A 115343-nucleotide genomic window follows, 5' to 3' on the forward strand; every position below is an offset into this window, starting at 1 on the left:
TCGCAGCCGACGCCGTTTGGTGCCGGTCGGGCGATCCAGAGCTTCGAGGATGAGAACTGCGAAATCCCCTGGATGTTCGAGACCGCGTCGAGCACGGTTTCGTTACCGGTGATCGGCAGTCGGACGACATTGTCGCCTTGGCCACCGTCGGCGGTGATGATGTAGTAAACCTTGCTGTTGTAAGCCAAGATGTCGAGGAAGACTTCAGGATCGTCCAACTCCTTAGAGAGCTGAGCTTCAATCGCCGCACGAGCTTGCTCAAGCGTCGCACCGGCCACGTAAACAGATCCGTAGGTGCCGAGATTCACACGGCCATCTGGGCCGACAAGGTGTTGCCCCGTGACTTGCTGGGCACCGGCTGAGGCAACCAGCGAAACGGAGATTTCGACGTTCGCCAGAATCTGTGAGAGTTCGTCTTGCAGCGTCGCTTCGGCTTCCTCAACCGTATCGCCTGCGATCTTGATGCGACCGTAGGTGGGGCCAAGGTTGACGCTGCCGTCAGCGTCGATGTTGTAGGTATTATCGATCGGCAGCTCGGGGAAGTTACCCGTTGCGCGAATCAGGACGACATCGAAGATTTCCAGCTTGTGGGGCGACTTAGGCACCAGACGGACACCTTCGATAAGCAGCACGTCAGGTGGCTCTATCACATAGCGTGGGAGCGTGACTTTCTCCAATTCCCGCGGCACGCTGCTCGACGCAGGTGGCTCAGGCGGCGTCGCTGGAAACGGTTCCCGCGGCTGCATGAAGGCTGTGCAACCAGTGGAGCTCACCATGAGAGCTAGTAGTAGTGGCCACACTGCGTGAATCGTTCGACAGGACTTCATTGTGATCTATCTCGCTGGAGAAACGCCCTTGTTACGCACGGCTGAGACGCGTTGCCTGCCGACAGACCTTTCCGCCGAGATAGCAGGGCACGAGTCACGGCTTGCGCGACAGTTACAAAAGGAGTAATCGGCAATCTTTAACAGCGACTTTGGTGACAGCGGGGGAATTCACGAAAAAAGCCGGGGCAGCGGTTCCGCCATCTGCGATTGCAAGCACTGCCTGCGTGCGCCAGGGGGTGCGTATTCGTAGGAACGATCGAGAGACGCCCCTCGCAGCCCTAAGTACTGCAATAGCAACACTTGCAGCACGGCCAGAGGTTTGACAGACTCGCACGACACGCGTATTCTCAGAGCAGACTAGGCAATGAGTTTACGCATCGCAGTGCTAGCAAGGATCTCCCGTTGCATTCGTGAGAATCTGCCGAACCCCCGGCCTTCGACCGTCGTATTAAATATGACGAACTTGCTGGTTTCCGCAGCGACCATTGCCACATCCCTTTGCCATGGCCCATTCTGCTGCGAAATACGAGTAGCAACGAAGTCGATGGGTCGTCATACCCTGATAACTCCTCTTACCTGACTCCCCGCTTTCCATGAGTAACGCGTTCGTCGACGATCAATTTAGCGATCATGTCCCTCTAAGCCCGGAAGCTGAGACGAAGGCTTGGATCGTCTTTGGGGGCTTGGTAGCGCTCATCTCGATTGCCTATTGGGACATGCTCTTGCTGACCGGTAGCTACTGGTTTGACGCACTTTACTCCCATGGCTGGCTGATCCCCGTGATTGGGGCCTTTCTGTTCTGGCGTTTGCGAAAGCCGCTCACTGAGGTCAGCGCCCAAGAGCGCTGGATTGGCGTCGCAGCGATGGTGTTCTTTCTGGCCATCCGCTGCTTTGCCGCAAAGTTCGATATTAACCCGGTGATCAGACTGTCCTACGTGGGTGTCCTGCTAGGAGCGGTGATGCTCGTAGGCGGGTTCAAAATGTTCACCTGGGCTGGGGCAGCGGTGGCGTTTCTTGTGTTCATGTTTCCTTTCCCCTCCGTCATGGAAAGGAAAGTTCTGCTTGGCCTGCAAAAAGTAGCCACGATTGCTAGCACAGCTGTGCTGCAGACCTTCGGCATCGGTGCCGTGCGGGATGGTAATCGCATACTTATCGACGAACTCGAACTGGGCGTCGTGGATGCGTGTAGCGGTCTGCGGATGCTTTCGGTTTTTGTCGCGATGTGCGTCGCCTTGGCGATTTTGATGGATCGCCCCTGGTGGGACCGACTTGCTGTGTTGGTTGCAGCTGTGCCGATTGCTCTGATTTCGAATATCGTGCGAATTGTTCTGACAGCCTACTTGTATAAGAACTTTGGCATGAAGAACGACACGATCAACGTGCTGATTCATGATGGCGCTGGCTTTGCCATGATGTTCATCGGGATGGGATTGCTGGCAGTACTCTTTTCAGTGCTGACCAAGCTTACCGTCCCCATAGAAGAGGATTATTCGGGATTCGGCACGGCTGCCGGATAACATTCTTGCAAGACGCTACCCCTGACGTTGCTGTTGGTGCCGCGATCATCCGGAAATGAACTCCGGCATCACGAGAAACACACTCCGCTGTTCTGCAGTAGGGCCACTGCAATCGGAAAGGTCGGATGTGGTGTTTCGACAACACCGAGGTTGACGAAGCGCATCAAAACTCGCAGCTCGGATCGGCCGTTTTGTGGAAAAGGACGCAAAACGGGCGATTGGCGCGGCAGTTGCTTTCCACGCTAGTCCCCAAACTTTTCGACGTTTTTTCTGCAAGCGAACACTCAGAGATCAACCGTTTCTCAAGAGAGGCATTTGATGGCGAACCAAGACAACTATTCCGGCTCTTCCACGCTCGACGATACAGACGTCGAAGTGCAACCCTCACGCGCCCTGGTAGCGGCCCCACCCACGGGCCCGGCGATGACTCCAGCCGTCGGCCCTGCGGGCGGTTATGGTGAAGAGGATCTGCTTAAGGGCGGGCTGAGCCAAAAGTGGCTTATCAACTGCCTCCGCCGTCGCTGGCTGATGGCCTCACTCCTGGGACTGCTCATGGCAGGACTTGTGGGGGGAACGCTCGCTTGGCTGTTCCCCAACTCGCACAAGACGGTTGCTTACTTCCAGATTAACTCGAAGCCGATCGACAACCCCCTTGCAGGTCCGACGAAAGGTCGTGACGGTAAAAACTTCGCCATTCTCGCACAGACCCAAGCCGCCCTGGTGAAGACACCATTGGTCTTGGACAGAGCCCTGGGTACGCCAGGAATTCGTGAGACGAAAGCCGTTGTAACCAAGGGTAATAATGCCCTCAATTGGCTGACCGATGAACTCCGTGTGACTCTGGCCAACAATAGTGAGGTTTTGGAAATTCGCTACGATGGGCCTGAGGACAAGGATGAGATGGTGAAGATCGTGAACGCGGTTTGCGATGCCTTCGAAGAGAAGATCCTCGACGAAGAACGTAAGAAGCGTGAAACCGAACTTGAAAACCTGCGAGAACTTCATCAAGGCGTAAAAAAAGATCTGGAGACAGAGGCCAAAGAGTTCGACAAGCTCACCGAATTGACCGGTGGTGCTGACGCGGCCGGTTCGGAGGTCAAAGCCCGACTGCTGACCACGGAGATCATGAATCTGCAGAAAGCAATTTCCGCGTTGGAAAAGGAAGGCATCGAGATCCAAATCCAGAAAGAGATTGGCATCCGCGATCTCAATTCCCCTGCACGGATTGATGCCCTTGTTGCCGAAGAACTCGCCAACGACCCAGCGATCGAGAACTATCAGAACGAGATTTTCGCTCTCGAAGCGCAGTTGCGCTCGCGAGGTGGCATTGGCCGCAACAGCCAAGCCCCTGAGTTGGTCAGAATCCAGAACATGAGAGCTCAGGCTGTACAGAATCTTGAGTCTTACCGCTCTCAGAAGGAAAAGGAACTTCGCAAGCTAATTGCTGAGCGTCCCAAAGATGCCATTCAGCAGCTCATGATTCAATACGTCATGAGGATGAAGGCGAATATTGCTCAGAAGCAGCAATATGAAGAGAAGCTCGCTGAGAAGGAAAAACTGTTGCAGCAGCTGACTGATCGCGACCCTGAACTGGCGATCAAGAGGACAGAGATCGAACGCCTCCGTGAGATTGAGGTCACGCTCGCCTCGAAAATTCAAGCACACACAATGATGCTTCAGGGAGGGGCCAATCAAATTGAGAAGCTGGGTGCCGGAGCGACCTCAACCACGAATATCACGGTCTTTGAACGACTAGCGATCGCTGGTGTTGGTGGACTCTCCGCATTGGCGTTGACCTGCTACGGCGTGGCACTGATGGACTTCCGTAAGCGTCGTCTGAACGGTCCGACCGATATGGACGACGGCCTGGGGATTCGCGTGCTGGGTGTTCTGCCACCTGTGACAGCTCGGAAAGCTCTCGCTGGGGGAACGCTCTCAGCAGTTCAAGTTTCGGAAGCGATCGACAATGTTCGGGCAACACTGATGCACGACTCGACTTCCAAGAAACGCCAAGTGGTGCTCGTTACGAGTGCCTCAACACTGGACGGCTGCACCACGGTTGCCGCAAGCCTGGCGACAAGCCTGGCCCGCGCAGGACGTCGCACACTACTGATCGACGCCGACCTTCGTTCGCCTTCGATGCACAGCCTGTTCGGCTTGCCTTTGGACGATGGCTTTAGCGAGGTGTTGCGTGCCGAAGCCGAGCTAACCGACGTTATTCGCCCGACGAGTACCGAAAGCCTCTACGTGATCACCGCCGGTGTTTGCGATACAGCCGCGGTTCACGCTTTGGCGACTGACCAACCTCAACCGATTTTCGAGAAGCTGCGAGAGCAGTTCGACTTCATCATTTTGGATAGTGCTCCGATCTTGAGCGTTTCCGATAGCCTCTCGCTTGGTCAGTATGTGGATGGAGCGATTCTGTCGGTACTCCGAGATCACAGTGAGCTGCTCAAAGTGAACAAGTCGGCTGAGTTGCTCGACGGCATGGGCGTCCGACTGCTTGGTACGGTTGTCAACGGCGTGCCTTGCAAGACGGATCGTCGAATCTTGCAACTGCACAAGAACACGGCCAAGAACCAAAAGCAACTGGCCGCTCCCGAAGCAAAAGGCAAGTCGAAGAAGAAATCGAAGAAGAAGTCAAAAGCCGTCGAGCCAGCTCCTGCTCAGCCTAGTGCCGAGTTGGAACCGGAGAGTCCTCAAGCGACCGCCGTTGCTGAGCCTCCGCAGGCTGAGCCAGCACCGCCGAAACCGATCGAGCCGACAGAAAACAGTGCCTCGATTGATCTCGACGACATCGAACTCGACATGGACGATTTCGATATCGACAAGCTGTAAGCTAATCGATATTCACTGAAGCTGCCCCAAGACGCTGGATCGCCTCTGCGATTCGGCGTCTTTTTTTACGCGCTCCAATCAAAAAGGGTAGCTGGGGACGAGCGTAGCGAGCCCCCAGCATTTCTCAAACTGGGGGCGGCTTCCAGCTACCCATTAGTTAAGTCTACCTCTCACTCTCTTGACCCTCGCCATACTATTCGCCAGCGATTACGATCAAGTACGTGCTCCTTCGCCTCGGCCAATTCCTGAACGATCGTCGCTATGTGGTTATTCTCGCATGGCTGCTGATCGCTGGTGGCCTGAAAGCCATTGCCCCGAGCTGGCACGAGGTTGCCACCGATGGCGACTTGGAACAGCTCCCTGCCGAGACGACGACCGTCCGTGCTGAAGCGCTCAACAAGCGGGCGTTCCCCGATGATAAGGCCCACAGTTCGGTGGTACTCGTTTTCGCAAGGGAAGAACAGCCGCTGACGATTGAGGACCGTCAGTACTCTCTCTCCCTCGCCAAACAGTTAGCTCAAACGGAATCACTGCCTTTCGCCGATGAGAACGGAGCCGAAAGCGTTTGGACTGAAAAGACTCCTGTTATTGGGCCGATGCTTGAAAATGGCCCAGGCACGGCGCAGCGGGTCGTCGTCAGGCTGAGCAACGACTTTATGGCTACGGACAATGTTCGCGTGCTGGAAGTTGTCAGGCAGATACTCAAAGCAAACAAAGCTGCCGCGCCATTGGGTTTGAAAGTAGGCGTGACAGGCTCGGCAGCGGTAGCTGGAGATATGCTATCTGCAGCGTCTGAAAGCTTGCGCAATACTCACCTCACAACCCTTCTGATGGTGCTCGGAGCGTTGGTGTTGATCTACCGCTCTCCCCGACTGGTCGTAATTCCGCTAGTTGTGATTACGTTGAGTGCTTCGGTGTCACTCGATTTATTGGCAATCCTGGCCGGCCTCAGCCAAACGAATCCCGACCTCTGGCCGACGATCCGTGTTTTCACGACAACAAAAATATTCGTCATCGTGTTACTCTTTGGCGCGGGGACCGATTATTGCTTGTTTCTGATCGCGCGGTACCGCGAGTTACTTGCAGCGGAAAAGCAAAGCGTTGCCGTCGCACAGTCGCTTGCGAAGGTCGGGCTGGCCTTGGCGGCCAGCGCGCTGACTACAGTGGTTGGGCTTGCGATGATGGGCTTCGCGGAGTTTGGCAAGTTTGCCTACAGTGGCCCCGCGATCGCTGTGAGCCTGATTGTGACGCTTGTTATTTGCTTGACGCTGACTCCAGCGCTACTTGCGACACCGTTGGCCGGGGTGCTGAAGCACCCCGGCCAGGGTACCAGCAGTACCTGGTGGGGTTTGCTCGCCCAATACGTAACCCGTCGCCCCGGGGCAGTCCTGCTTGGTTCTCTCCTTTTTGCAGCTCCTTTGGCTTGGCAAGGTTGGGCAACCCCGGTTTCCTACGATCTCTACGGCGAATTGCCACGCAACCGAATCAGTCGACAAGGCACCCGACTGTTGCAGAAGCATTTCCCTCCCGGAGAGCTAGGCCCTCTAACGCTGCTGGCACATTTGCCTGACGGCCAACTCGACACGCCCGAAGGCCGTATCCGTATTGCCCGACTGGTGAAGCCGCTTACTGAAGTCTCGGGCGTTGCAAAAGTTCGCAGCCTCGATCAGCCAACCGGCGATCCCCCAGGCACGGTCCGCATCGGCTCTTTAGAAGGGCTTGCTTCGCTGGCCGCCAAGGGCAACCCTCAAACGAAAGCGGCATTCGTCTCCACGGCTGAGCCTCTGGCGGGACAGGTCACCCGGCTAACGCTCGTTTTGGATCACGAACCGTTTTCCGCGGAAGCGGTGGCAACCACCGAACGTGTTCTTGCCGAACTCGATTCGCTTAAGAACTCGGAGGAATCTCCCTGGCGTAACGCCACCTTCGAACTCAGCGGCCCGACCGCGGGTATCCGCGATTTGGAACGCGTCACGCTCGCTGATCGCAAACGGATTGAAGTCCTCGTGGCGACGGCCGTTTTCCTAGTGCTGGTGATCCTCTTACGACGCCCGTTGGTCTGCTGCTACTTGATCTTTACGGTCATCTTGAGCTACCTCGTTACGCTAGGAATAGTCAGCTTGATCTTTCGCGCCTACGATGGCTACCTCTTGAGCGAGGCTCTTTCTGAAACCGATGTTTGGTCGGGCGTCAACTGGAAGGTTCCCGTCTTCTTGTTCGTGATCCTGACCGCAGTCGGGCAGGACTACAACATTTATTTGGTGACTCGCGTCTTCGAGGAACAGCGCCGTATCGGTCCGCTGGCCGGCTTGCGGCGGGCGCTCATCCAAACCGGCAGCATCATCACCAGTTGCGGCCTGATCATGGCAGGCACCTTCGCTTCAATGGCCACGGGCAGCCTCCGAGGCATGACGGAGTTGGGCGTTGCGCTCGCCCTGGGGATTCTGCTTGATGCGTTTGTGGTGCGAACGGTTCTCGTGCCGGCGTTCTTGTCTTTGCTGGCGAGAATGCGCTAGGGGAATTTTATTCCCCACTGATTACCGCCCACGCAATCATCGCTGCCAACGCACCGAGTACGAGTAGCACTCTCATCGCCCGATTGCCTTGAGCGTCGGCTTCTAACGGAGGCAGATTGGTCGTTAGCTCGCGGGCTTCTTCGCCGAATTCGTCTTCCAGGCGGTCGCGAATGAGGCCCTGCACGCTACGCGCATTGAACGGACGTTCTTCGGGCGCTTTGGCAAGGAGTTGGAAAGTGAGGTTCTCCAGCCATTTGGGGCATTCGATGCCTAGCTCCTCGAACGACTTAGGCTGTTTATGCAGATGTTGGTCCCAGACTTGGGCGAAGTTGGCGCCCATGAAGGGTGGCTTGCCGGTTAGCATCTCGTACATCACGCAGCCTAGCGAATAGAGATCGGCCTGTGCCGTGATTTTGCCGTCGGCGGTGATCTGCTCAGGCGACATGTAGGCGTAGGTGCCCACGGTAATTCCGTCGGCGGTGATGTCCGTGGCGTGCGTATCGCGAGCGATGCCAAAATCGCCCAGGACGAGGCTCCCGTCGTCGTCGAAAAACAGGTTGCTCGGCTTCAAATCGCGATGGATGATGCCGTGGTTGTGAGCGTGTTGCAGCGCCGAAGCGACCTGTGAGCCGTAAGCGGCTGCTTGAGCCCAGGGCAACGGGCCGTGTTGCGTGAGGCGATCTTTCAGCGACCCGTGCTCCAGAAGCTGCATCGCATAAAAGTATTGTCCGTCGAGCATCCCTCCGCCGTAGTGGCTGACGATGTGCGGATGGTCCAGCTTCTGCATGATCTGGATTTCACGCTGAAAGCGATCAACGATGTTCGCGTCGTGCGCAATGTTGGGATGGAGGATCTTGACTGCAACGGGCTTGTCGAAGTCAGGGCTTATGGCACGAAAGACGGCTCCGACGGTTCCGATGCCCAGTTGATCTTGGAGCTGGAACGAGCTCTCAGTGGGGATGAACTTCAAACGCCGCGGATCGGGGGTACTTGGCGTTTGGCTCATCGCAAGAATCTGACCGACAAGGTGAGAAGATTGAGGGAGCCGATAGGCGTAAGCCATCGGGTGAGCCACCATCATACGCCACAAGCTTAAAGCATAGAACAGGTTAGCGCGGGCTGAGGCTGACTCGGGGAAAATCGCCTTTTCCACCACGACGGCACCTAGTAAGCCGCTGCCAGTAGGTCTAAAATGTGGGCTTGCGCGAAGCGGAAAGGCTTTGAGCCATTCCAGGCTGTGTCCGCGATGCGTCCTTCCAGGCAAAACATGGCGGCTTTGAGTGATCGCTGAAGAGGTTTCTCCTGCTCGTGATTGTGTGAGAGCAGTATCAGGCGGTTGACTCGGAAAGGGCACCTTTCGTTCCTCAAATAACTGTTAGATGTTGTTCGGCGATGCTCGGTCTTAAACCGAGCGTCTCTTCGAACTAAGGAATGAGTTGCCAATTGAGCAACGTTTTTGAGATAGCCAACGACCCTTGTTAAGAAGGGCTAGGCTAGCAACCGGATGCCCTAGAGATTTTTCCTTCACACAGATTCGATTTTTTTTGTAGGAGTTAGATGACAGATGAGTTACAAGCTTGAGTACATTTGGCTGGATGGTTACACCCCTGAAGCGAACATGCGTAGCAAGACGAAGGTCGTCGAAAGCGAGCCTAAGAGCGCCGAAGACTGCCCTGGCTGGTCTTTCGACGGTAGCAGCACCGAGCAAGCTGAAGGTAGCTCGTCGGACTGCTTGCTGAAGCCCGTCAAGATGATCAAAGACCCAGCCCGTAAGAACGCATCGCTGGTGCTTTGCGAAGTGTTGGCCGCTGATGGTTCGGTTCACCCTTCGAACATTCGTGGCTCGTTTGAGGACGATCCTGATCTGTGGCTTGGCTTCGAGCAAGAGTACACCATCATGAAAGATGGTGCGCCTCTCGGCTTCCCCAAGGACGGTTACCCAGGTCCTCAGGGTCCTTACTACTGCTCAGTCGGTTTCAAGAATTGCGTCGGTCGTGATCTTGTCGAAGAGCACTTGGACATCTGCTTGGAAGCAGGCCTCGCTGTCACTGGTATCAATGCCGAAGTGATGAAGGGCCAGTGGGAGTACCAGTTGTTCGGCAAAGGTGCCAAGAGTGCCTGTGACGACGTCTGGTTCAGCCGTTACCTGCTGCATCGCACCGCGGAAAAGTACGGCTGCGTCATCGAGCTGCACCCCAAGCCAGTCAAGGGCGACTGGAACGGCAGCGGCATGCATACCAACTTCTCAACAACGGACATCCGCGAGAAGGGTGGTGAGGACTTCATCAAAGGCATCTGCGAGAAGTTCCGTGGCCGCCATGAGGAGCACATCGCTTCCTACGGCAGCGAGAATGATCAGCGTCTGACTGGTCTGCACGAAACGCAGTCGATCGACAAGTTCAGCTTCGGCGTGAGCGATCGTGGTGCTTCGATCCGCATCCCAGTTGGTACCGTCCAGAATGGCTGGAAGGGCTACCTGGAAGATCGTCGTCCTGCTTCGAACGCTGATCCTTACAAGGTCACCTCGAAGATCCTGGGCGCCCTGCGTTCTTAGGGCTTGAATGATAACTTACGAACTCGAACCCCACTTTGCTGCCAGTAGCAAAGTGGGGTTTTCTTTTTTATGCTGTTCCTAGTTGTCTGTAGGGTATCGCCGAGGAACGAGGCATACCTTACGCCCAAGAAAGGTACGCCTCGCTAAGGCTCGGCAGTACCCTACGTTACCGCTTCGACTTTATCCGAGCCACGCCATGAACACTCCACAAGATGTCCTCGCTCTTTGCCGTGAAGAAGGGATCAAAGCGGTTGATCTTCGCTTTACCGATTTGCCTGGCACTTGGCAGCACTTCACGATTCCTGTGGAGAAGCTCGACGAGGAAGTTTTCGAAGGTGGTCTCGGCTTTGACGGAAGTAGCATCCGTGGCTGGCAGGCCATTAACGAGAGCGACATGCTGCTTGTTCCCCAGAGCGAGACGGCACGGCTTGATCCGTTTCCGGAACTTCCAACGCTCTCAATGATTTGCAACGTGCAGGACCCTATTACTCGCGAGGAGTACACGCGCGATCCTCGCAATATCGCCCGCAAGGCGGCCAACTATTTGAAGAGTACAGGGATAGCCGATCGTTGCCTGATCGGTCCCGAGGCGGAATTTTTTATCTTCGATTCGGTCCAGTTCGACCAAAACGCACACAGTGGACATTACCGGGTCGATAGCTCGGAGGGTGAGTGGAACCGGGGTGGCGATTACCCGCTGTTACTTGCTGAGAACGATAAGGGAAATCAAATCCGCCACAAGGAAGGCTACTTTCCCTGTCCACCTTCTGATCAGTTGCACGATCTACGCAACGAGATGATGCAGACCATGATCGACTGCGGGTTAGACGTCGAATGCCAGCATCACGAAGTGGCCACTGGCGGGCAAGCTGAGATCGACCTGCGGTTCAACGACCTCGTCTCGATGGCTGACGACATGTGCCTCTACAAGTACATCGTGAAGAACGTCGCTAACAAGCACGAGAAGACCGTCACCTTTATGCCAAAGCCGATTTTCGGTGACAACGGTTCAGGAATGCATACGCACATCTCCTTTTGGAATGGCGATCATCCGTTGTTCGGTGGCAACAGCTACGCCGGGCTTAGCGAAGAAGCGCTCTATGCCATCGGAGGTATCCTCAAGCATGCCCCTGCACTGCTGGCGTTTACGAACCCCACGACGAATAGCTACAAGCGTCTCGTTCCCGGTTATGAAGCGCCCGTGAACTTAGCCTATTCGCAACGGAACCGTTCGGCCGCTTGTCGTATTCCGATGTATAGCCCAAATCCGCGTTCAAAGCGGATCGAGTTCCGCTGCCCTGATCCTAGTAGCAATCCCTACCTGGCTTTCAGCGCTTTGATGATGGCAGCCCTCGATGGAATCCAGAATAAGATCCACCCGGGAGATCCGCTCGATAAGGATATTTACGACCTCGAGCCTGAGGAGCTAGCAAATGTCCCCAAAGCACCGGCATCGCTCGCCGAAGCATTGGAGGCACTCTCACGAGATCACGAGTTCCTACTCCGTGGGGACGTCTTCACACAAGACGTGATCAACACTTGGCTTTCGTACAAGAAAGAGAACGAAGTGGATGCTCTGGCCCTCAGGCCGCATCCATATGAGTTCTGTCTCTATTACAACGTCTAATCGTCACTAGAGATTAGCGGCTTACGCCTCGTGCGAGAGCAACCAAGCAGACAGCAAAACGAGGAGATTGTCAGCAGCGAACTCGGTTCAGGCAACTGTTGGCTCGAATCGTTGAGTCGAATGATCGTAGTGTTGAAAAGAGAGAGGCTGTCGGTGATTGCAATGAAATCAGCATCGACATAGTCGACTAGATAGACTCCCGTCGTAAGTATCTGTCTTCCGGTTGGGGTCGTATTGAAATCGAGATCTGTATCACCTGAATCAGCTGTCGAATCGTTGCCCTTAATTTCGGTAACATCGAAGATGCCTTGGGAGTCGTCTTCGAGGGGGATGTCCTGCTCGCTAGCTCCTCCGCCAACCGTGGTGATGATTGCCGGACTCTCAAGTTCTGTCTCTTCTGATTCCGTCTCAGCGAGAGTCGGTTCATGGCCTGCGGAGCCTTCTTCACAAGCGGGATCCAGATCGCTCAAGGGTAGGTCTGGGATGATCGGTTCGATTTCGGGCGTGACCTCGACCACAGGTTCAGGTCGTGCAGGGGGCTCCAAGAGATATTCCAAAGAATATTCCGTCATCTGGAACTCGAAAGAAGTCGTCAGGTCGAATTCAAAAGGCAAGTAGACAAAGCCGTTGTCCGGTTGGTCCTCGTGATAGCCACGCACAGAGACTCTTCCACTGAAAGTCCCTGTTTCGTTTGTCGTCAGACGGGCAAAGTGAAAACCCTCGCTCGCCCCAAGGATGGCCGTATCAAAGTACGCACGCATCCCACTGTCTAAAGCGAAATCAGCACCGGCCACGCCCGTATTGCCGGTACTTGTAATGAATGAGTGAGCAGAAACTGACGGGGACATCACATCCAGTTCAGCAACGGGAGCTTCTGTGTGCGATGCGAGTTCGTGACTGAATAGTGGTGCGTTTACCATGACCTTGCTAAAGCTGAGCATGTCGGTCGCGGAGGTGAGAAAGAAGTCGTGGACAAAGCCTCCATCCGGCGCACCTGCGGCAATTTCCTCTGGGGTGACTTCACGAACCGAGCGTGTGAGGGAGACGCTAGCAGCCATCGCGAATTCGGGGATGATGCAGATCACTGAGACGAGTAGAAAGCATCGAGAGAGAGTACGCACAAGATTCTTCCTGTTTTAGGGAGTGGATTGGCTGTCATGATTCGTTAGGCCGTCGTTTGGTGCAGTTGTTACTACAAAAAGCGATTTGCTTGAGTAGGGAATTGAGCAAGGAGTGTTGGCCTGATGAATAAGCTATCTTTTCAGGATGATCCTTCGCATCTCCCTACTGCTGATTGCCGTCTGCCCCGCGACTTGCCACGGGCAAAGTGTGCCGCTCTGCCCGAGCGTGCTGTTGATCAACAAGCCGCACCATCGCAGCGGTATCGAACAACTACGAAAAGTGGCGAAGCTCGGGTTTCAGGAAGTGAACCTCGTTGTTTCGCTGAGATGCGAGATCGACTCCGAGGGGCGAGTCCTTAGCTACGGATTCGTGAGAAAAGGCCGTTATCGCTCTTTGAGCGATGACATTCTCAACAGCTTTCGAGCCGAGCTGCTTGCTATTTGTCGTGAGGCCAAGCGATTGGGATTGAGGCTCAGCCTTCTGCCCCACCTCGATAGTGCCGGCGAGAATTACGATTGGCGGAATCATTACGACTTCGATCCGTTGAGGTTTTACAAAGGTTTCAGCTACGATCAAGCAATAATCGAGTCGCTACTCTTGGCTCTGAGTCGATCAGGCTACGACGAAGAAGAGGTTCACTTTGCTCTCAGCGGCGAAATGGGCCGTAGCCTGTTTCTCTACCCCGATTCCTACCTGGCCATCTTGAAGCAGATGCGGCAAGAGCAACGGCTTAAGAACGTTCGCATTGGTGTCTCCTTGAACTTCAGCGAAGTCGATGGCAAAGCTGAACCTTCACATAGCGCGCAAGTCCAAGCCTTCATTCAGCAGTGCGATTTTCTAGGATTTTCGCACTACCGCCCTTTCGAGCCGCCGGCGAGAGCGACGCACTTCGCCGCATCCAAGGCCAACTTTCTGCGAGAGTTGAAGGAGAAGAGAGTCCAGGTCCCCAAATCAATGCCCCTCCATTTGAGTGAAGTGGCTTTAGGAGGGGGAAGTGCCGATTCGCCCGTTGCGGCATCCACTATCGATGCAGCTGCGACACCATGGGAAGGGAGTGCCGATCCGAGGCTGAATCCTTGGGAACAGCCAGAACTGCGAGAGTTACGCACCAACTACCATGAAGCTCTACTCGACTATCTTTCTGACCCGATGATAGCCAAAAAGGTTAGCGACAATCCGATTACGGCTGCGTACCTTTGGTGTGAGGGATCGTGGGACCCGCTGGACATTGCCGAAGACGGTTTCGCCGATGAGGTGATTACTCGGCTCATTCAAGAGCACAATCGCGGTAAGTTTCGTTCCGTTCTTTCAGAGCCAAAGTAAAAAAGCACGCTCCACCAACGTTGGCGGAGCGTGCTTTTCGTTTGTCTGCCGAAGAGTTTCTTAGTATTCGATACCGAAGCGTGCTCCGAAGCCGTGGAAGGCCAAGTCGCCGAGAAAGCCGGAGTCGCTATCCCAACGCTGGGCTTCCCAGAAAATGCCACTCACGAGGTCGAACGATTCGTACTCACGTTCCGACTCTAAGCCTAGTTGGAACTCCCAAACCTGAACGAATTCGTTATGGATACGATAGCGTCCGCCTCCTTCAAAAGCACTCCAAACGTCGGTTTGGCCGAACAAGAGTGCCGTCCGAGCACGAGCGAAAACAGAGAGCCCATCGAAGATGATTGGGCGATTTCCTTCCGCGGAGAATGTTGGGCCGGCCCCCTCAAATTCAACGCCGGTGCTTCCGAACCAAACAATGTCAGAGAGGTCCTCGAAGTTGATAGCCTCTTCACGCAAGCTGACACGAGCATAACGGGCACCGCCTGAGACTCTCCAATCCCAATTCTCGAAGTTACCTCGTTGGGTCAATTCAGAGTCGATTGCGTCAACGTCCAAATTGATCTGGCCCGCCAAGGTGATTGGAGGTCCGCCTTCTTCCACTTCACCGACATAATCGAGATTATTGTCGAAGGTGAACCAACGAACCCGTAAGCCCCCGCCGCCGTCACCCTCGTAACCGAGATTCACACGCTGGGCAAATTCCAGAGGCGACTCGATCGAGCCCCTTTGCGAGGTGACTGAAGGAAGGTCCCCGTAATAGAAGATGTTCGTCACGCCCTGATCGCTAATCTTTGGGGCAATGAACAGCATGTCGATGTTGGCATACCAACCTTCGTCGGCAGCGGCAACGGACGTCAGCAAACTGCATAACGCGAGAGAAAGCACTTTTGTGCGCATGGGAAATCCTTTCCGCCTAGATCAACTATTTCGGTAGCTAATCCATGAGTGAGTTGTTCGTCAGCACCGATCCGTGGTGCTCGTGCCGGCTCCGCTCCTCGGAAACCCGCACATCATCAGAACTCGACATTCCGGCTTGGAAGCGTTGAAAGCAAACCGGCGAGGTGGACATTTCGGAGCAATCCTACGAGCCCGAAAAACCAACAAAGTTTATCTAGCAAGAATTTAGCCGCGATGCTCGCGTCGTGCTGAGAACCGAAAACCTGCTTCTACTGCCCTTCTTGCACGACTGTCTTGCTCATCATGGCCGCCAGACGCTCCAGCGAACGGCTGCAATCCTCCTCAGAGAGATGTACCTGCAGGATGCTAGGCTGCGAGGTTTCCGTCCAAGCTTCTGAGAGCGCCACGTCGAATTCGCCTTCGGTGCGAACGTCATAGCCACGGCCCCCGCCAAGCACTTCTGGGAGCTTGTGATGCTGCCAGCTGTGGACGTCGTTGAATTCGTATTCGCCCGGGTGCAAAAGCCGTTCTGTTCCGTAGCCGCCGTTGTCCAGCACGATGACGATAACCGGCAGCCCGCCACGTACCAAACTCGACAACTCCATCCCTGTCATTTGGAAGGCCCCATCGCCAACGATGGCAACGACCCGCGCTTTGGGCCGAGCGGTTTGTACGCCCAGCGAAGCTGGCACGGCAAATCCCATCGAGGTGTAGTAAGCCGGACTGAGAAACTCCGAGCGGCCATGAGTGGTCAACTCCGTCGAAGCGAACAGGGCGTCGCCGATGTCCGCGACGACGACCGTGTCGCGAGCCTCATCAAGGGCTAACTGTTCATCCAGGCGGCGAATCATCCTAGAGACGGTGATCGCCGCGTCTTTCTCCAAAACGTAAGGCTCAGGTTCCCAGTCGGTGGGGGCTTCAGTTGCATCACGGCGCGAGAGCTCCGCTTTTGAGAGGCCGCCAATAAAGTCCTGCAAGCGAATGTCATGATAGTGGTGATGGCGGATCCGCAGTTGTTCGCTGGTGGCGTAGATGCAATCGCCGATGCTCAGTTCCGCCGTGTAGATGCCCAGGTTGATGTCAGTCATGAAGGTACCGAGCATCACGACGCAGTCGCTCGCCTCGACATACTTCGTCACCTCCTGTCGTCCGAGAGCTCCTTCGTACAGTCCCATGTAGAGCGGGTGCGTCTCCGCGACGACCCCTTTCCCGAGCATCGTCGCGGCCATCGGAATCTGTGCTTTCTCGGCAAGACGTAGCACTTCGTCTTGTAGACCAAAGCGATGGACTTCAACGCCCAGCAATAAGACAGGCTGCTTGGCAGCGTCGATCCGTGCCGCGGCTTCCTTGACCGCTTCGGCCAGCACTTGCGGATTGCTGATTGGTTCAGGCTGCGGTGCTGGGGCGGCCGTGCCTGGCACAACATGGACCATGTCCCGAGGGATCTCCAGATAGACAGGCCGTTTGAAGCGTTGGCAGGCGGCCAACACGCGATCGATCTCGCGAAAAGCGGTCTGCGGGTCGTTGATCTCCGTCCCCGCGATGCAGAGTTTTTCAAACACGTCGTACTGCGTGCGAAAGTCGCGCACCATGTGATGAAGCAATGGATTATGCACCCTTTCACGCAGTCCGGGCGAGCCAGTAATCATTACCACGGGCGACTTCTCCGCGTAAGCTCCCGCGATCGAATTGCAAACGCTCAAGCCGCCGACGCAATAGGTGACGCACAGCGCTCCCATCCCATTCACCCGAGCATAAGCATCTGCCGCAAACCCAGCACAGTCCTCCCGCGTGCAGCCGATCGTATTGATTGAACTCTCTTCGAGCATCGTGTAGAACGACAACACGTAGTCGCCCGGGATGCCAAAAGCGTCGGCGATGCTGTAGTCTTGCAGCCGCTGGATGAGGTATTGGCCGATGGAGAGGGTTTCGGCTGGCAGAACAGACACGCGACATCCTCCTTGTTGGGGTCACACAGGCTGTGTGAATTCTACAAGAGGGCGGCGCGAAATCAAAAGCGGCTATTGGACCGCGAATTCCTCCATCCCACACTTCTCAGTTATCCACCCACTGATCAACTCCGCCGGGGTCACGTCAAAAGCTGGGTTGTAGACGCTCACGCCCTCGGGAGCGGTTGCTCGCCCAAAACCGTTGGTCACTTCGGAATCGTCGCGCTCTTCAATGGGAATCTTCGACCCGTCAGCAAGTTTGGAGTCGATCGTGCTGGTTGGTGCTGCGATGTAGAAGGGAACGTCGTGCGCCTTCGCCAGCGTCGCCACGGCATACGTGCCGATTTTGTTTGCCGCATCACCATTGGCGGCAATGCGATCCGCCCCGGTAACCACGGCTTGTACCCTGCCCTGCTGCATGACATGGCCCGCCATGTTGTCGCAGATGAGTGTGCAGGGAATCCCCCGTTGTGTGAGCTCCCACGCCGTCAGGCGGCTGCCTTGGAGGAGCGGGCGTGTCTCATCGACCCAAACGTGGATGGAACGACGGCGGGCCAACTCGAAGATCACCGAAAGAGCCGTTCCTTCTCCGCCCGTGGCCAAAGCTCCCGCGTTGCAGTGGGTAAGAATACCAACAGGTTCATTATTGGCATCTTTGAACAACGGTGCGAGCAGGTCAGCACCGTTGCGACCAATCGCCAAGCACATCTGAGCGTCTTCTTCATGAATGGCACGGGCTTCGGCGAGCAGCGATTCGCGTCGGCAGTCACGCTGAGCAACTGCACGCATGCGATCCAGCGCCCAAAACAGATTCACAGCCGTGGGCCGACTGGTCGCCAAATAGTCGCAGGCCTTTTCAATTTCGGTCTGACTTTCCGATTTGGCTGCCAGGCACACGCCGTAAGCCGCAGCCACACCAATCGCTGGGGCACCTCGTACGGAAAGTCGCTTGATCGCCTGCCAGACTTCTTCGACCGTTGTGCAATCGATTTCGACCAACTCGATTGGCAGCTTTGTTTGGTCGATCATCCGCAAATGGCCATTGGCGTTGCCGATCCATTGAAGTGTTGGAGGTGAAGTGGGCATCTGGTGCTGTTTCGCCTACATGGTGAGGAGTGGCGCTTTCTTGCCAGGACTCACCACGCGGAGCGTGGTGTTACTGTAACTCCACGCTCCGCGTGGAATAGTCTTGGTGGAGGGAGTGTCTCGTTCTACGGCAAAACGCTACAAAAAATCTTACGCCAAATCGCCGTACAGTTTCTTGATCGACTTGTTGTGCCGTACGTTCTGACGGATGAAAAACCAGAACGGCAACTTGAGCTTCCAAAGTGGGATTTGTTCAACGGCTGCAACTTGCTGATGAATTGATTCGGCGATGATTTCGTGCAACTTGCCCGCGGGATGTCTGGGAACAAAGCCAGTGCTTTTCTTCAAGGTCGCCAATCCGGCTTCGTGCTTTTTCCAAAGTTCGCTTAGCGAGAAAGTTTCGAAGGTCTGAAGATAGTGTCCGCGCTTACTGCTCGGGAGAAGTTGGCCCCCTTTATTTGATCCCGTGGTTAGCATGCCACCTTCCTGGCTGAGCGTGACGTAGTCGGTCGCTTCTTGAGTCGTCTCCTGAACGGTCACCTGATAGATACAGAGAAAGGTGTCCTCCTCCGGTTTCCGCCAAGCGACGATCACGGTCGGCCCTGCACCGCCGGTCATCTTGTAGGCCCCCACGGGCTGGAAGCCAAGGTTCTCGACCGTCAACGGATCGGCGACGCCGCCCGCCCGGGGAGGCAGAAAGTACGTGCTGGCAACATCGTCCGGCATTGGGGTTACCGTGGCTTCTCTGAGAGCCAAAACCGACTTGCTGCCCGCGACTGAGACGACCGCGAAGACGAGTATGCCGACTACGAGAATACCAATCAGCAGATTGACGAGCATAGTGGGACTTTCAAGCTAGATGAGAAATCTTTCAACGAATCAATACCCGAAGCGTAAGCGAGGGGTCACGCCAAAAAGACGATATTCTCTCGCTTACGCTTCGGGTTACGATTCGCTTGGAGAACGCAACGCTTAATCGAGGCCGCCTCAAGGCGGAACTATGAACCTATCTCCGCCAATTCCAACCCAAACGTCTCCGCCACCGCTCGATTCGTCACCTTTCCTGCGTGCATGTTGATCGCTTTCGCGATGGGAGGCAACTCCTTTGCAGCGGCCTCGATCCCTTTTTCTGCAAGTTGGATCACCCACGGGAGCGTCACGTTGCAGAGCGCGAACGTGCTGGTACGCCCCACGGCCCCGGGCATGTTGGTCACGCAGTAGTGTACCACTTCATCCACAATGTAGGTCGGATCGCTGTGCGAAGTGGGACGGCTCGTTTCAATACAGCCCCCTTGATCGATCGCCACGTCGATAATCACGCTGCCCGGTTTCATCCCTTTCAAGTGTTCATTCGTAATCAGACGCGGTGCCTTGGCTCCGGGGATCAGCACGGCTCCGACCACGAGGTCAGCACGTTCAAGTTGCTCGTTGATCGTGTGACGGTCGCTGAACAGGCAATCGACATTCGGCGGCATCACGTCTGAGAGGTAACGCAGTCGATCCACGTTGATATCGAGAATCGCCACGTTCGCGTTAAAGCCAGCAGCGATCTTGGCCGCGTTCGCTCCCACGATTCCGCCGCCGAGAACGAGGATATTCGCCGGTGCCACCCCAGGCACACCGCCGAGCAAAATCCCCCGGCCCATCTGCGGGCGTTCGAGATACTTTGCTCCTTCTTGAATACTCATCCGACCAGCAACTTCGCTCATCGGCGTTAGCAGCGGCAATTGGCCCTTCGCGTCCGAGAGTGTTTCGTAGGCGATGGCCGTCGCGCCGCTGGAAAGGACCGACTTTGTCAGTTCCTCATCCGCAGCAAAGTGGAAGTAGGTGAACAAGGCCTGTCCGTCGCGCAACAGTGGCCATTCGGGAGGCATTGGTTCCTTCACCTTGACGACCAGATCAGACCGTTCGAAAACTTCTTCTGGCGTGGCAACCATCTCGCAACCGGAGCGGAGATAGTCGTGATCTGGGAGCCCCGAGCCCAGTCCTGCCCCCGCTTCCACCAGGACCGTGTGACCGCGACGAGTCAGTTCCTCGACACCCACGGGAAGCATTGCCACGCGGTACTCATCCTGCTTAATTTCACGGGGAACTCCTACGATCATGGCGAAGCCTTACAGTCGGTGCTAGATTGGGCGGTTGGTACGATTAACGTTAATCTCGCGTGTGTCGGGCAGTTTATCACAGAAGGCAGTTCCTACTGCACGACACGAAGCGCAAAAGAATGTGCGCAAATCACCGCGTGCACTGAATCTCGCCTTAGCAACCACGATATCCGTCGCCATGGCCCAACCCCCGCAACCCGCACCGCCAGGAGCCCCGCCCCCAGGAGACAGTCGCCTCCTTACCTGGATAACGTTCGGCATCATTGCCGGTTGGGGCGGATTGCTGGCCTTGGGATCGTTTCTTGGGCTCGACAACAAGACCCCTAGCTTCGACTGGCGGCGGGGCGGCGTGATGCTCTTCTGCAGCGGGTTCTTCCTCGTAATGTGGCTGCTGGCAATGGGGGCTCGCTCGAGAAAGCTCCGCAATCAGCAGCAAAAGAGCGAAGTCTCGAACCACGAATTAAGCGAATAACACGAGGTTCGCCGCGTGAGCTTGCTCCGCGCTGGCATTCGGATCGCGGAGCAAGCTCAGCGGCGAAATGACGATTCTGAGGGCATCATGGCGAGGAAATTTCGCTCTCTGAACGCCTCCCCACGCTTGTCATCGGGCTCGAATTTGGCTATTTTGATCGATTCGCAACAGTTTCCAGGCGTAAGCTGTGGCCCCGCTATTAGACAGAAGCAGCAATTCTATGAAAACGTACATGGCCCGGCCCCGGGATTTTGAAAACGGCACGATCGACCGCAAATGGCTGCTGGTGGATGCAGAGGACAAGATCGTCGGTCGGCTGGCGAGCGAGATTGCCGTCATCCTGATGGGCAAGCACCGCCCCACCTATACGCCGCACATCGATACCGGCGACTACATCGTGGTCGTGAATGCGGAGAAGGTGAAATTTACCGGCAAGAAATGGGAGCAAAAGAAGTACGCCTGGTACACCGGCTACCCACAGCAACGCACGATCACGGCGGAAGACCGTCTGGAAAAGAAGCCAGAGATGATTCTCCGCGAAGCGGTCCGCCGCATGCTGCCCAAGAGCAAGCTGGGACGGCAGATGCTTAGCAAGCTGAAAATTTACGCCGGCCCGACCCACGAGCATCAAGCCCAGAATCCCGAGCCAACCGAGTTGGCTTCAAAATAAATCACTGTAGAGAACGTCCTCCGTGGCGTTCCAAAAACGAATCAGCAGGAATCACCGTATGGCAGTCGCAATTGAAGAAGCCCTTGGTACTGGTCGTCGCAAGACTTCTGTCGCTCGTGTTCGCATTCGCGAAGGCAGCGGCAAGTTGTTGATCAACAAGAAGGAACTCGACGAGTTCTTCAAGGTCGAGCAAGACCGCAATGCGGTGCTCGCTCCGCTGCTGCACTGCGAGGTGAAGGACTCGGTTGATGTTGTCATCCGCGTTCACGGCGGCGGCACCACCGGCCAAGCTGGCGCCTGCATGCAAGGGATCGCCCGTGCTCTGCTGAAGCACGACAGCGACCTCGCCGAGAAGCTCCGCGAAAAGGGCTTCCTCACCCGCGACAGCCGCATGAAAGAACGCAAGAAACCCGGCCTCCACGGCGCCCGCCGCGGCACACAGTTCTCCAAGCGTTAATCGCTGGCTCAGGGAACAACTTCAGAGACGCACGAGCCCACGGCGCGAGCCGTGGGTTTTCTTTTTTGAACCGCCAAGGACGCGAAGAGCGCCAAGGTTGGGGATATGGGGGATTAGATGGTGTAAGCTCTCAACATTTGAGGCTCTTCGGCTCTGCTGCTATTATCAGGGCGGCACCGACACCAGCGTCACCTCACCAATTACTTCCGGAGTGTACTTATGATGGCTTCGAAGATTGGAAATTATCTGTCTGCGGCCTTAGTTCTTATTTTCTACGCTGAGCCTGTCGCAGCAATTGTCATCGACGATTTTTCTGTTGGGCCGATCACTGTCGAGAGAACGGGAGTTGATCCTGGCATGGCCGAGCAGTTGGGGTTGAACCCTACGAACGTCATTGGCGGTGTCAGATCAATTAGCGTGGGGAGCAGCGGCAGCCCCATTCAAACACTGGAAATTCAGGCGGAAGAAAGTCAACTTGTATTTGAAACCGGACCTCACGCGAATACCTTCATTGGCTACTTCGATATTTCTTATGGTTCAACTTCCTTGCCTTTGAACATAGACCTGACTGCCAATGGAGCGAATGCCTTTCTGTTGGAGTACGAAACCAATCTAGATCGTGTGCCACTTGCACGGGTTATCGTTAGCTCACCCAGTGGAACCGATAATCCAGCTTTCAGTAACTTTGATACGCAGCCATTACCGGGCGGCCGGACAAGAATCGTATTGCCGTTCGATCGTTATCCGCGTGTCGATTTTGAGAACGTGACACAAATCTCCCTAGATGTTGCTCGCTTTCCTTCAGCATCGCAGATTACTTTCTATCGATTCGAGACGGTGCCAGAACCTACAACAGCGATGCTGATCGTTGCGAGCCTGATGTCGTTCGCAATCCAACATCGAAGCCGCGTGGCTCAAAATTAACTGGTCAGCACGCCGAACAAAGTCTCGGCGAGATCCTCTCGGTACCACGGTAGACAATCAGAGTCCCACTCAGATTCCTCGGTCGGCAAGCCTCCTGTCGGAATTACAGGAATCAAAACAAATCCGTGTCATCCGTGCAATCCGTGGCCAAAAAGAACGCCACCACACGAACACGTATCGCGCCGAAACCTTGGCGCTCTTCGCGTCCTTGGCGGTTCAAAAAAGAATCACCGCCCCTCACGCAGCGTATTGAAATACTCTTCCGCGTGATCGCGCCGCGACTTGGGCAACTGTTCCATAATCAGCGGATCAGCAGGCTCGCTGCCTTGGGATTGCATCTCCTGGCGGAGTTGCTCGACAACTTCGCCACGGATGTTGGGACCGTTGGCTTCGCCGGCGATGACCGCGGCACCTTTGCCGACGTTTTGTCGGACGCGTGAGTCGCGGAAGCGGACGTCGTCTTTTTCGTCAGGCCGCGTTCCGCCGCCGGGGCCCTCGCCTTTGGCGTTTTTCGAGTCGCTGGGTTTCTTACCGCCCTTGCCCCCGTTGCACGCTTGGCAGCCGCCACCCTCGCATTGCTGGCAGCCGAGAGCGTCTTTGGTCATTTGCAGTTCGTCCATCATCGCTTGCAGCATGTCGCCCTCTTCCATTTGCTGCTGCATTTGTTCGAGCTGCTGCTGCATCTGCTTCATCGCTTCAGCCGCGGCTTGCTGATCGCCTTTCTGCATGGCCTGCTGGGCCTTTTGCATCTGTTGGGCCATTTGCTGCATCGCCTGATTCTGCTGGGCTTGCTTCTGCATCTGGTCGAGCTTCTGTTGCAACTGGCCAGCTTTGGCGGTGTTGCCTTCGCGCTTGGCTTGCTCGATCTGCTTCTTCAGTTGCTCCTGAGCCTGCTTCTTGGCTTCTGCCGCTTTGGACAGCTTCTGCTGCATCTGCTTGAGCTGCTCTTGAAGTTGCTTCTTGTCCTCTTCGCTGAGCTTGCCGTTCTTGACCTTTTCAGCCAGCTTCTTGAGTTCCTGCTGGGCCTTCTTAAAGTCGCCCTTCTTCATGGCGTCGGCCATTTTGTCGGCAGGGCCTTTGTTGAAGTCCTTCATCTTGTTGAGTTGCTTCTGCAGTTCCTTCTGGCCGCCGACTTTTTCTTGCCGTTGTTCGAGTTGTTTGGCCAGATCGTTGAGCTTGACGAGGGCCTTCTTACGGCCTTCTTTATCTTTGCCGGCATCCTCAAGATCCTTTGATTCTTTCTCTAGTTGGCGGAACAGTTCTTCCGCATCCTTGAGCCCCGCTTCGGCGGCCTTCTTGCGTCGCTCTTCCAGACGCTTGCGCGTTTTTTCCAGATTCTCTTTCTCTTGTTTGGTTAGCTCGGTCGTGGCCGTTGGGTTGACGGTGCTCTGGGCTTCTTGATTGTCGAACAGCATCACCACCGCGATTGCCAGTGCTGCTGGGACCAGCGGCAACCAGGGACGCTTGCCTAGCGAGATGCCGAACTTCTCATCGACCTCGACACGCTTCACAGCACGCACCGCATCGTTGAGTAATGCCTGTCCTGCTGGAGTGTCTTGATACTGTTCGGGTAGAGACAGAGTGCTGGCGACGCGCTCGCGGAGATCGTAGCGGGTGTCGATTTCAATAGCCGCATCGAGTTCGTCTTTACGGCTCACGAGCATCCAAATCAGCGAAGCAACGATTCCCAACCCTGCCGCACTTCCGAAACACCATGTGACGAAGTTCGCAGGCAGACCTTCCACGGCGACCACTTTGGGGACCGCCACGGCGACGACGACGGCTGAAAATGCGAAAAGTGAGCAAATGATCAGCCGTTTGAGGTAGAGTTCCGTATTGAGCCGGCCTTGTGCCTTAGCGACTTGGGAGCGAATTTCGTCCATGGCGATCAGTTGGGTAGAGGTGGCTGTTGCGGTTAAAATAACCGAAAGGCGTAGCTACATTGTACGCCGCTTCCATTAAGTCGTCACGTTGAGCCCATATCACGCTTTTATACAGCTGTATGTCGAAGGATTCTCACTTGCCGTCGCCCACAGAACGCCCCCAGGCGGACGTGGTGCTCTACGATGGGCAATGTGGCATCTGCACGGCAGGCGTCTCGAAGCTGCCCTGGTGGGACTGCCAGGGCCATCTGGCGTACCTCTCGCTGCACGATCCGCAAGTGGCCGAGCGCTGGCCTGAGCTTGAGAAAGACCGACTCTACGACGAAATGTGCATCGTCGATGGAGAGGGTCGCCAACATTGGGGAGCGTACGCCCTGCGGTACCTCACCCGCCGCTTAAGGCGACTCTGGTGGGCGGCTCCACTGTTGCACTTCCCAGGGAGCATGTTGCTTTGGAAGCCGCTGTATCGCTGGGTAGCGAAGAACCGCTATCGGCTGAGCGGCACCGAATGCGAAACCGATGCCTGTAAGTTGCACCGGTAGTTTCTCATCAACGAATGGCACGAATTTCACGAATGAGATGTTGGATTCGCTTATCCAAGATTCGTGCGATTCGTGAAATTTGTTGACAAGAATTAAACGTTATTCGTACTCGTGTTGGTCACTTGGAAACTGACCGCCCCGAACTTCGTCCCGATATTGCTTCACGGCGTCGGTAATCGTCTCCCCTAGATTCGCGTAGCTCTTCACAAACCGCGGCACGTAATCATTTGCCAAGCCGAGTACATCATTCAGCACAAGCACCTGACCATCGCAGTCGGGGCCGGCTCCGATCCCGATGGTGGGGATGTCGACCAGTTCGGTGATCTTCTTGGCGACGCTTGAGGGAATGCACTCCAGCACCATCGCGAAAGCGCCCGCCTCAGCGGCGGCTCTGGCATCGTGTAGGAGAGCCGCTTCATCTCGTTGGACTCGATAACCGCCGAGTTGATGAACGTTTTGCGGTCGCAGGCCGCAGTGGGCCATCACGGGGATGCCCGCTTTGACCAGCGCTGAGATCACTTCCGCCTGCTCCACTCCCCCCTCGAGCTTCACGGCTTGGCAGCGCGTCTCTTTGAGGATCCGTCCGGCGTTTTCGATCGCTTTATGGACGCCAAGGTGATAGCTCGGGAACGGCATGTCGACGACGACGAGCGCCCGTTCTACCGCACGACCGACCATCTCGGCGTGATAGATCATCTCATCGAGCGTGACCGGCAGTGTATTTTCGTGTCCTTGGACGACCATCGACATCGAATCGCCGACCAGCACGCCCTCGACCCCCGCGGCATCGACGAGGCGACCCATCGTGTAGTCGTAGGCGGTAATCATCGAGAGCTTCTCGCCTTTCTGCTTATAGGACGAGAATTTCGGGACGGTAATACGCCGTGGCTTGCTGTTTTTTTGATCTTTGGGCATGCGTGCAGGCTAATCGAGCGGAGCCCTCTAAGTCAACGTGGTCGATGTCTACCGAGAATGCTGATCTGGAAGTTGGCCATCCCGACTGGTCGGGGCACGGATGACACGGATATTTTTCGATTGTGTCATTCCGACGGGAGGCTCGCCGACCGAGGAATCCAGATTCCAACAGTGTTCGCACTGCAGACCGTAAGAACTTCGTGGCATGCGAAGCTCAAAGTGAAACGCTGCAATGCTTGTGGTCGTTGGCATCGTTCCTCATAATTCGGCTACTTGAACCTTCCACTCCTTCTCAGCGGAGCCCAATCATGAAGATTGTTGCCGTGAAGATCGCTTTCGCTCTAGTCGCTCTCTCGACCGTCCTTTCTCCTGCCGCTCAAGCGGAGGTCACTGCGAAAGCCGTAGGCCTCTCGATCGCGATGAAGGACCCCGAAAGCAAATACAACGGAGCCTATGCGATGGGAATGCAGCCGGGGTTGAAGCTTGCTGTGATGGTTCAGTCTGAGAAACGAAAGATCATCAATGTTGTGGTTAATCCGAAGCAGCCGCCGAAGATTTCTGCAGGCGGCGAGTCGCTCTCGGCAGAAGAACAGCATATGTTTAGTCCCAACGTCAGCGACGACGGCTTGAGGGCAATCCTGGACGTAAACGCCAAAAAGCTACCGACCAAGGGAACGGAGAAGTTGCTGGTCACCGGTGAACTGCTCGTCAGTACAGGCGGCAAGACCGCAGAGTCAAAGGTCGAGGCGAAGCTGGCCAAGGGCGCGAAGTTCAAGTTGGCCGGGATCAATGTGGAGGTGACCGATGCTGGTAAACCCGACTGGGGCGACGAACCCCTGTCGGTCACTTTGCAGACCAGCGACGCTGGAGGATTCGATAAGATCAAGGAGTTGGTTTTCCTCGACGAGGCGGGCAATCCGATCAAATCAAAAACCGGCGGCACGATGACGATGAATTTCGGCGCCAGCAAAAAAATCGCGGTTGACTATCGACTGGCGAAGAAGGTCGAAAAAGCAACATTGAAAGCGGAAACCTACACAGACCTCGAAACCAAGCCTTTGCCATTGAAGCTTGAAGTTGGGCTCGGGCTGTAACATATAACAGGGAAACGAAACCAAATGTCTGATATCAACGTCACCGTCACCGAACGTTTCGGTCGTCAATGCGCAAGCAGCGGTTCTGCGTGGGAACCCAAAATGGGCTACAGTCGCGCCGTGCGTTCTGGGAACATGCTTGCTGTCACGGGTACCGTGGGTGTCAATGCCGACGGTACCTACTCGGACTCCCTCGCCGAGCAAACGCGCCGCTCGCTTGACATCATCAAAGCTGCGGTCGAGTCGCTGGGAGGAAAACTCGAACAGGTCTATCGCACCCGCATGTACGTGACTGACGTGAGCCGCTGGGAAGAAGTCGCAGGTGTCCACGGCGAAGTCTTCGGCGAAATCCGCCCCGCGACCACCATCGTGGAAGTCACGCGATTGATTGACGACGCGGCGTTGATTGAAATTGAGGCCGATGCGCTGGTGGAGTGATTCATCGGGCATATTCGCCACATCCCTGTTGCGTGTCGAATGGTGCGATCCTGGATTCGTCCATGAATTTCGGGCGTTTTTTGCTGTAATACGTTGTGACAGCTAGACTGTATTAATCCCGCCTTCCCCGCCTACCTCTGCTTGCGAGTCGTGCAGCCCATGAGGCCAGTCCCTCCCGAGTTCGCTAGGCGATGCGCCCATGTGGGCGCTTTCGTGGGGTCAAAGCTAGCTATCGTTGCGGTCGCATTTTCGTTTAGTGCCGTGACCGTTCGCGCGAACGACGCACTCGAATTCTTCGAGAAGAAAGTTCGCCCCATCCTCGCGGAGCATTGCTACTCCTGCCACAGCGTCAATGCTGAAAAGTTGCAAGCGGGACTGCTCGTTGATAGTCGCGCTAGTTTGCTCACAGGGGGCGACTCCGGGGCGTCGATCGTTCCCGGCAATGCCGATGAGAGTCTGCTGATCGAAGCGGTTCGCTACGAAACCTACGAGATGCCACCCAGCGGCAAGTTGCCCGAGAGCGATATTCAAACGCTTGAGCAATGGGTCAACATGGGGGCACCGTGGCCCGAGGAAGACGCTCCAACGGCAAGTGCCCTGAAGCCCGAGTTCGATTTGCAGAAGAGAAGGTCGGAACATTGGTGCTGGCAGCCAGTGCGAAAGCCGTCGGGCCCTGAGGTTGAACAACAAGACTGGCCGCGCAAAGAGATCGATCAATTCATCCTTTCGCGACTTGAAAGCGAAGGGCTCACACCCGCAGTCGATGCAAAGCGATCGGCACTCTTGCGGCGATTGTATTTCGACCTGATTGGATTGCCGCCGACTCCTGAGCAAGCGGAGAAGTTTCTCAACGATCGTTCGCCGCAGGCGGTTGAGAGGCTTGTCGATGAATTGCTCGCTTCGCCACACTTTGGCGAACGCTGGGGGCGGCATTGGCTCGATCTCGTTCGTTACGCGGAATCGCGTGGCCACGAGTTCGACCACGATGCGCCAAATGCCTTTCAGTACCGTGATTACATCATTCGTGCACTGAACGCCGACGTGCCGTATGACCAGCTTGTTCACGAGCACATCGCCGGGGACTTGCTCGGGGAGCCGCGGCTGCATCCCGAGAAAGGGTTCAATGAATCGATTCTTGGCACTGGCTTTTGGTTTCTCGGTGAGTGGGTCCACTCACCCGTGGACATTCGCAAAGATGAGACGGATCGCTTTGACAACATGATCGATGTGATGTCGAAAACCTTTCTTGGGGTGACGGTGTCATGCGCACGGTGCCACGACCACAAGTTCGACGCCATCTCGTCAGAGGATTATTACGCACTGTCGGGTTTTTTACAGAGCAGCGACTATCGGCAAGTGCGTTTTGAGTCTCACGAGCAGAATGGCAAGGTCGCCGCGAAGTTGGAGGAGTTGGATGCAAGGTACAAATCTCTGATCGCGAAGAAGCTGGCATCAGCGGGTCTCACCCTTCCCGTTGCTGAGCCGCTCAGTGGAGAAGCTGTCGAAACCGTGGTTGTCGACTACAGCAACCTTGCTAGCGAAGAATATCGCCAAGACGACTACATCTTCGGCAAGCAGCCACGGCGCTTGGGCGATGCTTACTTAGCGGATTTAGAAGACCGACCTGCTATTCAATTTGCAATGTCCGACGCTGCGGTGAGCGACTCATTCTGGAATGGGCTTGTGTCACACAGCGGCAAAGCCTTAAGCCACTTGGGGCGGCTCGTGTTGCCGCAAAGCGGGAGGACTTTGCGAACGCCCACGTTCAGGCTGACCGACGGCCAGATTACATGTCGCGTGAAAGGCAGCGGACACGTGTTCGCCTGCGTCGACTCTCATCGAATGATCAACGGCCCTTTACATGGCGAGACCATCAAGAAGATTTCGAAGGGCTCCAGATGGGTTGATCTGGACCTCTCTCGCTACGTCGGTCACCGACTGCACCTGGAATTCACTCCTGAAAAGGATAGCACCCTTGAAGTGATGCTTGTGATCCAAGGAGCCACGCAGGCGGTCCGCCAGCAGTTGAATGCTCGCGAGGAAATCATTCGGCGATTGATGAAGCGATATTCGGAAGCTGCCAGGCAGCATCTGGCGAAGGAGGCTGAAGAAATCGCGCACATCTGGGCCGCAGAGCGAGCCAAACTGCAATCGCAGGTCATGCAGCGTTCGCACTTGGCGATGACCATGGCGGATGGCACGGGGGAAGACGACCATCTGCTGATTCGCGGCAATTCCTCGAAGCCAGGAAACCTTGTGCCACGGCGCTTTCTGACGGCAATTTCCGGAGGGCAACCGCTTTCCATTGGTACAGGTAGTGGCCGACTGGAATTGGCAAAGCAGATCACGGATCCCGAAAACCCTTTGACGACACGCGTCATCGCCAACCGTGTTTGGCACTACCTCATGGGCCGCGGCATTGTTCCGACGACCGACGATTTTGGTGTTCTCGGACAGAAGCCTACGCACCCCGAGCTGCTCGACCATCTCGCCACGAAGTTTGTTGAGCAAGACCAGAGCATCAAGCAGCTTATCCGTTACATCGTCTTGTCGCGAACCTACCAAATGTCGAGTCACATACAACCTGACGCAGTCGCCGCTGACCCAAAGAACCTCACTTGGCATCATCGTCCACCGAAGCGGCTCGAAGGTGAAGTAATTCGAGACGCTCTGCTTGCGATTTCAGGGCGCCTTGATACGAAGCAGTTCGGCGAACCTGTTCCGGTTCATCTCACTTCTTTCATGGGCGGCCGCGGTCGCCCCAAGAAGAGCGGGCCACGTGATGGAGCGGGACGACGTTCCATTTATTTGGCGGTAAGGCGGAACTTCCTCTCCCCAACGATGCTCGCGTTCGACACGCCGGCTCCGTTCAGCACCATGGGCCGTCGAAACGTCTCAAATGTTCCTGCGCAAGCGTTGATTCTGATGAACAATCCACTCGTAGTGGAATTGTCGGGACAATGGGCGAAGCGAGCCCTTCGCACGCACCCTACCCTCGAAGGACGCATTGACGGGATGTACCAAGCGGCCTTCGCGAGACTGCCGACGGAGCGCGAACAGCAGATTGCGAGAGAGTATTTGCAGTCCCAAGCCGTCGAGCACGATGCGAATCTCGACAGCCAAGAGATTTGGGCCGACTTCGCGCACGCACTCGTGAATACAAAAGAGTTCATCTTTCTCCCATGACAGTGCACTTACAGAACATGTCCAACCGCTTTCCTTGCCAACGCTACCAACCCGCGCCCCAACTCGACGGAATGTCGCGTCGTCAGATGTTGCGCCGCTGCGGCAGCGGGTTTGGAGCCGTAGCGCTGGCGGCGTTGCAATGCGATCAAGCATTCAGCAGCGCCTCAGCGACATCGGTGAAGCAAGGGACGGCTGGGCATGGTCCCCATCATCCGGTTCGGGCGAAGAACGTCATCTTTCTGTACATGGATGGCGGACCATCTCAGATCGATACCTTCGACCCCAAGCCGTTGTTGGCCAAGTACGATGGGCAAGATCCCGGAGCGTTGTTCGACGTAAAGCCGACGCAATTCAACAACAATGGCAACGTGCTGGCGAGCCCTTGGAAGTTCAAGCAATACGGCGAGTCGGGCATCCCTGTCAGCGACCTTTTCCCCCATGTTGCCACCTGTGCTGATGAACTTGCGGTGGTCCGCTCGATGGTTTCAGAGTTTCCTGAGCACACATTTGCGAACTACTTTCTCCATACTGGGAGCGGATTGCAGGGTCGGCCCAGCATGGGGGCTTGGGTGAACTACGGCCTCGGAAGCGAGTGCCAAGACCTCCCGGGTTTTGTCGTCATCAATGGCGGCCTGATTCCCCCGGGTGGCGTGGACTGTTTTGGAAGTGGTTTTCTCCCGGCGAGCTATCAGGGCTCGGTCTTCAAGCCAACAGGCACGGGAGTCGCCAACGTCCAGCGAACCGAACCATCAGACTTGAGGCAGCGTGACAAGCTCTCCCTAGTCAGCAGCTTAGACAACTTGGTAGCGGAGCAATTTGGCCAGCACGACAGTCTCGAGTCAGCCATCCGCAACTACGAGCTTGCCTGCTCGATGCAAATAGCCGTTCCCGAGATCATGTCGATCAGTGACGAGCCAGCACACATCCGACGGATGTACGGCCTGGACTCGAAGTACGAGCATACGAAAACGTACGGTGCGCAGTGTCTTCTAGCCCGTCGAATGATCGAACGAGGCGTTCGCTTTATCGAGCTCACCTGTCCCAACACCGGCGGGGATCGCTGGGACCAACACAGTGACTTGAAGAAGGGGCATGAGAACAACGCGCTGGCTGTTGACCAGCCGATCGCAGCCCTGTTGAAAGACCTTCGGCAGCGAGGCCTGCTTGATGAAACACTCGTCGTCTGGGCGGGCGAATTCGGCAGGACACCCTTCGCCCAAGGGAAGAACGGACGCGACCACAACCAGTACGGCTTTACCGTCTGGATGGCTGGGGGCGGAGTGAAGCCAGGAACGATCTACGGCGCTACCGACGAGTGGGGCTACAAGGCCATCGAGAACCGTCTTGAGATCCACGACCTTCATGCCACGATGTTGCACTTGATGGGCGTCGATCATACACGCTCGACCTTCCGCTTCGGCGGTCGCGACATGCGTTTGACGGATGTGAAGGGCCACGTCGTCCACCCGCTGATTGCTTAATACTTTGTTTCAAAAATGGTTTTCTGTTAAGGGTGGCTGGGGACGAGTGGAGCGAGCCCCCAGTTTTTTAGGCACTGGGGGCAGCCTCCAGCTGTCCCCAGCCACCCTCACTCTCTATCTCACATCACTCCCAGTTAGTTCCCCTTGCGGCAAACGACAATCCAGCCATTCGTCCGCAGTGTTCCCAACAGCCAGGGCCATTTCAGCGTATGGCGTCGCGTGGCGTCGAGCGGTACACAGCGTTCGATCTCAAACCCAGCGACGCGTAGGTCTCGGGCTAACTCTCTCCAGCGGAACACGTGGAGGAACATGCTGGGCAGTCCGCGATAGGGGAACCACTTATCACCTAACTCAAGTTCCTTTTGGAATGGAGCCGTCACTAGGTTCTTTAGCAACCACCAAGGTCCGCCGGGGTCGCGGAGGTTGTACCAATAGTTGTGGACATGCAGTACGAAACGCCCGTCGGGCTTTAATATGCGACGAGCATGAGAAAGGAATTGCCGACGGCTGTTGCGACCGCGAATCATTCCTAAGGTGCTGAACATGCACATCGCGTTGTCGACCGATTCGTCGGCGAGGCAATCAAGCTCGACGAGATTTGCTTGGAGGCAATCGATCCGAAGGTCTCCCTGTTGACTCTTCGCACGAACTTCTGCGAGCATCGGCAGTGAGAGATCCACGGCGAGTCCACGATGCCCTGCTTCTATCAGCGGGATGAGCGCCCGCCCTGTGCCGCAACCCAGGTCGGCCACTAGGCTTGGTCCTTGGAACGATTCTCTGAGGATTTGGCCATCAAAGTCGAACAGTGTATTGTGGGAGAAGTAGTGGTCGTACTCGGTGGCGATTGACTCGCTGTGGACGTAGTCCCAAGTTCCTCGCGAGACGCCGGGTGGGAGCTTCCAGGTGGGTTTTTCTCGGGAGTTCACGCTGTTTTCCGCTCGCGGCTTAGCCGGGGCTAAGCTGCGAGCGGCCCCTAGTTGGTGTCACAGAATGGGGCTATAATCGCCGATTCGGTTTTAGCCCGCTAGCGGCGGCAGGGGCGATCGAATCCTGTTGCCGACGCCAACCTCACCGGTTGGCAATACCTACCCGAGCTCGGTTCTTCCGGGCAGCTTTCCCCAGGAAAGCGTCGCAAACCAACATCTAAGGAGAAAACCCCGTGGCAATTAAAGTCGCTATTAACGGTTTCGGTCGTATTGGCCGCCTGACCTTCCGCAATTTGATGCAGCGTTCCAGTGAGTTTGAGGTCGTCGGCATCAACGACCTGACCGACAACAAGATGCTTGCTCATCTGCTGAAGTACGACAGCACCCACGGACGTTTTGATGGCGAGGTCAGTCACGACGATGAAAGCCTCACCGTCAACGGCAAGAAGATCGCCGCGATGGCCGTTCGCAACCCCGCGGAGCTCCCTTGGGGTGACATGGGTGTCGACGTGGTTGTCGAAAGCACAGGCATCTTCACAGGTCGTGCCGCTGACGGCAAGCCTGGTTACGACTCGCACCTCGAAGCGGGTGCCAAGCGAGTTGTGCTGAGTGCTCCCGCCAAAGATGGTGCCGACCTGACCTGTGTGCTTGGCGTCAACGACGACAAGCTTACTGCCGATCTCAAGTGCATCAGCAATGCAAGCTGCACTACCAACTGCTTGGCCCCTGTCGCCAAGGTGCTGCACGAGAACTTTGGCATCGAGAAGGGTTTGATGACGACCGTTCACGCCTACACGAACGATCAGCCGACTCAGGATCAGCCACACAAGGATCCTTATCGTGCCCGTGCCGCGGCGATGAACATCATCCCCACCAGCACTGGTGCCGCGAAGGCCGTCGGCTTGGTTATTCCTGAGCTGCAAGGCAAGCTTACGGGTATCGCACTCCGCGTGCCTGTGGTGACCGGCAGTGTCGTTGACCTGACCGTGAACCTCGGCAAGAGTGTCAGCGAAGCTGACGTGAATAGTGCCATCAAGGCCGCTGCTGAAGGGCCGCTCAAGGGCGTTCTCAAATACACCGAAGACCCGATCGTTTCGACAGACATCGTGGGCGATCCGCACAGCTCGATCTTCGCTGCCGACTTCACGCAGGTGATGGACGGCAACATGCTGAAGGTCGTGAGCTGGTACGACAACGAGTGGGGCTACAGCAGCCGCACCGCCGACTTGATTGCACGCATTGCTCAGTTCTAAGAACAAGCGATTCAGTAACAACAGAAAGGCCGCGCTCTCGTAGTGAGAACGCGGCCTTTTTTATTGGTTCAACGCAGTGGAATCAACGTGGCTCAATTCGCCTAGCCTTCGTCGCCTCCGCCTTCGCCGGAACGTTCGCCCATTTCTCGATCAATGTCGATGAGCGAGGCCGGATCGTCTTTCACGAGCTTTAATTTGTGAAGAACTTCGCGGGTGGTTTTCTCTTCTTCGACTTGCTCAGTAATGAACCATTCCATCTCGACAAGAGCGGCAAATGCTTTCTCTTTGAAAGCCAGTTCGTACAGCGCGTCGATCTGTGCGGTCACTTTTTCTTCTTGGGCGAGAGCATTCTCGAAAACATCGACAATGGATTCGTAGTTGTGCTCTGGAGCCTCGATGGGGTAGAGCTGGACTCGCCCGTTTCGCATGCGGAGGAAATCATAAAGCCGCATGGCATGGGCGTTCTCTTCCTGGCTTTGCAAGCGGAGCCAATGGCCGCATCCAACGAATTGCTCATACTCGCACCAGGCAGCCATCGAAAGGTAGCTGTAGGAGGAGAAGAGCTCGTTGTTAATCTGCTTGTTGATCGCTTCTTGAACGACAGGGCTGAGCATATCGATTGTCTCTGAAGGGGTATTGCGGTGGAAAGGTTTTACTCAACTGCATAAGTACCGCATCAAGAGCGTAAAGTCCACGGTGACTTGCACGAGTTTGAGAAAAAGAATCGGACCGCGGTCCACTGACGAATTCGAGCCTCAATCTCAATAGAGGAGAAGCCGCTTTAATGCTATTATTTGAGTGTGAAGAAAGCCACCAACAACGCGACGGCCTCCACTGCGAAGCCAAAAGTAATTTTGCTTACCCTGGTATTTTTGCTCGTGGTGGCAGCGATCGCTGCTGTGCCGATTCTTAACAGAATGAATCGGCAGCAGGCGATGCGGCAAATGAAGGAAGATCTGAATAGCAAGCTAGATGCTGTCGGCAGTTCGCAGCGCGAGAGCGAGTCGACGGTGCGGGGTATCGTTAGTTCGGAAGAGCTTATCCTCGAACTGACACCGAAGATCCGTCCGCTAGCAAGAAGCTTGTTTAACTTGCAACTGCCGGATGACTCGGCAGACGCGCTCTTCTCAGATCAGGTAGAAATCGTCGGCCGCCTGGAGAGTCCTGCAAAGGACAAGGCTCTGCCGAACGGACTTGTGACGCGAACTTGGAACCTTAGTACTGACAAAGAACGTTCCTCACGCGAAAACTTGACGCTTTGGAACAGACTTTTTGAGAGGGCGAAGTATCTGGAAAACGGCAAGTTCTATTTCATCAAAGGGGCGTTCGCCGAGGGAAAGCCAGATGAGTTTCATGCGGTGGTCGGCTCTTCAGGGTTGGTGCAATACCGTGACGATCGCAGATCTTCTTGGAGTGCGAAACTGAAACTGATCTGGACACGCAACGATTCACTAAAAGAAGAATCGCGTTGGCAGATCAGTTCCTGGAAAACCGATTCGTTCAAGACGATCGAATCAGAGAGTCCCTTGTTTGCCGATGTGCTGAGCCCTGCATTGCCGGAGGATTCAAGTTACGAGCGAGCGACGTTCTCGCAGCACGAGAAGATGACGTCGGACCTGCTGCAAGGGAAGCAAATCGATCGCTCTGAGGGTGACAATTATCCGTTCTTTTTCGCGGAAGTGACGCTCGAACATCCTGGTGTCGCTGTGGTGGATATCGACCAAGATGGTTTGGACGACGCGTTCATCGCCATGCAACACGGGCAGAATCTGCTGTTTCGGAATCGGGGCGACGGAACCTTCGAAGAGGTCGCAGCCGAGTATGGACTGGATGCTACCGGGAATTCGTCCTCCGCAATCTTCGCTGACTTCGATAATGATGGTGACCCCGATTTATTCTTGGGACGCCCGCGTCATCGTGGGCAATACTACGTGAATGATCAGGGCTCGTTCGTTGAGGGTTCCAGCGAGCTCATTGCCACGGATCTTCCCTACATGATCTCTTCGATTTCCGCCGCCGATTACAACGGCGACGGACTGCTGGACGTCTATCTCTCGACATATAGTCCGCTGGAGAACATGCACCAGTTCATGAAGAGCGGTTTGCCGATCTGGGCCAAGCAATATCTCTCAGGTTCTGAAATCGAAGAATTCAAGCGGCGAATCAGCAAGACTCATCTCTATTTGGGTCGCCCCGGGCCTCCGAACATGTTGCTCACGAATGTTGGGGACGGAAAGTTCGAGTTGGCCAAGGAAAACGACCAGATACAGCTTTGGCGGAAGTCGTTTCAGGCGACTTGGTCGGATTTCGACTCCGACGGTGATCCTGACCTCTACGTCTCAAACGACTACGGCCCGGACAACTTCCTCCGAAATGATGGGAGCAAAGGCTTCACCGACATCACCCAGGAAGCCGGTCTCGACGCGATGGGTTTCGGGATGGGAGTGTCGTGGGGTGATTACGACAATAATGGGCAGTTTGACCTTTACGTTTCCAATATGTTTAGCAAGGCAGGACAACGCATCACTAGTCGCGTCGATGGAATCGACTCAAGGTTTCGCGACATGGCTGCGGGTAATTTTCTCTATCGGTACGAGGATCAGAAGTTTAAGCGAGTCTCTGGGCCAGAGAAAACCGACTTGCAGGTTGAAAAAGCCGGATGGTCTTGGGGAGGGCAGTTCCTCGACTTCAATAACGATGGCTACCAAGATATCTACGCGGCTAGCGGATTCTATACCGCGCCCGCCGATATTGCCGTCGACATGGATTTGTGAAGTAACTTCTGGCGCACGGTCGTGCGTTCCGACGAGAAGCTAGATCGTTCCCTACGACGATCGAAAGACTGGGTGCGCGATCCCGAGACAGGACGCACAGACGCGAAGGTCCTCCGGTTTTCCTTGCCAGATCAAGAACGCGTGAGAATGTCGCTAAGCGGCAAGGAACGCAATCATCTCTTTCTGAATGAAGGTGGCAGTTCCTTTTCGGACATTTCTGGCATATCAGGCGTGGATTCCATCAACGATGGCCGATCGTTTGCCGTGTGGGATTTTGATCGTGATGGTTGGCAGGATATCTTGCTGGCGAATACGAATACCCCCATTTTGCATTTATATCGTAACCTCCTCGGTTCGAGGGAAAGTGACGGCGCGCAAGGCGGCCATGTCGTCGCCGTGCGATTCGTCGGAGGTAACCAGTCTGCTCGTCCTAGTGAGGAATTCAGTTGTCGCGATGGCTACGGGGTGAGAATCGTCGTTGAATTGCCAGACAAGACGCTGACGAGAGAGCACCGATGTGGCGAGGGGTTTGCAGCACAGAACTCAAACATCATGTTCATTGGGATTGGACAGTATGATTCCGTTAAAGGCATTGAGTTGAAGTGGCCGAGTGGAGTAATCCAGAAAGTTGGCCAAGTCGCTGCCGGGGAACTGATTACCGTTTACGAGAACAAGGCCGAAACGAAGGACGCGTCAGGGATCGAACGAAGCCGCTACTTGATTGGTAGCAGCGATGTCCTGCTCGCGGAGACAGGTTCTCGAAAATACAAAGGCTTAGAGTTCTCTCAAGAAGAGTCGCCAGCATCACAACTTTGCATGTACACCTCAATGGCGACCTGGTGCGTTGCTTGCCGTACCCACATGCCCGAGCTAGCCGCTTTACGTTCTCGTTTTGACGACGAGCAGCTCAAGATGGTCGGTGTTCCGATTGATGAAGAAGATGACAAGCAAAAGCTCGATCGATTCATCGCAGATACGAAACCAGCTTATGAGCTAACTGCCGATTGGGAAGTTGCATCGCGGAAGAAGTTCCAGGCCATCGTCAACAGATATCTTGGCAAAGATGTCATTCCTGCGACCATTATCACCACAGGGGATGGCCAAGTTGTGGAGGTGATCGGGGGTACCCCAACGGTATCCGACATTGCCCGCCAGCTTTCCGACTGACGGGGCTGGTCCGCTGCCTGGCCAAGCTCTTTCAAAAAAAACAGGGAGTCGCGCTTTCGCGCGACTCCCTGCTGCAATATCAGTGGGCCCGACTGGAGTCGAACCAGCACGCCCTTGCGGGCACATGCCCCTCAAGCATGCGCGTCTGCCAATTCCGCCACGAGCCCAACTGTACCTCCAGCACGGCTGAGGATAACGCCGTGCGAGTGAACTTAAGAGTCTACTCAGGTAAGGCTGGTCGTCAAGGCAGAGCCCGGCAATTAGCCTGCGGGCTAGGTTGGTTATTCCCGAAGCGACTCGTAATTCTTGAAGGGCGACTTCGACGGCTTGTCGCTCTTGTACTTGTGAGCAGTCATCCAGGTGAACGCTTTCTGCTCGCTACTTCCCGGGTCGGGCTCAGCAACAGCAACGCCGTCGGCCTCGACGTAGGCAGTCCGTACGAGGCGGACTTTTTCATTCGCGGGAGGAGCTAAATTGTAACCAACGCCGTGGGTCATTTTCAGCCAACTGTTTTCGCGAAAGCCGGTTCGCAGCCTCTTTTGGGCGGCAGCGAGGAGTTGCTTTTTCTGAGCGTCCGTAAGGCTGTCATCGTCTCCAATTTGTTTGACCAGCTTTTGCGTTTCGGAAAGATCAAAACTCACCCAACCATAAGGCGGCAGGTAGGCTTCCAGTTTGCAGTGCGAGGGAGAATTCTTCGGGAACAGGGCCAATCCATAAGTCACTCGCGTTGGGTATCCGAGTGAACGTCCCATCGTTGCGCATAGTCCGTGATAGTCGCTGCAATGACCACGACGCTTTGAGAAGGCATGATCGACGTCAGCGGTCAGCGAAGCGTTAACATGGTCGTATTCGAGCGTGTCGTTAACCCACTTCATCGCCGCGAACAGGTCTGGCTTGGCCTGGGAAGACTTCGAACCAAGATCGGAAATCAACTGATCGTAGCCCGTTTGATCCTTCACTGCTTCGGGGTCGAGATAGTTCTTGAACGCAGCAGGCCACTTTTGAATCGTCTGGACTTTTTCGGGATCGAGCTGCCAGTGAGCGTTTGAAACTCTCGCGGCAAAATGGTGTCGAATAATCTGCGCGCCTTTCGGTTCGTGGAACTCAAAGTAAGCGAACTTGTTGCCGTAGGTTGGCTCGGCTGCGATCTTTGGTTCAACCTGCATAGGGCGCGTTGAGAAATGGCTTTCGCCGACTTGCTGAACACCGTCGCTTTGGGCAATCGGCAGCCAGACCTTCAGCACCTTGCAGTGATAGGGCGGGGTCACGATGACCGAAAAGTCGATCTCATGCTCAATTGGCTCACTTAACGTTGCTGTCGTGGTTTCCGTTGGCGAAAAAGCCTCCCATCGCGACTCTTGGTGCACCTGATTAGCTGCCGAAGCTCGCACTGAGGTAAGTGCGAAAAGGATCAATGGCAGAATAGCGAAACGATAACGCATCAATTTTCTCAGAAAGATTGCGGTTGGCGGGCTGATGTTCAGGCATTATCTACCTGCGCAACCGAACCGACTGTTAGCTGCTTCACGCGAAGGCTAGCCCGCTTGGTTGGGCTCTTGAAGCGAGCGTCTGCCTGCTTGCCAGGCTATTCGATTCGCTCGACTTGCTTCCAACTCCCCGACGCGACCGAGTCACTGACGGCGTCCAGCACGGCCACGCATTGGGTTCCGTCTTGGAAGTCGGGGGTGCAGTCCTGACCGTTGGCCACGCACTGGGTGAGGTCGTAAATCGCGTTGGTGAAGCTGTGGTCGTAGCCCAGCATGTGCCCGGGGGGCCACCAACTGCCGGCGTAGGGGTGATCTCCCTCGGTGGCGAGAATCTTGCGGAAGCCCTGTTGCGTGCCTGGGTCGCTCGTTGAGTAGTACTCCAATTCGTTCAACTCCTCGAAACACCAGACGAGCGTGCCCTTGCTGCCGTTCACTTCGATGCGGTTGTAGTTCTTCCGTCCTGGTGCCATTCGCGTGGCTTCGAATGAACCGACGGCTCCGCCAGCAAACCTAGCGAGGAACAACGACGCGTCGTCGACGGTTACCTTCTCCATCCCTTGGCCTGCGCTGGCAGTGAGCCCTGCCGAGGAGCCTTCCGCTGGACGTTCTTCAATGAAGGTTTTCTGCAAGCCAACGACCTCGTCGATTTCGCCGCCTAAGAAGCGAGCAAGGTCGATCGAATGGGCCGCCAAGTCGCCATGAGCGCCGCTACCGGCAACTTCTTTCCGCATGCGCCAGTTCATGGGGAACTCAGGATCGACGAGCCAGTCTTGCAAGTAAACGCAACGCACGTGGCGAATCTCGCCAATCTCGCCCGCGTCGATCATCTGCTTGGCGAGCGTCACTGCGGGGCATCGGCGGTAGTTGAAGTTGACCATGTGCTTGACGCCCGCTTTGCGGACCGCGGCGAGCATCTGCTTGCTTTCGTCCAGCGAGTTGGCAAGCGGCTTTTCGCAGAAGACATGCTTGCCCGCCTCAGCCGCCGCCACGGCAATCGCACAGTGGGTATCGCCCGGCGTGGACACATCAACCAAGTCGACCTCGCTCTGGGCGACCGCCTCTTTCCAATCGGTCGAAGACGTTTCCCAACCCCAACGCTCCGCAAACTCTCCCACGGCTTCCGCATTCCGACCACAGACGACTTTCATGACCGGCTGCGCATCAAGGTCAAAAAACTTGCCGACCTTGGCCCAAGCCTGACTGTGGGCACGGCCCATAAATTTATAACCAATCAGGGCAACATTCAGCGTCTTGTCGGGCATCGAAGGGAGGCTCCAAAATAGTTTTTGAGTACAAGTGCAGTAAGCAATTTAGCAATTGGAGGGCACGTTTCGTAGGGTCCGCCTTGCGGACCGATCCTCACCGGACTTTTGCACGATACCTAGATTTGCGCGTGCAAAAGTCGGATTCTGTAACGCTCATCGAATCTCGATAAGGCGTTTTCTGCTTTGGACTTATGGGTATTCTCTGGTCGGTCTTAGGGTTGCCTTTTGCTCAAGGGTCTCGGCGGAGCTAAGCGAGCTATGAGGTCATCTCGACTTGAGGTAGCAAACTCGGAGAACCCATTTTAACGGGGTGGGTGGCCAATAGCTTGTGGGAAGCGCTTATTCGAAGTTTCGGTGCACTGTTAGGCAATTGCACCGCCAAGAGCCAAGTTCCAGTTCAGTTTGCCAATTAAGCTAGCGTTAGTGGCGGTATTGCTATACCCAATTGAGACCAATAGAAAGTAATCGAATCAGGCGAATAAGCGACGTATCCCTTTCCCTTCCCATCTCTCAATGCCTCACGCTAGCGACTTACCCATTTGCTCAAGTTGCGGTCGAGTCAATGATCGATCTGGGTATTCATGTAGTAATTGCACTACGCCTCTCGAGCAATTCGAAGCAGTTGAGGCGAATGAGCCAGTGGCTAGCAAGCTTGTTGAGCAAGTCTCCGCAGTAAACATCATTGCAAGGGAATCTGAGGATGACTTACAGGAAGATGAAGCAACTTTGTTAATGCTCATCTATGCGTGGATCAATTATGGCCTTCTAGCTTTGGTTGGACTCCTCGCGTTCCTTTCCTGCTTAAGTTTAGGATCTGATCCTGACCTGCTGGAGTTCTTGATGTTTGGGTTTTGCGGCCTCGCTTGCTTAGGCTTCTCGATCTTCAAACTGATTAAATCTACGAAGAGGTATCTGGAGCGATAAGCCGACCAACGTTCGTATTCGACTAAAACAACTTATCGCGAAAACTGCTCCCTTTCCGCTTGAATAGTCAGAAAAATTTCCAGTCCGTCCCAGCGCAACCAATCGATTTCATTGGAAGCAGGATCCTGAGCGGTTGAACCATTTGAACAAAGAGTGACTCACAAGATGAGCTGTTGAGCAACTCCCTGGTGCAGTTCCACGCGGAGCGTGGAGGTACTGTAAAACCACGCTCCGCGTGGTTGGATTTGCGGAAAACATTTGCACCGCGTTAGCCGGTTCAGTACTTTCCAGGTATGGCTAAAGAAGATTCCCGACTAGTTCGGTTCAATTCCTTTGATCCCCAAGCTGAAGTAGACAGATCGGCTAGGAATCTCCCGCATTGGTTTCAAACTGGCGTAGCCACTTTTCTTACCTTCCGCACTGCTGACTCCATGCCCAAACAAGTTGTGGATGCTTGGCAAAAGGAACTTAGGACTTGGCTTGCCCAGCAGGATTTCGAGCTTGCGATCGCTGAGCGGCCAGAATGGGAGAGTGCGATTCCGTTGCGTCTTCGAAAGCAGTATCGAAAGCTCAAGCGACAAGGTTGGCTGAACCGGCTTGACGAGTGTCACGGTGATTGTGTCTTGCGGCAGCCGGAACTCTCGATGCTTGTGGCAAAGACATTGTTGCACTTCGAGGGAGACCGCTACGATACTGACTGTTTAGTGGTTATGCCCAATCACGTGCACTTGATCGTGCAATTTCGGTCAGGGACATCACTTGCGAAGCAGACGAGGAGTTGGCTGCAATACTCTGCTAGAGAGGTTAATCAACGATTAGGTCGCCAGGGTAAGTTCTGGCAAAGCGAGCCTTTTGATCATTTGATTCGCAGTGAGGAGCAGTTTCATTACTTGCGTAGATATATCGCCGAGAATCCGGAAAAGGCAGGGCTTGGTGTGGGGGAATACTTGTATTGGAATCGAGTTGAGGGGTTTCAGTAAAACCACGCTCCGCGTGGTTAGAATACAGTTTCACATTGTATTCTTAGGAAGGTTTCAGCCTCAAATGGGACTTGGAATCTGTTCCAAGGCATATCCACGCGGAGCGTGGATTTACTGATTGCTCACCGGCTCCACCGCTTCATCAACCTTCACCTTCGCCGCAGTCACGGCTTTAGGAGACGCCTGAAGGCTCACCAGGGGTTCACCGAGTTCTTTTTGCAGCAGGTCGACTAAGTGCTGTTCGCGGGCGTGGGTGTCGATGACTTTGCCTTGGCGGTCTAAGAGAATCGCGAACGGGATGCCCGTGATGCCGAACTCGACGGCGCGAGGGTCACTCCAGCCGCGGCGGGTTTTGTCGAAACTGTAGAGCGTTTTCCAGGGGAGCTGCTTCTGGGCGATGAACTTCTGGGCCAGCTTTGGCTTGTCGTCGAGGTTGACGCCGATCACTTCGAAGCCTTTGTCATGATACGCTTCGTACAGCCGGGCGACGTTGGGTAGCTCTGCACGGCAGGGGGCGCACCAGGTCGCCCAGAAGTCGACCAGCACGACTTTGCCCTCGTATTTGCTCCAGTCGAGCTTCTTGCCCTCGGGCTCTTCTTCACTGAGGGTACGGCCGGAGAGTTTGATCGTCTGGCCGAGCAGATTCATGCGACGACCGATGCCGGCGAGCACTTTGGCTTGCTCTTTGATTTCCGCTGTCGTTTCGTCTTGGCTGTTCTTCGCTTTCGCGAAATGCGGCAACATCGCTTGGATGAACTGCTTGGCCAGATCCTCATCCCCCGATTCGGCGAGGAAGTCGGCCACTTTGATGGAACCCATCACGTAGTTCGGGGCGGGGTCTCGGGAGAGGACGTATTTCTGAATACGTGCGGTCGTCTGTTCACGTTCTTTCGGGTCGAGCATCGGCCAGCGGGCGAAGGCGTTGCTGACGTAGAACTTCAAACCGACGTCGGAGACCGTGCGGTCAGGATTGGCGAGTGTCGTTTCGATAGCTTTCTCGAAGCGTTCCTTCGACTTTGGCTTCGACGGATTCACCAGCGTGTTGAATCCGGTGAGGCGGTGGAAATGTAGCTCAGCGAGCTGCTCACCCTGCGGCTTCGATTCAAGAGCCGCGTCGGCGGCGGCGATGACGCTGCGAGCGATCTTCTGCTGGTGGGCCAACTGCTGCCGTTGGTTCCCTGCGGGGGGCTGCCGGCGATAGAGCTGCTGGATGAACTCGAGTTGGGCCTTCAGGTCGCCCGCGGGCGCGGGGAAGATGTCTTGTTCAGCGGGTTCCTTCGCTTGCGTTTCGAGAGCAATAAGGGCAAGGATTGCGAAGACGCAAAAGGCGGGACGCGACATGAGTGGGGGACTCGGGAGGGAAGTTGATGGAGGCGGCTGAGGGCCGAACGAGTCATTATCTCATGGAGGCGAATTGTCGCAAGTCGCTGGAGGGGCGTTCGCTAGCAGAGGCCAACGAAAAAACCCCCAGCTTGCGCTGGGGGCTAGGTGTGAGTCGATGTGTTCTGACCGAGGTTTTGGTGCGTTTGCGCTCGAAGTCTTAGCGTTTAGCTTTCGCTGTCTTCTTTGTCTTGCGCATCCTTCTTAGCGACCGGTTCACCCAAGAGTTTCTTGAGCATCATTGGCAGGTTGCGACCGCGGGCGTTCATGTGGACGACCTTGCCTTCCTTGTCGATCAAGATCGCCGTCGGAATGCCGTTGATGCCGTAGTAGCGTGCCATGGGGTTGTTCCAGCCGCGGTCGGCTTCGTTGGCGGGGAAGAGCGTTCTCCAGGTGATCCCTTCTTCCTTGATGTAGCGCTGGGCGTCTTCGGCGGTGTCGTCGAGGGAGATGCCGAGGATTTCAAAACCTTTGTCGTGATAGCCGGAGTACATTTCCTTCATGCTGGGGATTTCGCCACGGCACGGGCCGCACCAGGTGGCCCAGAAATCCACGAGTACGACTTTGCCCCGATACGATTTCCAATCGAGCTTCTTCCCGTTGAGGTATGTGCCGAAGACTTCCATCTCGTTGCCGGGAAGTTCCATGCGGCGGAGTGTGCCTTCGAGGCCGGCGAGTTGGTCTTGGATCTGAGGGTCTTCGCTCTTCTTCATCAAGTCGACCGCTCCGCGGAGGACGATGCGAGCATACTTGGGGTCGATTCCCTCGAGCGACTCGCTGGTCATCTGCAGGAGCTGGGCGTGCATCGGACGGAAGCCTGACTTGCCCATCTCGGTGAGCAGATTCTTCACGAAACCTTGACGGTCTTTCTCCTCGAGTTCTTCCCAGTTTTCCAACTTGCTGACGATGGTGAATTGCCAGCCGAGGTTGGCGACCGCATCGTTCTTACTTGCCCGTGCTTTGGCAGTTTCTTTTTCGAGACGCTTGAAGGCAGCCTTATCGCCCATGGTCGAGAGCCGGTCGAGCGAAATCAGCAGGACGCGATGTCCAAGCGCGGTTTGCTGATCAGTGGTTTCGAGTTTCAGCATCGCGTCGGCCGCATCTCGCATCGTCTCCGTAAGTTTCGTGGCGAATGCTTTCGTGTCTTCGCCTTCTTCGGGACGAAGTTGGCTGAGCGACTGCATGAATTCCAAGATAGCACCGGCATCACCCTTGGGGATTTCAAAAGGATCGGTCTGTTCTTTCTCGTCGGTGGCTTCGGTAGCTTCCGATTCTGCCGTGGCGGAATCTTGGGCGACGAGTTTTGGGATCGCTACGGTGAAGACGCAAGCGAGGGGAATGAGGGCAAGCCAAGTGCGGTGAAGTGAGGTGTTCATGAATGGAGCTTTCGGTGTTTCGATTCTTATCAAGAGAATCGAGATGAAATCAGATAGACTCTAGCCGGCGAGCTACGCCTCGCCCGGGAATGTTCGGGTGACTCAATAGCATAGTGAGCGACTTAACGCACCGCAAATTATGGGGGCAAAGCAATCTCAGGGCTGTGAAATATCCTACGAAACCAGCACTGTCGAAGTTCGATTCGGCTTTGTCGCTTAGTCGACCTGATGGAATTCAGCGATGATTTTCCATGCTTCTTCGGGCGAGTCCGCGTAGTGGAGTAAGTCGAGATGCTCGTCGGCGATGACGCCTTCGTCGGCGAATTGTTGGAAATTGATCAGCCCGTTCCAGTAGTCCGTGCCGTAGAGGATGATCGGGATCTCCTGCATGCGGCCTGTTTGGCGAAGGGTGAGCGTATTGAAAAGCTCGTCGAGTGTGCCGAAGCCTCCAGGGAAGACGACCAGTGCCGCAGCGCGAAGGATGAAATGGAACTTCCGCATCGCAAAGTAGGAGAACTGGAAGCAGAGTTCCGGCGTGATATAGGGGTTGGGTTCCTGCTCGTGCGGCAGTTCGATATTCAGGCCGACGCTCTTGCCGCCGACTTCAAACGCACCACGGTTGGCCGCTTCCATGATGCCGGGGCCGCCACCGGTGGTAATGACGAAGTCGCACTTGCCGTCCTTCTGGCAGGATGAGGAAACGATCTTTGCGAACTCGCGGGCCTCTTCATAGAAGTGGCTCTTAGCGAGCACCGCTTCGGCGCGTTCAATTTCACGGAGGATGCGGGGATCGTCAGGACGCTTATCTAAGTGGCGTTTTGCACCGGCCAGTCGCGCCTCGGCCTGTTCGTGTGGAACGACTTGCGTTCCGCCGAACACGACGACCGTTGTGGCGACGTTGTTCTCGCGGAGTAGGGTCTCAGCCTTTTGCAGTTCAAGCTGCATCCGGATGGGACGCTGTTCGCTGCGACCGAGGAAATCGATATCCATTTCGGGCAAGCGGTAGCTCAGCGACTCAAGAATCGCCCGCCGATTCTTGGCGACCGCTTCATCAAGGTCGAGTCGACTGGGGGGATGGATGGAATCTTCAGAAGTGCCGCCGGTGGAAGCGACGGGACGTTGTTTGCTGCGTTTTTCGGACATGGAGATAGTTTTCAGTTGTCAGTGTTCAGTTTTCAGTAGCACTAGTGCTAGACCAACTCATGGGTTTCGCCCAGTTCGGGGCAGGTGACTTCCCAGCCGCGGTCTTCGCGGAGGGTGTCGGCGAAGGCGTCCATACTGTCGGGCTCGCCGTGGGTGAGGAAGGTTTGTTTGGGCTGCGAGAGGTCTTTCAGCCAACGGAGTAAATCTTTGCGATCGGCATGGCCGCTCAGACCGGGGACCTTCTCAATCGCGGCACTCACGGGGATATCGAGCCCGTGGATGCGGAGCGTTTCTGCCCCTTCCTCGAGCTTACGACCGCGGGTTCCAATCGCTTGATAGCCGCCCATGACGATCGTCGTTTTGGGATCGGAGAGGCGGCGCTTCAAGTGGTGAACGATCCGCCCGCCGGTCATCATGCCACTCGACGCAATGATGATCGCTCCACCGTTGATGTTGTTCAGCGCTTTCGATTCATCCGCACTGCGACACAAGTGAACGGCTGGGCCGCCGAGCACCGGACGATCGCCGCAAAGCTCGCCTTCGCTGAGGTCGTGGTCCTCGTTGTGTTCGCGATAGATCTCCGTTGCGTTGCAGGACATCGGGCTGTCGAGATAGATCGGCAGATCGGGGATTTTGTTTTCGCACTTCAACAATTGCAGAAGATAGATGAGCTGTTGTGCACGACCGACCGCGAACGAAGCCATCAGCATCACACCGCCACGGTCAATCGAGCGGTTCACGACTTCGGCGAGCGCTTCGGGCAGATCGTTCTCCGGGTGATCGCGATTGCCGTAAGTGCTTTCGCAGATCAGATAGTCGCACTCAGGAGGCGGTGTTGGATCGTGGTAGAGCGGACCGTCGTAACGCCCGACGTCGCCTGAGAAGAGAATTCGTTTCGGTTCCTTGTCTTCGTGCCGAATTTCAACTTCGATCATGTTCGAGCCGAGCAGATGACCGGCGTCGTGGAACTTTGCCCAAATCGGTCCAGCAACGTTCGTCCATTTGAGCCGCTCGGTTTCGCGAATGAGCTTGACGGTCTCCAACGCGTCCTTACCTTCGTACAGGGGCAGGGCCGGTTTGTGTTTGGAGTAACCCTTTTTATTGGCGTAGTAAGCGTCGTACTCTTGGATTTTGGCCGAGTCGAGCATGATGATCTCGGCGAGCTTGGCGGTGCCCGGCGTGCAGTAGACGCGGCCGTTGTAGCCCTCTTTCACGACGCGGGGCAGGTAGCCGACGTGATCGAGGTGGGCATGCGTGAGCAGCACGGCATCCAGCTCGCCCGCTTTGAAGGGCGTGCCGGCCCAATTGAGCTCGCGCAGTTTCTTGACGCCTTGGAACATGCCGCAGTCGATGAGAACACGTGCGCCGTCGGCTTCGAGCAGGTATTTAGAACCGGTAACCGTCTGGGCGGCACCGTAGAAAGTCAGGTTGGCCATAGGGAGTTTATTGAGATTTGGCTCTGAGAAGTCGTTCAATCGAGTGCAATAGCATAGCCGGTTTGGCGGAGAGAATGAACAGAGGTTGTGAAACGAACTCCGCTGCGAACCGAGGGCTTGCGCCGACGGCTACTTTCTCCAGGTGATTCATCCTTAGCCGTGGGCGCAAGCCCTCGGTTAGTATCGGAGAACATATCATAAAATCCCGTGCAGCGGCTCACCCTTCGCTGCAAGCTGATCCACGCGTCGCGTGATTTGGGGGTCCTCGACCAACGGGGGAGCGTGATGTGGTTTAATGCGAGCGTCGAAGACGAGTGCTCCGGCGCATCCCCAGTGCTTGTTGACCGTGTTCGACGCGATGCCGTAGAGGTCGCTGGCCGGATTGGTACGGGTGAAGATCGTCCAGAGGAAGTTGCGGAGCGATTTGCTGACAAACTGGGTGTCGTCAACGACGACGATCCAGCGAAACTTGTTGATCGGGTCGGACTCGGAGTAGCTGTCAACGAATGCTTGCATCTGAGCGCGGGTCTCGTCACGAGTCGCCTGCCGCGCTTGCGTGGCCGCTTCGTAGTCGAACGAGGGGGCAGGACACGCGGGGCCTTCAACAGCAAGCACACCAGGCAGCGCAACCCTCGGGTTCCGAAAAGGAGCCGTCAGGCGTAAGCCGTCGGGTATTTCCGTCGCCAGCTCGTGTCGAGCAGGACCAACCGCAGCCATGACGACTTTCGAGCCAGAGTTAAAGCCATCACCGGAATAGTCAAGCGTGTCAATCGTCGTCGCGGTTTGGAAATGCAAATCACGTCGCCAATCAGCGCGTGCCAACAGGTGACGCAGGAAGGCTCCTTCGTCATGCAAGTCAAGTTGCGGATCGTCCGCTTGGTTGGCGATCAAGAGGAACTTCGCGAGCGAGAGTTGTCCTTGTCCGAGTATCGCGTGCGCCTGGGTGAGCAGTTCTTGCGGTGCTGGATTGTTTGGTTCGCCAGTGGCGGTCATCGGCATGTATCTTTCGCTTCCCATTGCGAGCAGCAGCGGATGCACACCTGCGGCATCGACAGCATGAACGCCGTGGACACCAGGAAGAACGGTAGGGATCAGCGGGCCGGTCATCTCGTGAATGAGTTGTCCAAAGATCGTATCTTCCTGCGGTGGACGACCAACGACGGTGAACGGCCAAATTGCGTCGTTGCGATGGTAGACGTGTTCGACCTTCATCACCGGGAAAGGATGCTGCAGGCTGTAGTAACCCAAGTGATCGCCAAAGGGTCCCTCGGGGAGCATCCGCTCAGGGTCGATGGTGCCAGTGATGCAGAAGTCGCACTCGGCATAAATCGCCGGGTGCTCGCCACGACGGATCATTCGTGAGCGACGACGATTGAGCGCTCCAGCAAAAGTCAGCTCGCTCATCCCCTCGGGCAGCGGCATGACGGCTGCGAGTGGCAAAGAAGGTGGTCCGCCTACGAAGATGTTCACGCGGAACGGTTTGCCAGTTTGTATCGCCGCTTGGTGATGGACACCGATGCTGCGATGAATCTGATAGTGCAGGCCGAGTTCTTGGTCAGGCTCGTACTGATTGCCGGCGATTTGGACGCGGTACATACCCAAGTTCGAGTTGTGCAAGTTCGGCTTGCGTGGGTCCTCAGAATAAACCGCCGGGAGCGTCACAAACGGCCCGCCATCCTCGGGCCAGCTTTGCAGTTGGGGAAGATTCGAGAGCGTTGTTTCGTTCTGCAAAATCGGCCCGGAGCGAACGTACTTCGGCAACATCGAGAGCGCGTAGAACGGAAGCTTCCAGTACTTCCAAGGCTTTTGCATTGCTGCGGGCGGATCAGCCTTCACTTCCACGAGCTGGCTGACCGCGGCGAGCCCGTCGCGAAAGATGTAGCGGGCGCGCTCGATGGTGCCGAACAAATTGCTCACCATCGGGAACTGGCAGCCGGTGACATTCGTGAAGAGCAGGGCAGGACCGCCTGCGGCAAACACGCGGCGCTGGATTTCTGCGGCCTCCAAATGGGCATCGATGGGAGCGTCGACGCGGACCAACTCGCCCTGCCCCTCGAGGTCAGTGACGCATTGGCGGAGGCTGCGGTATCCCATCGGTGATTCTTCGCTAATGCTTGCAGGTTAGTAGGATGGGGCAGTGTCGCACTTTTGAACCGCCGGTTGTCCTTAGAAATAACGTCTCATTCGTTTGCTGCACCACGCGGAGCGTGGTGTTACTGTAACTCCACGCTCCGCGTGGAGAAACTCCCTTTGGGCTTTCTTCACGGGTGTGTTCAGGCGACAATGGAGAGCTTGCCTTGAGTACCAGAGCCCCTAGCAAGCGCCGGGGGCAAGTTTCTCGTTTCGCTTCCTACAGTTATCGCATGTCCACCGCCTCGCCTCAGACTGGTTCTTCCTCTTCGAAGCCGCGCCCCAAGGGTGCGGTCGATCCGCAGCTTGTGCGGAATTTTTCGATCGTTGCTCATATCGACCACGGCAAGAGCACCCTTGCTGACCGGCTGCTCGAAGTGACGGGGACCGTGAGCAAGCGGGAGATGAAAGAGCAGTTGCTTGACGACATGGAACTCGAACGGCAACGAGGCATCACGATCAAGTCGCGTGCCGTTTCCATGAAGTACGAGCACGAAGGGAAAGAGTACGAGCTGAATCTCATCGACACGCCGGGGCACGTGGACTTTCAGTACGAAGTGTCGCGGTCACTCTCGTGTTGCGAAGGCGCGGTGCTGCTGGTGGATGCGTTCCAGGGTGTCGAGGCACAAACGGTCGCCAACGCCTACAACGCAATTGAGCACGACCTGGAAATCGTCCCCGTGATGAACAAGATCGACCTACATCACGCGCGGCCTGACGAAGTGAAGCAGGAAATGGAGCAGACCCTCGGGATTGACCCTGATGAGGTGCTCGGTTGCAGTGCGAAGACGGGGCTCAAATGTGATGAAGTGCTGGCCGCGGTGATCGAACGCGTGCCTCCGCCAACTGGCGACCCGAATGCACCGTTGCAAGCGATGGTGTTCGACAGCGTTTACGATGAGTTCCGTGGGGCGATCATCTACGTGCGGCTGATGAATGGCGTGGTGCGCAAAGGGCAGAAGATTCAGTTCCTGCAAGCCGGCACGACGCACGAGATCGTCGAACTGGGACAGCTCTCACCCCGTCGTGTCCAACGCGAAATGCTTTCCGCTGGACAGGTGGGGTATCTGGTTTGCAACATCAAGTCGCTCGGCCAGATACACATCGGTGATACGGTGACGGTCGCCAGTGGCGAACAGGCAAAACCGCTCGCCGGATACGAAGAGCCGAAGCGGATGGTTTTCTGCGGGCTTTACCCTTCTGATGGCCAAGACTTCGAGCAACTACGTGAAGCACTCGGTAAGTTGCAAATCAACGATCCTAGTTTCGAGTTCGAGCCGGAAACCTCAGACGCCCTCGGCTTTGGTTTCCGCTGCGGTTTTCTCGGCCTTTTACATATGGAAATCGTCCAGCAGCGTTTGGAGCAAGAGGCGGACATCGATTTGGTCCAAACCGCTCCGAACGTCACCTATCGCATCCAAACCAAGGATGGGACTTGGGAGGAAGTCCATACGCCCACGCGCGTCCCTGACGTCGGCGACATCGAGGAGTTCCAACAGCCCATCGTCCGGGTGAGTTTCGTTGTGCCCGAAGAGTATGTCGGCGGCATCATGAAGCTGTGTGCGGATCGTCGGGGAATCTTCGTGCGGCAAGAGTACTTGTCTCCCACACGGGTCATGTTGGTTTACGACATTGCCCTGGCCGAAGTCGTTTACGACATGCACGATAAGCTGAAAAGTACGACCCGCGGCTACGGCACGATGGATTACGAGCTACGCGGCTACGAGACGGGCGAACTGGTACGGCTTGATATTCTGGTCAAGAACGAACGCGTCGATGCTCTCTCAATCGTCTGCGACCGCCGTGATGCCGACACCCGCGGTCGTGCGGTGATCAAGAAGCTGAAGAAAGAGATCCCCCGTCACATGTTCGAGGTCGCCCTGCAAGCGGCCATCGGCACCCGCATCATCGCCCGCGAGACGATCAGCGCGATGCGTAAGAACGTGACTGCCAAATGCTACGGTGGCGATATTAGCCGGAAACGCAAGCTTTGGGAAAAGCAGAAGGAAGGCAAGAAGCGAATGAAGTCGATCGGCTCGGTCGACATTCCGCAGAAAGCGTTCCTGGCAGTGTTGGAGACGGGGGAGGAGGAGAAGAAGTGAGTGGGCAGCACTTCTTGCGACGTTGTAGCCCACATCCTCTTAGTCTACGACTATCTCGTTGGATTATTCAAGCTGAGAGGTCCGTATCAGGTCGTTGAGTAATCTATTAAACTTTGCGTAGTTAGGCTTCCTTAATTTCTTCTTCAGATCGTACGAGATCAAGGGCGAGAGACTGTGGGAGAGAAGCAAGAGGCAAAACCCAATCGACTGAAGCACTATGTTTTCTGGGCGGCAGTCGGCTTCGGCGTCGTCATGGCGCTGACATCCTTTTTGCCTCTATTGCCGGTCAATTGGTGGTGGGTTCGCATCGGGGACTTCCCGCGGTTGCAACTTCTCATCGGCTCTTTAATCGCGATGGGTATGTTGGCTCCTTTTTGGCGACGTCGGTTCACGAAGTCGCTCATGCTGCTGTTGCTTCTGGGTGTGGGAATCCAAGTCTATTGGATTTCGCCCTATCTGCCCTGGGCACCTGTCGAGGTGGAAGACGCCAAGTCGCAAGACAAATCTACGCACGTGCGGATTCTTGCCGCAAACGTACTGCAAGAGAACGATCAGGCAGACGCCTTGCTCGAGTTGATTACCGAGGTCGATCCGGACGTGATCACCTTATGTGAAGTGAACCAGCGTTGGATAGATGATCTCTCAGCATTGGAAAAAGACTACCCTCACTTCCTCAAGCATCCCCAGGACAACACGTACGGCATCGCCATCTACTCAAGGCTACCGCTCATTGATCCCCAAGTGCGGACGCTTGTGAAAGAAACGATCCCCTCGATCGATACCCGTGCGAGGCTTCCCTCAGGCCATGAGGTGCGAGTTTTCGTCGTCCATCCAAATCCGCCCCGCCCTGGCGAATCAACCGCAAAGCGGGATGCTGAACTGATTCTTGTGGGACGTGAAATCGAGGAGGATGCGAGTGCGATCGTAATGGGCGACCTCAACGATGTTGGCTGGTCACGAACCACGAACCTCTTTCAAGAAGTGAGCGATTTGATTGACCCCAGAAAAGGGCGTGGCCTCTATCCCACCTACAATGCCAAGTCGATGATTTGGCGTTACCCACTCGACTACTGCTTTCATTCAGATGATTTTCGCCTCGTGCAGATGGAAACACTTCGTGATATCGGCTCCGACCATTTCCCACTCTACGTGGAACTGAGCCACGAGCCGGATGCCCGTGATGAACAGGCCGCTCCGCATTTGGACCAGGGCGACCAAGAGGACGCTGAGCAGGCTGTCGAAACGGCTAAAGAAGAAGGCCACAATGTTGAGGATTCTGAGTGAACTCAAGCGTCGCCTAGTTCTCAATTTTCTATTGTAATTAGAGACTCGTACACATCCTCAGCTGAATCGAAAACCGGTGGGGCTAAGTCCAGTGAGTACGACGCTGCTGGCAGCCGGGGCAGTTTGAATTCGAGCTGCGAGCTTGCCCCAGGTAGCAGCCAACGACCGAACCCGGCAGCGGCTTGCCATTTTCTTCCTTGAGAATCTACAAGCGTGAGTTGCGTTTGGAGCAGAGCGTGTCGAGTCCCCTCATTCTTAGTAGGAACCAGGAGGATGGTATTCTCGTTGGTTTGCAAGTAGTGAGCTGATCCGAACTGAATGCGGGCCACGGAGCTTTCATCGGCGATCAGACCCACTGGCAATTCGACACGTCCTCCCTGAACTGTTTCTGTTGGAACGACTTCGGCGACGAGTTTGCCGTAGCGGTTATCTTGAACGTTCGTGCCACCGCGGTAAGCGACCAGCACGTTACGTTTCCTCCCGGGAGCGAGCGTAAATTGCTGAGGCCGGATCATGAGCCACGCGTCGGCGTCCGGGGCCGACAACTGAACCGTGACGGCTTGTGGACCGCGGTTATGGAATTGCAGCGGCACACGCCGCCGCCCGCCGCGTAAAGTCGACAGCTCAATTTGCCGTGGCGAGACTTCTAACGAGCGAACGACTTCCGCCACGAGCGATCGCTGGGCGGGAAAATCGTTCTCACCGACGGTCAGCGGAAAGCGTTGCTCGGTCGCCTGAGCTCCTGTCCCTTTTCGCTGCACCGCCAGTTGGTATTTGCCGGGGAACAAGGGTGCGGGAACGGGGGCGACGACCTGTACCTTGCTGCCGGTTAGCAAATGCACCTGACGGCGGGTTTTCTCGGGCTGGTTCTGACGCACGGACATGTACATCGGAAACGGCGTGGTGACGGGCTCGCCCTCGGCATTGAGGACCCGCCCCAGGATCTCCGTATGGACGCTACCGCTGCGGGTGGCGTCGAGCTGACAACTTGCCCAGGCGCTTCCCTCGCGATCAAGGAGTTTCCCATCGCGGATCGCCAAATCGGTACTCGCAGCCCCCTGACGGCAGTTGGCTTCCAATCGCAAAAGGTAGCGCGTGACGAAACGCACACGACCTCCCACGCGATCGCTCGACTGGCCGTTTTCGGCTTCTAAGGCAGCCCCGGAATCAGTCACCAATAAACCCGCCATGAAGAAGTCGCTCTTGGTGGCGGGTAATTGCCAGGCGCCGCGAACCTCAGTGCTTTCGCCAGCGCGAAGTCGCACGCGCGATTTCGTGAGCAGTCGGATGTCGCCAGTGATGCGTGCTTGGACGTCAGGCAGAATCAGTCCCCGACCGTCTTGTTGGAGACCCACTGGATGGATCATCACGTCGAGCGGCTTGTCGAACGCTTCTAAGGTGATCGAGAAACGCACCTCTTGCCCGGGCCGTGCATTGGCCTGCACGACAAGTGGCGTCATGCGGAAGGAAGGTTTCGGCTGAACCCGCTTCTCGACGCGTGCCCCGGTCGCCTGGCTAATGAGGAGTAAGCTCAGCGTTGTCGCCAAGGTGAAGCGGCAATGCTTCCTCGTTGATTCTGGTGCCAGCATGAGCACAGTCCTTTACGATGCGCGGCGAAATGAAGATCGCCACTTCGACTTTCTGATCCTGCCGTTCCACGCGTTGGAATAACTTTCCGGCTAGCGGGATGCGGCTCAGCACAGGGACGCGGTTATGGACGTTCACTTTCTGGCGTTGGGTCAGTCCGCCGATCACGATCGTGTGACCGTCGAGCACGTGTACCGTGGTCGAAACGCTCCGTCGATTGATCAACGGGAAGCGATCGTCCGAGCCGGCCTGGGTTTCGTCCGCTCGGATGTCCTCGCTCACCTCGGCCCGTTCGATATCGACAACCACGTTGGGTTCTCTCACCCGCGGCACGATGTCGAGCATGATCCCCGAGGACACCTGCTGGACATCCTGCCGATAGAGAAAGTTGTTCGTCTCGGGTTGGACGCTGAAGAACGTATCACGCCCGATGTGAATCCGCGCCTGTTTGCCATCCTGAGCCATCACGCGGGGAGCGGCACGGATTTTCACGTAGCCTTTTTGCTCGAGTGCTTTTAGTAGTGAACTGGTAACGCGGAAGTCGTTCAGACTGTTTGCCGCGGGGGCCCCGAACTTGCCAGCGATGCTCAAGCTGTTGAGTGCGACATCGGCCGATTTCCCGAACACGTGGACGCCACTCTCCATGTTGAAGCCGAAGCGGAAATTCGTCTCGGGCGAATAGACGCAAATGAGCGCTTCGAGAACTACCTGCGGCACCGGTTGGTCGAGCTCTTCCAACTCGCTCAGCACATGTCGAGCTTGTTGCTCGGGTGCCTCAACAATTAACCAACCTCCTTGGGGGGAGATGCGAACGAACTTCTGGTAACGCTTTGGGAGCGTCTTGGCGAGTTCCTCGGGGTCGCGGTGATAGGCGGAAAAGCGAAAGCGCTCGGCGATCTCGGGAAACAGTGCAGAATCGGGATCGGGCACGCCGACGTAGACCGTTTCGCCCACATTCCGGAAGACGAACCCCAGCGGATGAAGCACCTGAACGAGCGACTCCTCGAAGGTACGCTCTTCTATGTTCGCTGAGACCGTGCCGCGGACTTGATCATCCACGATCAGTCGCACACCGGCTTGCGTGGCCAAGGATTGCAACGCTTCGCGAACGTCCGTTTCAATGAAGGTGTCGCTGACTAGCGAGCTTTCCGGCAGTGGCAGAGGTTCCGCGTTGTTGTCTGCTTCGGTGGGGATTGGCTGTTCGAGCGGACTCGAATTCGCCCAGTGTGCGGCTTGCTCGACTCTGGGGATGCTGGGGAACCATGACTCTGGATTTCGATCGTTCGCACTGGCGATCCGTTCGACTCGGGGCAATCGCTGCGAGGCGATCGCGATGGCGGATGGCTCACTGACGGTTCCTTCGACACGCGTGGAGAAATCTTCTGGGAACTGAAACGCCGTTCGCTCGCCTCCACCGGGCCAGTTCTTGTCTTCGATTTCGTCCGCCGTGGCAACTTCTGTGGCGGTTGCCCGTTCGGTCAGAGCCAGCGGAGTCGGCCTCGTCGCAGAGCACCCGAGGCAACACAGGTGCGCGCTGAGCAGGCAGGTTGCCAGCCGAAGAATCGCGTTGTGTTGGTTGGGTGTGGACATAGCATTGTCGAGAGCAGACTACCACTTCGGCAGTTGCTGTGTTCGCTCAGTTCTGAGAAGACTTGGGATAAGTTACGAGAGCAGGTATTCAATGAGGTCGAATCGTAAGGTCGTTATTCGATGTCAATCTGGAGATGCTATTTGCAGTTGCTATTTTGCCGTGATCGTGGCGGTGATTGTTGCGCAGTAGTCGCCTGGGATCAGTGTGCTTTCGTCACCTGTGATGAAGGAGATCACCAAGGCAAGGGTTGCATTGCCGGGACCGGTTGACTCTGCGACGACGGTGGCGGTTTCGTCGGGGATTAAGTTGCCGAAGTCGGTCTGGTCAGTCGCCGCTGTCACCGCCCAAGCAGCGGCAGGGTCCGTCGTCAGCACGGCCAGCGAGAGGCCGATGTCACGCTTTTCCAGTGGCAGTGTCTGATGAACCATCGCCGTAGTGGTCTCGAAGGTGCAAGTGGCACCATCCACGTCGTTGGAGATGACGGTCATCACGGCAGGTGCGAATTCTTTGATGCCGCTCAACCCATCATGCGTGAGAGGCACGGTCGCCACCGGAGCGATTACCGACAAGGCGGTTCCTACGGTGACGCAGAACTCAGTCGTTGCCGTTGTGTCCGCGCGCAGTGTATTCGTTGGCCAAACGCTTACAGCGGCAACAATTAGAAAACCGATAGCACGAGAATTCCTGAGCATGAGTTCCCCTCCCTGGGTCTCATTCATTTGGGCAATCAATCGACTAGAAATGCAGGTGCGAGCGCTGCCCCAGCACTCGCACCCGCTTCGCTCCTTCAAGGCTGGCACTGCCAGCCTTTCTGGGTGTTGCGATTTTGTTAGTATCGTAATGATTTCCCCCACGAATTGAGGGAAGGCTTAGTGAGTCAGTCACAGCAGCCTTGCGTAAAAGCGCGAGAAGTTCGTATACCCCTTAAAGACTAGGGGGTTGCGGACAAACGCCGCAAAGAAATTTTTTGCTCGAACCAAGTGAATACCCTAAAGGCGATGGAAAGCGACTGGGTGCTAACCACCAGAGTAGGGTTTGATCGCTGCGGTTTGCCCACCTAGGCTGCTTGGTTGCGAGCTTCGGCCCTCGGCACAGCTAAGATATCAAAGTGCTTTTCGGCGGTGAGTTTTTCTCGCGAGATGCTTGCACCTTGAGGACTCTCTCCACCTTCGTAGCGGAACACTTCAAAGCCATTATCTGCTAGCAAGTCGAAGAGTTCGCGACGTTCGCTAGCAAGCAACTTACGGAAGACTTCGGTCCGGATCACGGGCCGGGTGTCCAGCAGAATGGGCAGAATGGATTTGAGGATTGCGCAGTCGTAGCCTTCGGCATCGACTTTCACGTAGGCGAGTTTGGGAAGCCAGCCGGCGAACTCGTCACGCAGCAGATTCGCGAGAATCCGACCTTTGACTTTCAGCGCGTGCTTACGACGAAACAACGGCCAACGCTGCTGCGAGCGGAATCCACCGTTACAGAACGAGGCGTCGCTGTAGTGGAACACGAAGTTGCCATCATGCTCAGTCGCCGCCAGGCATTGTGGAACGATATGGGTCTTGTCGAGGTTCAGGCCCGCGTTCTCCTTAAGGATCTCGAAGACGTAAGGATTTGGCTCTAAAGCCAGCACACAGCCCTGCTTTCCCGCCGCCAGGGCCATCGGGACGGTCGTATCCCCCGTGTGGGCACCAATGTCGATGGCAAAGTCTCCGGGGCGGATGAACTGCTTGAGGCCATCGATCTCGCTCTGGTCGATCGACTTGGTGGTCTCGTAAGGGTGGAGCCACTGGGCGTAGTCGACGCTTCCCTCTTGGGGCAATTCGAACGTGGAGACTTGGCTGCCCCATTGAGCAAAGGGGACTTTTTCGCGACGTTTGAAGAGTCTGGAAAGCGACATGGTCGAACCTCAGGGAAAAACGAAATCGAAACTCTAGCCACGGTCGTACCGACCGACGGTTGCGCGGCAAAGAACACTACCAGACCAAAAGTTCGGATGCACGAGAGGTTTCCCCAGTGCTAGCTTCCACTGGGCCTCTTCTTCTTGCGATTTGATCGGCACAATAGGCCGCTCTCCGACCGTTTGTGGCCCTTTGCCCTGCTAGGGTAAGATGAAGGCATGAGTGCTAGCGAACTCTCTCTGGAAACCACGAGTAGCCCCTATTGGGTGGCGGCTCGCTGGGTGCTACGCCTCGGAGTTTGCCTGCAGGCAATTGGGCTGGCTCAGTGGTGGATCAACTACGAACAACTACCGTTGGATGAATGGCTGTGGGTCGGCGAGGAAGGCGGGGGATTGGGCTGGAGCGAGACCGAAGCACTCGCCTTGCAGAAGCAGCTCGGATGGTTGGCACTTGTCTGCGGATTGCTCAGCTTGGTACGACCTTGCCTGTTGGTTACGGGTCCGTTGGTTTTGCTTGAAGGGCTTTTGCTCTTTGCGATGCTGAAGACCAACTACGGCTACTCACTAGAGCGCAACTGGGTCGCCCCGCATGTTGAACGTTGGTTTCCGCTGGGAGGTCATGCCGCACGAGTCGTCGCTCCACTGGGGCTGATTCTTATTGACCCGTTTTGGGGCTTCTGGCGGAAAGGGACGAACTTGTCCCCGAAAAGCATTCGTGCTTTTTCGGGGATGCAGCTCATGCGTATGGCGATCGCTTGTACGTTCGCCATTCACGGCATGGAAGCGCTTCAGCTGAAAGGCACCTTTCTAGACCTGTTGATCGGGACCTCGCAGCGTTGGTTCGGTTGGGACATGTCCCAGATTGTGGCGGAGCAAATCCTGACGATCGTCGGCTATGTTGACTTGGCCGTTGCGGGCGGCTGCTTGATGGTACGGTCGCGGCTCGTCTGTGGGTGGTTGGCGGTTTGGGGATTCGTGACTGCATTGAGTCGGATCACTGCAGGGGGCTTGGAGAATCACTGGCACGAAACCCTGTGGCGTGCCTCACACTTTTGTATCCCGATAGCTCTCGGGCTGTATTGGCATATTCTCAGAAAGAAGTAAGAAGGTCGTATGATCGAGTACAAGAACGTTAGAAACTTTACTTTCGGCGCTCGCTCGCTGGCCTGCCTAGTCGCTGGCTTATGCTTCGCCGCAATGCTTGTGTCCGTGCAGGGCGCTCAAGGTGATGTTACCGAAGCATCGGCAGCCCCTCAACAGTGGCGCTGCGTTTGGACCTCGGACCCAAGCACCACCGCTCTGATTAGTTGGAATACCAACAACGCTGGACAGGTCCATCAGGTTCATTACCGTAGGGTTGATGGAAACGGGGCGGCCGAATGGAGCGTGCAAGAATCGCATCGCGACGGCCAGTATTCTAGCAAGGCGGTTGAACTGTTTTACCATCACGTTCGTCTGACGGGGCTTGCTCCTGACACAACCTACGAGCTTTCGATGGAAAGCGACGGAGAGAAGTCTCCCACGTTCCATTTCAAAACGGCACCTGCAGAGGATAAGCCCCTGGCGGTGATTTTCGGCGCGGATTCGCGTTCCGGCTTGAAGGAGCGACGGCGGATGAACGCGATGCTCTCACGCATGCTTGCCGAGTCGCAAACGGAAGACAAAACACCGATCATCGCGTTTTCGCACGGAGGTGACTTTGTCGTTAATGGGAACGATCTTAAGCAATGGTCCCGGTGGATGAGTGATTATGAGCTGACCACGACCGACAAAGGTCAACTTCTGCCAATCATTCCCACACGAGGCAATCACGACCACGGGCCTTTGTTTAACGAGGTTTTCGACTTTCCCAAGGGCGACAAGAACTATTATGCCATAGACGTTGGGCCGCAGATTCGCTGGGTGATCCTCAACACGGAAACGAGCGTCGCCGGCAATCAAGCGAAGTGGTTGCGTGAGGAATTGGCTGCCTCACGGCCTAAGTATCGGTGGATCGTTCCGCAGTACCACCGCCCGGCTTTTCCAGCGGTAAAAGCACCGGGACGCGCGCTGATCCACTGGGTTCCGCTATTCGAGAAATACAACGTCGACTTGGTTTGCGAAGGGGACGGTCACAACATCAAACGAACGCCGCCAATTCGTAACAACCGCATCGATCCAACGGGAGTTGTTTATATCGGCGAGGGGGGGCTAGGCGTCGGGCAGCGCACGCCGAAACTCGACCTTTGGTACTTGCGTCCCCCGCAGGCGAAAGCGGGGCAAGGTCACCACGTCCAACTGCTTTCCTTCGACGAAGAGTCGATCACCTATCGAGTCGTGCTGTTGGATGAGGGTGAAGGCAGCAAGATTTTTGATGAGCATCGTCTGGCTGCGCGGAAGCCTGATGCAAAAAAGGAGAAATAGCAGCAGACTATGCATAGTCCCCTTCCATATAGGGCTATTCGCTACGCAGTGGGAGTCCTTACTCTCTCGCTGATCCTCCGCACTTGGGTCGCAATGGGGCTCGTCGAACCGGTCACGGTTTCTGGCACTTCGATGGAACCGGCCGTGCCAGAGGGGAGTCGGCTTGTTATTGATCGAGCGGTCTTGCTGCAGACCTTGGACCGCTGGCAGGTCATCGTGTTGCGATCTCCCGTCGATGGCCAGCTTGCGGTGAAACGAGTCGTCGGGCTGCCGGGTGAGCGGATCGATCTGCGAGAGGGCAAGTTGATCGTGAATGGGAAGATCGAGCATCATCCGCTCTCGAAAAAGCGAACCTGGCACAGACGAGTCGGGGACCAGCCTCCAGAGGTCTACTACACACCACGCGCGGCGGGGCAGCCTTTGCGACCCGGTCCCTGGGAGTTAAGCGAAACCGAAATCTTCGTTCTGGGTGACAATAGCCCCGTTTCGATTGACAGTCGCCTGTGGGGGCCTGTTCCGGCACGTCTGGTGCTAGGGGTGCCCCTCGGCGTTCGCTAGCTGGTTTTCTTCTCGCTTCCCCGCCAAGATTTGCGTGTATTCTTCGAAGTACCCTTTCGCGTACAATTGTCGGGAATCATCGCGAGTTTCGCAAATCCAGGCTTAGTCATCCATGAGCAAGAAGAGCAAGAAACAGCCCTCCGCCAAGAAATCTCCGGCTAAGAAAGAGCCTAAGCCGATCGAGGAGCAGCCCAAGCCGGGCGGTTTTCACGCCTTTCGCGAGAGCTTGGAGTCAGTCGTGATCGCCTTCGTGCTGGCCTTTCTATTTCGCACGTTCGAGGCCGAAGCTTTTCAGATTCCGACTGGGTCAATGTCACCTGCTCTACTGGGCCGTCATAAGGACGTGAACTGCTCGGAATGTGGGTATCGGTTTCGGATCACTGATAGCGAGGAAGAGAGCGACCAGGTCTTGGAGGCGATTGAGTTCCTTAATTCGGGACGCTTAATGAACAAGCGAGATCGCGAGAGATTAATCGCTGGTGTTCAAGGTGCCGAAGTCTTGGGCGGCGTTTGCCCGATGTGTCGTCACGCGATGCCAGTTCGACCGAAGTCGCTTTCAGGCCGTCCCGATTTCCCAACGCAATTGGAAGATCAGGTAACTCTCGAAGGCGTCGAAGCGGCACCTTCCTACAATGGCGATCGAATCCTCGTCAACAAGTATGGCTTTACGTTCAACGACCCTGAGCGTTGGGATGTGGTCGTCTTTAAGTACCCCGGCAATGCGGGGATGAACTACATCAAACGCTTGGTTGGCTTGCCGGGTGAGAGGCTCCAGGTTTATCAGGGCGATCTCTTCGCGCGTCCTCTGGATGGAAGTGCCGAATACAAAATACAGCGCAAACCGCCCTCGAAAGTGCTGGCGATGTTGCAGCCGGTTCACGACACCGACTTTGAATCCAGTACAGCTTATGAGGCCGGTTGGCCGCTGCGGTGGGCGGCAACAACGCCTCAGGGGTGGGAGGTTACGGCGGAGCCCGGTGAACAGACGGTGGCAACGAGTTTTCAGATCGATCATTCGGGCGACGCGGATGAAACTGCGTGGCTGCGTTATCGGCACTTAGTGCCCGATGCTGCTGACTGGCAAGCGATTCGCGACATCAAGCGTGAGGGGCAAATTGAAGGCGGTAACCAAAGTGTCGAAGCTTGGTTAGAAACCATCGGCCCGGAACTCGTCACGGACTTCAATCCCTACAACGCTAAGTTAAGCCGGAAAGATATTCGGGATAACGACTACACCTGGGAGGCGACAGCAGCTAACCAAGGACTGCAGTGGGTTAGCGACCTCGCGGTACGCTGCGAAGTCGAAGTGAAAGCAGCGCAAGGGAGCCTGCTGTTAGATCTGGTCGAAGCAGGGAAGCACTTTCGGGCGAAGATCGATCTCAGTACAGGGGCCGTCGAGTTTGGGATTGTCGACGGTGAGACTGGGAAGAAGCTCGACTTCGAAGCCAAAGCTCAAACGCCAGTCAATTCGACTGGTAGCTACACCTTGCTATTTGCCAACGTGGATGACCAGTTGCTGCTCTGGGTCGATGGCGAACTCGTTGAGATCACGGATTCAACTTATGACCCCGAGGAACTTTTCGGCGAGCGAAAACGGCTGATTCCTTGGGCGTCTTCCGAAGAGAGCGGCGATCAAGGAGATCTTGCCCCTGTTGGGATCGGAGCAGCAGGAGCGCAGTTAAAGATCAGCCGTATTGAGGTCTTGCGGGACATCTACTACTTGGCGTCAGAGTATCCGCTGAATTCGCTAGAAGATTACGGTTCGATTTCAAACTCGGAAGTGATTGAAGGTCGTAGGCTGCCTCAGCTTGGTAGCCACCGGGAACTGTTTTCTGAACCCAAGAATTGGTTCCGGTTTCTCGAACGCCGCAGGGTTTCGTTTCCCGTTGATGAAGAACAGTTCTTCGTTATGGGTGATAACAGCCCGTTCAGTCAGGACGCTCGACTTTGGAAGGGCGGATCGCGCAGCGGTGATAGCGTCCCTGGCGGAGCTTACCTCGACCGCAGGCTTCTGATCGGCAAGGCGGTTTGCGTTTTCTGGCCGCACTCATGGGGTTCGATACCAGGGCTACGCAAATTGCCAGGCTTTCCAAACTTCAGCGATATGAGGTTGGTGCGGTAGGAGCTTTTCGCTATTACCCATCTGTGTCATTCCGACGGGAGGCTCGCCGATCGAGGAATCTGGCCTGGACTCGAGTTCGTACCGGATTCCTCGGTCGCTGACGCTCGGTCGGAATGACATGATGGCTAACGACTCACTGCTAACCGCTAAAAACTCAACCCATGTCGCTCCTCAGAGTTTCCGGTCTCGTTAAAAACTACGGTCGCCGTCGTGTGGTGGACGGCGTGGACTTCCATGTCGAGTCAGGCGAGATCGTCGGGCTGTTGGGACCTAATGGTGCTGGCAAAACGACCACCTTCCGCATGACCTGCGGCATGGCGGAGCCCGATGCGGGGACCGTGAAGCTGGGCGGGCAGGATGTCACCGACTGGCCGATGTATGCACGGGCTCGCGACGGTGGCATGGGCTACTTGGCGCAGGAGTCGAGCGTCTTCCGGAAACTCTCCGTGCAGAACAATCTGTTGGGCGTCATGGAGATGCTCGGCATGAATCGCAAGACCCGTCGTCAGCGGTGCGAGGAGCTGCTTGAACAGTTTGGCATCACGAAGCTCCGCAAAAGCAAAGCGATGTCGCTGTCGGGAGGCGAACGCCGTCGCCTTGAAATTGCTCGCTGTTTGGTTTCCGATCCGAAGATCATTCTCCTCGATGAGCCTTTCACTGGAATCGACCCGGTAACGATCGCTAGTATCCAGAACATCATTCGTGACTTGCGGAAACGTGGCATTTCGATCTTGATCACCGATCACCAAGTACGCGAAACGCTCGAAATCACTGATCGCAGCTACGTGATACGAGCTGGACAAGTTCTTTGCCACGGCACGCCGAATGAAGTGTTGCAGAACCCTGACGCCCGCAAGTATTACTTCGGCGAAGGCATGGACGTCGGGCTGGGCCAACCTGCTCCGAAGCTCAACACGCCGCACAGTCGCTTGGCGGCGCTACGAGGGCGGCTGACAGGCAAGAATGTGTCCGATGATGCCGCTTAGTCTGAGGCAGCTTTTTCGATAGGAACAAGGGCAGGCGAGCTGCCCATGCCACCCCTCGGTTGTTGAATGCAAGAGTTGCCTACGTTTGCGAAACTTCTAGCTGATCAGAATTCGCACGCTCGGCAACGACATCGGGAACGAAGTCTTCGATATCGACTTCGGGTTCCTTCTCCGTCGCACCGGCGTTGACGCCGCAGCCGGGGTTCCAAAGGGAGGGGAGCATCGCCCAGGTCGCTTGCCAGTACCGCTCATAAGTTGGGTACTCGACTTCAGGGTTTTCCGCTTGGTGTTCGCCGAGCTTGTCTTCGAGCGTCGTATGAGCAACCCGCGGATGACGGTGATGGGGGCCGTGGATAAAGATGTCGAAGTTCAGGAAGGAGCTGAGCCTGAGTAGCCATTGTCGTGGCAATACCGTCCGCGTGCCGAGCAGTGGATCGTAGCTGGCCATTCCCAGATGCTCCGTGAACTTCCGCCCTGTTTGGCAGAGGGCAGCAAGATACATCGGTAGCAAGATGGCAAACGCATGACGTGGCCATAGTCCTGCGATGGTGGTGAACGTCCAAATGCCGCCCCACACGAAGATGATCGCTAGGTACTCGTTACGAATGGTGCGTCGCAACTCGGGAGATTTGATTTGCGAGTCTTTCTTAAAGAACATCCTGCCGTAGATCACCGGACCAGCGATGACGCCAAGCAGTAGATCGAACCACACAAACACACGGCGGAACGTGAGCGAGGCCTTCGGGTCAGTGTACGGCCAGAGTTCCCAATCGTTGGGTGTATTCAAGTACGCATGATGGCGAATATGGACTTCGCGATACATTGAGTAAGGCGTAAACATCAACGTGCCCAACAGACGCCCGGACCAAATGCTCAAGGGTCGCGAGTGCCAAAGTGTTTGGTGAGCCGCCTCGTGCAGTGCGCTGGTCCAGCAAAACATCATCGACGCGGTGAAGAGCGTCAGAGCGGCCAGCAACCAAGCGTTCTCGCCAGTAAAGCCGCCGTTGACCATAAGGAGATCGACCAGCAGCATGCTGACTCCAGCGAGTGGAATCGACAGCAGCCTGGGAAGCGTGCGTTTCTCGCGCAGGCTCTTCAGTTCATCGCTAGTAAACTCAGTCAGAGCGCTCACGGGAGCGAGTCCTTAGAAACAGACGGTGCAGATTTGGGTCTTGGAAGGTGGATGGAAAGGTTCAGTGCGGCACGATTGCCGTGAGGTCTAAACATCCATGGTGAAAAACTCTGCGCTCCCCAGGCCGTATTGAGCCGACCTTCGCAGAATCTTGTTTTCGGTGGGGGTCAGGATCGTGGCCGGCTTTGTCGCCAAGTCTCGGGGGACAAATCGCCGGAAGTTCCGTAATCGTTAGGGAATCGCTATTTTGCCTGACTTCTACCAGAGTACTCCGTCCTGAGGATGCGGTCAAACCGCTGGTGGCAAGCCGTTCGTCTCAGAAGGCGGGTTTGATTGAGCGTACTTGGGTGTCTACTCTGGAGTTACGTTCATCGCTCCAGCGGCTCGCCCCTGCCGGGCCGTTTCCTGCAAGACAAGACAGTTGCCTCTATGACCACCCCTACCACTGAATCGGCCAGTCTCGCAACAGAATCGGCAGACTCTCCGTGGCAAATCGAACTCACCGAGCAAGTGCCTGAAGCGGACCTACGGGCTGTCGGCAATCGGTTGGTCGACATTTTCTCCTACTACCAACCCTTTAGCACCCAGCGAACGCAGCTCGCATGGATCCGCGTCCAGTTCGAGGGTCAGCTTCTCGCGTTGGTTCCCACCGTAAGACTGGTGAAACGCCCGGTCACCGACATGCTCCGTCACGGTTGGCGACGCTGGCTGGGGCCTACTCTTGGGCCGCTGGCCAAGAAGACGACCCTGCTGATCGACACCGCTTTTATGGTCTTTGCCGATCAGTCACCGTTCGTCATTGCAGAGGGAATCGAGATTGATCCCAACCGCTTGAAGCGTGAGGTCGTGGAGTTTGCGAAGGGACTGAAAGGAGTCGATATGCTCTGGATCACCGAGCCTGAAGAAGATTGCCAGTGGGCAGCCGGGGAAGGCTTTCATCAGTTCTACGCATTACCGATGGCCCACATCGAGATCGGCGAGAGCACCAGCTTTCAAGAGTATGCCGCTACGGTTTCCAGAAACCGGCGTCGAAACTTCAAGATTGAGCGAAAGACCTTTGAGCAGGCGGGCGGGCAGATCGAAATGCAGGAGGGGCCGCTCCAAGAGCCACTGCTAGGTGAAGTGCTTAAGTGCCTCGAAGGAAGCGCCGCCCACAGCCAGTTTGTCGTGCCGTATAACGAGGTGCTGATCGATCCGCGGGCCTTCGCGGGGCAGCGGCAGACCGTGTTGGTAGCACGTGTCGCGGGGCAAGTTGTCGGCTTTATGAGTTTTCTCATTGACGGAAAGCGGCTCATGCAATGTCATGGCGGGCTCGACTACCAAAGATCGCACGAGGTGTTGGCCTATCACAATCTCATTCAGACTGCGGTCAAATATGCCATTGAGCGCGGCCTGACCACGTTCAGCATGGGCCCCCTAAGTAACGAGACCAAACGCCGGGCAGTGACCACCCTGAAACCGATGGTTGCCAATTTGTGGAATCGCAACCCACTGGATGCGATGGCGGCAAAAATATTCTTCACCAAGAATCTGGAAGTCTATCGCGGTGAGCTTGATTGATGCCTGTAGCGAACGCCCTCCGCGGTGTCGGTGTTTTGGCCGTATCTACGGAACGCTACAGAGGGCGTTCCCTACAGTTGGAAAGCGTCAGACCTTCTTCATCAGCCCCGCAGCTCTCGCCAAGATGCGATTCATCAACCACTTCGGCAGTAGCCACTTGAGTGCCGCCAAGCCCCAGGCGTCGAAGCCGACGTAGTAGTGTGGTTTGGGTCGTCGAGCGGTCAATGCTTTGGAGACAACTGCGGCGACGCTTTCAGGCGTTCCGCCTGTCTTCGCTCCTCGTTCGTTGAACTGGGCAGATTTCTGGTAAAAGCGAGCGTAGCCGGGTTGGAGATGCTCAGGGATTTCTGCTGTTCGTTCAGCTAACGCGGTACGTGCTTTGTCGAAGATGGCCGTTCGGATCTGTCCCGGGCGGATGACGCTGATCGGAATGTCCCAAGGACGCAGCTCGATGCGAAGTGTGTCGGAGAGTGCTTCCATGGCGAACTTGCTGGCGGAGTAAGCACCGACCATTGGTAAGGCGACCACGCCATTCATTGAGGAGACATTCACGATTCGCCCCCGGGTTTGCCGTAGCAAGGGAAGGCAAGCTTGAATGAGACGCATCACCCCCACGGCATTCACTTCGAGCAGTTGACGTAATTCGTCGAGCGACGTCAGCTCCGTCGCTGAGGGTGCCGCCAGTCCCGCGTTGTTGATGAGTGCGAAGAGCTCACCGGCCGTTTCCTCTTGGATCTTCTGGACCACCTGAGCGACTTGTTCGTCGGAAGTCACATCCAATCGGACGGGCGTGACGGAATCATGATCCGTCCACTCCGATTCAGACGGCTCGGAGCGAATTCCCGCATAGACATGAAACCCATCGGCGACGAGACGTACGACGATGGCTCGTCCAATTCCTGAGGAACAACCAGTTACGAGAATGGCACGGGGCTTGGGCATTGAGTTCGTAGTACCGCCTTTAGGTGGCTTAACGGTTGCCTTGTTGTTACGGTCATAAGCCGCCTGAAGGCGGAGCTACGAACTTTGCGGTTCTTCACGTTCGCCGATGGGCTTCGCCGGGTTGCCGCCGACGATCACGGCGGGCTCGACATCGTTCACGACGATACTCCCTGAGGCTACCAGCGCATTGGCTCCGATGGAAACATTTTGCAAAAGGACTGCGGCAGCCCCCACCCAGGCACCGTCATCGACCGTGATCGGGCCAGTGATCAGATCAAAGGCCTTGCGGCGATGATCGTGACTGCCTGTGCAAAAGTAGCTCTTTTGCGAGATGCAAACATGGCTGCCGATGGTCACCGGGGCCATATTATCGATCCACACTTCCTGCCCGATCCAGCAGTGATCGCCAATGGTGAGCATCCATGGGTACTTGATGCGGACATGCGGCTTGATCGTGACACCGCGACCAATTTTCGCTCCAAACACTCGCAGTAGTCGAGCCTTCAATCCGTTGAAAGGGAAGCAGCCACTTTCCAAAAAACACGCGCTGACAAAGTACCAGAGCGTCCGCGTGAACTTGCCACGTCCCGGGTTATAGTCGCTATTGTCGAACGCGCTAAGATCGAGCCACGACTTGTTTGGTTTTTCGGTCATGGCTGAGTCACCAATAACATTTCTAGATCACATTATTTCGCCGCGGCACAAGTGCTGCGGCGAAATGGGGATCAGGCATCAATCTCAAAACCAGCGCGCTGCTTGCGCTGGACGAAAGTATTGGCCTGATCATCACCGACGAAAGTGTCGGTCGCTGTATCAAAGGTTAGCTTACGACCGAGCCGCATGGCAATGTTAATGCCATGACAGATGGAAAGCATGCGATGGTGCGAGGCGACATCGCTGACCGGCTGCTCGCGGCTTTCGACACAATGGAAGAAGTTAGTCATGTGATCCCCGTGAGGGTCGCAGCCGTAGAGGTTGGTGATGGCGTCCTCGGGGAGCGGGTTGTCCTTGAGATCCTCCACGGGCTTGCCGACAAGCTTACCTCGGTTGACCAAGTAACGACCCCTGTCGCCTTGGAACATCACGCCATTGCCAAAACCAAGGTCGCCAGCGTTATGTGTGACCAGCATCTCAATGCCATCTTCGAAAGTGACGAGCACGTTAAACGCGGTCGCGCAGTTGAATCTCGTCGGGTCGGTCGGCATTCCGTCTTTGAAAGGGACCGGGTGCTTGACCATCTGCGGGTCGATCGTCACTTTGCCGATGTCACGTCCCAATTTGTCGAGCCCCCACATAGCAACGTCCACATGGTGCGCGCCCCAGTCGGTCAGCTTGCCGCCCGAGTACTCGTACCACCAACGGTAGTAGCGATGCGTTCGGGCAAACGGGTGGCCAGCTCCCCAGCCGGCGGTATCAACCATTGGACCTTCGCGATATTCCGTCACTTCGGCGGGGCCTTGGTAAAGATCCCAGTTGAGTTGCGGAGGCACGTCGACTACGGGAAGCGGCTCGCAAGAACGCGAACCCCCAAGGGCAACCGTGACCCGTTTCATGTTTCCGACACGCCCATCGCGAGCCATTGCAGCCGCTGTGGCAAATCGTCGATTGAAGCCGGTTCGCTGCATGGTGCCGACCTGCATCACCCGACCGGTTTCTTCCAGGACCTTAAGGATCTGGTTGCCCTCGTGAATGGTCAGCGTCAGCGGCTTTTCGCAGTAGACGTCCTTGCCAGCCCTGAGTGAATCAATCACTTGTTTGGTGTGCCAGTGATCGGGAGAGCCGATCACGACGACATCGAAGTCGTCCCGCTTGAGAGCCTCTTGGTAGTTTTCATAAGTGACCGAATTGATGGGCCACTCATTCTGACGATGCACATCCATCGCCACTTGCAGGGCACGCCCGGCTTGTACGGAATCGACATCGCAAATCGCCCGGCAAGGACGGTGCTTCATTGCCGCCTTGCCAAGGTAGGTGTGGTAACGGATGCCCGTGCCAATGAAGAGGACCCCCTTCTTGGGGTCGAGCTCTTGCTTTTCCTTCTCGTGATGATCAGCCTTTGCCGTAGCGGGTTGGCTGGCAAGCAAAGCACCTGCTGTCGGAGCAACAAGCCCTGCGGCAGTCGTGGATTTTAGGAAATGGCGGCGACTCGAATCTGATGCTGGTGGCATATTCCCCTACCTCAGTCTACTTCTCTGGTTTCTAGAACTTTGCAGCGAATCGATTCAGGGCTGACTAGCTAGGCGAAGCTGTTCTGTCTTGCTTCGACATGAGGAATCCATAGATGGCAACAAACACAAACGCCGCGGCGGGTAAGAAAAATGCTGCCCTCAACCCCGGGAGCGAACTACCAAGAATGTTAACGGTTTCCTGGTCCGTGATGTTCCCCGTGAACTTTGGCATCAAAGCCCCACCGACGATTGCGAAGATCAGGCCAGCGGAACCGAGCTTCGCATCATCCGGAGTAAGCCCATCCAACGCGATGCCATAAATCGTTGGGAACATGAGCGACATGCAGGCGGAGATGCCTATCAAGCAATACATGCCCACGATGCTCTGAACATAAATCACTCCAAGGGTTAACCCCAAGGCGACCGTGGCCAGGATTCCCAGCAGCAAGCCAGGCCGTAAGTATTGCAATATGAATGTGCAAATAAAGCGGCTGCACAGGAAGATAATCATTCCCGCAATGTTCCAGTTCTGGGCCTGCGAAGCGCTCATCCCGTGATAGGTCATGCCGTAGTGAATGATGAACGTCCAGCACGTAATCTGCGCTCCAACGTACACGGCTTGCGCGACGACACCTCCTAGGTACCTGAAGGTACTGAGCTTCTTAATCAGTTCTCCAAGCGAAATGGGTTGCTCCTCGTCGTGGGCAGCAGGCATCTTCGTGAGCAGAAAAGTGACGAGTACCGTAATAACAACAATCGCCAGAATGACATAAGGCGTTCGCAGCGTGGCGAGGTCAGTGAGTTTCATCTCGCCGAATTTTTCAACGTTTTCGGTCGACAGTGTGGTCAAAGCTTGATCAAGTTTGTCGTTCACCTCACTGGGTAGCATGTTCTTGTATTCAGGATGCGCAGCTGCTTCGGATTCGCGATACTTATTGACTTCTAACTGGGGAAGAATCAACAGCGATGCCACGGCCATCCCGGTCAAGGATCCGATTGGATTGAAGGCTTGAGCGAGATTCAAGCGTCTGGTCGCCGTCTCGCGGGGACCCATGGCAAGAATGTAGGGGTTCGCGGCAGTTTCCAAAAAGGCGAGCCCAAAAGTGAGGATGTAGAAGCTAATCAGGAAGATGTTGAATTCCATGCGAATGCTGGCAGGGATGGTTATCAACGCGCCCGCCGCAAACAGAATCAGTCCAACGACGATACCAAACTTGTAGGAGAACTTGCGGATCACTAGCGCCGCCGGGATGGCCATCGTGGCATAACCGCCGTAGAAGGCTGCCTGAACCCAAGCGGATTGACCATCGCTGATCTGAAAGATCTGCCCGAACATTTTCACCAACGGGTTCGTGTAGTCGTTGGCGAATCCCCAGAGTGCGAACAGCGAAGTGACAAGACAGAAAGGAAGAAAGTACTTGCTTGGTACGACTGCCTTGTCATCCGAGGGCACATCAACAGCAGCATCTGACATAGTTTTTGATCCTGAATAGATTTCTTAAGCAGAAGGGAGTGTTGGGAACGAGCGAAAAGATGGGAAAAGATCCGCCAAAACCATGCTCGTGGATGGCCTCTACTATATTTGCCAGTTGTTAGAAAAACTATCCCCCCAAGCCGCGACGGTATGAGAGTAGGCAGCCGCGACCTAACAGGTTGCCGGAGAATCAGAGCCAATGGTTACCCAACGAGCAAATTCCCGGCGACCTGTTAGGTCGCGGCTGCCTTAGTGAACGCCTTATTCCTTACAACAGTATCTCTTTCACTGCCTTGCGTGGCTCAACCCCTGTGAGTCGCATGTCGAGTCCTTGGACTTTGACGGACAAGCGTTGGTGATCGATCCCTAAGCAGTGCAGGATGGTGGCGTTGAGGTCGCCGATGTGCACCGGGTCGCGGACGACGTTGTAGCTGAAGTCGTCCGTCTCGCCATGGACAACGCCCGGCTTGATACCGCCGCCGGCCATCCAAATGGTGAAGCAGCGAGGATGATGGTCGCGACCGTAGTTCTCTCGCGTGAGCTTACCTTGACAATAAACCGTGCGGCCGAACTCACCGCCCCAGACGACCAGCGTGTCTTTGAGCAGCCCACGATTCTTCAGGTCTTGCACGAGCGCCCAACTTGCTTGATCTATATCACGGCACTGATTGGGCAGATCGCCAGCCAGGTTGCCATGTTGATCCCAGCCGCGGTGGAAAATCTGAGTGAACCGGACATCGCGTTCGGCCATGCGACGCGCGAGCAAGCAACTCGCGGCAAAGGTACCGGGCTTAGTCACGTCGGGTCCGTACATATCGAGGACGCTCTTCGGCTCGTCGCTGAGGTCCGTGAGTTCGGGCACCGAGGTTTGCATGCGGAAGGCCATTTCGTACTGTTCGATCCGCGTTTGCGTTTCGGGATCGCCGATTTCCGCGAAGGTCCGCTCATTGAAGCGAGCAAGCCGATCAAGAACGCGTCGCCGAGCTGCAGCGTCGATTCCTGCAGGATTGGAAAGAAACAGCACGGGGTCGCCGCTGGAGCGTAGAGATACGCCTTGGTGCTTGCCTGGCAAGAAGCCGCTGCCCCAGAGCCGATTGAAGAGGGCTTGCGCCTCGCGGCGTCCTGTCCAACTGGGCGTCATGACAACAAACGCAGGCAGGTCGGCATTGCTGGTGCCCAAGCCGTAGCTCAGCCACGAACCCAGGCTTGCTCGTCCAGGAAGCTGGTTGCCAGTGCAGATGTAAGTGATCGCCGGATCGTGATTGATTGCTTCGGTATGAACCGTTTTGACGATGGCCAGGTCGTCGACCATTTTGGCGGTGTAAGGCAGCAATTCACTGACCCAGGTGCCGTTCTCGCCATGTTGGCTGAATTTGTACTTCGAGGGGGCCAGAGGCAAACGTGACTGGCCGGATGTCATGGTGGTAATGCGTTGCCCCTTGCGAATCGAATCCGGCAAGTCCTTGTTGAACATCTCCTCAAGCTTGGGCTTGTAATCGAGTGTGTCGATCTGGCTGGGAGCACCCGCCATGAAGAGGTATATGGCACGCTTTGCCTTGGGAGCAAAGTGCGGCAGGCTCGGCAATCCCGCGACGGATGCCACTGCTTGTAACTGCTGCGAAGGAAGCAGCGAGCCGAGCGCCGCCGCGCCGAGGCCCATAGCGCCTTTCGCAAAGAAGTGGCGGCGAGTGAGTGCGTTGCCGAATTGCTGGATGGGATCGTGCATGGCAGGTTTCGCTAGTTCGTAGTTCCGCATTTAGGCGGTTTGTTACTTTGAAAAATGATTGAAGCCGCAGTGCCGCCTAAAGGCGGAACTACGAACTCAGTTCTTGGTAACCACTTCATCGAGGTTCAAAATCAGATTCGCCGTCAGCGTCCAGGCGGCGAGTTCCGTTCGATTGAGTTCTTCAGAAGGTGGAATCGCACCGATGGCGGTGAGTTGTTTGGCCGCTTCGGGATTGTCTTGAAAGTGCTTGAGTTCCTGCTGGTAGCTTTCGACCAGTTCGAGGATCTCTTCATCGGTGGCACTGCGTCCTGCTGCCAGGCGAAACATCGTTGCTGCTTTGGCGGCGGGCGTTTCCGCTTTTGATTTCATGACGCGTTCGGCTAGAGCGCGAGCCGCTTCGACGTACTGCGGGTCGTTGAGGATCAACAAAGCTTGCAGCGGAGTGTTGGTGCGTTCGCGAACCACGACGCACGACTCACGCGGTGGTGCGTCGAACGTACCCATCTGCGGCGCAGGTGCCGTTCGTTTGATGAAGGTGTAGAGCGTGCGGCGGTGAATCTTCTCTGGGTCTTTATCCGCTTTGAAGATCTTCGTGTTCGAGCCGGAGTAGGCGACTGCCTCCCAAATGCCCTTAGGCTGCGGTGGCTTCACGCTCGGACCGCCGAGTTTGTCTGACAGCAATCCGCTGACGGATAGTGCCTGATCGCGAAGCATTTCAGCGTCGAGCCGGAAACGGGGGCCGCGGGCTAGCAGGCGATTCTTGGGGTCCTTTGCGTAAAGATCGGGTGTGACATGCGAAGATTGAAGGTACGTGGCGCTCATCACGAGCCCTTTCATGAAGGCCTTCACGTCCCAGCCGCTTTGCATCAACTCAGTCGCTAGCCAGTCCAGCAGTTCGGGGTGACTAGGTGGTTCACCCTGCGAACCAAAGTCGCCGGCGGTTTTCACTAATCCGATACCGAAGGCCTGTTGCCAGAAGCGGTTCACAGCGACACGTGCGAACAGCGGGTGCTGGTCGTCGGTTAGCCAAAGGGCCAAGCCGAGGCGGTCATTCGGAAGGTCTTCTGCAAGCGGCGGCAAGACGCCCGGTGTGGCTCTCTCGACCTTTTCTCCCCGTTGGTCGTACTCACCTCGATTGAGCATGTAGGCCTGACGCGGCTTGGCGGCTTCCTTCCAGACGAGCGTCGTGGGGATGCTCGCTTCGAGTTGCTTGATCTCACCCTCGAGTGCTTGCAGACGATTGCGAACTTTCACTAACTCGGGTTGAGATGCGAGGTTTTGCCGGAAGTGCTCGCGAACCTTTGCTTGTTGTTGGTCATTGCGTTTGCTGGGTTCGACCTTAACGATCTTGAGAATCTCCGGTGGTGCAACCGAAGCATCGCCGGGGACGCCAAAGTAGAACGCCGATGCACCCAGATAGTTGACCACCTTGAGCATCAAGTCGTTGTTGCCCTGCTTCAAGTCGAGCGTCAACTTGTTTTGATCAGGCCCCGCCCCACGGCGGACGTTGACGGCCAGGACTTCTTTGCCATTGAGAAACACCTTGAGCGCGTCGTCACTACCAAGACTGATTGCGAGTTTTCCAGCCTCATTCGCAACGATCTTGCGATAAAGGTAAGTCACCGTGACTCGACGATCACGGATCGGCAGAGGATTGACCTTACTGTCAACAAAATCAAGTCGCTCCTTCCAGTTGAAAACTCCAAAAAGCGAAGCGTAGTCCTTCTTGGGGACATACCCTTCTTTCTCCGGCCCAAACACTTTGCCGAACGCTTCGGACTCTTTCGGTTGGAAGTAGGCCAACATTTGCCACGGATGAAGTGAGTATTTTCCGTGGACGACTGTTACGCCTTTCTCTTTCGGAAGTTTGCTGTTGGTGTTGTTCGCGAGTTGCGTTTCCCACTGCTGCTGAGCCAAGTCAACCTCTTGCCAGTCGTCTGTGAACTTCTGTTTGAGTTCTATATTTTCAGTCTTCAGTGCCGCGAGCTTCTCTTTTTGCTCTTCCGAGGGCGACTTCACGTGCGGCCCGAAGACCTTCTGGTTGCCGTCCATGATGCCCGACTCAAGGCTATTGAAATAGGCACTCATTGAGTAGTAGTCGTGCTGAGTGAGTGGATCGTACTTGTGGTCGTGGCAGCGTGTGCAGCCCATCGTGAGACCGAGGAACACCGTCGAGAACGTATCGACGCGATCAATCACATTGCGAATGTGAACTTCTTCCTTGATCGAACCCCCTTCGTTCGTCGTCACGTGGCAACGATTAAAGCCCGTGGCGATCAATTGATCTTGGGTCGGGTTTTCTAGAAGGTCGCCCGCGAGTTGCTCAATGGCGAATTGATCGAACGGCAAGTTCCTGTTGAAAGCATCAATCACCCAGTCGCGGTAGAGCCACATCTCGCGATAGTTGTCGAGATGCAAGCCGTGCGTATCGCCATAGCGCGCGGCATCCAACCAGAAGCGCGCCATGTGCTCGCCGTACTGGGGCGAAGCGAGTAAGCGGTCGACAACCTTTTCATAAGCGTCAGGTGAGTCGTCTTTGACGAACGCATCAATCTCTTGAAGCGTTGGAGGCAAGCCGGTGAGGTCGAAGGTCACGCGACGCAATAAGGTTTCGCGATCGGCTGGTTCCGCAGGCTTCAATTCTTCGGCTTCCAGCCGCGCCAGAATGAAATGATCGATTTCGTTTCGTACCCAATTGCTTGTTTGAACGCTAGGTGGTTCTGGCCGGCTAGGAGGGATGAGTGACCAATGCGGTTCCCAAGACGCGCCCTCGGCGATCCAACGGCGTAGCGTTTCAAGTTGTTCCGGGGTGACGCTTTTGTGCGTTTCCTCAGGAGGCATCCGTTCAGGGTCGTCTTTGTCGAGGGTTATCCGACGAAGGATCTCGCTGGCATCAGGATCTCCCGGGACGACCGGACGCTCGCCCGAGTCCCCTTCAACAAGCGCACCCTCAGCAACGTCTAAATGAAATCCACCTGCGCGTTCTCCCGCATCCGGTCCATGACACGCGAAACAATTCTCCGAAAGGATCGGTCGGATGTCTCGGTTGAATTTCAGCTCAGCTCGATCGCTGCCAAACACGAGGGACGGAAGTGCGCAAAAAACTAAGTAGGCAGAAAGTTGGGAAATAGATCGCATAGAAATCTGGATAAATAGGGCAAGAAGGCAGAAGCGGCCTCGCTGGCGAAAGTAACGCGTGTGGTTACTAGACAGCGGAAACCCCCGCTTTACTTATGTAAATTCGCAGGAAATTCAGCCTTTTTCCCGATTTATGCCAGGAGCGGCTGAACGACGTGGCCGTGTACATCCGTCAAGCGATACCGACGGCCCTGGAATTTGTAGGTAAGACGCTCGTGATTGACCCCTAGCAGGTGCAAGATCGTGGCATGGAGATCGTGCACATGAACTGGGTCCTTAGTGATATTGTAGCTATACGGATCGGTCTCGCCATGAACCACCCCTGGCTTGGCCCCACCGCCGGCCATCCACATCGTAAAGCAGCGGGGATGATGGTCGCGGCCATAATTGGTGGGGGTCAGTTTGCCCTGGCTGTAGGCCGTGCGGCCGAATTCGCCGCCCCAAACAACCAACGTATCGTCCAGCATGCCCCGCTGTTTGAGGTCCGTAATGAGACCGGCGCAAGCTTGGTCCGTCTGCCGACACTGGTTTTTAATCGCGCCCGGTAGTCCGCTGTGCTGATCCCAGCCGCGGTGGAAGAGTTGGATAAAGCGAACATCACGCTCGGCCAACCGTCGGGCGAGGAGGCAATTCGCCGCAAACGTGCCCGGATCGCGCGAGTCGGGGCCGTAGAGATCGAAAATGTGATCGGGTTCTTGCGAAAGGTTCGTGGCTTCGGGCGCTGAAGATTGCATACGGTAGGCCATCTCATATTGTGCGATCCGCGAATTGACTTGCGGGTCAAGCGACTGCTCGTACTGCATCTGATGAAGCTCCGCCAAGCGATCGAGCATGTTCCGTCGACTGGCGTCGGAAATTCCCGGCGGATTGTTCAAGTAGAGAACGGGATCTTTGCCGGAACGAAACTGGACGCCTTGGTAGACCGAATCGAGAAAGCCGGCTCCCCAAAGCCGTGAATACAGAGGTTGCCCACCACCCTTCTTGCTGACTAGCACGCAGAAGGTGGGCAGGTTGTCGTTCATCGAGCCAAGCCCGTAGCTCAGCCAGGCGCCAATCGAAGGGCGCCCGGCGATCTGAGCGCCCGTCTGGAAAAAGGTGATTGCCGGGTCGTGATTGATCGCTTCGGTATGCATCGACTTCACGATGCATAGATCGTCAACCACTTTGGCCGTGTGTGGCAGGAGCTCGCTGACCCATGTGCCGTTCTCGCCATGCTGGGCGAAGTCGAAAATTGAACCGGCCAATGGCAGCGATGCTTGATTGCCGCTCATCGAGGTAAGCCGTTGGCCCTGGCGGACCGAATCGGGCAGTTCCTCTCCGTTCATCTCGTTGAGCTGCGGCTTGTAGTCCCACATATCCATTTGCGAGGGGCCGCCGCTCATGAACAGGTAGATCACACGCTTTGCTTTGGCGGGGAAGTGCAGTCCGTCCAGCACCCCGTTGGTTGTGCCTGAGTGCGCCTGATTACCTTCGCCTCCCAGTAGGCTGGCGAGCGCAGCCGCACCAAGTCCCGTGCTGGTACGCGAGAAGAAATGCCGTCGAGTGATTGCCGCGGCGAGTTGTTCAATATGATTCATGGGATTGGTCTCCTAACGTGTCATTCCGACCGAGCCCCAGCGACCGAGGAATCCAGTCAAAGCTCTCGTTGACTCAATCTTGCTGTACACCCGATTCCTCGGTCGGCGAGCCTCCCGTCGGAATGACACAGCTCCTATCTCTTCACAACGCATTCATCGAGGTTCATTATTGCTTTCGCGAGTACCGTGTAAGCGGCTAGCTCGGTCGGTTCGATCTCAGTGTCGACTTCCTCGTCACCAACGCTAAGGAACTTGTCGACCTCAACTCGATTCGTCTGAAAATACTGACGCTGGTCGGTCAGAAGCCGCAACAGCACGTCGATCTCCTTGGCATGAGGTCGGCGGCTGGTTAATGCTCGGAATACGAATTCGATCCGCTCAGCATCGCTCGAGTTAGGCAACTCTTTGATCGCCTTGGTTGCCAAAGCACGAGACGCTTCGACGTATTGGGGATCGTTCAATAGGACCAACGCCTGCAGCGGTGTGGCGGTTGCTTGGCGTCGGACAATGCAGTTCGCGCGCAGTGCCGCATCAAGTGTCACCATCGCTGGAGGAGGTGACGTGCGTTTCCAGAAGGTGTAGAGGCTGCGGCGGCGACTCCCTTCTCCCGGATCGCGCTTGAAGACTTTCGGGCCCTTCTCCTTCCAAAGACCTGGCGGTTGGTAAGGCTTTACCGGAGGTCCGCCGATCTTTTCGACAAGCAAGCCGCTCGCCTTGAGCGCGTTGTCGCGAATCATTTCCGCAGGCAGGCGATTGCTCGAACCGCGAGCGAGAAGTGCGTTGGTTGGGTCGTTTTCTCGCTCTTGGGGATCACAATCGGAAGACTGTCGATAAGTTGCTGACATGACCATCTGTTTGATGATGGCCTTTACGTTCCAGCCGGAATCTCGGAATTCGGTGGCGAGGTAGTCGAGCAGATCCGGGTGAGTTGGCAGCTCGCCTTGGGTGCCAAAATCTTCTTGGGTCGCAACAAGCCCGCGGCCGAAGACGCCTTGCCACAAGCGGTTCACGGCGACCCGAGCAAACAGCGGGTTGTCTTTATGAGTCAGCCAGGCGGCTAACCCCAAACGGTTACGAGGGAAGGATTCATCCCAGGGAAGGACCTTTTGCAACACGCCCGGATCCACCGGCTCGCCTTTGGCGTCGTAGGCTCCGCGCTCAAGCACGTAGCTCTGACGAGGCATGGGGAGCTCCTTCATTACGGAAATTTCTGCCATGCGGTCGAGCAAGTTGCCGCGTTGGTAACGTAGCTCTTCGAGTTGTTTCAAAGCGCTGGAGTAGGTTTCGCTGTATCCCAAGAGATAAAGCTCGCGGAGTTCCTCGATATTGGCTTTACTTCTTTGAGCGAGCCGATTGCGGATTGCCTTGCCGTCGTGAAGCGTGGCGATTTCCAACTTCGAGAGTTGCCGATTGAAGATTTGCAGGTCGTCAACCTCGCCATTGATGAGCCCTCGATCTCGGAAGCGGCGGCCAACGCTCAGCTTTGTGGCGTCGTTGATTGTATCGACGGCGTTGCGCTCGGGGATGCCGTCTTTGTAGAGAATGCTCTGGGTCAGTCCGTCGCGTAGCGTTTCCGTTGCGACGATCTTGCCGTCCATGATGACTTTCAGTCCGGCTGCTTTGCTGGAGCCGTCGTAGGCAATGCCCACCTGCACCCAGCGACCAACAGGGAGCTTCTCTTTGGCGGCAACTGCCATCGCATCACCGGGCCAGAAGTGAGCCATCCATGCGTTGAGTTTGCCGTCGATGATGGTTAGCTCGTAGCCGCGATGTCCAGCATCAATGGATGCCCGGGTCCGGTGAAAAACAACCGCTCGATCGTACTGCTTGGGAACCTTCACCCAGAGGCTGATCGTGAACGGATCGTGCCGCGAGAAGTTGCCTCCTTCGGGTGTCATCACGACGTTCTCGCCACTCAGCTTGAACGCTTTACCGCGACGCCCGTCGATCAACTGCGGCTCTTCGTAAAGTTTTCCGAAAGTGGGCTTCTCGTCTTTGGCGGTGAGCGAATTCGGAGTCTGATCGTCACCGACGGTATCAAATTCGTAGCGACCAATTTCGCCAGGAATCTCAGGCGTCTCGCCAAGCTGGTCGAGCCACTTCTCGAAAGCCGGCTGTTGTTCAGCGGCCAAAGTCTCCAATCGTTCTTCGCTGGCCTTGATCTCCTGAGCGAGCTTTGCCATCTCTGCTTGCTGATCGTCCGTGCTGAGCATCAGCGTCGGCGTTGGTGTCGAGGGGGCGAAGTAGGCGTAGAGTCCGCGCTCGTCGATGTTGTCGAAGAAAGCGGAAACTTGGTAATATTCCTTCTGCGAGAGCGGATCAAACTTGTGGTCGTGGCAGCGGGCGCAGCCCAGGCTCAATCCTAAGAAGGCCAAACCGAAGGTGTCGGTACGGTCGACGACGTATTCGATGCGGAACTCTTCCTCAACGCTGCCACCCTCGCTCGTTTGCCGGTGCACCCGATTGAACGCGGTGGCGAGAATTTGATCCTGCGTGGCGTTGGGCAACAGGTCGCCGGCCAGTTGCTCGGTGACAAACTGATCGTGCGGCATGTTCTCGTTAAACTCGCGGACGACCCAATCGCGGTAAGGCCAAACCGGACGATAACTGTCCTCTTGGTAGCCGTAGGTGTCGGCATAGCGTGCGAGGTCGAGCCAGTCGACGGCCATCCGCTCGCCGAAGTGGGGCGATGCGAGGAGCTCGTCGACGAGACGCTCGTAAGCTTCTGGTGAATCGTCCGCGAGGAACGCATCAAGCTGCTCAACGGTTGGTGGCAGTCCCGTGAGATCGAAGTAGAGTCGTCGTGCTAGTCGTTCGCGGCTTGCTTCTGGGGAAGGTTGCAGACCTTCATTCTCGAGTCTGGAGAGTACAAAGTGGTCGATGGCGTTCTTCAGCCATTCCTTATTCTTGACTTCTGGAGGTTTAGGATTCTCAATTGGTAGGAACGACCAATGTTCTTTCCACTTCGCGCCCTGTTCAATCCACTTCTTCAGCAGTGCAACTTCTTCCTGAGTGACCGTCAGGTGCGACTCGGGTGGCGGCATGACGATATCTTCGTCATCGGAAGTGACTCGACGGAGAAGTTCGCTTGCTGAAATGTCGCCTGGCTTGATGACATGCGTACGCTCGCCTGAGTAGCTTTCGCCGTAGGCACCTTCAGGAGTGTCGAGACGAAGATCGGCGGCTCGATTCTCCTCATCTGGGCCGTGGCAAGCGTAGCAACGATCTGAGAGGATCGGTCGAATGTGAAAATTGAAGTCGATCTGCTCCGGCAATTCCGCACACGCCGAAAGCTGGCCTAGCCAACCTAACAGAACAGCTCCAAGGAAGAACTGCGGGATGTATCCAACGAACCTAAGCACTACGACCTCAAGATAACCTGCATTTGGTAGAGTCAAACTGAGCAACGACCTTGAGCAAATACCCCGTCGCCTCAGTTAATTGCTTTGCCCGACAGCCCCAACGCCACAATTGTATACAATATCAGCTATTCGCGGAAAGTGGTGCGTATTCTGGGCTTTTTAAGCGATTTACTCAGAGCGTGGCTCACGTGTCAGTAACGCAAGGTGGTGTCAAACGCTTAGAATGGGCATCCCTAAAGCAACTCCGAAAAGTTGCACTCCGTAACGACGAATGTTTAGAAAAATGAAAAAACGCCATACTTACTTCCTCCTCGTTCTCGGCCTGTTGGTTTTCGTCAGTGCTTTTGCAGCACGTAACAACGCTGTTGCGACTAATGATCCTGAAGCTAGCCACCGTCAACGAATCCAGGACTTCACGCTCAACGATTACCTTGGCGCAAAGCATTCGCTCTCCAATTGGAGTGATGAACAAGCTGTCGTTGTTGTCTTTCTCGGAACCGAGTGTCCGCTAGCGAAGCTCTATGGAAAACGTTTAGCGAAGATGGACCGCGAGTATGCGGAGCAGGGCGTTCAACTCGTTGGTATCAACTCGAACCGCCAAGACACGCTACAAGAGATGGCCGTCTACGCGAAGAAGCACAAGATCAAGTTCCCGTTGCTCAAAGACCCAGGCGGGAAAGTTGCTCGACAGTTCGGCGCAACGCGTACTCCCGAAGCGTTCCTGTTGGATGGTGAAGGAACGATTCGCTATCGCGGAAGAATCGACGATCAATACGGCGTCGGCACCGCTCGTGGAAAACCACGCGTGGAGGAATTGAAGGAAGCGATTGACGCATTGCTCGCGGGCGAGCCGATCGAGACAGCACAAACCGATGCGATCGGTTGCTTCATCAGCTTCCCGCGAGATATCGAGCCACAGGGCGAGGTTACTTACTCAAATCAGATCTCACGCGTCTTGCAAAAGCACTGCGTGAATTGCCATCGCGAGGGACAGATCGCACCGTTTGCGCTACAGAACTACGACGATGCCTCGGCCTGGGCCGACACGATGCTCGAAGTGATCGACAACGGCCGGATGCCTCCTTGGCATGCCGATCCTAAGCATGGCGAGTTCCTCAACGACGCGCGGATGCCCGAGGAAGACAAAAAACTTTTCCGCAAGTGGGTCAAGAATGGACTTCCTGAAGGCGACCCGGCGAAACTGCCAGAGCCACCCGAATTTGCCGAAGGGTGGCAAATTCCTGAGCCGGACGTAGTCTATCAAATCCCCGAGCCCTTCATGGTGCCGGCTACCGGGGTGGTCAACTATCAGCACTTCTACTTTGATCCGAAGTTCAAAGAGGACAAATGGGTGATCGGTGCCGAGGCAAGGCCGGGCAACCCGGAAGTGGTGCACCACATCATTCTGTTTTACGTCCCACCCGGTCAGAAACGGCATCGGCCTGAGGATGCTTTGTTCAACCTAATTGCCGGTTTTGCGCCGGGGATGCCGGCGGTTAAGGGGCAGCCGGGGCGTGCGCTGCGTATCCCTGCGGGTTCGAAACTCGTCTTTCAGATTCACTACACGCCCAATGGCACGCGTCAAAGCGACTTGAGCGAGGCGGGCCTGATCTTTGCCGACCCGAAAGACGTCAAGAAGGAAGTCTTCGTGAAGGCGGGCCTCAACTTCCGTTTTCTCATTCCCCCGGGCGACCCCGACTACGTGGTCAAAGCGAACTATACCGTCCTGCACGAAGACCTCGAACTACACACCCTCGCTCCGCACATGCATTATCGCGGGAAGAGTTTCCGCTTTACGGCAAAGTATCCCAATGGCGAGAAGGAGATCTTACTGGACGTGCCAAAGTACGATTTCAATTGGCAAAATATTTACTTGCTCAAGGAGCCCAAGCTCATCCCCGCCGGGACGTCGATCGATATGGTCGCCCACTTCGATAACTCCGCGAACAATCCGTTGAATCCCGACCCGACCGCCAAAGTTCACTGGGGCGATCAAACGTGGCAAGAGATGATGCTGGGCAGCCTGAGCTTCAGCCGCGTCGATCAAGACCTCCAGGCCACCGGCCCCACTGCGACGAAGCTCCCCTCGGGCAACTATCAGGTGACGTTCAAGTACCGACCGGATGGCAAAGCCAAGAGCGTGTTCCTCTCCGGCAGCTTCAACGGTTGGAAGGCGAAAGGCGTTCCCATGCAGGGCCCCGATGACGAGGGGAACTACACAGTCGCACAGGAGTTCCCACCAGGGCAGCACGAATACAAGTTCGTGGTCGATGGTAAGACTTGGAAGACCGATCCGGGGAACGCTGCCGTGAAGGGATACTACAACAACAGTGTGTTGGAGTTGGAGTAGCCGCTTGCCAGCAGCTAGTTGGCGAATTGAATCTTGAACACGTACGCCGCCTCACAAGGCTGTTCACCCTGCGTTTGAATCGTCAGGGCATCCTCTGCCTGCTCCCAGTCAATTTCGTTCGAGCCACTCACGAACTCCACCGAAGCAACAGGCTTCGACTCGTGAGGATTGCCTTTAGAGAGGGATTCGATGCGGAACTTGCCATCTTTGGGCCAGGCGAGTGAGATGGCGAAGAGCGTTTCGCCTTTGGTGGTAAAGCGAACATCTTCGGCGACTGACTCGACATCGTTGTATTCGGTGTGGTGTTTGTTCTTGAATTTCGTCTTGCCTTCAGCGAATTTCGCGGGGCCTTCGCCGTAGATTTTCCATGGGCGTGTGCCGTAGATTGCCTCACCGTTGATTTCGAGCCACTTGCCGAAGTCCTTGAGGATCGCTGCCTCGTTCTCACCGATCGTGCCGTCCGGTTTGGGGCCGATCGAGAGCAGCAAGTTTCCGTTTTTGCTGACGATATCGACCAGCTCATCGATCAAGAAGTCGGAAGACTTGTAGTTCTCGTTGATGATCCAAGTCCAAGATATTTTGCCCACGGCTGTGTCGGTTTGCCAGGGAAGCGGGCTCGTTTCCGTGCGTCGACCGCGCTCGATGTCCAGCACCATGAGATCTTCGGGGAACGATTCGTACCGCATGTTCTTGTCTTGGAAGACGACACCCTTTTCCCACTCCAACCCTTTGTTGTAGTAGTAGGCCATGATTTTCTTATGCACCGGAGCGAAGCCCGGTTTGTCGAGTCCGAAGTCGAACCAGAGAATGTCTGGCTCATACTGATCGACAATGTCCGTGGTGCGATCCCACCAGTGGTCGAGGAACTCCTGCGTCGGAGGGTCCTCTGGTTTGACGGGCTTGCCGTAGAGGTCTTCAAATTCAGGGTCGTTGGTGTCGAACGTGGGATCCCACTTTGGATAGTATTCGCGGTTCCAAGCGAAGTGGGAGGACAGACCAACCTTCAGGTCCTTCTTGCGTGCCTCGTCTACTAGCAGACGCATAACGTCGCGCTTCGGGCCGACATCTACGACGTTCCAGCGCGTATGCTTCGACGCGTACATGGCATAGCCGTCATGCATTTCGGCGACAGGCACGATATACTTCGCGCCGGACTCTTCGAATAACGAAACCCAATCACCGGCGTCGTACTTCTCCATCTTGAATCGCGGAAAGAAGTCCTTGTAGCCGAATTTAGACGAGTGACCAAAGTGCGCCTCGTGGTAGCGACGGCAGTCGACGCCGTTGGGGACGTACTTCTTGGAGTACATCCACCTGCCATACTTGTCGTTGCCTACTTGCGGCACCGACGCTGGCCCCCAAAAGACAAAGATGCCAAACTTCGCATCGCGAAACCACTCGGGGCACTTGTATCGACTGCGAATCGAGTCCCAGTCAGCCTCGTAACGAAAGGCTTCTTGGGCACGCAACGGATTCGCAACCGAGACTAGGCTGAGAATTAGGACCGCTCTCATACAGTTTGCTTTGCCCATAAGGTTATCTTCTCCATCCGCTCTTGGCTTGTTTCGGATCGTGCTGGTACATTCTTGGTTGCTCACTCTTCGGTAGTGATATCGAAGTTGAATTGCTGCGACTGGCCCGACTCATTGACGACGACCTTCAGTGGTGTAGTTTCAATCGAGTTGTACTTTGTAGGAACGACATGAATCAAGCGGCCTTCGCCGACACGAAATTCAGCGTCTTCGATTTCCGCTTCTTCGATGGTATCTCGCTTGCCGCCTTTTGGTTTTCGCTCTTCCCAAAGATCAGCGATGATACTCACTTTGTACTCGCCAAGGGGAACGCCGTCCCCAGGTTTGCGGTAAGAGAGAACAAACGATCCGTCAGGTTGAATTCTTCCGGTCCCGGTCCTGCCCCCTCCGAGAGGATAAAAGGTGACCTTGCCCATCGTCACCGGAGTACCATCTACAGAGACGGTGCCGCCCGCTAACTGGGTGTTGCCTCCATTCCAACATCCGCTGACGCTTAGGCAAGCAACTGCGAGGAAAGCCATGTGAGGGAGGCGAAGGGAATATGCTTGCCTTATCGCTCGTGCGTATCGACTCGGAACAACCATAGAGCTACTTTTTAGTCGATAGCAGGAAGAATCAGAACTGGCTCGAGTCGATCAGGTTGCCGCTGTTCATCGAGCCCAGTTCTCGCAGCACCAGGAGGTCAATCAAGTCGTCGACGAGTTGAACATGACCATCGGCAAAGGCGAAGTTTGCTGCATTTCCGTGAAAGCTGGAAAAGGGGTGGTCGTGCGTGCTGAATCGATCGTCGAATGAACCACCGTGAGGCTCGAAAAATGCCGGGTCGTTAATCGCCGAGTTCAGGGTCAGAACCGAGCGAGGAGGATTCACCGGTTTTAGGAGAAGCTCTGACAACGGTGCGCGACCACCACCTCCTCCGGTACGCCAGTCGGCAAGCCCGGAATAGTCGGTGCCCGGGGCTCTGTCCACGGTGTTGTATTTCGCGCGCAAGCGATTCTCGCCTATGGTGACTGTGTTCGACGTGCCGTCGGTGATTTCGCTGGTGGTTCTTCCTGAGTAAACACCAAAGACCCCATCATTGTGCAAAATGCCACGATTAATGACGTTTCCAAAAGCACGGTCTTGAGCTCCTTGGACACCAAAGTAATCTCGCACTTGCGATGCGTGACCATTCGTGGGGCAGCGGAAGAACGAGATCGTCAAGGCATCGCCGTGTTGGTGCAATTGGGTATACGCCCAAGTTGCGCGATTATCGTAATCGATTGCAGTAAGTAGATTCTCGCCCTCTAGGAAAGGGAGCATTTGAATAAACAAGTTACTACCTCGGTAGTAACCGTTGCCATTCTGGTTGCCTTCGAGAATCAGGCCGCCGGCAGGGTATTCCCCATGCGCTGATTCATAGTTCAGCGCGGCCAGGGCAAGCTGCTTAAGATTATTCGTGCACTGACTGCGGCGGGCCGATTCGCGCGTTTGCTGCACGGCGGGCAGTAGCAAGCCAACTAACACGCCGATGATTGCAATGACAACCAGCAACTCGACCAGCGTAAAGCCGAAAGAGCGATTGCGCATAGGAAGACCCAAGTGATGATTGAAGGCTGAAGAGTGAACGAAAAGACGCTGAACACGCAGCAACAGCATTATCATCGCTCAGTGAAGAGAAGGCAACTCGTCATGCGGCGACTGCAACCCAGACTTACAACCACAACTTCAAGCGTCCTTCGAGCATGTCGGGCAAAGCTCGTTCGACCATTTTCCTCACGGTATTCGGGTGATACCGCGTGCTGAGGTGGCCGGCGATCACCAGTTCATTCTTGAACCGGTCCTTACGGTCGACATAGTCGTCCAAGTGCATGTGGCCGAACTTGTGGATTTTTTCTTTGCGGTGTTCGGGCGAAACGAACGTCAGCTCGCTGATGAGAATCTTCGCTTCGTACATCTCGGGACAGTTATCGAGCCCAGCCGGGGAGGTGTCGCCGGTGTAGGCAACAAGTGGAGTGCGACGCTCCTCGGTAACTTCGGTGCCGGCTTGGCGGAGATCGCGAATCTCTTCGCCTGAGAGTTCGGTGTACTCAGCCTTCAATTTGTGACGGCGATCCCAGACGATGAAGCCGCACGAAGCAACCGAGTGCTTGGTTTCGCTCACCGTGACGACCAACTCGCGAGAAAGCGGAATCTCCGCCCCCGCGTAGACCGGCTTGAGCTCGCAGGGCATGCGGCCACGGTCAAGTCGCGTGAACTGCTTGAGCATTTCGCGCGAGGGCTCGATTGCCTCGGGCGGCATGTAGATCGTCGGCTGGGGCATCTTCATCATCCGCCGACGTGCGACATATAAGGGCAACGCCGCGATGTGGTCGAGGTGGCCGTGCGAAACGAACCAAGTCTCGGTTCCCATAAACGACCACGGTTGACCACCAAGGTCGAACCCCAACTTCAGCTCCGGAATCCGCCAATAGGTTTGCACGGCGGCGCGCGAGTAGCCCTCGATCGTGAGATCGCCATGCGTGTGCGAAATGACGGGGGCGTTATCGACCATGTGGTCCAACAAAACTTGGGTAGAAAAGTAGACAGGATAACAGGATGAAACAAGATTGACAGGATGCTTAGCCTAGGCAGCTTGCTGATTACCTCTTGTTGATCCGGCTTATCTAGTTATCCGGTCACTCAGAAGATCATGTAGGCTCAACATCAGCAGCCAAGACCCAGATTTCGCCGAAGAGTTCGGTTTGCTCGCAACGAATCCCTTGGTGGCGGATTAACTCGAGCATCGCTAAGAATAGTCCCACCATCTGCGAGCGATGCATCTGGGGGGCAAAGAAATCAACAAAGCGGATACGTGGCTCGCGCTCCAGCCGCTCCTTGATTCGTTCCGCATGCACCTCGATCGGCGTTTCGTCGTAAGCGATCTTCGCAGGCTGCGTCTTGGCATTGTGTTGCGTCACGCGGCTGAAGGCGCTCACCAAGTCCCACAGTTCGACATCGCCGATCGGTTGCTCGGCTGCCGTTGGGGCGGTCAAATTCAGATCGTCTGTGCGGCGGGTGTAGCGTCGTTGCCAGTCGAGGCAGCGTTGCTCCAATTCGCTGGCGGCCTGCTTGTAGCGACGGTATTCGAGCAGTTGCTGGACGAGGTCTTCCCTCGGGTCCTCAAGCTGTTCTTCCTCTTCTTCGTGTCGTGGAAGCATCGTCTGGCTCTTCGCTTCCATGAGTTTGGTGGCGACTTCAAGAAAGTCGCCCACCGCGTCGACGTCGATTTGTTCAATGACCGCCAGGATTTCGAGGTACTGCTGGGTGACCGTCGCAATGGGTATGTCGAGGATGTCTAGCTCGTGCTTGCGCACCAGATAGAGCAGCAGATCATAGGGACCAGCAAAAGCGTCAAGTTGGACGCGGAAACGGGAAATGGTCGAGGGAGCGGAGGGCATAGCGCGAAGTATGGCGGGCAAAGCAGAATGTCGCCAGAGCAAGCCAGCACTCACATGCTCCACTAGCCCGCGAGCACAGTGATGCTAGGGTTGGCTCGCACGGTGCGTCACGGCTAAGCTGCAAGCAGCCTTGTTGACTGTTCTCCACGCCCTTACACTTCCTGCTAGCAAGTGTTTCGAGCTGGAGAACGCAATGAATGAAGAGCGACTATGGGCCCCATGGCGCTTGGGCTATGTCGCAGGAGATCAGCAGCCAGAGCCCATGCTGCCTACGTCATGGCTGCTAGGAGCTTCCCAGACGTGCTTCGTCTGCCGCGGCGCTGCTAGCTTTGAGGATGACTTGGCGGCCCGGCGTGAGAATCTCGTCGTCGAAATCGGCGAGTCGGCGATCGCCATTCTCAACCGTTATCCTTACGCGAATGGCCATTTGCTGGTTTGCCCGCGGCGGCACGTGGGCAACTTATGCGATCTCACCGAAGCAGAATCAGCTGAGTGCCAGTCGATGCTTGCAGAGTTCACGGAGCGTTACCGCACGTTGATTCGCGCTGACGGTTTTAACATTGGTTTGAACCTAGGAACCACTGCCGGGGCAGGCGTGCCGGGACATTTGCATTGGCACTTGGTGCCACGCTGGCCGGGAGATTCCAACTTCATGCCAGTCACCGCCGGGATTCGAGTGATTCCTCAGTCTCTCGACGAGTTGTGGGAAGCGTTGGTGAAGGACTAGAGAGTTCATTTCGCCGCTGAGCTTGCTCCGCGATTTGGTGGCTTTAGCGCGGAGCAAACTCAGCGGCGAAATGGTATTTTGAAGAAGTTGCAGAAACTTAAAATGAGCAATCGCGAAGCGAAATCCCCAGAAAAATGGCTACTCGCCCCTTACGCAATGCGTACCGCGGACTCGGCGGGGCGAATTCATGAGGAATCGCCTCACCCTTATCGCAATGCCTACCAGCGGGATCGTGACCGGATCGTTCACTCTAGCGCGTTCCGCCGTCTTGCTCACAAGACGCAAGTTTTCCTTGGCACCATGGGCGACTACCATCGTTCGCGATTGACCCACACGTTGGAGGTTACTTCGATCGCGAGGACGGTTGGCCGAACGTTGCGGTTGAATGAGGACCTCATTGAGCCGCTCGCCCTGATGCATGACATCGGTCATCCGCCTTTCGGTCATGCCGGGGAGGATGTCCTCAACGAGTGCCTTGCGGAGCATGGCGGCTTCGATCACAACGCACAAGCGCTGCGGATCGTTGAGCTGCTGGAGCGTCGTTATCCGAAGTTTCCCGGTTTGAATCTCACACGCGAAGTCCTCTCGGGCCAAGGTTGTCGTGCGAATAAGAAGTCTCAAACACCGGAAGCCACATCCAAGCAGCCTTTGCTCGAAGTGCAAGTCGTCGATGCGGCTGACAACGTGGCATACGACGCTCACGACCCTGACGACGCCATCGAGATGGGACTCATTTCGCTGGCCGAACTGGAAGAGTCGCACCTGTGGCGGGAAGCAACCAAGAAAGCCAAAGAGCGCTTTGCAGCACTCGATGCCCATGATACTCGCCGCGCAGTCGTCCACGGGGTGATTGATCTGCTGGTGGGCGATTTGATATCGGCATCGGCGGAGCGGATTCGTGAGCACGACCCGCAAAGTTCTGGCGAAGTGCAATCCTTGAGCTTTCCCCTCGTGCAAGGTTCAAGAGAAATGCTTGAGCAACAGGCCGAGCTCGAGGCTCTGTTGTTCGAGCAGGTCTACCGTCATCCGCAAGTACTTGCCCAGCGCGAGCGTGCGCAACAGACACTTCACAGCACATTCGACGCCATCGTCCATGGCAATAGGACACTTCCGCAGGAGAGTCAGGCACTCGTTGAATCCGAAGGGATCCAGCGTGTGGCCGGAGACTATCTGGCGAGCCTGACTGATCGGTCAGCGCTTGAGCTAACCACTACAAACGTACCAGTCGCAACGGTTGGAACTGGGGAATAGCACCAAGAACCTAATTGCGGGGCACTGGTTGTTTGCCGCGGCAGTGCTAGACTTGTAGTGAGGGGCAAAATATCTCTTTCCTGCGGTGGGGGACTACCCGCGGGAAAATCCACTTCCAACCCAACCGCCTGCGAATGCGTAGGCTGGCGAATCCGATATGGCCCTGATTGTCTTACGTTGTGTGTTCATCCTCGTTGCGGCGGGGCTTGGCGTGCAGTTGATTCAATCAGATTCCCTGCCCAAAGAGCCCTACATCCCCTGGGCAGTGATCGGCGGGATGATTCTACTCGCCGGTTTGGTGATTGGCGTTGATGTTTGGGCGCGAAAGAAACGCCTCGACACGATCACGGCGGTCTACTTCGGTCTGCTGATCGGGTTGTTTCTCACCTACGTCCTGAAGATCGCCCTCAGCCCCGTCCTCTTGCCCGACTCGCCCGTGACGACTTGGGCGACCTTGGTACTTGGCATGGTGCTGTGCTATTCGTGCATCAGTATTCTGATGCAAACGAAGGATGACTTTCGCTTCATCATTCCCTATGTGGAGTTCGCCAAAGAGATCAAAGGCCTGAAGCCTTACGTTCTCGACACGAGCGTGGTGATAGACGGACGCATCGCCGACGTGGTCGACACGCGGATGATCGACAATCAGTTGATTATGCCGCAGTTCGTGATTGCTGAGCTTCAGGCGATTGCTGACTCCAGCGAGAAGCTCCGTCGCGGGCGAGGTCGGCGTGGTCTGGACATCCTCAATCGCTTGCGTTCTGACCCAAAAGTCGACTTGGTGATTTACGATCGCGAACTTCCCCAGTTCGCGGGCCAGCCAGTCGATCAGAAACTGGTGCTGCTGGCGAAACATCTTGAGGGCAAAGTCGTCACCAACGATTACAACCTGAACAAAGTTGCGAAGCTTCACGAGGTTGGAGTCATCAACCTGAACGACATTTCCAACGCGCTCAAGCCGATCTTCCTGCCTGGGGAGTCGCTGGAAGTGCGGATCATGAAGCCGGGCGAGGAAAGTGGCCAAGGCGTCGGGTATCTTGAAGACGGCACGATGGTCGTCATCGAAGGGGGCCGCGAACACGTGGGCGAAAACGTCGCGGCCACCGTCAGCAGTGTGCTGCAAACCAGCGCAGGCCGTATGGTTTTCGGTCGCTACGAACGCAACGGCAGTGGCGGGTCGTAGCGGTTGTGCGGGCTGGTCGCGTCTGAAGAACTTCTCGCGAGCCTTGGGCAGCATTAGCGCCTCGGTCGTACCCCCACCACGAGCTATTCTTTTTAAGAAAGTGCACCGTTTCTGCGCGCGAATTGAAGAGTTCCCCGATGACTGTCAGCACCCAAACACAGAATCAAAATTCGTCAACAACCGACTCGCAAGACGGGCTCATTCGCCTCTCGGAAGTGATCGCCTCGCTCTCCTATGCGCTCGACATCACCGAAGGCCAGCCCCAAGGCCACGCGGCACGGACCTGCGTGATCGGAATGCGGATCGCGCAGCAGATCGACCTACCAGCAATCGACCAGTCGGCTCTCTTTTACGGGTTGCTTCTCAAGGACCTCGGCTGCAGCAGCAATGCGGCGAAAATGTGTTACCTGTTCGGTGCCGACGATCGGACCGTCAAACACGACATCAAGACTATCGACTGGCCGAAGATGTCCGCGAGCATGAAGTTCGTCCGCAATGCGGTCGCGCCTGGTGCAGGCAGTTTAGAAAAACTGATGAAAATCGTGTCGATGGCTCTTCAGGGACCCAGCGGTCCGAAGAAGCTCGTCGAAACACGTTGCGAACGGGGTGCCCACATTGCCCGCCAGTTGGGTTTTACCTCTCAGACGGCTACCGCAATTCATCAACTGGATGAACACTGGAACGGCAAAGGACACCCTCAGGGGCTCAAAGGGGAAGAGATCTCTCCCATCGCTCGCATTATGGGGCTCGCGCAGACGGTCGAGGTTTTCTACAGCCAACAGGGCCTCAAGGCAGCGCTCGACATTGCCCAAGAGCGAAAAGGTCGATGGTTCGAACCTGCACTGGTGGATGCCCTGTTTGCTTTGAAAGACGACCACGAATTCTGGCGGGCAGTTTCGGCACCCAATCCCGACCGTTTGGTTTCGAAATACGAACCGCCCGATGAACTCATGCATGCCGACGAAGATCAATTCGACAAGATCGCTGAAGCCTTCGCGTCGGTCGTCGATGCCAAGAGTCCTTGGACTTCACGCCACTCGATGGGCGTTTCTGAGATCGCTGTTGGAATCGGCGAGGTACTGGGCCATTCCCGCGAAGAGTTACGCGTTATTCGTCGCATGGGACTTCTGCATGATGTGGGGAAACTGGGCGTCTCGAACACGGTACTCGACAAGCCGGGCAAGCTGACCGACGATGAATTCGCCCAAATGAAGAAGCACACCTTCCACACGCAGCAGATCCTCAGTCGTGTGCATAGCCTGGGTGATCAGGCCGATCTTGCTGCCGCTCATCACGAGAAACTCAACGGACGGGGCTATCACTTGGGGATCGAGAGCGGCACACTGCCCCAATCGGCCCGACTGCTAGCAGTGGCCGACATTTTCGAGGCTCTCTCTGCCAAGCGACCATACCGCGACGGAATGCCAATCGAGAAGATCAAGAGCATCATGGGCGGCGACGCCGGCACGGCCATTTGTGCTGATTCTTACGCAGCCATGCTCACGTGGCTTGAACGGGGCCGATTCTCCAATCGCATGGAGAAGCAGCTTGAAGCAATCGATGCTCTGCTGAGCCAGCTTGACTAGCAAAGCTTTTCCGACCGCTAAAGTTGCCCTCGCTTTTGTAGTGCGTTCCCCCTCATTTGGGCTGTTCTCGCTAGTCCAACCCGCACGATGTTGTTGATTAGTGCAAGTGGAACAGAAGTCGTTCCCGTAGACGACACAGCGATTGAGGCAGCAAGATGGGCACTTTTAGGCGGTGGTGCGCGGTGTTCGCACTCGGAGTAATCGTACAGGCTTCGACAGTTCATGCGGTACAACCAGTCCCGCTCTTTGAGGATCCAGGGACACCCGAGGCTTTCACAACGGCAACTATTGTCGACCTACCCACCACGATTGTCAAAGACGAAAACTTCACGCCCATCGCCTATTGCGATTCCGCCTGCAACGATTCCTCCGGGGGCGTAGCCGGATGCTGGGCCGGTGATGGTTACAACTGGCGAGACACCTTGAGCCTGTTCCTTGGCTACGAAGGCTCCAAGCAGCCGCAAGACTTTGGCGTGAATGCTCACTTCGGCGGTCGGACAGCCATCAACTGGGGCGTGCCGCTTGTTGAGGACTGGGGGCTTGGTTTCCAAATCGGTTCAGCCATCAACGCGAGTTCCAATGCCGTGCAGGTGAATGAACGCGTCGAAGGCAATTCTTCCCGGACGCAAAGCTTTACCACCGTCGGCCTGTTTCAGCGCTTAGACAACGGCCTGAAGTGGGGCGTCGCCCACGACTTCCTCTATCAGCGCTACTACGACGACTTCACGCTTTCGCAGTGGCGCGGCTACTTCGGCTATCAGCTTTCCCAGCGCAACGAAGTTGGCGTGCGGATGGCCTTTCACGAGAAGGAGGACGAAGGCTTTTTCGGAACCTCCGGCGTGCAGCTACGCGCGATCGACCAAGGAAGCGTCTACTGGCGGCATACGTTCCAGCAGGGCGCACAGCTTGGCTGCTGGTTTGGTGTAGCTGAGGGGCACAACGAGCCCAACATCGCGCTCGGCGATCTGCCGCGACAGAATGGTGTTTTCGCCTACGGCTCTGATGTGTTCTGCCCGATCACTGACCGCATGGCACTGTTCGGCGAGGCGAACTTTCTGACGCCGGCGGACACGGGAACCGTCGACGCTTTCCTAGGGGTTGAAATCTTCCCCTGGGGCGGAGCCCGTCGCGGGCGAAGCCGTCGGTTCTCACCCGTGCAATCGGTTGGCGGTAACACGAGCATGTCGGTCGACTTGCGACGGCTGTAATCAACTATTGGCTACTGGCTGTCGATTCCTCAGCCTGGACCTCTGTCGCCGATTCTTCCGCTGGCTGCTCTTCGGTATCACCCTTCGCCTGTTTCGGTGGCTCCGGCTTGCCGTTGACGATCTTCCCGTGATCAATGCTGCCCTCAAGCTGTCGGAGGATGTCACCGGTGGGTTCGCGGAGGAACTTGAAGTCGTCGATCACGAACGTTTTCTTCTTGCCGTTGTCCGTGTACTGCACTTTGGCGATGCCCTTGTTCTTCCACTTCTTTTTGTCGAGCTGCGTCACCTGATCGAACGGAACGGTTTGTCCCCAGCTTGACGTGATCGAGCTGCCATTGCCTTCGATCCATGTGCCAAGCGATCTGACTATGTGAAAAAGCAGGCCCGCGACAATCACACCGCAGATACCCGCCATGATGAATTGCACATTGATGCTTCCTTGAGACATGCGGTGCTCGACATCGGGAGCTTCCGTGGACCAGCCTTTTTCAGCGGCCATTTCTTCCCACTCTTCGCGAAGCCCCAGTTTCTCGCCCTTCTTCTTGGCTTCTTGTTCTCGTTCCTGCAACGCAAAGAAGGCCTCCTGACGCTCGAGTTCAGCCGGGTAGCTGATGAATCCGTCCTTCAAGCAGAGTACTAGAAAGATCGTCGCTCCGATAATCATGTACCAGAAGCGTCGGTAGTATTTTGCGTCGCGTTCGGCACGAACGGTTGTGGAATCAGACATGAATCGATGCGTTGCTGAGGAATAGAAAGGAATCCAAGAGAAACATTCAGTATGACGTTGCGCTCTGGGGCGTCAATTTGCGAGGCGGATTTACGGAGCGAGAATCGCCCTTAACGAGCAGGAATATTGACTAGAGCGGTTGTACCGATTGTCCCAATTTCGAGAACACCGTTTCGAGGACACAGTTTCGCCGCTGAGCTCGCTCCGCGCTTTGTTGAGGCTATCGCGGAGCAAGCACCGCGGCGAAACACGGTTACATCCGCTCGACGACTTCAATCCCGAGCAAATCAAGCCCACACGCGAGGGTTCGCGCCGTCAGATCACATAAGGCTAATCGACTGTTTCGCAGTTTGTCGCTTTCAGCTTTGAGCACGGGGCAATCGTTGAAGAAGACGGAGTACTTGCTTGCCAAGTCAAATAGGTAAGCCGTCAGATGATTGGGGCGATAGTCACTGGCGACACGCGCGAGCGCTTCACTGAATTGCAGTAAGGAAAGCGCCAAGGCGCGTTCTTGCGGACTTTCGAGTTTGATCTCCGGATTGCTCTGACGCAGCGCTTCGCGATCAACGCCCGCTTTGCCGAAAATGCTGCTCACTCGGGCGTAGCTGTACTGCATGTAGGCGGCGGTGTTGCCGTTCATGGCGAGCATCTTGTCGTAACTGAAGACGTAGTCGCTCGTACGATTATGTGCGAGGTCAGCGTACTTGATCGCCCCGATGCCGACCCGTTCTGCGACGGTGCGGCGTTCGGCTTCTGAGAGCAGTGGCTCAGAGCGTGCGTCGTCGTTTTCGCTGACGATTCTGTAGGCGCGCTTAACCGCTTCGTCGAGCAAGCCACTCAAGCCGACAGCAGTCCCCGAGCGTGTCTTGTAAGGCTTGCCGTCTTCGCCAAGCACGGTGCCGAAGCTAATGTGCTGAAGCTCTAGGTCTTTGTAGTCGTTCCAATGTCGGGTCGTGGCGAAGAGTTGCTCGAAGTGGAACGACTGGCGATGGTCCACGACGTAAAGAATCGCCTCGGGCTGCCACTCTTCGACGCGGTACTTGATCGTAGCGAGATCCGTCGTGGCGTAGAGGTACGCCCCATCCCGCTTCTGCACAATGAACGGTGCATCGTACCCTTCGAGAAAGATACACTTCGCCCCGTCGCTCAGTGTGACAAGGTCCTGCGATTCGAGACTGGCGACCGTGTCAGCCAGGCGATCGTGGTAGAAGCTCTCCCCGAGCGTGTGATCAAACTTCACTCCGAGCCGCTCGTAGATGCTATCCATTTCAGCAAGGCACGCCGGGAGGAAGCGTTCCCAGAGCTCAAGATTCTCTCTATCACCAGCGTGCAAGGCGGCCGTTTCGGCGAGCACTTTCTGACCGATGTCCGCATGCTCTTTGGCGACAGCAATCAGTTGGTCGTCGTGCTCCGCTTCGACCAGTTTCTCTTGCAACCCGATCAGTTCGCCTCGTCGCTCATCAAGTAGACCCTTTGCCTGACGCAGCTTCTTGGCAGCCTTCTTCTTCGCTTTCTCATCGTCAGGTAGTGGCGTGTCTTCGAGATTCTCGACGACAATCTTCTGCTGGTCGCGGGCCTGTTCGGCCGCGGGAATCTTCTTGGTCTTCAGGACGTGATATTCAACCAGGGAATTCACGAAACGGTAAAGTCGCGAGAGCTCAGCCACGGGCGTCTCAGCGAGCTTCTTCTCGTCGCCGAAGTGTTTATAACCGTACAGGATCATCCCGAACTGGGTGCCCCAGTCACCGATGTGGTTGTCGGTGATGACCCGATGGCCCAGCAACCTGAGGACGCTAGCCAGAGCATCGCCGATGACGGTCGAACGAATATGCCCCACGTGCATCGGCTTGGCGACATTCGGTGACGAGTAATCGAGTACGATCGTTCGGGGCTGGGCAGCCTTGGCGACGCCTAGACGGTCTTCGTCGGTGAGCGCTTCTTCCGCAAGTTGGACAATACGCTCGTCCTTCACTCGCAGGTTGATAAACCCGGGCCCAGCGATCTCCGGGGTTTCACACAGATCAGCAAGGTCGAGCTTCTCAACCAACTCAGTCGCAACTTCACGCGGCGGACGACCCAATCGCTTGCCCAACGGCATGGCGCAGTTCGCCTGATAGTCGCCAAATTTGGGGTCCTGGCTGGGGAGGACCATTTCGGCCAGTTCTGGCGCGTCGAACGCTTCAAGTGTCTGCGAAAAGCGGCTGCGAAGTTCGGCGAGAAGATTCATTGAGTAGCTGTCAGCCGTCAGCCATCAGCTTTCAGCCTAGAAAATACAAATTGTTCAGAATCGAAAAGCTGACGGCTGAAAGCTGACAGCCGATAGCTTTAATCCCCAAACGGTACCCGCGTCGCCCCGTTCCAAAAATCCTCAAGCGCGTAAAACTCCCGTGTTTCTTCATCGAACAGATGAATCACGACGTTGCCGTAGTCGAGCAAGATCCAACGGCTTTCGTTGTAACCTTCGATGCCCATTCGCTTGTCTTTGAGATCGTCCTCGAGCTTGTGGTCGATTTCTTCGCTCATCGCGTGCAACTGGCGGCGGCTTTTGCCGGTGGCCAGCACGAAGTAATCGAAGACGGGCGTGATCTCGCGCATGTCGAGGATCACAATATCCTCGCCACGGTTGTCCGCCGCGGTCTGCGCAGCGGCCATGGCCAGTTGCAAACTGCGGCTTGAGGCTTCATCATCGGGAAGCGGCGTGTTGGGGCTGCTCGATTCTACGATGGCAGGTCTCGCATTCTCAGTATTCATTGTTCAAAGACGCGTCAAACGGCAGATTCTACCCCTAGAGCCCCCAACCGACGAGGGCTCAGAAGCCGTGGGAATCGCAATTATCAGCATTCAGAAAGTGAGGTTTTCGATATGGGAGATTGGCTGGAACCGGGCAAAAAAGCCCCGGCGTTTACTCTGACCGCCGATGATGGCAGCAAGGTTCGCTTGGCAGATCTCAAAGGCAGCCCGGTTGTGTTCTACTTCTATCCCAAGGACGACACCCCTGGATGCACGAAAGAGGCCTGTGCCTTTCGCGACCGTCAGAAAGAGATGAAAAAGCTTGGCGCCGTGGTCCTGGGAGTCAGCCCCGACGATGTCGAGAGCCACGGCAAATTCCGCGACAAGTACAAGCTAAATTTCCCTCTGTTGGCCGACAAAGATCACAAAATCGCCGAGAAATACGGGGCCTGGCGTGAAAAAAACATGTACGGCAAGAAGTCGATGGGCATCCAACGCAGCACCTACCTGATCGATGCCGATGGCAAGATCGCGAAGGTGTGGAAGCGAGTGAAGGTTGATGGCCACGACGAGCAGGTGATTGAGGCGATAAAGGAGCTGGAATAGCGAAAACGTAGGCAGCCGGAGCCGCGATTCCCCGGTAGCCGCAGCCCCAGCATCTTAAGTTATGGCGGCTGCCGGGGAGTTGCTCTAAGGCGATCCTGCCCTTGTGCTCCGGCAGGCTGTTAGCCTGCGGCTGCCTGAGCATGCACGCAAAATCGGCACGCACTGCCCTGACTTATGCTAGCGAGCGGCTCTCGCTATTCGGCCAAGTCACGCTTGCCAGCATTTCCTGGCGAAACTTTGACTGCAAATCCGATTGGCGCGAAGTTTGCTTTGCAGTTTTTCCAGGGAATTAGAAACTCATGTTTGCGGTCCACCGCGATTCGGGTAGGTTTGATCATGTGCTGATTGAACCTGCTAAGGCGATGTGAGTCACTCGATTCCTTGCAGGGCGAACCGAACCCTCCCGCCCTGCGTAGCATCCTGTAGACCTCACGTTTAGCCGCAATAAGGATTTCTCCGAATCCCCGCAAACCTTCATTAGTTTCCGTGCTTTTGAGGGTAATGCAGGCAAGATCAGCATCCACCTAGCGACCCGTCGGCGACTTCCCCTCCCTCCGCCGACGGGCTCGCTGGGCTTTTTCGCGATCCTCAGGGCATTCACCCTTGAGTACCCACGAACCCTGTGATGCGAGCCTTGTCTATGCGATTGAGCTACCAATCCGAACTTGATAAGCAATCCCGCCTCGACACTCTCGCCCTCACAATGATCGCCTCTCAATCTCTCGATACCCTATCTCTCCGTGCTGGCTCAGCACGTACTGAAGCCGCCATACTCCTGGAACGGGTACGTGAGTTTCTCCGCTCAAAGTCGAGCTCCAGCGGGGCACTTCCGCTGAAGGCACAGATCATTCCGCTGAATGCTGCCGGTGAGCCCTGCCCTCCGCGCGAAGTTGAGCTTCGCGACTTCAACGAGCGAGGCTTAACGTTCGATCATCCCCGTCCCATCAAAGGTCGGCGAGCGAAGCTCGTCTTCGACGATTCTCGCTTCGGCAAGCTCAACGCCGAAGTTGACCTCTCCTGGTGCCGCTACCTGCCCGGTGGCCGCTACACGAGCGGCGGACGTTTTGTGGGTTAGCCGCTTGCGGCTTAGCCGTGCGAGGGGAATCTGTGCGAGGCGCAGGCGCAGGCTAGCAACACTCTAGGCCTCCTTAAATTTTGACAAGGCCCTCAGCCACCGCTTACACTGAAGCTCCGTCGGCAAGTTGCAACCGGAACGTGACTTGCCACTTCTCTCGCGGGGAGGACACGCTTTTCGGGTTCTCGATTTGAACCCAAGGAGGCATCGGATGTTCAGGGGCTCTGTCTTACGAAACTGTGATTGGAAGTTTGGGTTTGTGTGTGCGCTGCTTCTGTCAGCAAGCAATTCTGTCGCTCAAGAGAATGATCTGTTCGACGAGTCCGCCGTCGAGATCGAGCGGGCGGCGAATCGAGATGAGATGAAGCGAGTTTACGACGCAGCACGTGCTGAGTCGACCAATCCCCCAGCGACCTCTTCCCGCGGCATGGTGACCCAATCACCCGCGATGCGAAAGGCGAACGAGCGTATCGATGCTGCCCTCGATCAGCCGCTGAAGACACCGCTCGACTTTATAGAAATTCCACTGAACCAGATCCTGATGAGGATTTCCGACGACTATAACATCCCCATTGTGTTTGATCTTCAAGCTCTTGAAGCTTTAGCCATCTCGGTCGAGACCGAAGTAACGACGAATCTTAGAGAGGTTTCCCTACGAACGGCCTTCGAGATCATGCTTCGGCAAGTCGAGGATCTCACTTATATGGTCGACAATGAGGTGCTGCTGATTACCAGCGAAGACGAAGCAATGCAGCGACTGGAGGTGCGCGTCTATCGCGTGGACGATCTGATCTGGGTTCCTTCGACTGGCGAACTTGATTTTGATTCCCTCATCGACATACTCGTTTCTTCGGTGGAACACGACTCTTGGATGGAAAACGGCACTGGTGATGGGGAAGTTCAGCCGTATTCCCCAGGGATGTTAGTCATCACGCAAACTCGTCGCATCCATCAACAGATCGAGACATTGTTTTCTACCATGCGTGAGGTGAAAGCAGCCATCGAAGCCGACAGACCGGTCGCTGCTGAGGAGCCATCTAACGCGGTCCGCACCAAGGCTTTCCGCATCCAAAACGTCTGGGGCGACGACCCCGAGCAGGGGCGCGAGGTACTTCATGAAGCGATCGCAATCTCCGTCGGGTGGGAGCAGGAGAACATCGATGAAGACGACACGTTCCTTGCCGTGTTGCCCGACCGTGTAATCGCTCGCCACATCCCAGCGGTACTCAGGCAGGTGGAAGGGACGCTCAAGCAACTCGATTACATTAAGACTAGCGGTGGTGGTACCAGCGTGTTTTTCAGTCCCTCATTGCCTCGTAAGACTGTCAATCCAGGCGGCGGTCCTTTCCAAGTTGAGGACGCGAAGCAGAAGTAATGCTTTCAAGCCCAGATCAAGAAGATGTCTCGCGCAGAGACGCAAAGACGCAGAGTGCAAGTTGGTCACCGAACCCCCGCGCCTCTGCGTCTATGCGTGAGACCTTCCTTTTTGCGGTGCTGGTAAGCTTCGCCCCGCTACTCAACGCCGAAGAAACTCTCGACGGTCGCGAGGGCCGTGACTTGGCGCTCGACCGATTTCGCCCGCAGTCGCAACTCGTCTTGCCGCAGGAAACCGTCCGGCGTGCTAAGTTTCCGGTCGTCGACGTGCATGTCCATTGCCGGCTGAAGATGCGGCAGTCGCCGGAGGTCGTCGATGAGTTCGTCCGCTTGATGGATGCACAGAACATTGCCGTGTGTGTATCGCTCGACGGTGGGCTTGGCGAAAAGTTTGAGGAACACAAGCAGTTTTTGCAGCAGCGTTACCCCAACCGTTTTGTGATCTTCGCAAACATCGATTGGATCGGCAACGGCACGCGAGAGGAGCCCGCGACGTGGGATTGCCACCGCCCCGACTTTGGCCGCCGTATGGCACTTGCACTGGCCGACGCCAAAGAACGTGGCGCTGCTGGCTTGAAAATCCATAAGATGCTAGGTCTTTACTATCGCAACCCTGATGGCTCCTACATGGCGGTAGACGATCCGCGTTGGGATCCGATTTGGGAGGCGTGTGGCGAACTCGGTCTTCCGGTCATCATTCACACCGCTGACCCCGTGGCATTCTTTGAGCCGATTGATGCAACGAACGAGCGCTGGGAGGAACTCAACCGCCACCCGGACTGGAGCTTCGCTGGGGGCCCACCAAACAATTACGATGGTCCGGGGCATGATGAATTGCTGGAAGCGCGCAACCGGGTGATCGCTCGCCATCAGAAAACGACTTTCATCGGCGCCCACGTCGCCAACTATCCAGAGAACTTAGCGAAGGTAGGCGAATGGCTGGATGCGTACCCAAATCTGGTGGTCGAGATTGCCGCCCGGATTGCGGAACTCGGCCGCCAACCCCGCAGCGCGAGAAAGTTTTTCCTGAAATATCAGGATCGCATCATGTTCGGCACCGACGGGCCGCGGCCTGCTGGGAGATTGCATCCGCATTGGCGGATGCTGGAGACCGATCACGAGTATTTTACCTATGCTGAAGGGCAATATCCGCCGCAGGGGATTTGGAACATTTATGGACTCGATTTGCCTGATGAGGTGCTGAGAAAGGTCTATTTTGAGAATGCTGAGAGGGTGATACCAGGTGTAGCGGATCGGCTCAAAGTAGCTCGGGCCTCCAGGCCTGAGTAGCGTTGGCTGTAATTTGAAGACGTATGCAATTCTGATTGGAATGTAGGGGCCTCTGCTCAGCCCTGGAGGGCCGAGCTACATGCACCTTGTTGCATCGCAGCCACCCTCGCTGGTAGACTTTGCAGTTTGTGCGCCGAGCGTGCGCCCTGCCACAGCAAACGAGCCTCTCTATTCTGATTTCTCATGTCTGTCGAATCTGAAACGAAGTCCGCCGAAGAGACCACTGAAGCGACGCCTGCTGAGACATCCTCGCCCGCCAGCGAGTCAACCGCTGAAGACTCGACACAAGCCGCGGTGAATCCAGAGCAGGATTCTCCGCCAACGGAAGCTCCGCCGGCCGAGGCATCAGAGCAAGCCGACGCAACTCCGGCTGAACAATCAGCACCAAAGCGTGAGATAAAAATAGGCTCGCAGCGCGAAGGACAGTCGGCTGCTGATGCCAAGCCTAATCCGGTGACGAAGGTTTCCGAAGGGACGCCAAGCACAGAAGATCAGCGCAAGAGCTTCCCGCCGCCCAATGTGCGAGACAAACTCTCGCCCGAAATGGAAGCCGAACTCGAAGCCGCCATGGGTGGCGACTCAATGGACGCTATCCTTGGCGACGGCTCAACCGATGCGACCGAAGAACTTGCGGCAGGCACGAAGGTCAAAGGGAAGGTTGCGAAAGTTTCCGGCGAAGACCTGTTCCTTGAAGTCCCCGGCACGCGCCACCAAGGCGTTATTCAAGTCAAACAGTTCAAAGCAGACGCCGAGGGCAAACGCGAGTTGCCTGAACCGGGCAGCCAACTCGAAGCGATCGTCAGCAAATTCGACGCAGAGCAGGGCCTCTACGAGATGTCGCTCGCCACCGCAGCGGTCGAAGTGGGCGATTGGGATGCGGTTTCCGAAGGGCAAATCGTTGACGTGGTCGTCGACAAAGCAAACAAGGGGGGCCTCGAATGCAAAGTCAGCGGCATCCGCGGCTTCATTCCGATGGGACAGATTTCGATCTACCGTGTCGAGAATGCCGAAGATTACGTCGGTAAGAAACTCACCTGCGTCATCAGCGAAGTCAGCCGTAAGCGGAAGAACTTGGTTCTTAGCCATCGCGCGTTGATGGAACGTGAACGCAAAGAGCAAAAAGAAAAGCTGCTCGCCGAGATCGCTCCCGGACAAATCCGCGAAGGCGTGGTTCGCAGTCTGCAAGATTTCGGCGCGTTTGTTGACCTGGGCGGAGCCGACGGGCTCGTTCACGTAAGCCAACTCAGTTGGGACCGCATCGGCCATCCCAGCGAAGTCCTCCAAGTGGGTGAGAAGATCAAGGTGAAGGTCGAGAAGGTCAATCAGGAGACCGGCAAAATCGCCCTCAGCTACCGCGAAGCAGGCGACAACCCTTGGAGCGACGTCAGCACCAAGTACGGCATCGGCTCTAAAGTGAAGGGGGCCGTTACCAAGCTGATGCAGTTCGGCGCCTTCGTGAAATTGCAGCCGGGTGTTGAAGGGCTGATACACATCTCCGAACTCGGCCACGGGCGGGTTCATCGTGTGAGCGATGTCCTCAGCGAAGGCCAAGAGGTCGAAGTGCAGGTCCTCTCGGTCGATGCCGACGCCCAGAAGATCGGCCTTTCGCTCAAGGCGCTCATGCCCAAGCCGGAGAAGCCCAAAAGCGAGAAGGAGCAGCAGGTTGAAGCCGCCATGGACGAGGCCGATAAGCGGCCGCGTAAGAAAAAGAAGCACGACCCCAATCTCAAGGGCGGCATCGGCGGCCCCAGCGGCGGCGAGCAGTTTGGGTTGAAGTGGTAACCGTAGCTCGGGCCTCCAGGCCTGAGTTGAATTGGAAAGTGTTTGCCACTCAGGCCTGGAAGCCTGAGCTACATGCCAAATTGGCACCCTTTTCCATCGTCTTTTCCGCCTGCGAGCCAAGGGCAGACCATTTTGGCAGTCGCCCATCACAGAGCGATTTCACGTAATTGCTTATCTCATGGCAGTTTGCAGGAATTGAGGCCCTTTGGCGCGCTGATTGCTTTTCTATCTCTCTTCAAATAACTCTTACGCTCCGGCGGTTCGTAGAACCGCGGCTAGCGGAGCCGACAGCAAATTCGCTGATAGCCAACAGCAACCTTTAACAGGAGACTCCCCGCCCATGGCCGCTGCCACGAAAAAGAAGAGCAAAGTCGCTCTCCAGCCTCTCGGAGACAAAGTTGTTGTCGAACGCGATGAGTCGCTCGACACCACCGCCGGAGGCATCGTCCTACCGGATTCTGCCAAGGACAAGCCAAGCCGTGGCACAATCGTCGCCGTGGGCACTGGTAAGCTGCTCGACGACGGTAGCCGTGGCTCGCTGCAAGTGAAGAAGGGCGACCGCGTTCTCTTTACCAGCTACGCCCCCGAGACGATCACCGTCGACGACGACGAGTTCCTGCTGATGAGCGAGAGCGATATTCTTGCTGTGATTGAGTAACTCATGACGCGAGATCAAGGCAGCCGCAACCAAACTTGGTTGCCGGAGCCTCTCTCGCAGCTCCCGGCAGCCTGTTAGGCTGCGGCTGACTTAAATAAGCCAACGACACCAAAACACATTCCAACAAACAGGAGCCACCACCATGGCCAAGATGATTGCCTTTGATCAAGAAGCTCGCGACGCGATGCGTCGTGGCGTTCAGAAACTCGCCCGTGCCGTCAAGGTTACGCTCGGCCCCAAGGGTCGCAACGTGATTTTGCAGAAGAGCTTCGGCTCGCCGACGGTCACCAAGGACGGCGTTTCGGTCGCCAAGGAGATCGAACTGGAAGACACCTACGAAAACATGGGTGCCCAGATGGTCAAGGAAGTCGCCAGCAAGACTTCCGACGTTGCCGGTGACGGCACCACCACCGCGACCGTCATGGCGGAAGCGATCTTCAACGAAGGCTTGCGTGCAGTGGTCGCCGGTGTGAACCCCGTGCAAATGAAGCAAGGCATCGAGCAAGCGGTCGAGGACATCACCGCAGAGCTCAAGAAGATGTCGATCAAGATCAAGAGCACCGAAGAGATGGCTCAGGTCGGTACGGTCGCCTCGAATGGCGACAACGAAATCGGCGAGATGCTCTCTCAAGCGATGGAAAAGGTTGGCAAGGACGGCGTGATCACCGTCGACGAAGGTAAGTCGCTCGCCACCGAGGTCGAGTGGGTCGAAGGTATGCAGTTCGACCGCGGCTACCTCTCGCCGTACTTCGTCACCGACCAAACTTCGATGGAAGCCGTGCTCGAAGATTGCTACGTGCTGATCCATGAGAAGAAGATTTCCAATGTGAAGGACCTCGTCCCTTGCCTGGAAGCGGTCGTTCAGTCGGGTAAGCCCCTCCTGATCGTTGCCGAAGACATCGAAGGCGAAGCCCTGGCGACTTTGGTCATCAACCGTCTCCGCGGTACGTTCAACGTCTGTGCGGTTAAGGCTCCTGGCTTTGGTGATCGTCGCAAGGCGATGCTCGAAGACATTGCCACGCTCACCGGCGGTCAGGCGATCTTCGAAGATCTCGGCATCAAGCTCGAAAGCATCGGCGTTGGTGAGCTAGGCCGTGCGAAGAAGGTGATCGTCGACAAGGACAACACCACCATCATCGAAGGTGCCGGCAAGAGCTCCGACATCAAGGGACGCATCGACCAGATCCGTCGCGAGATCGAGAACGCCACCAGCGACTACGACAAGGAGAAGCTGGAAGAGCGACTCGCGAAGCTCGCCGGCGGTGTCGCTAAGGTGAACGTCGGTGCCGCGACTGAAAGCGAAATGAAGGAGAAGAAGGCCCGCGTAGAAGACGCCTTGCACGCCACCCGTGCAGCCGTCGAAGAGGGCATCCTCCCGGGCGGTGGCGTCGCTCTGCTGCGTGCCAGCAGCAAGGCCAAGCCCGCCGACCTGCAGCACGACCAAGAGGTCGGCTATAACATCGTCCTGCGTGCCTGCCGTGCCCCGCTGACCAGCATCGCCAACAACGCCGGCCAAGATGGCGGCATCGTCTGCGAGAAGGTCGTCGAGAGCAAAGGCAACAACGGCTACAACGCCGCGACCGACGAGTACGAAGACCTGGTGAAAGCCGGCGTGATCGACCCGATGAAGGTCACCCGCACGGCCCTGCAAAACGCCGCCAGCGTCGCCACGCTGCTGCTCACCAGCGACGCCCTAATCGCCGAAGCCCCAAAGAAGGATAAGAAGGGTGCCGGTGCCCCTGGCATGGATGACATGTATTGAGAAACGCCGCTCGCGGCGTAGCCGCAGGCTATAAAAGCTGAACGTCTCCGAAGCCCCGGCCGCAAGGTCGGGGCTTTTTTGTGTAGGGTAGAGATGTTCTAGGCGAAATAGCTTCGTGGCAAATTATTAGCCCCGGCGTTTACGCCGGGGAGGCAAGCTGGAAATCCAGTCGTTCGAGCGGAAAGTTCAGCGTACCGGCGGCGTTTTATCGAGACCGAAATCTAGCCGCGGCCTCGTTTTGTCTAGGTTCGTGGGCGACCTCGGCAATACGCCGCCCGCAGTCGACGTTCTCTGCTCGGTCGATGCTCTCGGATCCACGTTCACGCCGGGGCTATTAATCTAGTATGTGGTTTGTGCCTCATGGCTCGTGGATCAGTATTCCCGAGAAAATTGTTAGCCCCGGCATTTATGCCGGGGTATTCTATCGACTAACAGTTCGCTAGCCCCGCTCACGGGTCTTATCTTTGTTCACGCTTGAGCCAATCATGTCGCGCAACTACTACAGCGAAATCAACCTGCACATCGTTTGGCACACCAAGGAAAGTCAACCAGCCCTGATCAACGAAGTCGAGAAAGCAACTCATCAGTGCATCCGTCAACGAGTGATCGACACGCCCGACGCGTTCATTCATGAGATCGGCGGAATCAACGATCACGTTCACCTCGCCGTTACCATCGCACCGACGATCCTGGTAAGCAATTTCATTGGTCAGCTGAAAGGTGGTTCGGGGCATGACGCGAATCAAAAGCTCGGTCGCAAAGTTATTCAGTGGCAGGCAGGCTACGGGGTAGTGAGTTTTGGCAAGCGTGATTTGCCTTGGGTGATCAAGTATATTCGCAACCAGCGCGAACATCATCGCGTGGGTAGTATTCATCAGCGGTTGGAAACAATTGAGCAGCGAGAAGACCCGTAAACGGGCCTATTTGGTGCCGCTATCGAACTGGACCCCGGCATAAATGCCGGGGCTAATAACATTTCAAATTTTAGGCCAGTCTTTTCTCGCAGGAGCCTCCCCATGTCCCAATTCGGCCACCTCATCCTCACCGACGAGCCCACCGTCCGCGAGGTTTGCTCAACCTGGACGCCCTCTCTGCCTGAGCCCAAGGAGGTGGAGATGAAGAACCCGTTCACGGGCGAGTTGATGAAGATCAAGACGCACTTCGCGCCGCCAGAGGGACGCAAGGCACCCGACGAGCAAGCGTCGACTGAGAGCGTCGTTGAAGCGTTTCGCGAGCAGGCGGCTCTGTGCATCGATTTCCAAGTGCATAGCCTAATGCGCAAAGATTTCATGGACGAAAAGAAACCACTGTTCATGGGCGACCGAGATGAAGAGGGCATCACGGTCGACCTGATCCCCACGGAGTTCGAGGAGAAACTGGTCCCCTACTTCACCGAGGAACTCGGCGAGTACGCTGACCAGGCCGTGCGTCGCGAACGCGGGCTATCGTTTTTCGTGCTGATCGACGACTTCTGATTGCCGCTGCTGTCTCTGCGCGAAACTGATGTGGCCCACAACTTTTTTAGCCACAGATATTACGGATGACACGGATCATATTGGCGGGCAAGTCTGACTCCGCTCTCAAAAAATCCGTGTCATCCGTGCAATCCGTGGCCCAAATTACGGATTGCCTCTCCAAACTGAGAGAAACCCGATACAATGCGAGCAGGACATCTAACTGATTGCGATCGAGGAGAGGGATATGCTTAAAGGACTTGGAAATCTCGCCAACTTGCCGGGGATGCTCAAACAGGCCCAAGAGATGGGCGGCAAGATGCAGGAGATGGGTGAACAGCTCAAAACCAAGCGGGTGACTGGCAACTCCGGCGGGGGGATGATCGAAGTCGAGGCCAACGGCGTGGGGGAAGTGCTTGCCGTGCGGATCGACCCTTCGCTGATCGAGAAACAGGACAAGGAATTGATCGAAGACCTCATCCCGGCGGCCATCAATGCGGCCCAACAGAAGGCAAAGCAGCTTCACGCGGAGATGATGCAGGAGCTGACCGGCGGGATGAACATCCCCGGCTTGGGGGACGCCCTGGGCTCTCTCGGCGGTGAGGACCCGCAACAGAGCTAAGTCTCTCTGAGCTAAGCCCCGAAAAAGCTCTTCTCGGCAGAAAAATGCTTAGGTGTGAGACTAGGTAAAATCCCTTCTCGCCATAAAGATAGCTGTTTCATGGCCCGGTTTTTCTAGGCTTAAACCTGCTTTTCGGGGTAGAATTCGATTGGGGCTGATAGGAAAAACAAGGGGCTTCTGCGCGACAACCCTGTCGCGGCAAGTAGCAAGCGAGCCTGTTTGATCTTCGACAGGCGGCCTCGTTATGTTAATGATCCGCTCCAACGGCGAACCAAGCGGTTTGCTCCAACGTTAACACTCAAACAATACAAGCCAGCTCAAACGGAACTGATTTCGGATGCGACTCTCCCTCGGCCAAAGCATGCAGATGTCTCAGAAGCAGGTGCTTGCACCGCGGATGATTCAATCGATGGAGATTCTGCAACTGCCGATCCTTGCTCTGCAAGAACGCATCGAGCAGGAGATGGAAGACAACCCCGTGCTCGATCAGATCGAGCCCACGGGCGATGAGTACGACACGGACGAAAAGGTCAGCCCCGATGCGCCGGCTGATGGCGAGAAGGAACTGGTCGTCGACGAAGACCATAACAACCAGGACGACTTCGAGCGTCTGGAAAACATGGTCGAGAACATGCCGGACGTTTACGAAGAACGGACCGGCCCTTCGCGCGGGGAGATTGAAGCTGAGGGAGACCGGCGCCACGACCAAATGGCGAACATGGTCGCGCGACCCGAATCGCTGCACGATTACCTTGAGCACCAACTCAGTTGGTACGATCTCGACGAAGAACATACCCGCTTCTGCGAACGGATCATCTACAACCTCGATTCCAACGGCTACCTAAAGTCGCCGCTGGAAGACTTGCTGCCTCCCGCGCCAAGCGAGCTCAACGGTGCGGCCGAGAAATGGCGCGAGGAACAGCTCAAGCTTGCCGAGGAGGCACTCGCCACAGTGCAGCGACTCGACCCGCCGGGCGTGGGCGCACGGAGCTTGAAAGAGTGCTTACTGCTGCAACTCACGCCTGGGTTGTTATTCTTCGAAGAGCTGCAGGTACTCATTGAGAATCACTTGGAAGACCTCGAGAATAACCGCCTGCCGTTGATTCAAAAGAAGACCGGCTTCGACCTGGAAACGATCAACGAAGCGTGGGAAGACCTCAAGACTCTCAAGCCGAAGCCTGGGGCGGAGTTCAATTCTTCAACCGTGGCCGCGGTCACCCCGGATGTATTCATCGATCGTAAAGAAGGGGGCGGATACACGGTACGGCTGGAAGATGGCGAGCTTCCCTCGCTCTACATCAGCCCGACACACCGACGAATGCTCCAACAGGCAATTGCCGCCAAGGACAAGCAAACGGTCGATTACATCAAAAAGAAAATCATGTCGGCGCAGTGGATCATCGAAGCGATCGAGCAACGCCGCAGCACGCTGACGAAAGTCTCGCAGGCGATCGTCGATCACCAACAACGGTTCCTCGACGACGGTCCCGAATACATCGAGCCGCTGAAGATGCAGCAGATCGCCGACAAGGTCGGCGTGCACGTCACCACGGTTAGTCGCGCGGTCGATGACAAGTGGATGCAAACGCATCGCGGTATCTTCCCGCTGAAGCGTTTCTTCGTTGGTGGCACCACCGGCGCCGATGGCGAAGAAGTCGCCTGGGATCGCGTGAGACAACAGTTGCAAGAGATTGTCGATAACGAAGATAAGAGCAAACCACTCAGTGACGATGCCTTGGTGAAAGAGCTCGCCAAAGAAGGCATCACCGTCGCCCGCCGTACCGTGACGAAGTACCGGAAGGCGATGGACATCCCTAGTAGTCGTCAGCGGAAAGATTGGTCGAAGGCTGGGAAGTAGCGTACAATAGATAGCATGGTCACTGAACAAGTACGCAATCTGCACAATGCTCGCCCCTTCAAACCCTTCACGCTTCACGTAGCGGATGGTGATCGGCTTCGCGTGAAGAGTCCCGAGTTCATGTGGATGACACCCGGGGGCCGTACGCTCTACGTGAGCCAAGGCGACGAGCAAGTAGCGATTCTCGATATGCTGCTCGTAACGCAGGTGACTATCGACAATGGGATGGAGATGCCTAGTCGAAGTCAAGAGAACTGAGCGATTACACCGCCTCGACATGCAATCCGCGCTTGCGTCGTTCTTGCCGTCGGACCTCGTCGATCATCGTGGCGACGTTGCGCACGTCTTCGATGCCGATTAGCTCGAACTCCGGCGTCGTCTTGTCACTCGAAGTAATCAGGACGCTTCCTACGCCCATCGCACGTTCGACGGGGCCTTGGCGGAAGGTGACGTCGTCGATGTCGATCGCTTCGATGCGGTCGATCTCTCGCCAGAGGAGGCCAGACTCATGCAAGAACCGCTGATTGGTGAGGTAGTAGTGGATGCTCATCTGGCGATAGAGCAACGTAAGCAGCGAGCCCAACCAGGCCAGGAGAATTATTCCCCCGACAACAAGCCAACCTGTGCCAGAGAGTTTCATCACCGCTGCGAGGATCAGCAACGCTACACTGAAGACCCCGGCAGTAGCCCAGGTGCCGAACATCGCCCGCTTTGAGTAACGCCCCTGCCAAAGGATTTCTTCCGGTTCGTCATCGTCGCCCCCCGACAAGGCCGCGGCGAATCGCTGCTTCGCATTCATGTCGGTGGCGATCTCACCGACAGGTCTGCCGCATTGAGGGCAGAAGATGGCGTCTTCGGGCGCATTGGCTTTGCACTGAGAGCATTTCATGATGCTAGCTTCTTCTTGGAAATGTGAGATTAGGTAACTTCGGGGCCAGCGAAAACTCGGAAATGAGCTTCTGCCTGTATGTATTCGCTTGAGGCGCTCCGATCTTAGAATCTGTTTTCCGCTGTAAGGTTGCAAGTGGTTTACTGCTTGGACGTGTCAGGTATCATACGTGGCATGAAATGTCCCTTCTGTCGCGTTGATAACGACCGTGTGATCGATTCGCGGGCCTGCCAAGATGGCTTCGCGATTCGCCGTCGGCGGAAGTGCAACTCTTGCAAACGGCGCTACACGACTTACGAGCGCATCGAAGAATCGACGATCAAAGTCGTTAAGAAAGATGGCTCGCGGGTTCCTTTCTTGCGGGAAAACATCCAACGCGGTTTGGAGCGCGCCTGTTGGAAACGTCCCATCAGCGACCGCGATGTCGAGCGGACCGTGTCGGCAATCGAAAACGACGTCTACAGCTCGTTCGAAGAGGAAATCGATAGCCGCCAGTTGGGCGAGCTCGTCATGGAGCATCTTCGCGACCTCGACGAAGTGGCCTTTGTCCGTTTCGCGAGCGTCTACCGTCAGTTTGCTGATGCGGGTGACTTTGTCGATGAGCTAAGACCTTTCCTCTCCGACGGCGGCCGCACACCACGTTAAGCGTCTTTCGTCTCACCCTAGCCCCCGGCGCAAGCCGCGGGGTTTGATCCTTCAGAGCGTTGCGCGACTGACGCTGCAAAGTGTGAGGCTTGCGCCACGGGCTACATTCTGAGTCACGCTCTGTTAGAATGCTTGCTTCTCAACTAGTCGTAGCGAGCAGAACAAAAGTATGTCGAAGCCGGCCCTCACGCCGATGATGCAACAGTATTACGACGCCAAGCAGACCGCTGGCGATGCGCTGCTCTTGTTTCGGATGGGGGATTTTTACGAACTGTTTCACGAAGATGCAAAGAAGGCGGCTGGACTGCTGGGCCTCTCGCTCACGAGTCGTGACAAGGGCGATCCCAAGGCTGGCAAAGAGCCGATCCCGATGGCGGGTTTTCCGCACCATCAGCTCGATCAGTATCTCGCCAAGATCATTGCCGCGGGAATGCGGGCAGCGGTTTGCGAACAGGTTGAAGACCCCAAGCAGGCCAAGGGAATCGTCAAACGCGACGTGACGCGCATCGTCAGCCGCGGGACGGTCACCGACGATTCGCTGCTTGCGCCAGAAGAAAGTAATTTCCTTCTGGCGATTGCCCACGGCGAAACCGCAAGCGATGCCGCTTGTGGCTTAGCCTGGATTGACGTTTCCACAGGTCGCTTCGAAGCCGCCAGTGTTGAGCCTTCTCGACTCGGTGACGAACTCGCTCGCATCGGCCCGGTGGAAATCCTCGTTGGTGAAGACCGCCCTGCCCTGCCCGCGGAGTGGACCGAAGGCCGCGTCATTACGAAGCGTCCGCCGTGGGCGTTTGGCCAGCAGGCCGCTCAGGCGTCGCTTGCCAAACACTTTGGCCCGCACGCTTTGGAAGGTTTTGGGTTCAACGATAAGGATGGCCCGGGGCTCGCCGCGGCGGGAGCGGTGCTGGATTACTTGAACGAAACTCAGCGGACGTCGCTCTCGCATATCGACGCACTGATTCCGCATCGCGTAGGGACGACACTCGAAATCGACGAGTCAACTCGACGTAGCTTGGAACTCACCCGGACGATTCGAGAAGGAACGCGCGAGGGTTCGCTCTGGGGCGTGTTGGACCGCACGGTCACCTCGATGGGAGCCCGACTGCTGGGCGACTGGCTGGCTAATCCGTTGACAGACGTCACGGCTATCACCGCACGGCATGATGCTGTCGAAGAACTCCTGAAAAACGCCTCGCTGACGACCACGCTGCGAGAATCGCTCCGCTCGATCTACGACATGCAGCGACTGCTCGCCCGCGTAACCACTGGTCGAGCGACGCCACGCGATTTATCGTTTGTGACTCGCACGCTCGCTTGCCTGCCCAAGGTGAAAGCCAAACTTGCCGATCGCGACTCTTCGCGCCTCGCTCAGCTTCATGATCGCATTGATCTCTGCGGCGAAGTTCATCAGCAGCTTAAAACGGCCCTCGAAGAAGAATGCCCCCTGACGGCTAAAGAGGGTGGCTTCATTCGCGCGGGTTTCAATGCCGAACTCGACGAGCAACGCGAACTCGCCAAGGGCGGCAAGCAGTGGATCGCTAAGTACCAGGCCGAGGCGATTGAACGGACCGGCATCCCCACGATGAAGGTCGGCTTCAATCGCGTGTTTGGCTATTACCTGGAAGTCACGCACGTCCACAAAGACAAAATCCCCGACGATTTCATTCGCAAGCAAACGCTCAAGAACGCTGAGCGCTACGTCACGCCCGAACTCAAGGAATACGAAGAGAAGGTCCTCGCCGCCGAAGAACGCTCGCAAACCTTAGAGTACGACTTGTTCGTCGAGCTTCGCGAAACAGTTGCCAACGCTGCGAAGCGTTTGCAAGCGACGGCTGCCGCTCTGGCGGAAATTGATTGCCTAGCGAGCCTCGCCGAGTTGGCCCGTTCTCGGAATTATGTTCGCCCCGAAATGGTTGCCGAAGCAAAACTCGAGATTCTTGGCGGTCGGCACCCGGTGCTGGATGTCACGGAGCCCGAGGGGACGTTCGTCCCTAACGATGTCAGTTGCGCGGGACTAGACGAGAACGCGCCCCTCACCTCAAGCCCCTCATTCCTCCTCATCACCGGCCCCAACATGGCAGGTAAAAGTACGTACATTCGCCAAGTGGCGCTCCTCACGTTGATGGCTCAGGTCGGCAGCTTTGTCCCTGCGGAGAAGGCGACCGTCGGCGTGGCGGATCGGATTTTCGCCCGCGTGGGGGCCAGCGACGACTTGGCCCGCGGGCGCAGTACGTTCATGGTCGAAATGACCGAGACGGCGCGAATTCTCAACACAGCGACCGAACGCAGCCTAGTCATCCTCGACGAAATTGGTCGCGGCACCAGTACCTACGACGGCCTCTCGC

Annotated in this window: 89 protein-coding genes and 1 tRNA gene (2 of these 90 only partly in view); 47 read left to right on the top strand and 43 right to left on the bottom strand. The window is 56.1% G+C overall.

What is annotated here, in order from left to right; genetic code table 11:
- Window positions 1-776 carry the 5' portion of a polysaccharide biosynthesis/export family protein gene (locus RIB44_19685; GenBank protein ID MEQ8618802.1) on the bottom strand. Its footprint begins 229 nt before the window's first position, so the window shows 776 of its 1005 coding nt (coding positions 1-776); it begins with the start codon at window positions 774-776; its stop codon lies beyond the left edge, outside the window.
- Window positions 777-1420: 644 nt separating this feature from the next.
- Between RIB44_19685 and RIB44_19690 the strand changes: the two genes are divergently transcribed.
- The 3 genes from RIB44_19690 to RIB44_19700 all read left to right on the top strand — a co-directional run bounded on the left by RIB44_19690 (window position 1421) and on the right by RIB44_19700 (window position 7698).
- Window positions 1421-2344: an exosortase/archaeosortase family protein gene (locus tag RIB44_19690; protein ID MEQ8618803.1), complete on the top strand. Its 924-nt coding sequence runs from the start codon at window positions 1421-1423 to the stop codon at window positions 2342-2344.
- A gap of 318 nt (window positions 2345-2662) precedes the next feature.
- Window positions 2663-5182, top strand: coding sequence for a polysaccharide biosynthesis tyrosine autokinase (locus RIB44_19695; GenBank protein ID MEQ8618804.1), 2520 nt, complete (start codon window positions 2663-2665; stop codon window positions 5180-5182).
- A 221-nt stretch (window positions 5183-5403) separates the two neighbouring features.
- Window positions 5404-7698: an MMPL family transporter gene (locus tag RIB44_19700; GenBank protein ID MEQ8618805.1), complete on the top strand. Its 2295-nt coding sequence runs from the start codon at window positions 5404-5406 to the stop codon at window positions 7696-7698.
- Window positions 7699-7705: 7 nt separating this feature from the next.
- Here RIB44_19700 and RIB44_19705 read toward each other — a convergent pair whose 3' ends face one another.
- Window positions 7706-9052: a serine/threonine-protein kinase gene (locus tag RIB44_19705; protein ID MEQ8618806.1), complete on the bottom strand. Its 1347-nt coding sequence runs from the start codon at window positions 9050-9052 to the stop codon at window positions 7706-7708.
- 210 nt (window positions 9053-9262) lie between these two features.
- Between RIB44_19705 and RIB44_19710 the strand changes: the two genes are divergently transcribed.
- Window positions 9263-10252, top strand: a complete 990-nt coding sequence (locus RIB44_19710; protein ID MEQ8618807.1) for a glutamine synthetase beta-grasp domain-containing protein — start codon at window positions 9263-9265, stop codon at window positions 10250-10252.
- Window positions 10253-10448: 196 nt separating this feature from the next.
- Complete coding sequence (gene glnA, locus RIB44_19715) at window positions 10449-11879, top strand: type I glutamate--ammonia ligase (protein MEQ8618808.1); 1431 nt, start codon at window positions 10449-10451, stop codon at window positions 11877-11879.
- Here glnA and RIB44_19720 read toward each other — a convergent pair.
- Complete coding sequence (locus RIB44_19720; GenBank protein MEQ8618809.1) at window positions 11876-13000, bottom strand: hypothetical protein; 1125 nt, start codon at window positions 12998-13000, stop codon at window positions 11876-11878. The two genes, glnA and RIB44_19720, sit on opposite strands and share 4 nt — an antisense overlap.
- 145 nt (window positions 13001-13145) lie before the next feature.
- On the opposite strand from RIB44_19720, the gene RIB44_19725 reads away from it, so the two are divergent.
- On the top strand, window positions 13146-14324 hold the full coding sequence (locus tag RIB44_19725; GenBank protein MEQ8618810.1) for a hypothetical protein: 1179 nt from the start codon (window positions 13146-13148) through the stop codon (window positions 14322-14324).
- 60 nt (window positions 14325-14384) lie between these two features.
- On the opposite strand, the gene RIB44_19730 is transcribed toward RIB44_19725, so the two are convergent.
- The 6 genes from RIB44_19730 to ald all read right to left on the bottom strand — a co-directional run bounded on the left by RIB44_19730 (window position 14385) and on the right by ald (window position 20364).
- Window positions 14385-15224, bottom strand: coding sequence for an Lpg1974 family pore-forming outer membrane protein (locus tag RIB44_19730; GenBank protein MEQ8618811.1), 840 nt, complete (start codon window positions 15222-15224; stop codon window positions 14385-14387).
- A gap of 37 nt (window positions 15225-15261) precedes the next feature.
- A complete protein-coding gene (locus RIB44_19735; protein ID MEQ8618812.1) occupies window positions 15262-15396 on the bottom strand; it encodes a hypothetical protein in 135 nt (44 codons plus the stop codon).
- A gap of 97 nt (window positions 15397-15493) precedes the next feature.
- Entirely contained in the window at window positions 15494-17173 is a 1680-nt protein-coding gene (locus RIB44_19740; protein MEQ8618813.1) for a thiamine pyrophosphate-binding protein, read from the bottom strand.
- A 72-nt stretch (window positions 17174-17245) separates the two neighbouring features.
- Window positions 17246-18259, bottom strand: coding sequence for an S-methyl-5-thioribose-1-phosphate isomerase (mtnA, locus tag RIB44_19745; GenBank protein ID MEQ8618814.1), 1014 nt, complete (start codon window positions 18257-18259; stop codon window positions 17246-17248).
- 150 nt (window positions 18260-18409) lie between these two features.
- Entirely contained in the window at window positions 18410-19099 is a 690-nt protein-coding gene (locus RIB44_19750) for a hypothetical protein (protein MEQ8618815.1), read from the bottom strand.
- 158 nt (window positions 19100-19257) lie between these two features.
- On the bottom strand, window positions 19258-20364 hold the full coding sequence (ald, locus tag RIB44_19755) for an alanine dehydrogenase (protein MEQ8618816.1): 1107 nt from the start codon (window positions 20362-20364) through the stop codon (window positions 19258-19260).
- A gap of 178 nt (window positions 20365-20542) precedes the next feature.
- Between ald and RIB44_19760 the strand changes: the two genes are divergently transcribed.
- The 4 genes from RIB44_19760 to RIB44_19775 all read left to right on the top strand — a co-directional run bounded on the left by RIB44_19760 (window position 20543) and on the right by RIB44_19775 (window position 22887).
- On the top strand, window positions 20543-20836 hold the full coding sequence (locus tag RIB44_19760; GenBank protein ID MEQ8618817.1) for a hypothetical protein: 294 nt from the start codon (window positions 20543-20545) through the stop codon (window positions 20834-20836).
- A 232-nt stretch (window positions 20837-21068) separates the two neighbouring features.
- Window positions 21069-21506 (top strand): 50S ribosomal protein L13, encoded by a 438-nt coding sequence (gene rplM / locus RIB44_19765; GenBank protein ID MEQ8618818.1) that lies wholly within the window; start codon window positions 21069-21071, stop codon window positions 21504-21506.
- Window positions 21507-21564: 58 nt separating this feature from the next.
- Complete coding sequence (gene rpsI / locus RIB44_19770) at window positions 21565-21963, top strand: 30S ribosomal protein S9 (protein MEQ8618819.1); 399 nt, start codon at window positions 21565-21567, stop codon at window positions 21961-21963.
- Window positions 21964-22185: 222 nt separating this feature from the next.
- Window positions 22186-22887 (top strand): hypothetical protein, encoded by a 702-nt coding sequence (locus RIB44_19775; protein MEQ8618820.1) that lies wholly within the window; start codon window positions 22186-22188, stop codon window positions 22885-22887.
- A gap of 227 nt (window positions 22888-23114) precedes the next feature.
- Here the strand turns inward: RIB44_19775 and RIB44_19780 are convergent, their stop codons facing one another.
- Window positions 23115-24770 carry a hypothetical protein gene (locus RIB44_19780; GenBank protein MEQ8618821.1) on the bottom strand — a complete coding sequence of 552 codons (1656 nt, stop codon included), beginning with the start codon at window positions 24768-24770 and terminating at the stop codon, window positions 23115-23117.
- A gap of 137 nt (window positions 24771-24907) precedes the next feature.
- Here RIB44_19780 and RIB44_19785 point away from each other — a divergent pair, with 137 nt between their 5' ends.
- Window positions 24908-25312 carry a DUF393 domain-containing protein gene (locus tag RIB44_19785; GenBank protein ID MEQ8618822.1) on the top strand — a complete coding sequence of 135 codons (405 nt, stop codon included), beginning with the start codon at window positions 24908-24910 and terminating at the stop codon, window positions 25310-25312.
- A gap of 99 nt (window positions 25313-25411) precedes the next feature.
- Here the strand turns inward: RIB44_19785 and panB are convergent, their stop codons facing one another.
- The gene (gene panB / locus RIB44_19790) at window positions 25412-26227 is read right to left on the bottom strand and encodes a 3-methyl-2-oxobutanoate hydroxymethyltransferase (protein ID MEQ8618823.1); all 816 of its coding nucleotides are present in this window, start codon (window positions 26225-26227) and stop codon (window positions 25412-25414) included.
- A 308-nt stretch (window positions 26228-26535) separates the two neighbouring features.
- Here panB and RIB44_19795 point away from each other — a divergent pair, with 308 nt between their 5' ends.
- The 4 genes from RIB44_19795 (at window position 26536) to RIB44_19810 (ending at window position 32426) form a co-directional block, all read left to right on the top strand.
- Window positions 26536-27321 carry a hypothetical protein gene (locus tag RIB44_19795; protein ID MEQ8618824.1) on the top strand — a complete coding sequence of 262 codons (786 nt, stop codon included), beginning with the start codon at window positions 26536-26538 and terminating at the stop codon, window positions 27319-27321.
- A gap of 24 nt (window positions 27322-27345) precedes the next feature.
- Window positions 27346-27759, top strand: coding sequence for a RidA family protein (locus RIB44_19800; protein MEQ8618825.1), 414 nt, complete (start codon window positions 27346-27348; stop codon window positions 27757-27759).
- 261 nt (window positions 27760-28020) lie between these two features.
- Complete coding sequence (locus RIB44_19805) at window positions 28021-30945, top strand: PSD1 and planctomycete cytochrome C domain-containing protein (protein MEQ8618826.1); 2925 nt, start codon at window positions 28021-28023, stop codon at window positions 30943-30945.
- A gap of 86 nt (window positions 30946-31031) precedes the next feature.
- Window positions 31032-32426 carry a DUF1501 domain-containing protein gene (locus tag RIB44_19810; GenBank protein ID MEQ8618827.1) on the top strand — a complete coding sequence of 465 codons (1395 nt, stop codon included), beginning with the start codon at window positions 31032-31034 and terminating at the stop codon, window positions 32424-32426.
- Between the two features lie 134 nt (window positions 32427-32560).
- Here RIB44_19810 and RIB44_19815 read toward each other — a convergent pair whose 3' ends face one another.
- Window positions 32561-33352, bottom strand: coding sequence for a methyltransferase domain-containing protein (locus RIB44_19815; GenBank protein ID MEQ8618828.1), 792 nt, complete (start codon window positions 33350-33352; stop codon window positions 32561-32563).
- 233 nt (window positions 33353-33585) lie between these two features.
- On the opposite strand from RIB44_19815, the gene gap reads away from it, so the two are divergent.
- Window positions 33586-34605 (top strand): type I glyceraldehyde-3-phosphate dehydrogenase, encoded by a 1020-nt coding sequence (gene gap, locus RIB44_19820; protein ID MEQ8618829.1) that lies wholly within the window; start codon window positions 33586-33588, stop codon window positions 34603-34605.
- Window positions 34606-34706: 101 nt separating this feature from the next.
- Here the strand turns inward: gap and RIB44_19825 are convergent, their stop codons facing one another.
- Entirely contained in the window at window positions 34707-35219 is a 513-nt protein-coding gene (locus tag RIB44_19825; protein MEQ8618830.1) for a ferritin, read from the bottom strand.
- 186 nt (window positions 35220-35405) lie between these two features.
- Between RIB44_19825 and RIB44_19830 the strand changes: the two genes are divergently transcribed.
- Both RIB44_19830 and RIB44_19835 read left to right on the top strand, forming a co-directional pair.
- Window positions 35406-37379, top strand: coding sequence for a VCBS repeat-containing protein (locus RIB44_19830; protein MEQ8618831.1), 1974 nt, complete (start codon window positions 35406-35408; stop codon window positions 37377-37379).
- Window positions 37380-37400: 21 nt separating this feature from the next.
- Complete coding sequence (locus RIB44_19835) at window positions 37401-38546, top strand: ASPIC/UnbV domain-containing protein (protein ID MEQ8618832.1); 1146 nt, start codon at window positions 37401-37403, stop codon at window positions 38544-38546.
- A gap of 83 nt (window positions 38547-38629) precedes the next feature.
- Here RIB44_19835 and RIB44_19840 read toward each other — a convergent pair.
- From RIB44_19840 to RIB44_19850, 3 genes are all read right to left on the bottom strand, one after another.
- Window positions 38630-38713 (bottom strand) — tRNA-Leu (locus RIB44_19840).
- Window positions 38714-38827: 114 nt separating this feature from the next.
- Window positions 38828-39988 carry a transglutaminase domain-containing protein gene (locus RIB44_19845; protein ID MEQ8618833.1) on the bottom strand — a complete coding sequence of 387 codons (1161 nt, stop codon included), beginning with the start codon at window positions 39986-39988 and terminating at the stop codon, window positions 38828-38830.
- Between the two features lie 143 nt (window positions 39989-40131).
- On the bottom strand, window positions 40132-41295 hold the full coding sequence (locus tag RIB44_19850) for a Gfo/Idh/MocA family oxidoreductase (GenBank protein ID MEQ8618834.1): 1164 nt from the start codon (window positions 41293-41295) through the stop codon (window positions 40132-40134).
- Between the two features lie 1358 nt (window positions 41296-42653).
- Between RIB44_19850 and RIB44_19855 the strand changes: the two genes are divergently transcribed.
- On the top strand, window positions 42654-43202 hold the full coding sequence (locus tag RIB44_19855; GenBank protein ID MEQ8618835.1) for a transposase: 549 nt from the start codon (window positions 42654-42656) through the stop codon (window positions 43200-43202).
- 111 nt (window positions 43203-43313) lie between these two features.
- Here RIB44_19855 and RIB44_19860 read toward each other — a convergent pair whose 3' ends face one another.
- The 5 genes from RIB44_19860 to RIB44_19880 form a co-directional block, all read right to left on the bottom strand.
- Window positions 43314-44543 (bottom strand): TlpA disulfide reductase family protein, encoded by a 1230-nt coding sequence (locus tag RIB44_19860; protein MEQ8618836.1) that lies wholly within the window; start codon window positions 44541-44543, stop codon window positions 43314-43316.
- 206 nt (window positions 44544-44749) lie between these two features.
- Complete coding sequence (locus tag RIB44_19865; protein ID MEQ8618837.1) at window positions 44750-45958, bottom strand: TlpA disulfide reductase family protein; 1209 nt, start codon at window positions 45956-45958, stop codon at window positions 44750-44752.
- Window positions 45959-46174: 216 nt separating this feature from the next.
- Entirely contained in the window at window positions 46175-47101 is a 927-nt protein-coding gene (locus RIB44_19870) for a TIGR00730 family Rossman fold protein (GenBank protein MEQ8618838.1), read from the bottom strand.
- Between the two features lie 47 nt (window positions 47102-47148).
- Complete coding sequence (locus tag RIB44_19875) at window positions 47149-48537, bottom strand: MBL fold metallo-hydrolase (GenBank protein ID MEQ8618839.1); 1389 nt, start codon at window positions 48535-48537, stop codon at window positions 47149-47151.
- Between the two features lie 195 nt (window positions 48538-48732).
- A complete protein-coding gene (locus tag RIB44_19880) occupies window positions 48733-50631 on the bottom strand; it encodes a UbiD family decarboxylase (protein ID MEQ8618840.1) in 1899 nt (632 codons plus the stop codon).
- A gap of 269 nt (window positions 50632-50900) precedes the next feature.
- Between RIB44_19880 and lepA the strand changes: the two genes are divergently transcribed.
- Window positions 50901-52769: a translation elongation factor 4 gene (gene lepA, locus RIB44_19885; GenBank protein MEQ8618841.1), complete on the top strand. Its 1869-nt coding sequence runs from the start codon at window positions 50901-50903 to the stop codon at window positions 52767-52769.
- A gap of 174 nt (window positions 52770-52943) precedes the next feature.
- A complete protein-coding gene (locus RIB44_19890; GenBank protein MEQ8618842.1) occupies window positions 52944-54053 on the top strand; it encodes an endonuclease/exonuclease/phosphatase family protein in 1110 nt (369 codons plus the stop codon).
- Between the two features lie 20 nt (window positions 54054-54073).
- Here the strand turns inward: RIB44_19890 and RIB44_19895 are convergent, their stop codons facing one another.
- The 4 genes from RIB44_19895 to RIB44_19910 form a co-directional block, all read right to left on the bottom strand.
- Entirely contained in the window at window positions 54074-55642 is a 1569-nt protein-coding gene (locus tag RIB44_19895; GenBank protein MEQ8618843.1) for a hypothetical protein, read from the bottom strand.
- Window positions 55569-57230, bottom strand: coding sequence for a type II and III secretion system protein (locus RIB44_19900; GenBank protein MEQ8618844.1), 1662 nt, complete (start codon window positions 57228-57230; stop codon window positions 55569-55571). The genes RIB44_19895 and RIB44_19900 overlap by 74 nt, the downstream gene beginning before the upstream one ends.
- A 150-nt stretch (window positions 57231-57380) precedes the next feature.
- Window positions 57381-57923 carry a hypothetical protein gene (locus RIB44_19905; protein ID MEQ8618845.1) on the bottom strand — a complete coding sequence of 181 codons (543 nt, stop codon included), beginning with the start codon at window positions 57921-57923 and terminating at the stop codon, window positions 57381-57383.
- A gap of 365 nt (window positions 57924-58288) precedes the next feature.
- Window positions 58289-59122, bottom strand: coding sequence for an FkbM family methyltransferase (locus RIB44_19910; GenBank protein MEQ8618846.1), 834 nt, complete (start codon window positions 59120-59122; stop codon window positions 58289-58291).
- Window positions 59123-59341: 219 nt separating this feature from the next.
- Here RIB44_19910 and RIB44_19915 point away from each other — a divergent pair, with 219 nt between their 5' ends.
- The 5 genes from RIB44_19915 (at window position 59342) to lptB (ending at window position 65191) form a co-directional block, all read left to right on the top strand.
- The gene (locus RIB44_19915) at window positions 59342-60226 is read left to right on the top strand and encodes a hypothetical protein (protein ID MEQ8618847.1); all 885 of its coding nucleotides are present in this window, start codon (window positions 59342-59344) and stop codon (window positions 60224-60226) included.
- 9 nt (window positions 60227-60235) lie between these two features.
- Window positions 60236-61525, top strand: a complete 1290-nt coding sequence (locus RIB44_19920; protein ID MEQ8618848.1) for a metallophosphoesterase family protein — start codon at window positions 60236-60238, stop codon at window positions 61523-61525.
- 9 nt (window positions 61526-61534) lie between these two features.
- Window positions 61535-62083: a signal peptidase I gene (gene lepB, locus RIB44_19925; GenBank protein MEQ8618849.1), complete on the top strand. Its 549-nt coding sequence runs from the start codon at window positions 61535-61537 to the stop codon at window positions 62081-62083.
- A gap of 112 nt (window positions 62084-62195) precedes the next feature.
- Window positions 62196-64205, top strand: coding sequence for a signal peptidase I (gene lepB, locus RIB44_19930; GenBank protein MEQ8618850.1), 2010 nt, complete (start codon window positions 62196-62198; stop codon window positions 64203-64205).
- A 161-nt stretch (window positions 64206-64366) separates the two neighbouring features.
- Window positions 64367-65191: an LPS export ABC transporter ATP-binding protein gene (gene lptB, locus RIB44_19935; GenBank protein MEQ8618851.1), complete on the top strand. Its 825-nt coding sequence runs from the start codon at window positions 64367-64369 to the stop codon at window positions 65189-65191.
- A 79-nt stretch (window positions 65192-65270) separates the two neighbouring features.
- Here the strand turns inward: lptB and RIB44_19940 are convergent, their stop codons facing one another.
- Window positions 65271-66323 carry a fatty acid desaturase gene (locus RIB44_19940; protein MEQ8618852.1) on the bottom strand — a complete coding sequence of 351 codons (1053 nt, stop codon included), beginning with the start codon at window positions 66321-66323 and terminating at the stop codon, window positions 65271-65273.
- Between the two features lie 429 nt (window positions 66324-66752).
- Here RIB44_19940 and RIB44_19945 point away from each other — a divergent pair, with 429 nt between their 5' ends.
- Window positions 66753-67883, top strand: a complete 1131-nt coding sequence (locus tag RIB44_19945; protein MEQ8618853.1) for a GNAT family N-acetyltransferase — start codon at window positions 66753-66755, stop codon at window positions 67881-67883.
- Window positions 67884-67970: 87 nt separating this feature from the next.
- Here RIB44_19945 and RIB44_19950 read toward each other — a convergent pair whose 3' ends face one another.
- From RIB44_19950 to RIB44_19985, 8 genes are all read right to left on the bottom strand, one after another.
- The gene (locus RIB44_19950; GenBank protein ID MEQ8618854.1) at window positions 67971-68825 is read right to left on the bottom strand and encodes an SDR family oxidoreductase; all 855 of its coding nucleotides are present in this window, start codon (window positions 68823-68825) and stop codon (window positions 67971-67973) included.
- A gap of 75 nt (window positions 68826-68900) precedes the next feature.
- Window positions 68901-69479 (bottom strand): WcaF family extracellular polysaccharide biosynthesis acetyltransferase, encoded by a 579-nt coding sequence (locus RIB44_19955; GenBank protein MEQ8618855.1) that lies wholly within the window; start codon window positions 69477-69479, stop codon window positions 68901-68903.
- Window positions 69480-69550: 71 nt separating this feature from the next.
- Complete coding sequence (locus tag RIB44_19960; protein ID MEQ8618856.1) at window positions 69551-70993, bottom strand: Gfo/Idh/MocA family oxidoreductase; 1443 nt, start codon at window positions 70991-70993, stop codon at window positions 69551-69553.
- A 64-nt stretch (window positions 70994-71057) separates the two neighbouring features.
- Window positions 71058-72467 (bottom strand): L-fucose:H+ symporter permease, encoded by a 1410-nt coding sequence (gene fucP / locus RIB44_19965; protein MEQ8618857.1) that lies wholly within the window; start codon window positions 72465-72467, stop codon window positions 71058-71060.
- 268 nt (window positions 72468-72735) lie between these two features.
- Window positions 72736-74193, bottom strand: a complete 1458-nt coding sequence (locus tag RIB44_19970; GenBank protein ID MEQ8618858.1) for a DUF1501 domain-containing protein — start codon at window positions 74191-74193, stop codon at window positions 72736-72738.
- A 96-nt stretch (window positions 74194-74289) separates the two neighbouring features.
- Window positions 74290-77331: a PSD1 and planctomycete cytochrome C domain-containing protein gene (locus RIB44_19975; GenBank protein ID MEQ8618859.1), complete on the bottom strand. Its 3042-nt coding sequence runs from the start codon at window positions 77329-77331 to the stop codon at window positions 74290-74292.
- A gap of 131 nt (window positions 77332-77462) precedes the next feature.
- Window positions 77463-78908, bottom strand: coding sequence for a DUF1501 domain-containing protein (locus RIB44_19980; GenBank protein MEQ8618860.1), 1446 nt, complete (start codon window positions 78906-78908; stop codon window positions 77463-77465).
- A gap of 134 nt (window positions 78909-79042) precedes the next feature.
- Window positions 79043-82270 (bottom strand): DUF1553 domain-containing protein, encoded by a 3228-nt coding sequence (locus RIB44_19985; GenBank protein ID MEQ8618861.1) that lies wholly within the window; start codon window positions 82268-82270, stop codon window positions 79043-79045.
- A 283-nt stretch (window positions 82271-82553) separates the two neighbouring features.
- Here RIB44_19985 and RIB44_19990 point away from each other — a divergent pair, with 283 nt between their 5' ends.
- On the top strand, window positions 82554-84620 hold the full coding sequence (locus RIB44_19990) for a redoxin domain-containing protein (protein MEQ8618862.1): 2067 nt from the start codon (window positions 82554-82556) through the stop codon (window positions 84618-84620).
- A gap of 14 nt (window positions 84621-84634) precedes the next feature.
- On the opposite strand, the gene RIB44_19995 is transcribed toward RIB44_19990, so the two are convergent.
- The 5 genes from RIB44_19995 to RIB44_20015 form a co-directional block, all read right to left on the bottom strand.
- On the bottom strand, window positions 84635-86152 hold the full coding sequence (locus RIB44_19995; protein MEQ8618863.1) for an alpha-L-fucosidase: 1518 nt from the start codon (window positions 86150-86152) through the stop codon (window positions 84635-84637).
- A gap of 62 nt (window positions 86153-86214) precedes the next feature.
- On the bottom strand, window positions 86215-86673 hold the full coding sequence (locus RIB44_20000; GenBank protein MEQ8618864.1) for a hypothetical protein: 459 nt from the start codon (window positions 86671-86673) through the stop codon (window positions 86215-86217).
- A gap of 94 nt (window positions 86674-86767) precedes the next feature.
- The gene (locus RIB44_20005; protein ID MEQ8618865.1) at window positions 86768-87721 is read right to left on the bottom strand and encodes a DUF1559 domain-containing protein; all 954 of its coding nucleotides are present in this window, start codon (window positions 87719-87721) and stop codon (window positions 86768-86770) included.
- Between the two features lie 124 nt (window positions 87722-87845).
- Complete coding sequence (locus RIB44_20010; GenBank protein MEQ8618866.1) at window positions 87846-88685, bottom strand: MBL fold metallo-hydrolase; 840 nt, start codon at window positions 88683-88685, stop codon at window positions 87846-87848.
- A 136-nt stretch (window positions 88686-88821) separates the two neighbouring features.
- Window positions 88822-89571, bottom strand: coding sequence for a segregation/condensation protein A (locus tag RIB44_20015; GenBank protein ID MEQ8618867.1), 750 nt, complete (start codon window positions 89569-89571; stop codon window positions 88822-88824).
- Between the two features lie 193 nt (window positions 89572-89764).
- On the opposite strand from RIB44_20015, the gene RIB44_20020 reads away from it, so the two are divergent.
- The 5 genes from RIB44_20020 to RIB44_20040 all read left to right on the top strand — a co-directional run bounded on the left by RIB44_20020 (window position 89765) and on the right by RIB44_20040 (window position 95526).
- Entirely contained in the window at window positions 89765-90298 is a 534-nt protein-coding gene (locus RIB44_20020) for an HIT domain-containing protein (GenBank protein ID MEQ8618868.1), read from the top strand.
- Between the two features lie 102 nt (window positions 90299-90400).
- On the top strand, window positions 90401-91549 hold the full coding sequence (gene dgt / locus RIB44_20025; GenBank protein ID MEQ8618869.1) for a dNTP triphosphohydrolase: 1149 nt from the start codon (window positions 90401-90403) through the stop codon (window positions 91547-91549).
- Window positions 91550-91706: 157 nt separating this feature from the next.
- Window positions 91707-92732, top strand: a complete 1026-nt coding sequence (locus RIB44_20030; protein ID MEQ8618870.1) for a TRAM domain-containing protein — start codon at window positions 91707-91709, stop codon at window positions 92730-92732.
- Window positions 92733-92869: 137 nt separating this feature from the next.
- Window positions 92870-94318 (top strand): HD domain-containing phosphohydrolase, encoded by a 1449-nt coding sequence (locus RIB44_20035; protein ID MEQ8618871.1) that lies wholly within the window; start codon window positions 92870-92872, stop codon window positions 94316-94318.
- A gap of 155 nt (window positions 94319-94473) precedes the next feature.
- Window positions 94474-95526, top strand: coding sequence for a hypothetical protein (locus RIB44_20040; GenBank protein MEQ8618872.1), 1053 nt, complete (start codon window positions 94474-94476; stop codon window positions 95524-95526).
- Window positions 95527-95530: 4 nt separating this feature from the next.
- Here the strand turns inward: RIB44_20040 and RIB44_20045 are convergent, their stop codons facing one another.
- From RIB44_20045 to rsfS, 3 genes are all read right to left on the bottom strand, one after another.
- Window positions 95531-96253, bottom strand: coding sequence for a hypothetical protein (locus RIB44_20045; GenBank protein ID MEQ8618873.1), 723 nt, complete (start codon window positions 96251-96253; stop codon window positions 95531-95533).
- Between the two features lie 253 nt (window positions 96254-96506).
- Window positions 96507-98480 (bottom strand): arginine--tRNA ligase, encoded by a 1974-nt coding sequence (gene argS / locus RIB44_20050; protein ID MEQ8618874.1) that lies wholly within the window; start codon window positions 98478-98480, stop codon window positions 96507-96509.
- Between the two features lie 98 nt (window positions 98481-98578).
- Window positions 98579-99004 (bottom strand): ribosome silencing factor, encoded by a 426-nt coding sequence (gene rsfS / locus RIB44_20055; GenBank protein ID MEQ8618875.1) that lies wholly within the window; start codon window positions 99002-99004, stop codon window positions 98579-98581.
- Window positions 99005-99115: 111 nt separating this feature from the next.
- Between rsfS and bcp the strand changes: the two genes are divergently transcribed.
- The 12 genes from bcp (at window position 99116) to RIB44_20115 (ending at window position 111722) form a co-directional block, all read left to right on the top strand.
- Window positions 99116-99589, top strand: a complete 474-nt coding sequence (bcp, locus tag RIB44_20060) for a thioredoxin-dependent thiol peroxidase (GenBank protein ID MEQ8618876.1) — start codon at window positions 99116-99118, stop codon at window positions 99587-99589.
- A 625-nt stretch (window positions 99590-100214) separates the two neighbouring features.
- Window positions 100215-100664: a hypothetical protein gene (locus tag RIB44_20065; GenBank protein MEQ8618877.1), complete on the top strand. Its 450-nt coding sequence runs from the start codon at window positions 100215-100217 to the stop codon at window positions 100662-100664.
- Between the two features lie 211 nt (window positions 100665-100875).
- Complete coding sequence (locus tag RIB44_20070; protein ID MEQ8618878.1) at window positions 100876-102039, top strand: hypothetical protein; 1164 nt, start codon at window positions 100876-100878, stop codon at window positions 102037-102039.
- A 92-nt stretch (window positions 102040-102131) separates the two neighbouring features.
- Window positions 102132-103328: an amidohydrolase family protein gene (locus RIB44_20075; GenBank protein ID MEQ8618879.1), complete on the top strand. Its 1197-nt coding sequence runs from the start codon at window positions 102132-102134 to the stop codon at window positions 103326-103328.
- A gap of 183 nt (window positions 103329-103511) precedes the next feature.
- Window positions 103512-105110, top strand: coding sequence for a S1 RNA-binding domain-containing protein (locus tag RIB44_20080; GenBank protein ID MEQ8618880.1), 1599 nt, complete (start codon window positions 103512-103514; stop codon window positions 105108-105110).
- A gap of 340 nt (window positions 105111-105450) precedes the next feature.
- Complete coding sequence (locus RIB44_20085) at window positions 105451-105768, top strand: co-chaperone GroES (protein MEQ8618881.1); 318 nt, start codon at window positions 105451-105453, stop codon at window positions 105766-105768.
- Window positions 105769-105910: 142 nt separating this feature from the next.
- Window positions 105911-107530 (top strand): chaperonin GroEL, encoded by a 1620-nt coding sequence (gene groL / locus RIB44_20090; protein ID MEQ8618882.1) that lies wholly within the window; start codon window positions 105911-105913, stop codon window positions 107528-107530.
- A 485-nt stretch (window positions 107531-108015) separates the two neighbouring features.
- Entirely contained in the window at window positions 108016-108444 is a 429-nt protein-coding gene (gene tnpA, locus RIB44_20095) for an IS200/IS605 family transposase (GenBank protein MEQ8618883.1), read from the top strand.
- 102 nt (window positions 108445-108546) lie between these two features.
- Window positions 108547-109005 carry a hypothetical protein gene (locus tag RIB44_20100; protein MEQ8618884.1) on the top strand — a complete coding sequence of 153 codons (459 nt, stop codon included), beginning with the start codon at window positions 108547-108549 and terminating at the stop codon, window positions 109003-109005.
- A gap of 226 nt (window positions 109006-109231) precedes the next feature.
- Entirely contained in the window at window positions 109232-109606 is a 375-nt protein-coding gene (locus RIB44_20105; GenBank protein MEQ8618885.1) for a YbaB/EbfC family nucleoid-associated protein, read from the top strand.
- A gap of 337 nt (window positions 109607-109943) precedes the next feature.
- Entirely contained in the window at window positions 109944-111464 is a 1521-nt protein-coding gene (rpoN, locus tag RIB44_20110; GenBank protein MEQ8618886.1) for an RNA polymerase factor sigma-54, read from the top strand.
- A 15-nt stretch (window positions 111465-111479) separates the two neighbouring features.
- Entirely contained in the window at window positions 111480-111722 is a 243-nt protein-coding gene (locus tag RIB44_20115; protein MEQ8618887.1) for a hypothetical protein, read from the top strand.
- 4 nt (window positions 111723-111726) lie between these two features.
- On the opposite strand, the gene RIB44_20120 is transcribed toward RIB44_20115, so the two are convergent.
- Window positions 111727-112353: a PH domain-containing protein gene (locus tag RIB44_20120; protein MEQ8618888.1), complete on the bottom strand. Its 627-nt coding sequence runs from the start codon at window positions 112351-112353 to the stop codon at window positions 111727-111729.
- A 174-nt stretch (window positions 112354-112527) separates the two neighbouring features.
- Here RIB44_20120 and nrdR point away from each other — a divergent pair, with 174 nt between their 5' ends.
- Window positions 112528-112998, top strand: coding sequence for a transcriptional regulator NrdR (nrdR, locus tag RIB44_20125; protein MEQ8618889.1), 471 nt, complete (start codon window positions 112528-112530; stop codon window positions 112996-112998).
- A 169-nt stretch (window positions 112999-113167) separates the two neighbouring features.
- Window positions 113168-115343: the 5' portion of a DNA mismatch repair protein MutS gene (gene mutS, locus RIB44_20130; protein ID MEQ8618890.1), read on the top strand. Its footprint extends 479 nt past the window's final position; only the first 2176 of its 2655 coding nucleotides appear in the window; the start codon lies at window positions 113168-113170; its stop codon lies beyond the right edge, outside the window.

It is taken from the genome of Lacipirellulaceae bacterium, assembly GCA_040218535.1.
Classification (GTDB): domain Bacteria; phylum Planctomycetota; class Planctomycetia; order Pirellulales; family Lacipirellulaceae; genus Adhaeretor.

Bases quoted from the DNA above. Each gene is read 5' to 3' on its own strand.
- RIB44_20120 (MEQ8618888.1), bottom strand. From the start codon at position 112,353: ATGAAATGCTCTCAGTGCAAAGCCAATGCGCCCGAAGACGCCATCTTC.
- RIB44_20065 (MEQ8618877.1), top strand. From the start codon at position 100,215: ATGCGAGCCTTGTCTATGCGATTGAGCTACCAATCCGAACTTGATAAG.
- RIB44_19855 (MEQ8618835.1), top strand. From the start codon at position 42,654: ATGCCCAAACAAGTTGTGGATGCTTGGCAAAAGGAACTTAGGACTTGG.
- lepB (MEQ8618850.1), top strand. From the start codon at position 62,196: ATGAGCAAGAAGAGCAAGAAACAGCCCTCCGCCAAGAAATCTCCGGCT.
- RIB44_19750 (MEQ8618815.1), bottom strand. From the start codon at position 19,099: ATGCTCGTCAATCTGCTGATTGGTATTCTCGTAGTCGGCATACTCGTC.
- RIB44_20105 (MEQ8618885.1), top strand. From the start codon at position 109,232: ATGCTTAAAGGACTTGGAAATCTCGCCAACTTGCCGGGGATGCTCAAA.
- RIB44_19970 (MEQ8618858.1), bottom strand. From the start codon at position 74,193: ATGCACGATCCCATCCAGCAATTCGGCAACGCACTCACTCGCCGCCAC.
- RIB44_19850 (MEQ8618834.1), bottom strand. From the start codon at position 41,295: ATGCCCGACAAGACGCTGAATGTTGCCCTGATTGGTTATAAATTTATG.
- rplM (MEQ8618818.1), top strand. From the start codon at position 21,069: ATGGCCCGGCCCCGGGATTTTGAAAACGGCACGATCGACCGCAAATGG.
- tnpA (MEQ8618883.1), top strand. From the start codon at position 108,016: ATGTCGCGCAACTACTACAGCGAAATCAACCTGCACATCGTTTGGCAC.
- RIB44_20035 (MEQ8618871.1), top strand. From the start codon at position 92,870: ATGACTGTCAGCACCCAAACACAGAATCAAAATTCGTCAACAACCGAC.
- RIB44_20020 (MEQ8618868.1), top strand. From the start codon at position 89,765: ATGAATGAAGAGCGACTATGGGCCCCATGGCGCTTGGGCTATGTCGCA.
- RIB44_19995 (MEQ8618863.1), bottom strand. From the start codon at position 86,152: ATGGGCAAAGCAAACTGTATGAGAGCGGTCCTAATTCTCAGCCTAGTC.
- bcp (MEQ8618876.1), top strand. From the start codon at position 99,116: ATGGGAGATTGGCTGGAACCGGGCAAAAAAGCCCCGGCGTTTACTCTG.
- RIB44_19845 (MEQ8618833.1), bottom strand. From the start codon at position 39,988: ATGCGTTATCGTTTCGCTATTCTGCCATTGATCCTTTTCGCACTTACC.
- RIB44_19945 (MEQ8618853.1), top strand. From the start codon at position 66,753: ATGACCACCCCTACCACTGAATCGGCCAGTCTCGCAACAGAATCGGCA.
- RIB44_19710 (MEQ8618807.1), top strand. From the start codon at position 9,263: ATGAGTTACAAGCTTGAGTACATTTGGCTGGATGGTTACACCCCTGAA.
- rpoN (MEQ8618886.1), top strand. From the start codon at position 109,944: ATGCGACTCTCCCTCGGCCAAAGCATGCAGATGTCTCAGAAGCAGGTG.
- mtnA (MEQ8618814.1), bottom strand. From the start codon at position 18,259: ATGCCCACTTCACCTCCAACACTTCAATGGATCGGCAACGCCAATGGC.
- glnA (MEQ8618808.1), top strand. From the start codon at position 10,449: ATGAACACTCCACAAGATGTCCTCGCTCTTTGCCGTGAAGAAGGGATC.
- RIB44_19780 (MEQ8618821.1), bottom strand. From the start codon at position 24,770: ATGGACGAAATTCGCTCCCAAGTCGCTAAGGCACAAGGCCGGCTCAAT.
- RIB44_20015 (MEQ8618867.1), bottom strand. From the start codon at position 89,571: ATGCCCTCCGCTCCCTCGACCATTTCCCGTTTCCGCGTCCAACTTGAC.
- RIB44_19825 (MEQ8618830.1), bottom strand. From the start codon at position 35,219: ATGCTCAGCCCTGTCGTTCAAGAAGCGATCAACAAGCAGATTAACAAC.
- RIB44_19880 (MEQ8618840.1), bottom strand. From the start codon at position 50,631: ATGGGATACCGCAGCCTCCGCCAATGCGTCACTGACCTCGAGGGGCAG.
- RIB44_20070 (MEQ8618878.1), top strand. From the start codon at position 100,876: ATGTTCAGGGGCTCTGTCTTACGAAACTGTGATTGGAAGTTTGGGTTT.
- groL (MEQ8618882.1), top strand. From the start codon at position 105,911: ATGGCCAAGATGATTGCCTTTGATCAAGAAGCTCGCGACGCGATGCGT.
- RIB44_20005 (MEQ8618865.1), bottom strand. From the start codon at position 87,721: ATGCGCAATCGCTCTTTCGGCTTTACGCTGGTCGAGTTGCTGGTTGTC.
- argS (MEQ8618874.1), bottom strand. From the start codon at position 98,480: ATGAATCTTCTCGCCGAACTTCGCAGCCGCTTTTCGCAGACACTTGAA.
- RIB44_19865 (MEQ8618837.1), bottom strand. From the start codon at position 45,958: ATGAACACCTCACTTCACCGCACTTGGCTTGCCCTCATTCCCCTCGCT.
- panB (MEQ8618823.1), bottom strand. From the start codon at position 26,227: ATGCCCAAAGATCAAAAAAACAGCAAGCCACGGCGTATTACCGTCCCG.
- RIB44_20075 (MEQ8618879.1), top strand. From the start codon at position 102,132: ATGCGTGAGACCTTCCTTTTTGCGGTGCTGGTAAGCTTCGCCCCGCTA.
- RIB44_20100 (MEQ8618884.1), top strand. From the start codon at position 108,547: ATGTCCCAATTCGGCCACCTCATCCTCACCGACGAGCCCACCGTCCGC.
- RIB44_20040 (MEQ8618872.1), top strand. From the start codon at position 94,474: ATGGGCACTTTTAGGCGGTGGTGCGCGGTGTTCGCACTCGGAGTAATC.
- RIB44_19690 (MEQ8618803.1), top strand. From the start codon at position 1,421: ATGAGTAACGCGTTCGTCGACGATCAATTTAGCGATCATGTCCCTCTA.
- RIB44_19760 (MEQ8618817.1), top strand. From the start codon at position 20,543: ATGGCCCAACCCCCGCAACCCGCACCGCCAGGAGCCCCGCCCCCAGGA.
- RIB44_19695 (MEQ8618804.1), top strand. From the start codon at position 2,663: ATGGCGAACCAAGACAACTATTCCGGCTCTTCCACGCTCGACGATACA.
- RIB44_19795 (MEQ8618824.1), top strand. From the start codon at position 26,536: ATGAAGATTGTTGCCGTGAAGATCGCTTTCGCTCTAGTCGCTCTCTCG.
- dgt (MEQ8618869.1), top strand. From the start codon at position 90,401: ATGAGCAATCGCGAAGCGAAATCCCCAGAAAAATGGCTACTCGCCCCT.
- RIB44_19905 (MEQ8618845.1), bottom strand. From the start codon at position 57,923: ATGCTCAGGAATTCTCGTGCTATCGGTTTTCTAATTGTTGCCGCTGTA.
- RIB44_20000 (MEQ8618864.1), bottom strand. From the start codon at position 86,673: ATGGCTTTCCTCGCAGTTGCTTGCCTAAGCGTCAGCGGATGTTGGAAT.
- fucP (MEQ8618857.1), bottom strand. From the start codon at position 72,467: ATGTCAGATGCTGCTGTTGATGTGCCCTCGGATGACAAGGCAGTCGTA.
- RIB44_19980 (MEQ8618860.1), bottom strand. From the start codon at position 78,908: ATGAATCATATTGAACAACTCGCCGCGGCAATCACTCGACGGCATTTC.
- lepB (MEQ8618849.1), top strand. From the start codon at position 61,535: ATGCATAGTCCCCTTCCATATAGGGCTATTCGCTACGCAGTGGGAGTC.
- RIB44_19870 (MEQ8618838.1), bottom strand. From the start codon at position 47,101: ATGTCCGAAAAACGCAGCAAACAACGTCCCGTCGCTTCCACCGGCGGC.
- rsfS (MEQ8618875.1), bottom strand. From the start codon at position 99,004: ATGAATACTGAGAATGCGAGACCTGCCATCGTAGAATCGAGCAGCCCC.
- lptB (MEQ8618851.1), top strand. From the start codon at position 64,367: ATGTCGCTCCTCAGAGTTTCCGGTCTCGTTAAAAACTACGGTCGCCGT.
- RIB44_20045 (MEQ8618873.1), bottom strand. From the start codon at position 96,253: ATGTCTGATTCCACAACCGTTCGTGCCGAACGCGACGCAAAATACTAC.
- RIB44_19975 (MEQ8618859.1), bottom strand. From the start codon at position 77,331: ATGCGATCTATTTCCCAACTTTCTGCCTACTTAGTTTTTTGCGCACTT.
- RIB44_19735 (MEQ8618812.1), bottom strand. From the start codon at position 15,396: ATGTCCACCTCGCCGGTTTGCTTTCAACGCTTCCAAGCCGGAATGTCG.
- RIB44_20010 (MEQ8618866.1), bottom strand. From the start codon at position 88,685: ATGGTCGATAACGCCCCCGTCATTTCGCACACGCATGGCGATCTCACG.
- RIB44_19950 (MEQ8618854.1), bottom strand. From the start codon at position 68,825: ATGCCCAAGCCCCGTGCCATTCTCGTAACTGGTTGTTCCTCAGGAATT.
- RIB44_19810 (MEQ8618827.1), top strand. From the start codon at position 31,032: ATGTTGCGCCGCTGCGGCAGCGGGTTTGGAGCCGTAGCGCTGGCGGCG.
- nrdR (MEQ8618889.1), top strand. From the start codon at position 112,528: ATGAAATGTCCCTTCTGTCGCGTTGATAACGACCGTGTGATCGATTCG.
- RIB44_19900 (MEQ8618844.1), bottom strand. From the start codon at position 57,230: ATGTCCACACCCAACCAACACAACGCGATTCTTCGGCTGGCAACCTGC.
- RIB44_19920 (MEQ8618848.1), top strand. From the start codon at position 60,236: ATGATCGAGTACAAGAACGTTAGAAACTTTACTTTCGGCGCTCGCTCG.
- RIB44_20085 (MEQ8618881.1), top strand. From the start codon at position 105,451: ATGGCCGCTGCCACGAAAAAGAAGAGCAAAGTCGCTCTCCAGCCTCTC.
- RIB44_20080 (MEQ8618880.1), top strand. From the start codon at position 103,512: ATGTCTGTCGAATCTGAAACGAAGTCCGCCGAAGAGACCACTGAAGCG.
- RIB44_19860 (MEQ8618836.1), bottom strand. From the start codon at position 44,543: ATGTCGCGTCCCGCCTTTTGCGTCTTCGCAATCCTTGCCCTTATTGCT.
- RIB44_19875 (MEQ8618839.1), bottom strand. From the start codon at position 48,537: ATGGCCAACCTGACTTTCTACGGTGCCGCCCAGACGGTTACCGGTTCT.
- RIB44_19915 (MEQ8618847.1), top strand. From the start codon at position 59,342: ATGAGTGCTAGCGAACTCTCTCTGGAAACCACGAGTAGCCCCTATTGG.
- RIB44_20115 (MEQ8618887.1), top strand. From the start codon at position 111,480: ATGGTCACTGAACAAGTACGCAATCTGCACAATGCTCGCCCCTTCAAA.
- RIB44_20030 (MEQ8618870.1), top strand. From the start codon at position 91,707: ATGGCCCTGATTGTCTTACGTTGTGTGTTCATCCTCGTTGCGGCGGGG.
- RIB44_19730 (MEQ8618811.1), bottom strand. From the start codon at position 15,224: ATGCGCACAAAAGTGCTTTCTCTCGCGTTATGCAGTTTGCTGACGTCC.
- RIB44_19955 (MEQ8618855.1), bottom strand. From the start codon at position 69,479: ATGACCGAAAAACCAAACAAGTCGTGGCTCGATCTTAGCGCGTTCGAC.
- ald (MEQ8618816.1), bottom strand. From the start codon at position 20,364: ATGATCGTAGGAGTTCCCCGTGAAATTAAGCAGGATGAGTACCGCGTG.
- RIB44_19775 (MEQ8618820.1), top strand. From the start codon at position 22,186: ATGGCTTCGAAGATTGGAAATTATCTGTCTGCGGCCTTAGTTCTTATT.
- RIB44_19800 (MEQ8618825.1), top strand. From the start codon at position 27,346: ATGTCTGATATCAACGTCACCGTCACCGAACGTTTCGGTCGTCAATGC.
- rpsI (MEQ8618819.1), top strand. From the start codon at position 21,565: ATGGCAGTCGCAATTGAAGAAGCCCTTGGTACTGGTCGTCGCAAGACT.
- RIB44_19895 (MEQ8618843.1), bottom strand. From the start codon at position 55,642: ATGCTGGCACCAGAATCAACGAGGAAGCATTGCCGCTTCACCTTGGCG.
- RIB44_19725 (MEQ8618810.1), top strand. From the start codon at position 13,146: ATGATCCTTCGCATCTCCCTACTGCTGATTGCCGTCTGCCCCGCGACT.
- lepA (MEQ8618841.1), top strand. From the start codon at position 50,901: ATGTCCACCGCCTCGCCTCAGACTGGTTCTTCCTCTTCGAAGCCGCGC.
- RIB44_19960 (MEQ8618856.1), bottom strand. From the start codon at position 70,993: ATGCCACCAGCATCAGATTCGAGTCGCCGCCATTTCCTAAAATCCACG.
- RIB44_19910 (MEQ8618846.1), bottom strand. From the start codon at position 59,122: ATGTCGCTTTCCAGACTCTTCAAACGTCGCGAAAAAGTCCCCTTTGCT.
- RIB44_19990 (MEQ8618862.1), top strand. From the start codon at position 82,554: ATGAAAAAACGCCATACTTACTTCCTCCTCGTTCTCGGCCTGTTGGTT.